Origin of the sequence: Adhaeribacter swui (assembly GCF_014217805.1) — a bacterium.
Classification (GTDB): domain Bacteria; phylum Bacteroidota; class Bacteroidia; order Cytophagales; family Hymenobacteraceae; genus Adhaeribacter; species Adhaeribacter swui.
In genome coordinates this window covers 5,478,784-5,594,126 of the sequence record NZ_CP055156.1, presented here as the reverse complement: position 1 = coordinate 5,594,126, position 115,343 = coordinate 5,478,784, and the positions used below count along the sequence as shown (strand labels likewise).

Genomic DNA, 115,343 nt, shown 5'->3' with positions numbered 1-115,343 from the left:
TAAATGTTCCAGGGCAAAGTAATGGGTAAAAGCATCTAAACGCACATTTAGCCACGGACTGGGAACCCTGGCTTGTAATTTATTTAAAAATTTTTCGCGGTTAGTCAGATGGGGCGTGCTGGCGGTATCAAAACCTGCATTAATAAGTAAACCAGAGCGATTTTTATTTAAAATGTACGGGAATAAATCCCAGGAACCAAAAGCGGCTACTTTCTTCCGGAATCCCTTCTGCTCATTTATAAATTCCAATACCGTTTTATTGGGGTTATCTTTTTTGTCGTTACTGTCTACACGGCGGTCGTCGGTAAAACCGGTTAAAATTTCGTGGTAGCCCGGGTAGGAGAACCGGTGTTTATTGTGCAGATTAACTTTGTTATTGTGGTTCCTGTTTCCATAAATTTGTCCATTTTGAGCTAAGGTGGTCCATACAAACGGGAGTAATTTTTGGCGGCGTATTAGCGGATCATCGTGCCAGAACTTTTCTTTTAAAGCATCTTTATCTTTTACAAAATCTTTTTCCGAAATAAAGTCTTCATCGGCACCCGTAAACAGTTCCCGCCACCGAAAACCATCCAGGGTTATTAAAATTACGTTTTCTGTTTTTAGCCGGTGCTGGGCTTTTAAGGGGTTGTTATGTAAGTGCAGTAAAATAATAAAAACAATTAAAATCTTATAGCGCATAATCAGTTGGTTGAGGTCTGCTCAGAGCCCAGAGCTTGGTTTCTATAGCGTTCTAAAGTATTTAATAATAAAAATTTAAAATTTACGAACGTTAAAATCTGCAATTCCTTTATCAAACCAGCTAAAATTAAGTTCGATGTATAAGCTTCCTACTTTATAAAAGGCAAGCTACAGGATAATACTTAAAAATGAGGATTGTGGTTAAAGCCGAAGTGTTTTAAGCCGCGATTTTTAAATTTTATAAATATAGCTTCCGCAAGTTTGTTGATAATAAATTAAAACTATCGGAAGAGTTAAATATTAATTCCGTTGATTGCAAAGAAACCGTGGATATACTCGCACAAAAAAGGTAGCTATTTTTTAGCTACCTTAAATTTTTAATTTTTTAAAATTTTGTAAATACAAAACTAATAGCCGGTCTAAAGTACAGTGGTTTTTATGATGGTTATATATTATTTTTAAAATTTTAGATAAAGACAACGCTTACCACATCCAGATCGGGCAAATTACTTTACCTCGGTTTTGTAATTTAAAACCCACTACAATTTCGTGGCTGCCGGCATTGCTGGCGCTTAAGCCCGAAGTAGTTACATCGTAAGAATAACCTAAATCCATGACGGAGCTAATGTTTACCCCGGCTAAACCCGCAATAGCATCGCCGCGCCGGTACGAGCTACCTACCCAAAACCGGTCGCTGTATATGGCTTTTAAGTTAAAGTCGTAAGAAGGCGGGCTCGGTAAGGCTACATTTACCTGCACCGATGGTACCAGGCTTATTTCCGGAGTAACATCTAACCGTACGCCACCAGTGATGATGTAATGTTTTTGCAATAAGCCGGGTCCATTGTAATTAGCGTTGCTGTTAAAATCCTGATTATTGCGGAGTAACTGATTACCCGCTATACCTACGTAAAATTGCTGGGAGTATAGCCATAGGCCTACGCTTAAATTAAATTTAAGCCGGCTGATATCATTATCATACAAAGTAGGATCGTTTTGATTGGCTAGAAAAACCTCGTTGGCATTCAAACGATACTTCAGCATACCTCCCGCAATGCCCGTCGACAGTTTAATTTTATTGCTAAACGGGATATGATATGCATAGCTGGCATTAAAAGAAGTGCTTTTTAAAGGGCCGGTTTTATCTACCTGGGCTATAAAACCAACGCCATGGTGCGGGCGCGCCTTTTGGTGTAAACCAATCCGTTTAATCCGGCGATCTTTGTTGCGCAGCGCCGATACAGTTATATCGGTTTTGTTCAGGGGCGTATGGGCGCTGGTATAATAAGTGAGCGGCGCTCCTTCCAAACCCATCCATTGCCGCCGAAAACCAAGTTTCACATCCGTATAATCCTCGATGCCGGAAATCGCCGGATTTAAAATATAGTTATTGATCATGTATTGGCTGAAATGGGGCCGCTGTTGGGCCTGCAAATTTCCCGCTAATAATAGAAGCAACCAGAAAGTATAAAAATTTTTCATAAGTGCTTTATTTGATAATAGTGACGCTGCCGGATAAAGGCTTGGCGCCTGGTTTTAAAATAATGGTATAATAGTAAGTAGCTACCGGTAAAGCTTGCTGATTGTAAGTGCCATCCCAGGGTTGCTTATAACCGGATGAAGTATAAAGCAAAGTACCCCAACGGTTAAAAATTTTAACTTCACAATTCGGATATTGCTCAATGTTGGCCAATTCCCATACATCATTCCGGCCGTCGCCGTTCGGGGTAAATCCGTTGGGCACCGATACACCCGGCATTAATGCTACTACTACTTCGTCGGTAGCAGTGCAGCCTTGCGCATTGGTAATGGTAAGCGTGTACCGGGTGGTTTCTTTGGGGCTGGCAATCGGGTTGGCAATGTTAGGATCACTCAAACCTTCGGCCGGCGACCATTGGTAGCTTACGCCACCGCTGCCTTGTAACTCCGTTGATTTACCGGCTTCAATGGTTACATCTGTTCCGGCATTGGCCACGGGAGCTTCCAGTAACACTTTAATGGCTATGCGTTCCCCGGCACATCCTTGGTTTACAGGTTGAGCATAATAAGTGCGTTCTCTGTTCAGGGCCGGTGTAGCAAAACTGCGGCCCACGTGCAGCGGCGTTGTACTGGTAGCGGTTTCATACCATTCTATCTGGTAATTATTGGCATCTACAGTTAAAGTAGCGCTGTTACCCGGGCAAACAGTAACTGGGCTAACTGGCGCTAAAACCGGTAGCGGAACAACTGTAACCTGTACTAAATTACTGGCCAGGTTGGTGCAACCGCCACTGCTTACATTCCGGCGGTACCAGGTGGTACGGGTAAGAGCGCCCGGCGAGTAAGATGCCTGATTACTGATACCCGGCGCCGTTATAAAGTTTATGCCATCGGTGCTGCTTTCCCATAAGTAATCGGGTTGGTTAGCCCCGCCCGTTACCGGGGCACCAGTTAAAACAGTGGGCGTATCATTATAACAGATAGTCTGGCTACCGGTAATGGAGTTTTCTGAAATTTGGGCGGCTACCGTAATCTTAATGGTATTGGACAAATGGGTATTGCCCGCCGAACTAACTTTTCGCCGGAACCAGGTAGTTTCTTTTAACCGGCCCGGTTGGTAATTTTGGTCGAAAGAAGGATTGGGAGCGGTTACAAAATCAGACGCTAAACCGGTTGTGCTGTATTCCCAGATGTAAGTAAAAGTACCATCGCCCCCCGTAGGAGTGGAGCCTTCTAATAAGTTAGGTTCTGACCCGTAACATACAGTTTGGTTCGCCGCGATAATGTTATTGGCGATAGCCTGGGCTACGGTAATTTCAATTTCGTTACTGATTGATTCGCACCCACCCGAAAGAGCGATGCGCCGGAACCAGGTGGTTTTACTTAATACAGGAGGAGCGTAATTCAAAGAATTAGTATTACCCGCAATTGGTTGAAAATATCCTGTTTCTTCTGTTTTAATTTCCCAACGGTACGTAATGGTGCTTCCACCGCCTTTTGGTCTGGAGCCGGTTAAAGGCGCTGGTTTATCGCCCACCCGGATGGTTTGGTTAGCCGTAATAAAATGACCCGATAGGGGATCGTTCACGGTAATTTTAACAACCTGGCTCACGACTTCCTGGCACGGCCCGGAAGAAACCCACCGGCGGAAATACCAAACTCCTTTGGCTAAGGTGCCCGGCGCATAGTTTTTAGCCGTCGGGTCGCTGCTGCCCGAAGTAGTGGCTACCATAAAGGCCTGGTTGTCGCGCCGGCTTTCCCAACGATAAGTATACTGTCCATTTCCTTTTTCCGGGGTAGAGCCTTCTAAAACCGGAGCTTCGCTGCCCAGGCATATTTCCTGATCGCGGGTAAGAATAATGTTATTGGTAACAGGTTGGTAAACTTCTACTTTAATTACATTGCTGGTGTCGGGTAAACAGGAAGCGGCATCTACAATCCGGCGGTACCAGGTAGTTTGGGTTAGGGTGCCGGGCGTAAAATCTTTTAAATTATTAACCTGCGGAGCATTTGTAAATTGCTGGCCATCCAGGCTTACCTGCCAGGTATACGTCGGGGTTCCGTTGCCCCCGGTGGGTAAAGAACCTTGAATAGCATCGGGTTTGCTATTCACGCAAATAGCAAGGTTTCCGTTAAGCCGAATGGTATTGTTGGCCAGGGCAGTGTTTACTTTAATTAATACGGGCGCGCTATAAGAAACACAAGGACCCGAAATTACTTTGCGCCGGAACCACCAATTGCCCGGAGTAAGTAAAGCAGGCTGAAAGTTGGCCTGGGAATTAGATTCACCTGTCGCGGTAGTAGCTGCGGTGTAGAGTACATTATCAGAGCTGGTTTCCCATACATACTGGTAATTAGCACCATCTCCGCCGGAGGCAGCTTGCCCCAGGATTGTAGACGGCCGTACATTCTGGCAGATTTCCTGATTAGTGCCAGTTAATTTATTTACCAGTAATTCGTTTACCTTAACTTCAATCACATTGCTGTACTCCGAACAAGGACCAGAAGTAATTTTTCGCCGGAAAAAGGTAGTTTTGGTTAACGGACCAGGTTTGAAAGTAGAAGCATTGCCAGCAGTATTTATAACTTTAAAATCGGCTTCATCAATAGCTTTACTTTCCCAAACATACGTGTAGGTATTATTACCCCCTACCGGATTAGCGGCACTGCCTATTTCGGTGGGGCTTTCGCCTTTGCATATAGGTTCGGGTTGGGTTATATTGTAATTAGCTAAGGCTGGTAATACTTGTACCGTTACCAAGGTTTGCGCGCTGGCACAGTTGGTAACATTGGTGGCCTTTACAAAAAAAGTGTACGCTCCCGGTTCAATCAATGCAGGGGTGGTGAAACGATTAGCAGCAGAGGTGTTATTGGGAATCAAATTTCCTTTTTCATCGGTAACCGAAAAAGTAGTACCGGTTACGGGATTCACAACTAAGGTAGCGGAACTACCTACGCAAATGGCTGCTAAAGGCGCAACTACGGGAGTTGCCGGTAGGGCATTAATGGTAATTTTTACCACATTGCTGGTATTTGCCAGACAAGGGCCAGAAGTAATTACCCGTCGGAACCAGGTGGTTTGTGTTAAATTTTGTGGGGAGTACTCAGCGTATGAATTACCCGTTCCCTGCGCTACAATTACGTAGTTAGAACGGAACTCATCGGTGCTGCTTTCCCAAACGTAGGTGTATTGGCCGGTACCTCCGCTTATAGTTCCTAAACCGGTAATGGTAGTTGTATTTTCGCCGGCGCAAAATTCAGAACCACCATTTACGCCAATGGTATTGCCCGTGATAAGGGCCAGAACGTCTACTTTAACTTCCGCCGAAACATCTTCGCAGGTTCCTGATTTTACAATCCGGCGGTACCAGGTAGTTTGGTTTAAAATGCCAGGTGCGTAATCTTTCTTGGTATTAGAAAAAGTAGCATCGCCATTTACCGGGCTAAAGGCGGTAAACTCAGTACGGCTTTCCCAGCGGTAAGTATAGGTGCCGGCACCGGCGCCACCCAGCGGGTCGGAACCAATTAAGGTATTGGGTTTACCGTCGGCGCAAGCTGCCGCTACCGGAGCTATGGTGTTATTCGAAATTACGGGGTTTACCTGTACTACCACCGGTGTTCGGGGACTTACGCAGGTAGTAGTGCGATTATGTACGTAAAAAGTGGTAGTGGCCGTTAAAACCGGCGTGGTAAATACCGGACCGGTAAACACGCTGTTGGTTGCTGTTGGGGAGGTAAACCATTCGTAAATGCCGCCGGTGGAAGTAACTCGCAATTGCGTAGATTCGCCGGAACAAATTGGTGCCACCGTGGCTACTTCGGGCGCCAGCGAAGACGGAATTACTTCAATAACAATCTCATTACTGAAACTGGGCGTTGCGCAGGAACCGGAAGAAATTACCCGCCGGAAGGTAGTGGTGCGGGTGATGGCCGTAGGCTGGTAATTCTCACTAGTATTCGCATAGTTCGGATCGGGGCCACTAGCCGCCGTTTTCCATTCGGTGTCGCGGTCGGTTTTGCTTTGCCATAAATAAGTAAAGTTGCCGTAACCATTCCCGCCACTTGGTTGTAAAGCACTCCGGATTAAACCAGGGATTTCTCCGGCGCATATAGCCGGTTGTTCGCTTACAATACGGTTATTGGTAATGGCCGGAAGTACCTGCACGGTAACCGCCGTTTTCGCACTAACGCAATTAGCGGTGCTTTTACTCGAAACGTAATAAGTATAAGTGCCTTCGCGGGTTAAAGCAGGGGTAGTAAACTGGTTGCTGTTAGCGGCACTATTAGGCAGTACTGCATTATTTTCATCGTACCAGGTATAGGATACTCCGGTAACCGCATTGGCCGTAAAAGTAACAGTGTTACCCACGCAAACCGGATTTACTGCCGGTACAATGGGCATAGGTGGTATTGGATTTACCGTAATGGCTATAACATTACTTGTAGCGGTAGCACAAGGCGATGAAATAGCTTTGCGTCGGAAATAAGTAGTGCGGGATAAAACGCCCGGTTGAAAGTTTATCTGGTTATTGGGGCTGTTGTTTAAGCCGGTTGCAGCAACAAAATCGGTAGCAGTCGCGCTGGTGGTACTGCTTTCCCACAAATAGCTGATGGCACTACCTCCGCCGGTAGCGGCGGGTCCGGTTAATAAACCGGGGCTGCTATTAGCGCAAATGGCCGCTGCTCCCGTAATTACCTTGGGGTCTATGGCCGGATTAACTGTAACTGTAACGGGTTGACGCGGACTTACACAATTATTTACGGTAGTTTGAACATAATACGTGTAAGTGCCGGCCGCATTTAACACCGGCGTAGTAAATGACTTACTGGGTAAAGTATTTAACCGGGAACCGCCGGTAGCAGTAGAAAACCACTCGATTGTTCCGGCGGTATTAGTAGTTAAGGTAGCGGTTGAATTAATGCATATAGCAACATTTTCAGCTTCGGGAGCAGTTGGTATGGCATTTATGGTGATAGTTTGGTTGGCCTGGGTGGAAGTACCGCATTCACTCGTAACTTTAACCGAAACCGTATACACGCCAGGCTGATTAAACTGAATACTGGGGTTAGCCACAGTACGGCCATCGCTGGTAGTAAAATTAGCTCCCCCGGCTGGTCCGTTACTTACCGTCCATTCATACGAAATTTGGGTGGTATTATTAAAATTATAGGTGGGTTTATGCGCCGCATTTGCCGCATTAAAACTAATTGTTTGCGGGCCACAATAAGCTGCCGCTGCCGGCAAAGTAACCGTAGGTATATTTTTTATAGATTCAGTTTTAGGTGGCGCATTAGAAGTGCCGCAACTGTTAGTTACCTTTAAATTAAATGTATAATTACCAGAATTCGCAAATCGAAAAACGGGATCCTTGGAAGTAAAGGAACCACTAACAGCCGTTACTCCCGCAGACGGGGTTACCGTCCACAGGTAAGAAACTGCTTCGCCTACCGAAGTATTGCTCATGCTTACCGTTGAAGCACATCCGGATAATGGATTTAAAGTAGTGTTAAAACTAGCTGTTGGCGCCGAGATAACTTTTAAACTTTTAGTAACGGTGCCTCCTTTACATTTAGGGTCGGTACCTTCCAGAGGAGCCAGGTTAATGGAAATAGCGTAATTTCCTTCTTTACTAAATTGTATTATAGGTTTTTCTGACTTTTCATTGTAGCCGGAGGCATAAGACCAACCCTCCGCCGGTTCAATAGTCCATTGGCGCTCAAATTGGCGGGAGTTCGGGTCGGTAGCGTTGTAGCCATAATCCGAAATATCGGTTAGCGTAACCGGCGAATTCACACAACTTACCGGGCCGGGTTCTAGTCTAAAATCCGGGGTTGGTCCGTTAGAAACGTAAATGCCGCTACCCGTGCGTTCGGACGTTTTACAAGCATTGGACGCAGTTACTTTAATGGTATAGCCCAGCGATTTTCCTTTAGAGGGATTGTTATAAGTATGTTGAAATACTTTGGGATCATCCTGGTCGAAGGTAATAATAGTACCATCGCCAAAATCCAGGGTGTACTTGGTGGATGGTTCATTCAATTCGGTTTGGGTTACTTCAAACGTAAAACTAGCTGGGGAGCATTCATCTGTATCGCGGTAACTTAATCCTACATTGGGTACACTGCCATGAAATACCCTATAGGTTTTTTCTTCTATGCAACCGTTAATCCCTACTCTAAACTTTAAGTTGTATGTGCCCCGTTGCACATAGGTGTGGGCTTTTCGGGCAGTAAATTCGCTAAAGTTTTCTACCGGCGAGCCATCGCCCCAGTCAATGGAATAGGAGGTATTTGCTACTTTTGTTTGAGAGATATTCTCTACCTGTAAGGTATAGCCGGCTGTAGAAGAATTGGTACAGTTTACAAAAGGCTGACCAGTGGTTTTTACATCCCGTAGAGTAGCATCTGGTTTAACGGGACAATCCTGGGCCGCTAAACGGTTAATGAGTAAAAAATAAAGTAAAGTAATATGTAGGCTATAACTTAGTCGTTTTTTCCAACTACACATAAAATCCTGGAAATTATAAAATTTATATATAGCTTAGTTTAAACAAATTGCTACTTTATATAAAGTTTTACTTTTGGTAGAAGTAACCGATTTAGAGAAAGATAAAGATATTATGCAAAAATAAGGAGTAAGGCTTTTTCTCATAGTTGTAAAAATTTATATAAAATGGCTTGTTTAAAAGCTGCACTTTATGTTTTTATTGTTTTTGAAAAACCAGGTGCATCAAGTACTCCGGTGTACAAATATGATACACATTTTATCTTCTAACTAAGTTTTTTTAAGCTAAGTTTAATTTGAAAAATCACACAACAATGTAATTATTTTGATATTAATCCATTTACAGCCTGATTTTTCGGGGTGAGGTAGCTGTAATTATAATATTCCTGTTGTTTTTTAGGATTAAAATAGTAATATTAAGTGGGTTTCTGCTTGGGAGAGGTTAATCTTGGATTTTAGTTAAGTTGTAAATTTGCTTTTTTGCATTTATAGTGCAAGGCAAATGTAGAAAAAGTTATAAAAATAGATTAACTAAACGCTGCAGAGATAAAATTTTAAAAATTCAATAAAACAGGTAAGCTATTATATTTTGCGCTTGAGGGTAATTACGGTATAAATGCGTTGATCTCCCCGTTTTAAACCTAATAAAATATTATAACCAGGTTTTAAATGAAAAAGACGGTCTAGCTTCGTGATGGACATGGCGGAAGCTTCCGTCATGTTTACACTTACTAACTCGTCGCCAGCCATAATACCGGCTTCTTCCGCAGGTGAATCGGGCTCTACAAAGTTTACAATATAGCGTTGGTAATCTTTGCCGCTGGCGATAACATCAAGCCCGCACATATCATGTTCAAAAGGATCGCGAAAGTTGCGGTTAGGTTTCAGGTACATTACCTGCCGGCGGTAATCAAATACTATATCAAAACGCTTCAGCAGCTCATTTCCTAGATTACCGTTACGCGGCACCAGGTATACTTTGGCCCCTACATCCTGGTAGTTCGGAAAAGAGGTAAGTACATTTTGTAACTGGTAGTGGTTTAAAGAAAAAGATTTAATTCGACCTAGCTGCCCATTGATGGTACCGCTTAAGCCTTTGCCTAACTGCGCCTTTATCGACGGCGAAGGCACTTTAATGGCCACATTTGATTCTTGCTCCAAAGACAACGCATGTCCTGCTCCCGTGTCAATAATTAATTTAACCGGTATTTTTTTATCATCCGCGAATTGTGCGGCTGTAGTCAGGTACGGTTTTTGCCCTTCTATGGTAATGGGCACCGAAGAACCATAACCCCGGCGGTATTTAAAATCGGCGAAGTTTTGCGCCAATACCCGCATTTCCGAGTATTTAATTTGTACTACAAAGCTGCTGAAAAACTGGTAACCCAAAATGCCATAAACCGGCACGCCCACGTAACTCGATAAATTAAAAACATCTTCGGATAAAACGGCCACCTGCAAGTGATTAGCGGTTGTCTGACCCAATTTCATGCTAATGCCGGTGGCAATAAAAGCTTTTAAATCAGCTTCGGAACCCACACCGGCAATGGAAATATTTACGCCGTTTTTTAGCTGCAAACTATCCTTTAAAGTAGGGTCGGTTATAATGGTTACGCCTACCCCCGTATCCAGAATAAAATTAAAGGGCCCTTTTTGGTTAATGTAAACAGGCACTACAATTAAATTGCGGTGCATTTCAAAGTTTATAACACTCCTTTTATAGGGCGGCTCTAAGGCAAAAGCCCCCTGGGCAAACCCATTTTGCGTTAGGATAAAGTATAAGCCAATAAAAAAAAGAATAGTTAAAAAAGGGCGGCTGAAATTCAGTAGCTTCCAGATTAAACCAGTTGGCGGATAACTTTGCGGCATATGAAACTGGGCTACCTTTACTGCAATAATGCAGTAGATTTTATAGAACTGAATGTAGTAAAATAATCTGATTACTAAAAGTTTACGCGATTTATATGTGCTTTGATTACTTAAAATTTAAAATTTTTAAAAAATTTTAGTTTACCGAATACTTATGGCCAATCTCCATTATAATTCTTGAACTTAGAAAGTAAAAATAGGCCATTCCCAGTACCCATATAGTTGGTACCCAATTGCCATAAATTCTTTTGTTACCGCTTTCGTTAAAATACGTATGCATTACCCAAGTTGCAGTAAGGGGTGTAATCAAGAAAATAGTTATGGAGAATTTAACCATTTTTGGAGAGGAAATTATTGATGAAAATGCTATCCGGCAGATTAAGAACTGCATTTCACCGGAAGATATTGGGGTACTTACCGCCGATGCGCATTACGGTTATGGCCACCCCATCGGCGGAGCCGTGGCTTACAAAGATAAAATTTCGCTCTCCGGCGTAGGTTTTGATATTGCTTGCGGCAACAAAGCCGTACGAACCAATTTGCGCGCCAACCAGGTACCAGTAGCCCGGATTATGGACGAGATTGTGAAAAACATTGGCTTTGGGGTGGGGCGGCCCAATCCAAAACCCATCCAGCACCCGGTTTTCGACAGAATAGCGCATGCCGAATTTACGCCACAACGCAAACTGCGGAAATTAGCCCAGGAACAATTGGGTACCGTAGGTGGCGGAAACCATTACATCGATTTGTTCTCGGATGAAGAAGGCTGGCTTTGGGTTGGGGTTCATTTTGGCTCGCGGGGTTTTGGCCATAAAACAGCAACCGGGTTTATTGCCTTATCACAGGGCTTAACTTTTGAGGATAAAGCCAAAGAAGGGCCCATGGACGGACCACCCATTTTATTTGATATTAGTTCCGAAATCGGGCAAGACTATATTGCAGCCATGAGCCTGGCCGGAGAATACGCCTATGCCGGCCGCGATACCGTGGTGAACAAAGTTTTAGAAATACTAGGCGCTACCGTAACGTTTGAGGTGCATAACCATCATAATTTTGCCTGGTTCGAAGAACACCAGGGTTCTAAATATTGGGTAGTGCGAAAAGGCTGTACCCCCGCTTTCCCAGGACAATTAGGATTTATTGGCTCCAACATGAGCGATATATCGGTGATTATTGAAGGCGTGCAAAACGAAAAAGCCCAGCAAGGACTTTACTCTACCGTGCATGGGGCAGGTCGGGTACTTTCGCGGCGGCAGGCGGCGGGCAAACGGCGCTGGGTGAAAGGTAGAGATGGACGACGGTTCCAGGAAAGTGTTTCGCCGGGCTTAGTTGATTTTGAGAAAGTACAAAAAAATTTAAAAAAGCAGGGCGTTGAACTCCGGGGTGGGGCGGCTGACGAAGCGCCGGAAGTGTATAAAAAACTAGAAGAAGTGTTATCCTACCACGAAGGTACTATCCGGATTTTACATCGCCTGAAACCTTTAGGTGTAGCCATGGCTGGCGATTCGGAGTTTGATCCTTATAAAGATTAAAGGTAAAAGCAGGAGAATGGAAAAAGCCTGAGTTACCGGATAAGGGCAAATTTTATCTGGTAACCCAGGCAGGCACATGCTATAATTAATTTTGTTGCTGGCTGGCTTGTAAATAGCCTTCGGTAAATACTTTGTAGCGGTCGAAGATAGAACGAACGGCACTTTTTAAATAAGCTTCATTTTTAACGGTGTTTTCTAATACCCCGGAAGCGTATCCCTGCCAAACCGCCCGGTTCTTCTTTTTATCAATTAATACAATGAACAAAGTGCCTTTTTTTAGATTATACTTTACTGGGTCGTACTCCCGCTTTTCAATATTAGGGTCGTATTCTTCATCTTCGTCGAAAATACGGCCGGTCTCAATAAATTCGGTGATGTCGGCCTGGTTGTAGCCTTTTAGGAGCAGGTCTTCGTAAAATAACTTGTACGAAACCAGTAAATCGGGCCGGTTTTGATTAAACCGGTAACCTTGCACCTCCATGCGGGATTTAATGGCATTTTCAACAAAAGGATTAAACTTGCTGGAGTCACCCTCCGTATTTTTTACGCCAATAAAGTTAAAAGTCCGGTACTTTTTAAAATTTCCGGAATAACTATAATCCGATTCTACTTTATGATCATAGTAATTCATGCAGGCGGATAATTGGAGCAAAAGCAACCCTAAAATGATCCCGTAAAGCTTTCTGTTCATACATTTAAATATTATATAACTTCTTAAATAATTTTTATAGGTAATATACGAAAAGAATCTAAAATTGTATTTCTAAGAAAGTCATTTTCAGGGTAATAAGCACCAATTATTTTGTTATAAGTATTTAAGCGTTAAACAATTCGTAGTTATTGGGCTTTGGGTGCGTATTTTACAGGTTATTTTTAAAAATAATTATTCTGACCGGTTGTTTTTTCTTGAAAAATTTAAAAAATCATTTTTTAAAATCAACCAAAAAGAGGAGTGAAAAGAAAGCGTTTATTCATTTTCGGATGAAATTAAATAGAGGGATGCGCGCCTGGGTTTCAACTTGAAATGCTGCCATGGTTTTGATAATCCGGGAGCCGAATCAGGGCAGGTCTTCGAAAGAAATGTCGAGCAAATCAAATTTTTTAAAATTTCGGTAATCAAAGTGCCACCATTCTTCCGAGTACACCTGAAAACCTTGTTTGGTCATAACTCGCTTGAGCAATTCGCGGTTTTTAATCGCCTCGGGTGGTAAGTCTTGGTAATTTACGTGCGCTTTCTTGGTAAAATCGTCGAAAGAAGTGGGCATTTGCAGTTCCTGGCCGGTTTTTAAATCAATTAGGGTTAAATCTACGGTGCAGCCGCGGTTGTGCCGGGAGCCTTGCCAGGGAACCGCCAGGTATACGGTATCGCGCAATTTCTCGAAAAAATAAACAGTAGCGCGGTAAGGGCGGTAGGCATCAAAAATTTTTAAACCCAAGCCTTGTTGGTTTAACTCAGTTTGCACCTTTTTTAAAGCCTTGGCCACCGGCAGCCTTAAATACGCTTTAGCCGAAGGATAAACCGGCTCACCTAAAAAGTTATTAGCGGTGGCGTACCTTATATCTAATTTAACTCCCGGAATAAAGGTTGCCAGGTCTACTAAATTCAGGCTTTTATCCCGGGTAACTTGCTTTTGGTATACCGCCGGATCATTTATTACTTTTAATCCGTGCTTGTTGGGCGCTGCTTGCTGCGCTATTACAGGCCAGGTGGCCAGCAACAGGCAAAAAGAAAGACAGAGCCGTAAAGCCCCTAAGCGGGTAGGGTAAGCCAGACCAGGCATTATTTATTAGCGTAATATTTTTGAAAAAAAATAAGCAAACCCAGTAAAGTTGTAAAGCTTACCAAGGTGGCCGTAGTAACGTAACCCATGCTACTAAACTGATTAATACCTAAACCCAGGTAAATTGCCAACACCACCAGCGCGAACAAAAAAATTAATTGATGAATTTTCATGTAATTACATTTAATCAATCAGGTAATAAAAACTAAAACGCGATAAAGCAACAGATGTTTTTTGATGGCCCTGGTTTGTGGCTTTTTAAGTAGTTTGGTTAAATAGTTTTAATGGTAAAATCTAGTTATTGGTAGCCGAGGGAAAAGCTGATTTTTTTAAAAATTTTGTTTTTGGCTGGTATGCTGTATTAAAAAATTTATCCCCTAATGGATTTTGCGGCTATTTTCCGGTTACTTATTTTACAGCGAAATAATTTAAGGCGCCGGTAATTGTACTATATTACCGGTAAAAGTAAGCTGGTACAATAAAGCTCCTGATGGAAAAAAACAACCCCACCATAACCCGTGCCTGGTGCATTTACGACTGGGCCAATTCCGTATATTCTTTAGTTATTATTTCTACTATTTTCCCGATTTATTACGGTGCTGTAGCGAAAAACCCTGATGGTAGCAGCATGGTTAACTTTTTAGGCTGGCATCTGGATTCGTCAGTACTTTTTTCTTATTGCATTTCTTTTTCTTATTTACTGGTGGCGTGTACCAGTCCGCTTTTAACGGCCATAGCCGATTACAGCGGTCATAAGAAATTGTTTATGCGCTTATTCTGCTACCTGGGTTCCATCTCCTGTGTTTTGCTTTTCTTCTTTACAAAAGAAACTTTCACCATCTCGGTTATTTTGTTTGTTTTGGCCGCTATGGGTTACAACGGCAGCATTGTATTTTATAACTCCTACCTCCCTGATATTGCCACCGAAGACCAGTATGATAAACTAAGTGCCCGCGGGTTTTCGCTGGGCTACATTGGTAGCGTGCTTTTGTTAATTTTTAATTTAGCCTTGGTGCTAAAACCTACTTTTTTCGGCATCGATCCGCAGAATACCAGCTTGCCACCTCGTATTTCATTTCTGCTGACCGGTTTCTGGTGGTTTGGCTTTGCGCAATATACTTTCTGGAAATTGCCTAAGCGCCAAACTCCCGGCAATCGCCAAGGTTCGTGGTTGTTGAATGGTTTTCGGGAGTTAAAAAAAGTATGGCAGCAGGTAAAGAAGCTGTACTTGTTAAAACGCTTTTTGCTGGCTTTCTTTTTTTACAACATGGGCGTGCAAACCGTAATGTATGTGGCCACCGTTTTCGGCGATAAAGAATTAAAATTAGAATCAGATGCCTTAATTGTTACTATTTTGGTTTTACAATTAATTGCCATACCGGGAGCCTACGGCTTTGCCCAACTCTCCAAAGCCTACGGCAATTTTAGTGCTTTAGCGGTAGCCGTACTTATTTGGGTGGGCGTTTGTGTGGGCGCTTATTTTACTTACACCGAAAATCAGTTTTACTTGTTGGCAGCCTTTGTAGGCGTGGTTATGGGCGGCATTCAATCGCTTTCCCGATCAACGTACAGCAAGTTAATACCGAGCAATACCCGCGACACTACATCTTTTTTTAGTTTTTATGATGTTACTGATAAAATGGCCATTGTACTAGGTACTTTAGCCTACGGCGGCATTGCGCAGGTAACTGGCTCTATGCGCAATAGTGTTTTGGCCTTGATGATTTTCTTTTTTATTGGTTTAGTATTCTTATTAACCATTAAAGGCAAACGCACTCAAGTAAACCAGGTAGCTGCCTGATTTTTTAAATTTTTAAATTTTAGCTAACTCTAAGAAGTAGTATCCGATTCCGGCGAGGTTAAATTATTACCACAGTTACTGCAGAAGTTGGCGTCTTTGGCGTGGCCTTCTTTGTGGCAATGCGGGCAAATACGGGTATTAAAAGTTTGCTTTTCGGAGTTTGCTAACTCCACCGATACAATGCCGGTTGGTACGGCAATTATGCCATAACCCATTATCATTAAAAAGCTGGCCAGTATCTGACCAAAAGTGGTTGCCGGGGCAATATCGCCGTAGCCCACGGTGGTTAAAGTTACAATGGCCCAATAAATACTTTTGGGAATGCTGGTAAATCCGTTTTTTGATCCCTCTACGATATACATAATAGAACCCACAATTACCACTACCATTAAAACTACCCCTAAAAACACCGAAATTTTAGGTAAGCTGGCCCGTAAAGCCCGTGTTAAAACCTGACCTTCGTTAATAAACCGGGTAAGTTTAAAAATACGGGCAGCCCGAAGTAAACGTAAAATCCGGATAACTAATAAATACTGGTAACCACCCAAAATAAGACTCAGGTAGGTGGGCAAAATTGCCAAAAAATCTACAATCCCGAAAAAAGAAAACAGGTACCGAAATGGTCTAGGCGAGGAGTAAATTCGAAGCAGGTATTCTAAACTAAACAGAATAGTGAAAACCCATTCCAAAATTTTAAAATAACTACGAAAATGATGATTGATACTGGGTACTGTTTCCAGGCAAATAATAAATACACTGAACAGGATTAAAAATAAAAGTATAATATCAAAGGTTCTTCCGGCTTTGGTTTCGGCCTCAAATACAATCGTGTAAAGTTTTTGCCTTAAAGAAATACGCTTTGCCTTATTCATCCGGTAGTTTTTTGTACGCTAATTTGCCTCGGGGTGCAAGTTTAAGTTACGGTAAGTTTAAAGATTAAAAGATAGAGCTAGGCTTATGCAAAATTTGAAATTTTTAAAAATAAAATTCTAAATAACTCACCAGTGTTGGTAAAGTCTTAGTGCAGGTGAGTTTCCAATTTATTGCCGCCGGTTTACTTTCTCCGGAAAACTTCCTCGCCGTTTACAAAGGTATTTGTTACCTGGGTATTTCGGATTTCGGAGGCGGGTACGGTCATGATATCCTGGTTCAGAATCACAAAATCCGCCAGTTTACCGGGCTCCAGGCTACCCCGGTTTTTTTCTTCGAAGTTGGCGTAAGCGGCCCAGATGGTAGTACCCCGCAAAGCTTGTTCGCGGCCTAAAGCATTATTCATCTGAAAACCTCCGGCGGGATAATTTTTGGCATCTTGCCGCGCCACTGCCGCATGAAAACCAAACAAAGGATTGATGTGCTCCACCGGAAAGTCGCTGCCTAGGGCAATAAAACCATTCTGATTAAGTAAATCTTTATAAGCATAAGCATGAGCCAAGCGTTCTGTGCCGAGCCGGTCGCCGGCCCAGTACATATCCGAAGTGGCGTGTGTGGGTTGTACCGACGGTATAATGCTGTATTTCCCGAATTTGGATACATCCGTTGGATTTACTACCTGGGCGTGCTCGATGCGCCAGCGGCGGTTGTTTTTACTTTTTAACACTTCACCGTAAATATCGGCCAGTAAGCGGTTCGCCGAGTCGCCAATGGCGTGGGTGTTCATCTGAAAACCGTGTTGGAATAAATCAGCGGCGAGTTTCCGGTAATCGGTGGATTGGCGCAGTAAAAACCCGGTTTCTCGTGGGCGGTCGTGGTAGGGGTGTAGCAAGCACGCTCCGCGCGAGCCTAAAGCCCCATCGGCGTATACTTTAAAACTGCTTACATCCAACCGATCAGTATGGTACGGTCCATTTTCAAAATAATAATGCTGGTTAGCCGCCGACGGGCTGAGCATGGCATATAACCGAATTTTTAAATTTTTTGCTTTTTGCAAGGAGTCGTACAAATCAATAACGGGTTTTTCTAAACCGGCATCTACCACGGTTGTCAGGCCCACGGCAAAGCAGTTTTGTTGTGCCTGTAGCAAAGCTGCTACTTTTTCTTTACCGGAAGGTTCCGGAATTTTTGCGGCCACCAACTCTACGGCATTATCTACTAAAATGCCGGTTAGTTTATCTTTATTTTGTTCGATTACCCCGCCGGTAATTTTAGTTTGGGTGGAGATGCCGGCTAAATCCAGCGCTTTTTTATTCACCAGGGCTGCGTGGCCATCGATGCGTTCTATAAAAACCGGAACATCCGGGAATAAGAGGTTTAAAGTATCTTGGGTAGGAAAACTTTTATTCTGCCAGTCGTTTTGGTCCCAGCCTCGACCTAGCAACCACGCAGCCTTGGGGTATTTCTGGCGATGTTGTTCCAGCTTTTGTACTACCTCCGCAAACGACCTAGTACCCACCAAGTCGGCTTGTTGTAAGTTTAAGGCGTAACCGTAAAAGTGGGCATGCGCATCAATAAAGCCGGGGTATACGGGTTTGCCCTGTGCATCCATTTCCTGTTGGGCCGCATACTTACCACGAATTTCTTCGGTTAAACCTATGGCTACAAACTTACCATCCTGCACCGCAAATGCCTGAGCTTCATCAAAATTTGGATTAACGGTATAAACCCGGGCATTGTAAACAATCAGGTCAACTTTAGTTTTAGACTGGCAGAAAGTTAGTAAAACTGAGAAAGCAACCAGGAATAAACCCCCGAAGCTCCACATCAATTGTTTATTCATAGCGTAAGTGTTTCACCGATTCGCCGGAGTCGCGGAGTTCAATCATGGCGTCGATGCCAATGCTTAAATGTTTTTCAACAAAGTTGGTGGTAACTTTTAAATCGCTTTCGGCAGTTTTAACCCCTTCCGGGGTCATTGGGTTATCCGATACCAGCAAGAGGGCCCCATGTGGAATATGGTTCATAAAACCTACTACAAAAATAGTAGCGGTTTCCATATCAATGCCCATTACCCGCACCGAACGCAGATAAGCTTTAAATTCTTCGTCGTGTTCCCACACTCGGCGGTTGGTGGTATAAACGGTGCCGGTCCAGTAATCCATTTCGTGTTTCTTAATCATCGACGAAACCGAACGTTGTAACCGGAAAGAAGGTAGGGCCGGAATTTCGGGCGGTAAATAATCATCGGAAGTACCTTCGCCGCGAATGGCCGCAATCGGCAATATTAAATCGCCGAGTTTTACTTTTTCTTTAATACCGCCGCATTTGCCTAAAAACAAAGCCGCTTTGGGTTGCACCGCCGACAGCAAATCCATTACCGTGGCGGCCATGGGGCTGCCCATGCCAAAATTAATGATGGTGATGTTATTGGCCGTGGCCGATTGCATGGGTTTGTTCATGCCCCGGATTTCGCAGTTAAAACGTTCCGAGAACATTGCCACGTAGTTAATAAAATTGGTAAGCAAAATATATTCGCCGAACTCATCGAGAGCCATACCCGTGTAGCGGGGAAGCCAATTCCGGACAATTTCTTCTTTTGATTTCATAGTGAATGGTTACAAGTTGCAAGTTACAGGTTATTCTGGTTGCAAAGTTAAAAGGTTGTTTGTTACACGGTAGTAAGGCGATAAAGTTGGCTAGTTAAAAAGTAGAAAGGTTTTATCTTTGGCCGAAAGTTAGTTTAAGTACATTTTTAAAAATCTGGGTTTGTAATTAGAGATGGAGGAATTAAACTTGCCGGCATACGCGGTTCAGGTAAAACAGGCGGATGATAATTTTTATATTTTTGATTTTATCCGCAGAAAGTACCTGGTTTTAACGCCGGAAGAGTGGGTCCGGCAGCATTTTATTCATTACTTGGTGCAGCATTTACAATACCCCAAAGGTTTAATTTCGCCGGAACGGGGCTTAAAGTATAACACCCTGAACAAGCGCACCGATATCTGCGTGTTTGATACAGCCGGGCAGGTAAGCATGTTAGTGGAATGTAAAGCAACTTCGATTAAAATTACCGAAACTACCATCCGGCAAGCAACCACCTATAATCAGAATATCCGGGCTAAATACGTGGTGCTCACCAACGGTCTGGAGCATTATTGCTGGCAAGTAGATTTTAAAAATAATACCGTTTTTCCCTTGGCGAGTATTCCGGTTTACCAGCAAGTATAATTAATAAATAGCTTGCCGTTAACGAGAAAACCGCAGGGCATTAAACCGGCAAATTTTTAAAATTTTAAATTCCAGCTTTTCGTTTTACCACTAAGGAGCAATGGCGGGTTTGCCGGGATATAGCCAAAAGTATAAATTATTATCCAGTAAGGCATTCCGGAAGTATTGCACGTAAGCTTCCAGTTCGCGGGAGTAAGTTTTTTTAATCTGTTCAGGTTGATTCTTTAAATGAACAAGCCCGTGCGATTTGTATTTGTAAAGCTTGGTTTCGCCATCGGGGGGCAACTCGGTAATAAAATCCGGACGAACCAGGGTGTAAATACCATCGCTGTAGATAAGAGCCTGGCCTTTATTACTATCTTTCAGTACCGATTTCCCAAAGGGTAATAGCTTATTCGTCGGAACATTTAAATAATCTACCAGGGTGGGCATTATGTCGGCATGCTGGGTTACTTTTCGAGTATTAACGTGCGCAAATTTTTTACCCGGATGAAAGAACAGCAAAGGCACTTTGTGATAACCCAAGCGGTTTTTATAATCTTTTCGATACACTTGCTGGGTGTGGTCGGCGGTTAAAACAAATAAAGTATTGGGGTACCAGGGCTCTTTGGCAGCCGCTTTAAAAAATTGCTTCAGCGCAAAATCGGTGTAGCCAATGGTTCGGTGAATTTTTAAATTTCCTTTCGGGAAAGCATCCTGGTATTTAGCCGGTAAGGTATATGGGTGATGAGCGCTGAGTGTAAAAACCCCAGTGATAAAAGGCTGCGGCTGCTGCGTAAGTTGTTTGGACACGTACTGCAAATAAGGCTCATCAAAAATGCCCCAGTTGCCATCAAAATCGGCTTCGCGCCGCGCGGCTGGGTATTCATCTAAACCGTAATAACGGGCAAAGCCCGCCAACTTGGCAAAAGCGTTAAAACTCATGGTGCCATTGGCCCCGCCGTGGTAAAAAGAAGTATAATAACCCAGCGGTTGTAAAACACTGCCAATGCCGTAAATTTCGTTGCCTTGGTAGGCCGATGCCATAAACGGATTATCCATTAAAGAAGGTAGGCCCGACAAAATAGACGGTAGTGCTTCGATGGAGCGACGGCCGTTGGCGTAATTCTCCCGGAAAAACAAGCCTTGCGTCGCTAAAGAATCAAAGAAAGGCGTGTACCCTTTTCCGCCATTCTCAATGCCGGTATACTCCGAACCAAAACTTTCCAGAATCAAGATTACCACGTTATCCCGCACAGGTTCGCCAGTTGTTATGGATGCTTTTTGCGGGTCAAAGTCAATGGTTTGCAGCAGTTCTTGCCGGTTGGTAAAGTAGCGTGCCCGGTCGATGGTTCGTTTGTTCAGGCTGCGCATAAAAGTAAAGGTGCTATTCAGCACCAGGTTGCCTAATACCGGTGGTTCGTAATTAAAAGCGCTGCTCACCCGGATAGGTTTATACTGGATACCGCCCCGGATTAAAATAATGGTGGCTAAAGTTAATACCACTACTTGCCAGATTTTACGCCGGGGTTTTTGGTGGTGGTACGCGAATTTATCGGGATATAAGAAATAAAGGCCAGTTAATAGAATAATAAATAGAAGTAAGATATACCAGTAATGCTGCGTTAACTGAATAGCTTGCGCCAAAATATCCTGGGTAATGGTTGCAACTTCGTTGGTAGAGCGCCGGCCGATAAATTTAAAATACTCGGTATCAACTAAGTTTAGTAGAATAAAAGGCGCATTTACAACGAAATAAAGAATTTTTAAAAATTTCTGATAACCTACCCGATACAATATTTGCGTGGGTGCCAGCGAGAAAAAAAGAAAAGGGATATTAATCAGTAAAATGGCGGAAAAATCAAAACGCAAACTATAAACAAAAGCCCAAAAAAGATTTTCGGCTGGTATTTGGTTAAAAGTAGGCAAATTAGCCAGAAAAAATGCCACCCGCAACAACTGGTACGTGAGCAGCAGCAAACCAAGCCGTTTAAATATAATTTTTAAAAAAGGATCGAACATTTAATTGAAACTAGCCTGCAAAATAAAGCCTTTCCAACGTAGCTGGAAAGGCTTTACCAATAAATTAAAAAATTTAAAAAATTAATGAACCGGTTCCAGTAGTTCGGTAGTGTTGCTTAATTTTAAATTCCAGGCATCGGCTACGCCTTTGTATACAACCTCGCCGTTTACCACGTTCAACCCCGAGCGTAACTCCGGATTATCTAAACACGCTTTTTGCCAGCCTTTATTGGCCAGTTGCACGGCGTAAGGCAAAGTGGCATTGGTTAAAGCTAAAGTAGAGGTATAAGGTACAGCCCCCGGCATATTGGCCACGCAGTAATGCACTACATCATCAATAATATAAGTCGGGTTTTCGTGGGTGGTAGGTTGGCAGGTTTCAATGCAACCGCCCTGGTCTACGGCTACGTCTACCAATACGGTACCAGGTTTCATTTCTTTTAACATGTCGCGGGTAATCAGGTGCGGTGCTTTGGCACCGGGTATTAATACCGCACCAATAATTAAATCAGCGGTTTTAATGGCTTCCCGGATGTTATACTCGTTTGAGTACTGCGTAATAACGTTAGCGGGCATAAAATCAGCTAGTTCCCGTAAGCGGTTCAGGTTTATATCCATAATAGTTACCTGGGCACCCAAACCAGCCGCAATTTTAGCAGCCTGGGTACCAACTACCCCGCCACCCAAAATTAACACATGCGCTGGCTTTACTCCGGGTACGCCTCCCAGTAAAATACCGCGACCTTTTAAAGGTTTTTCTAAATATTTGGCTCCTTCCTGGGGAGCCATCCGGCCGGCTACTTCGCTCATGGGCACTAATAACGGCAGCGATCCGTCTTTACGCTCCACAGTTTCGTAAGCCAGACAAATAGCTTTGCGGGCAATCATGGCCTGGGTTAATTCTTCGGAAGAAGCAAAATGGAAATAAGTGAAAAGTAGCTGGCCTTCCTTAATAAAATTATATTCTGGGGCGATTGGCTCTTTTACCTTAATAATCATATCGGCAGTACCGTAAACTTCTTCGATAGTAGCTAGTATTTGCGCGCCTGCCTGCTCGTATTCGGCATCCGTAAAGCCACTGCCGCTACCGGCGGTGCTTTGCACGTAAATGGTGTGGTGGTGTTTTTTTAATTCTGCAACCCCGGCTGGCGTCAGGGCCACCCGGTTTTCGTTATTTTTAATTTCTTTCGGAACGCCTATGATCATTGGTTTTAAGGGTAAATTATTAGGTGGTATCAGGTGCTCAAATACAGTTCCAAAGTTAGTGAAACTTACTGGGTAAGCGTATAATTAAGCTGTAGATTAACTATTAGGTTTAAAAATTATTTTTAAAATAAAGGAAACACGGGGAGCTGACTTAAATAAAAAAAGGCAGTGATAAAATCACTGCCATTAGTCAAAATAAAACTATGAAAAAACTATTTAAACGGAACAGCAGCGCTGCTCTCCTTTATAATGCTGGTAGTATTTAAACTCTTCACTACTTTAGCTTTTAATTCCAAGATAGTTTCGGAGGATACAATATCGTTAGAAATGAACTTTACTTGTTCTATTTGTTCTCCTAACACCCGCTGGGTATAAGTTAGTTCCAAAATTTCTTCATTTCCGGGAGCAATTTCTTCAGACGCAATTCTATAATTAATACAGTTACAAGGCGATTTTAACCCTTGTATTCTAAGCGGCTGTTTTCCAGTATTTTTCACAATAATTTGGGCAGGTGCTTTTTGCCCGAGCTCCAGTTTGCCAAAATCATGCAGCTTTTTATTTACAGTAAGCCGCGGGGAATTAGCTAATTGAGCCGGTGTAGAACTTACTTTTACCGCAGATTTATCTATTACTGTACCTTTTATAAACAAGGCCTGGGTAGGAGTACCTGCGTTGCTGGTAACGGTAATGCTTTTGTGAAAGGCGCCCGGCCGGCCGGTGCTGTTATAAACTGCTTTTACCATGCCCGTTTTACCCGGTAACACGGGCTCTTTGGTCCAGTCGGGGGTAGTGCAGCCGCAGGAAGGCTGCACTTGGGAAATAACGATGGGCTGATCGCCGGTATTTTTAAATTTAAACGCGTAAGTAGCCTGCATGCCTTCGGCAATATTGCCAAATTCGTGGGTTTCTTTTTCAAACTTTAATACACCTTGAGCCTGGGTAAAGGGTGATATCAATATAAGGCAAATTGCCGAAATAAGTAATGGTATCAATTTCATGTATATAGCCTTTAAAATTATATTTGCAACCGTAGAATTGTTACAAATATAGCATTAATCCCGCAAAAACATAAATACGGAATTTAGCGTTAAACTTAAACCAAAAGGGAGGCGCTTGGGTTTACGGGTTTGATTTACGGGTAAAATTTCCGTATTTTGAACCATTAACTTAATTTGCCTCTAAACTTTGACTATGATGCAAACTGCTGCACTCGTACAAAAACAGGCTCTCAGCAGAGAGGAAATACTACGAGACTACCGATTAGCTTACGAAAGCCGGCAAGCAAGTCTTACTGGCCGCAAGGAAGTTTTTATGGGTAAAGCTAAGTTCGGGATTTTTGGGGATGGGAAAGAAGTAGCACAGTTGGCGATGGCGAAGTATTTCCGGAACGGCGATTTTCGTTCGGGTTATTACCGCGATCAAACGTTTATGTTTGCTACCGGGGAGTTAACGCTTCAGCAGTATTTTGCGCAACTGTATGCCCACGCCGATGTGGAAGCCGAGCCCGCTACCGCCGGCCGCTGCATGAATGGGCACTTTAGTACCCGCTCTCTGGATGAAGACGGCAAGTGGAAAAATTTGATGGAAATTAAAAATTCCAGCGCTGATATTTCGCCCACCGCCGCGCAGATGCCCCGCTTATTGGGTTTAGCTTACGCTTCTAAACTATACCGGCTTAACCCGGACTTACAGGAATTTACTAATTTTTCGATAAATGGTAACGAAGTAGCCTTTGGTACCATTGGTAATGCCTCTACCGCCGAGGGGATGTTTTTTGAAGCATTTAATGCGGCTGGAGTTTTGCAAGTGCCTATGCTTCTTTCGGTTTGGGACGACGATTACGGTATTTCGGTACCGAATGAATACCAAATGACCAAAGGCAATATTTCTAAAATTCTTTCGGGTTTTCAGCGCGACAGTCCGGAAGAGCCCGGCTACGAAATATTTACGGTAAAAGGCTGGGATTACGAAGCATTATGCAATTTATACGCTTACGCCGTGGACCTGTGCCGCGAACAACACGTGCCCGTATTAATACATGTGCAGGAAATGACCCAACCTCAAGGGCATTCCACCTCCGGCTCGCACGAGCGTTATAAATCAAAAGAGCGTTTGGCCTGGGAAGAAGAACACGATTGCTTAAAGTGCATGCGCGAGTGGATTCTGGCGAACGAATACGCGACCACCGAAATGCTGGACCACCTGGAAGCTGAAGGCCGCGAAGCGGTACGGCAAGCCCGTTTAGCCGCCTGGAACGATTACATTGGGGGTGTAAAAGCCGACCATAACGAAGCACTGGCGCTCCTGGATAAACTGGCCACCGAAACGGCTAATAGTCACGCTACTCAGATAGCCGGTATTGCCGAAGAACTACGCAAAAATACCATTCCCAATCGATACGACGCGGTAAAAGCCGTTAAAAAAGCGCTACGTTACGTACGTCAGGAAAGATTGAAAAGCCGGCGTAATTTGTTAAGTTGGTTGGAGCAAGTAATCGGGGAGAATGCTGACCGGTACAATTCTTATTTAATCAGCCAATCCGAAGAATCCCCTTTATTAGTGGGCGAAGTAAAACCGGAATACGACGAGAACAGCCCGCTGGTAGATGCCCGCGAAGTATTAAGAGCTTGTTTTGCTGCTGCCTTAACCCGCGAACCACGTTTGTTTGCTATCGGCGAAGATGTAGGTAAAATTGGGGATGTAAACCAAGCTTTTGCCGGCCTGCAAGATAAATTCGGGGAACTACGCGTTACCGATACCGGTATCCGGGAATGCACCATTGTGGGGCAGGGGATTGGCGCTGCGTTGCGGGGTTTGCGCCCCATCGCCGAGATTCAATACCTGGATTATCTGATTTACGCCATTCAAACTTTATCCGACGATTTAGCTTGTTTGCATTACCGTACCAAAGGCGGCCAGAAAGCCCCGGTAATTATCCGGACCCGCGGGCACCGGCTCGAAGGAGTGTGGCATTCGGGCTCTCCCATGGGCATGGTTTTAAATACGTTGCGCGGTATGCACGTTTTGGTACCCCGTAACATGACCCAAGCTGCAGGTTTTTACAATACGCTGTTAAAATCCGACGATCCGGCATTAATTATAGAGTGCTTAAATGGTTACCGTTTAAAAGAGCGCATGCCAACCAATATTGGCGAAATTACGGTACCCCTTGGAGTTCCGGAAATTTTGCGTTCCGGAGAGCACGTAACGGTAGTTACCTATGGTTCGATGTGCCGGGTGGTAATGGAAGCGGCGCAGCAATTAGCCGAATTTAAGATTTCAGTGGAAGTCATTGATGTGCAAACCTTGCTGCCATTCGATATTCCGAATATGATTCTGGAATCTGTAAAGAAAACCAACAAAATAATATTTGCCGACGAAGATGTTCCGGGTGGTGGAAGCGCCTTTATGATGCAGAAAGTATTGGACGAACAAGGCGCTTATAAATGGCTGGATGCCCAACCGCGGGCCATTTCAGCGCAGGAACACCGGCCTTCTTATTCTTCCGATGGCGATTATTTCTCTAAACCGAATGTAGAAGATATTTTTGACGCGGCTTATGAGTTAATGCAAGAAGCAGATCCGGAAAACTATCCGCCGATATACTAAAGAATGTTTTGAATTTGCCAGAATCTAAAATTTTTAAAAATTTTAAATTCTGGTGTTATCCCGTAGTCATTAAGTAGCCAATTCTTAAATCTGCTTAATGGCTACGGCGATATCCGTAACAATAGGCGGAATTTCCAATGTAAGTTCTTGGCTTTGTTTTACTTCTACTACTTGCTGCGATAGTAAAAAACCTTCTTGCGTTTTCCAGAAAAATACTTGGTAAGAACCAGGTTGTAAGTCCGGCACCGAAACAGTAACCGGAATAGCGGGGGCAGTTCTATCTACCATCTTCTTTTTATCGCGTTTATCCTGGCGCAATAAATACACAATTGCTTGCTTGTCGTCGGCACAGCCAAATTTGGCAAAGGCCGGAGAAGATATTTTTATTTCCTGATTCAGGTTTTGGCGTTTAAAGGTAGACCAGTTAATAAGTTGCGCAAACTTAGCTAAGCTGGATTGAGCTACGCGCATGCCCGGCGTAAGTACGTGCGGGTGGCGGTTGGGCCAGCGCATACCACCGCCAGCTGCCCCCGATGCCAGGTGTGACCATTGAATGTGCCGGAAGTACTCATCGTCAAAATCATCGGGCAAGGTTTTTCGCAAATCTTTAAAATTGTGAATCGGTCCGTGTTCACTATCAAAAAAAGGTTTGGGCTGATGTAAATGTTCTAGGGCTTCCCGCACCAAAGCTCCCGTGCAAATGGCCGAGTTTACGGTATCTTTCGGGTGATTAATGGTTTTGGCATCGTAAAAATGGGTAGTAGCAAAATCGAGTTGCGGGTGCCGGAAAATAACATCGGCTACGGCCGGATGCTCGTACAAAACCGGCCCGAATAGGGAAACGGTTTGCAAGTGCGTGCGGCCGTACAAACCCATTTCCACTTCGCGCAAATGGGTGCTTATTTCCTGAATAAACTGGTAAAAAACTTCCGTGTTATTTTCGGCGTGTGCCGGGTGAATTTCGTTCCACAAATCCCAGGCAAACAAAGCGCCACTGCGGCCCCAACGCTCTGCGGCAAATGTTAATCGGTTTTTAATGGCATGCAGCGTATCCGGGCACAACAACCACCGCGACCGTTTGGCGCAGGGTCCACCGTTTGCTTTATTATAAGGATGATGTTTCCAGCGGATCCACATCCAAAAAGTATCGTAAGGCGTGAGCAGAATGCGTAAGCTGTATTTTTCGCAAAGTGCAAATAAATCGTCCCACAACTTGAGCATGTTCGGCTGAAACTTGCCTACCGGTTTTTCGAGGTAGCGGTTCTCGGTTTGGGCGTATTCCAGCATAAACCGTAAGCAGTTTACGCCATGGTCTACTAAATAAGCCAAATGGTTTTCTACGGCGCCATAATCTTTCCGGCGGAATAAACCGGCAAAATCCGGCCAGGTAATCGCATCGTTCTGACCAATGGGCGTCCAGTTTTCGCCGGTTTCGGTAATAAAATACGGGGCATTCGGTGCTACCTGAATCCAGGGCAGGCTTACCTGTTTTTCCCCGGGCTTCACTTTTACTTCGTAATCTAACATTTTGAAAATTATTACCTATCGGCTACGCTGCTACTCCAGAATTACGTACTACTCAGAAATGTAAATTTTTAAAAAATTAGCCTTATCTCGGTTTAAGCCTAAGGCGGGGTTAACCGTTTTAATTTAATTACGAAGTTAATGTCCGGTTTTTGTGGGTAACTTTTTCTTTTACGGCTTCGGACCAGTTTTGCCCGGTTGCCGATAAATACTCGGAGCTGTTCCAGGAATGGACACTTTTGTTGTTATCGGGATCGGGTTCGCAGAGGTAAATTTCGTGGGCGGGGCGTTGGGTAACTTTTAAACCGCAGGAGCGCAGCATGGCCTCAATGCCCGCGTGGTTGGGCGCCCACCAGTTGGTGACATCGCCGGCGAGCCGGTTTTCGATAAACGCCATTTTGGGCCAGCCATCTTGCTGCATTTTTTCGCGGGCATTAAAATCTAAATCGTAAGGTATCTCGGCCACTTCTTCGCCCGGCATGGTTAAGGTTTGAAAAACCATGAGCCGCTTTAATTTTTGGGAAAGGATGTCCAAAGAAAGCAAAGGATACCGCAAATGATACAGCACGCCCATGTACCAGATTAAATCAAAGCTTTGTTCCAGCTTTACCACATCGTACACCTGCATTTGCCGGAACTCAATTTGATGACTTAGGTTGAACTGTTTGGCCACCCAGGTACCTTGTTTTAAGTAATGTGGGTCTATATCAATGGCCAGAACCTGCGCCCCTCTTTGGGCTAATTGCAAGGTGTAATAACCCGCATTACAGCCCACATCCAGCACGTTCCAGCCGCTTAAATCTTCGGGAATGGAGGGCGCAATGTCTTTCCATTTAAAAGCCGGAAAGTCACCCAGCGTGTGGTGGGGCGCGGTTTGAGTACCATCGGGTAAGTGAATATTATGAAACCACGGACCTAGTTGTTCAATTTCCTGCTGCAACGTACTCATGAATATTTAAGCTAAATTTTGTTGTGTGGGTATACTCTTTGGTAAGAGGTTATGTTATGTAATTTTCTTTTTAATTATTAAAAAAAAGCATTTTGAGGAAAGCTTAGCCATTAGCCAAAAGCTTCTGTTTTATAGCACCGGTAGCAATAAGACGTTTTCCGGAAAAATAAAGTAAAAGGCAGTTAATGGTAAATGTAAGCAGCTCCGAAAAACGAAATTTTTAAAAATTTGCTTTTCGGAGCTACTTACATTGGTTTGCTTAAGCTAAAATCTTGTATTCCCGGATGTATTGTTCTACTTCTAAAGCCCGGTGCGCCGCGGTATGCTGCACTAAAACTTTTTGCCGGGCTTTTTCGCCAATGGCTTTTCTTTCCGGTTCTGAAATTTCCTTTAAAAACCGCAAAGTATCGGCGGCGGAGTAAGAAACCAGGATTTCGGATTCAAATTTAAAAATTGAGTCCAGGCCATTCCAATAATCGCTGATAATGGGCGTACCGCAAGCGGCCGCTTCAAACAAACGAACGCTAGGGGAATAACCCGCTTTAATCATATCTACCCGCGTAATATTTTGGGTAAAGCGTTGGCTGTTGTAAAACTTCCGGTGCTCCGCGGGCGGCAAATGATGGATGTATTGCGTGTTGGCGGGCCACTGAATGGTTTCGGGGTACTGCGGGCCGGCCACTACAAACTTGCCTTCCGGCCAGGCGCGGGCGGCATCCAGCATTAATTTTTCTAAAGGCGGTTGCCGGTCGTCGCTGTAAGTTCCTAAATAACCCAGGTCCCATTTTAACTCCTGCAATTCCGGGAAATACAAATCCGGATCGAAAGAACAGTACAATGGCCGGGCTTTGGGCGAACCATATTTTTGTTCGAGTAAATCTAACGTTGGTCCGCCTGTAAAGGATAAATATAAATCGTACTGCGGAATGAGCCGCGGATGCAAATACTCGTAATCCTGGCGTTCCAGTTTAGCTAAAGTAACCGGCGTGTCGATATCGTAAAAAGCTTTAATGCCTTGCGCGGTATTAATGACCCATTGCCCGACCGCTACGCCTTCCGGAACGTAAGAACCTACCATTACAAAATCGGCTTCGCGTACTTGTTCGGTAAACCGGGTTTGCAGATCATCCAGGGAGGTATACAATTGCGTGTCGCAATAACCCGGGTTAGGTAAATCGCGGCTGGAAGCGTACCACGGCACATCTCTTTCCAGAAACAAAACCCGATGCCCGCGGTTAGCCAGTTCGCGCACCAAACCCCGGAACGTAGTAGCGTGACCATTTCCCCAGGACGAAGTAATGGATAAACCCAGAATAACAATGTTTAAGGATTCCTGCTTCATACTAACTCCCCGGCTTTTTTACTTATTTTGCTGAAAAGCAGTTGGTCTAACTGGTCGGCACGATGGTCGTAGGTATGGGCAGCTAAAACTTTTTTATAAGCGGCTTCACCAATGGATTTTGCTTTTTCTTCTGTTAAACCGGCCATAATCTGGGCTACTTCGTCGCCATCTCGGGCTACTAGGATTTCGGTGCCGGGTTCAAAAAAGAAATCAATACCTTCCCAATAATCGGTAATAATGCAAGCGGCGGCGCCGGCTGCTTCAAATACCCGGGTTGCCGGCGAGAAGCCATAACGGGCCATGCTTTCGCGGCTGATATTTAAAACCGCTTTGGGCGTGCAGTTAAAGGCATTATGATCCTGAGTAAACACGTGGCCAATGTATTTTACGTTAGGGCTCATCGGCTTATCGCCCCAGCCACTACCGCCAATCATAAAGGTTTGCTCCGGACATTTGGCGGCCACATCTAAAAAGAATTGTTCTACCCGGGCTTCGCGGTCGGGCAAGCGGTTACCCAGAAAAGCTAAGTCGCAGGCAAATTTTGGATTAGGTTCTACCGGAAAATGGGTAGCGGTATCTAAAGCATTATAAATAGGTACGCATTGTTTGGCGCCTAAAGCTTCGTAGGCTTGGATTACCGGTTCGCCGCCGCCATACGTTAAAATTAAATCGTACTGCGGAATATGGTTCCGGAAAGAGTCTTGCGGGTTGTGCTGCACGCGGTCCAGGGTGGCCGGCGCATCTACGTCCCAGAAAATAACAGTCCGGTCGGGCGTTTGTAATTTTAAAACTTCAGCTTCCAGCAACTCGTCAAAAACACCAACTCCGCTGGCTTTTACTACAATATCCGCGTGAGTGGCATCTTCCAGGGCTTGTAACACGGCTTCTTCGGTAGCGGGATAAACCACCACTTTGGCCCAATCCGGGTCGGGCATATCGCGGTTTTCCTGACGCTGGTAGGCATCTGGTTCGTAAAAAGTAACCTCATGGCCACGTTGGTGTAAAGCCCGCACAATGCCCCGGTAATACGTGGCCGCTCCGTTCCAATAAGCCGACACCAGGCTGGAACCAAAAAAAGCAATTTTTAAATTTTTCTTATTTTGCATGTAAGTTTTGTTCTTTTTTGTTGCCCAATATTTTAGCAGAATCAATGCCCAGCTCTCCGCAGATAATTTCTAATTCATTTACCCGGTGCGCGCAGGTATGCCGCTGGTTAATGGTTTTTAAGCCTTGTGCCACTAACGCGCCGGCTTTGTTTTCGTCGGAAAGTACGGTTCTTAAATGCTGTTTCATTTCTTCGCCGTTTTGCGCTACCAGAAAATCCTGACCGGGCGTGAATAAGTTTTCGGCATCTTCCCAGGGCGCTGTTATTAAAGGAATACCGCAACTTAAAGCTTCAAAGGGCCGGATGGTAGGAATGCCGGGTAAAGCCTCCACGTAAGGTCGACGTGGCACGTGTACGGTTACTTTGTATTTGGCAAACTCTTCGGGCGCTTTGTAGTTGGGTAACCAGCCGCCGTATTCAATACCCGCATCGGCTAAAGATTTTAAGGCGTGCTCCGGGTAACGGACCCCGTAAATTTTCGCTTTTAAACCTAGTTCTTTCACTGGATTTATTAAAAATTCGTGCAGCTCGGCGGTACGTTCTTCATCGCCCCAGTTCCCGATCCAAACCAAATCGCCTTGTAGTTCAGTTTTCGTACGCGGGTAAAACACCGAATCATCGGCGGCTTCGTGCCAGGTCCAGGCTTTTTGCGTCCATTGTTCCTGCAGGTAAATATTCTTGATCACTTCACCAAAAGCCAATACGCCATCGTAGTGCGATAAATCGTAGGCGGCCATGCTGCTTTTTTCGGTTACAGCGCGGTGGTGGGTATCGTGGAAAAGCAATTTGTAATTTTTACCTATCCGGTGTTCGCCAATGCGTTTTACCAGCTCATGATCGTTCCACTCGTGCACCAGCACCAAATCCGCGTTTAATAAAACCGAATCCAGTTTAAGCGTATCCAGATTATAGAAGTTGGTGGCCAAGCCTGGATAATAGCTGTGCAGTTCGTTTAATTTTTCGGGTCCGTATTCATTCACTAAATTCTGCAGACTCCAGCCATTTTCGGGCTCGTAAACTTGCACTTCGTGGCCTCTCACTTTTAACTCCTGCACGATGCCTCTTAAAAAATGCGCATTCCCGTGGTTCCAGTCAGAAAGCAGGGAATGGTAGAAGAGAACTATTTTCATTATTATGTTAAATTAAAGCTGAATTTTTAAAAATTTACCTCTCTTACAAGAGTTGCTGGTATAAATCCAGGTACTCCGATGCCATTTGTTCGGCACTGTACTGCTGGGCCACGTTTAATGCCCGATAGCTAAAAATATTCCGGATAAACTCATCCTCGATTAGTTTCGATAAAGTGGTTTTGAGTTGTTCCGCATTATTCGGATCAACGTAAGTAGCGGTATGCTGCCAGATTTCTTTTTGGCTCGGAATGTTGCCCAGCACCAAGGCGCAGCCTGATAAGCCGGCTTCTAAGGCCGATAAGCCGAATGGTTCATACTTGGCCGGCAAAGCAAAAATGGAAGCCCTACTTAAATAATCTGCAATAGCGGCGTACCCTAAATGGCCCAGGAACTGCACATTCGGAAATTTTAAAATTTTGCCGGTTACGGGATGTTGGGCGTTCCCGGCAATCAGTACGGGCCAGCTTAATTCGGCGGCTACCTGGGTTAGAAGCGTTATGTTTTTGGCTTCGTCCCACAACCGCCCCATGCTAAAAATAAAAGGCTCTTTCGAAGCATACCGGAATAAACCTAAATCGCGGCCATTATGAATTACCAAATGGTTATGAAAAGGGCCATACAAAGTTTCGGCTTCTTCCAGCATGGTCAGGGTGGGAGCCACCACCACTTGCGCGGCACGTAAACTTTGTGTAACCTGGTGGCGGTAAGTGAGCCAGCTTTCGGGGGCCGCTTCTTTTTTAACGCCTTGCCACCACGACTGCACGCAGGAATGAACCACCTGTATTACCGGTTTTCCCCAGTTTAAATTACCGTGTACCAAATTGTTTAAGTGAATCAGGTCGGGCTTAAATTCCTGGTTGATTTTCAGGAGCCATTCGCCGGCCGCAGTTACTTCTTCCCAGGGGTTCTCCATCCACTCCAGCTTGTAATTGCTTTCGTAGAGAACTACGTTGGATAAAGATTTGATTTGTTCGTATTGCAACGGCGACAGGAAAGCGCCCATAGTAGCCAGCGCGATTTGGGTGCCGTACGGAGCCAGAGCTTTTATTAAATCGAGGGCATAGGTCCACACGCCGCCGACGGTATCGGCGGTTAATAAAAGTTTTAATGGCTTGCCGGCTTGGTTCATCTACTATCTTCCATAAATTTTATCCAATACTTCCGCTACTTTTACAAATTCTTCAGCTTCGGAATTAAATTGTTCGCCGGCGGCTACCCGGTTGGCCCATACAACTCCCGCGCGGCCCGACCAATCATCCGGTGGGAAACACAAGGTTTCGGTGCGGGTACCGTAGTAACGCTCTGCGGTAAAATCGTAGAACGAGCCATTGGTGTTTTTAAAAGCTACCCCGCCTTGCGTGCCATAAAATACCGCGCTAATAATTGCTTCCTGACCGGCGGGTAAGTTCCAGGAGCAGGTAAGCTGCACGTTTGCTCCGCTTTGTAATTGAATGCTAGCCGTTGCGTAATCTTCTACCTGGTCTTCTGGCGAGGTTAAGGGTTGTCCTTTACTGTACAAACTACTGGTAACGGTTTTTACCTCCGGGAAATTCAAACACCACAGCGCCAAATCCACCAGGTGCACACCCAGGTCGATTACGCAACCACCACCGGATAATTTTGGGTCGTAAAACCAGGGTTTATCCGGGCCATAGGCATTATGAAAAGTTAACTCCACGCCGTAAATAGTCCCTAATTCACCGGATTGAATTACCCGGTAAACTTCCTGCATGGCTTGAGTAAACCGGTACGATAAATCCACGCCCAACAGTTTATTAGCCGCACGCGCTGCTTCTACCACGTTTTGTGTTTCTGTTTGATTGCGGCCCAAAGGCTTTTGGCAGAAAACGGCTTTACCAGCGTTTAAAGCCGCTATGGCTTGTTCGGCGTGTAATGCGCTGGGGGTGGCAATAACTACGGCATACAAGTCGCTGGTAAGCATCTCGTCCAAGGAAGCAGTAGTTTGAGCGGCTGGTGCCGATTTTAAGGCTTCTTCTACATTGCTGGCAACCGGGTCCGAAATTAAAGTAACTTCTCCAGCTTGGTGCCGGGCAATTACTTCCATGCGGTTCCGTCCAATCCAGCCTACCCCCAGAAAACCTAGTTTTGGCGGGTTGACATTCGGGGTTAGATCTGTTTGGGAATGTTTATCTATAAGAGAATCTTGTTGCATGTTTCTTGTTATTTCTTTCTAAAGCATTTGCCTAAATAAAAAGGTTATCAGGCATTGCATGAAGAAAGAGTTGGTAGTAAATAATCAATGAACCAGATATACTTACCGGATAATTTTAGAATTTCCGGCTTAAACGGAATCGATAAACGCAAAATTTTAAAAACTTAGCGTTTATCGCAGCACCGCTAGTCTCTAGAACTGGATAAGCGCTTTCATGAATCCGTCCGGGCGATTTTCTAAAACCTGGAAAGCCTGGTCGATTTCTTCGAAAGGATAGGTATGCGTGTATAAAGGTTGCGGGTTCATGCGTCCACTGAGTACCGCTTCTACGGCTTCGCGCATGCCCTGCAGGTAAATCTGCGGATCGCGTTCGTGGGCGTTAATTACATCTAATCCCCGCCAGTTCCACAACTGCACATTCACGGAGCGCATACCATCCTGGTGAAAACCCGCAATTATGAGTTTCCCGCGTTCGGCGGTAAGTTCGCCGGCCAGGTTTAAAGGCCATTCTTTACCGGTGCATTCAATTACCCGGGGGCAAAAAGTACCGTTGGTTAAATTTTTAACTTTTTCGATTATTTGCCAGTGATCATCCAGTTTTATGATTTCATCGGCACCGCATTCTTGGGCGATTTTTAATGAAAAATCGCGTTGCGAAAGCGCAATTACTCTGGCTCCCGCATGCTTTGCCAATTGAATTAACAGAGCGCCTAAAAAACCAATGCCAATAATAGCTACCGTTTGCCCCGCCTGAATATCCGACCGCTTAAAAATATTAATAGCGCAACCCAAAGGCTCACCCGGAAACGGAATGCTATTAAAAGCTTCGGGTAGTTTTACCAGTGAATCTGCTTCGGCTAAATCGTATTCGGCGTAGGCATTATAAGTAATGGCGGCAACCCGGTCACCTACTTTTACCTGCGTAACTTCTGCGCCAACGGCATCCACAAAGCCCCAGCCTTCGTGACCGGGGTTTCCGGCCGCTACCGGGTACGTAAACCACTCGCGCCCTTGCCAAACCGGTATGTTGGAGGCACACAGGCCGCAACCTTCCATTTTAATCCGCACTTGCGTAGGGCCGGGTTCGGGTAAAGTAACGTTCGTTATTTTTATGTTTTGCGGTGCCTCTATAATAGCAGCCCGCATGGTAGTTGTTTTTTCTGTGGGTAAATCGGTTATGGCAATTAATTCTGAATTCATTAAGCAATCGCAACTTTTGAAACTTTATTTTTTTCCGGCAGCGCAAAATCGGCGGGTAACTCAATGCCCCGGGTTTCGCATAACCACCGGTATAATTTAGCAACACCTTCCTGCACGGAGTTTTTCGGGTACCAGCCGGTAGCTTTTTTAAATTTCCGGATATCCGACACGTAATAATGCTGATCGCCAGGCCGCCAGTCGCCGAATTGTAAGGGAATTTTAGAACCCTGAAACTCCCCGATTAACTCTAGTAATTCTAACAAGCTGGTGGTATTTTCGGGACCTCCGCCAATATTAAAAGCCTGACCTGAGATTTGCGGCATGTGTTCTTGGGCTAACAAAAAGGCATCTACTAAATCTTCTACAAACAGCACGTCGCGTACTTGTTTGCCATCACCGTAAATGCTGATAGCTTTGTTTTCGATGGCCCGGATGGCAAAATGCGCTACCCAACCCTGGTCCTCGTTGCCGTACTGGTGCGGACCGTAAATGCAGCTCATCCGGAAAACTACGGCTGGCAGGTTATACGTGCGGGCATAATCCACCACGTACTGGTCGGCGGCGCCTTTGGAGCAACCGTAAGGGCTATGGAAATCCAAAGACCGGCTTTCGCCGATACCGTGTTTTAAGATCGTTTTATCCGAAGGGTTATACCGCGAACCATCTGCAATAAACAATAAATCTTCTAAGCCGCCATATACTTTGTTGGTAGAAGTAAACACCAAAGGCGGCGGATTATCCTGCGCCCTAATGGCTTCTAAAACGTTAATGATGCCACGGGCATTAATTTCAAAATCGTTGATTGGGTAATCCAAAGAAGTAGTAACGGCTACCTGGGCGGCAAAATGAAATACCTGATCGGCGTTTTTCATTACCTTTTTAACGGTAGCTAAATCCCTGATATCACCCACGAAAATTTCTAAACGTTCGTTGTAGTTATCGTGTAACCATTGCAGGTTACGCTCTACGCCCGGCCGCGAAAGATTATCCAGCACCATTACCCGCTTGCCTTCCTGCAGTAAACGTTTGGCCAGGTTAGTGCCCACAAAACCCACCCCCCGGTAATTAAAGCGTATTTTTCGGTGGGGTTAAAGTTCGATTGGCGGGTAATGCAGGTAAGTTTATTTAAACCGTTTAAGCCATTTTGGGCAAGCAAGCGGTACAATAACTTAGGGCTGTTGTCTTGGCGTTGTAAACCAAAAAAGCAGGCGCGCTCATTTGGGTAATAGTTGTTGGTAGCCGTTAATTCCGGATCCTGGTCTAGTAAGCTGCTCCAGTAAACTTTTGGAACTTGGGTCTGCAAGACATTGCGGAATTCCTGTAGTTGCTGATACTCGTCGTGCTGCCAGGTAGAAAAACCGGCTTCGGTAATCCAGATTTGGGCGTTGGATTTATTATTTTTTAAAATTAAGCGGACTTTGTTCAGGTTTTCTTCCCAGCTTTCCCCATTTTGATCATTCCCTTCCGGAAAACCATGGATACCTACGGCCTGGATGTTTTCCATCACACCCCGGTCGAATAAAAGTTGTAACCAATTAGGGTCTACGGGGTACATGCCTCCCAAAATAACCTTTTTGCCGTGGTGCTGGGCGCGGGCAGCCGCTTTGCCAATCATTTCGGTAAAACGGTGCCAGTTATCATCTAACGTATAATCGTATTCTGCTTTGTTATTGGGCTCATCCCACAGTTCTACCCACTCGAAAGAAGCACCCAGTTGAGTAATTACCTCGTCTAAAAAATTGGCAAAATCTTCGGGGCGGGTTAAAGGGGAAGTCCGTCGGGGGACAATTCCTAAAGAAGGCGGTGTGTGCTGGAAACACGGCAACACGTTTACTTCTTTAGCCAGCATAGGAATAAGCCAATTGTACCATTCTTTGCCTTCCGGAGTAAGGTAATCGGTCCAGGAAATGCCGGTGCGCAATTCAGTAATTCCTAATTCTTTTAAAATAGCAATTGCTTTTTCTACCCGTTTGTGCTCCCCTGGTCGAAACCATTCTACCATCCCAACCACCGGCCAGTTCATATTTTTAAGATTATTATTAGAATGTATATCCATTAACATTTAATTGTTCAGATTTTTAAAAAACAGATGATAGAAACAGCCGGCATTAAACGGTTAAACCACGGGCTGCTAATTCAGCGCTGGCTTCATTTACCCGGTCGTGGGCAATTTGCCCTTCGAGCCACTCCGCTAATTCTAATAAACCACTGTTAAAATCTACCTGCGGATAAAAACCTAAAACTTCCTGAGCTAACGAAATATCGGAATAACAATGGCGGATATCGCCTACCCGGTATTTGCCGGTAATCTGGGCTTTTAAATCTTCTTTACCTAATACTTGCGCCAAACGATCAGCAATTTCGGAAATGGTGTAATTATTACCACTGCCCACGTTGAATACCTGCCCATTTGCTTCTGGCGTTTCTAAGGCTAAGCGGCAAGCTAATGCCACATCGCGCACGTGCACAAAATCGCGTTGCTGCTGGCCGTCTTCAAAAATCATGGGCGGGTTATCGTTCAGGAATCGGGAAGCGAATATAGCTAATACACCGGTATATGGGTTAGATAAAGCTTGCCGCGTGCCGTACACGTTAAAAAAGCGCATAGCAACGGTAGGGATGTTATAAGCCCGGCCCACGAGTAAACTCATGCGTTCCTGGTCGTATTTAGATAAGGCATAAACCGAGGATAAACAAGGTGTTTTAGACTCGGCCGTAGGAATAGGAGAGAGTTCCTGGCCATTTTCGTCCAATACTTCCCATTTGCCGGCTTTTAATTGTTCTAAAGGCCGTTCGGTGCCAACTACTATTTCGCCTTGCGCATTTTTATACAAACCTTCGCCGTAAATACTCATGCTGGAAGCCACAACCAGTTTGTCTACCGGTTTTTGCGACAAGCATTCCAACAACACGGCCGTGCCGGTATTATTTACATCGGTATATTCCCGGATTTCGTACATGCTTTGCCCAACGCCTACCATGGCGGCAAAGTGGAATACGGCGCTAACTCCTTCTAAAGCTTCCAATACTACTTTTTTATCGCGTACATCGCCCACAATCAGTTCTACGTGCGGGTTTAAATAATCCGGACGCTGGCAGTCTTTCCCGTGAACCTGTTCGGAGAGGTTATCCAGGGCTCTAACTTCGTATCCGTAATTAAGTAATTCATCGGCCAGGTGCGAACCGATAAAACCAGCACCGCCCGTAATTAAAACTTTTTTCTTCATAGTTTTCTGATAGGTAATAGTATAGCTTCGTTACAAAAGAGTTTAAGTGTATTTCGAATTTTTCTGTTCTGCATTCGTCTAGGCTAGTTTCGTAATTAATTTCTGCGCTACCAGGCATCAGCACGCTGGTTTAAGCTAAAAATTTAAAAACCGGTTTATACCACGACTACTAAATAGAACAGCAAACCTGCCTTTTTACTTTTTTTACAATAAAAAACCTTGAAATAAAGGCGAGCAATATAAAATTGTAATGAATTGAATTTGAGAAACTAAAAAAAACAATAAAGTTCGGGTATAGTGCTATTGACTAAACCCGGATTAATGTCCTAAAACGTATAAAAAAATGAAAGGTTTGTAGAAGATGATGCTGCGAATGCGGTTTATTATTTATGTGCAATTAAACAAAAATAAGAAATAGTTTAACTGTACCCGCCATAATTTTTTAAAGCAATATTTAAAAACTTTATTATCAGATTATAGAGGTTAATGAATAGTTTAGTATTTGGATAGAGGGTTGGTCTGAAAAGCTGATAGATGGGTATTATTTAGCTTTTGCTAAAAAGAAAAAATTTAAAAATTTATAAAAGATTTTGTGAAAATATACATCAACAAAAAAGCCGCCCGGCAAAGGGAGCGGCTTAATTAATAACAGACATGGGTTTTTACTACTGAAAGAGCGTGGTTTCTTCCGTTGTTATTTTATTACTTAGGTGTAATTTTTTATCTACAATATACACTTCAAACTTAACCACATCGCCGGGAGCAAAAAACCTACTAGGCCGTACCAAAAATCCGTAGTTCAAATCACCCTCTAAAGGACCGGTTCGGCCATCAGGCGCTAACGGGAAAAATCGGCCGTTTAAGCCGCCCGCATTCGGGAATTGGAATTCCTCAAACTGCCCATTGCGTTTCACGAACATTTTGATAAAATAATTGTAAAAGTATTCGCCCTGCGGTACACTGGGTCCGCCGGGAACTAAAGGCCCGGTCGGATTAAACGGCGGATCTTTATCGGCATCGGTTAAACCTAAATCGCCGTCGCCATCTTCAAACCGGATAATGACCACAATAGAGTCCCGTACATCCGTAGTGCCGTTTGCACCAATGGTTTTATGATAATTTACAATGTTTTTGTAACTGATGTTGGGTTCAATGGGAAACTTTGGCGGATTATGGCAGGCTCCCAACAAACCGGTAATTAAAAGCAAAAAAGAAAATATAATAAAATTGTTTTTCATTCTATTGTAGTCGTACGTTATACATGCAGGCTTAAAATTTTTAAAAATTTTGCTTTTACGGGAACAAGCAGCCACAGGTATTTTACCGGTAACTGAATTATTGCTTAAAGTAATTTAAATTTACTAAATTTTTAACGAACCGTTGGGGTATTTGTTTTATCCGCTACCTAATGAATTTTAAACAAGATTTTAAACAAAAGCTTCATACTCAGGCGCCCACCAAGGGAGTTGATTTTGAGCAAAGAGCTTTAGATTTGTTTCATTACCAAGCTATCCATAATCCGGTTTACCGGATTTATCTTCAACAATTGGGTGTAAACCCGCCAACAATTCAAAATTTTAAAAAAATTCCATTTTTACCCATCGAGTTTTTTAAGACCCAAGCGGTAAAAACCGGCGATTTTATACCCGAAACCACTTTCTTGAGTAGCGGCACTACCCAGAACGAACGGAGCCAACATTTTTTAGCCGATCTGCCGTTTTACCTGCAAAATACGCAGCTCCTGTTCGAAAACCAATACGGGCCTTTAACCGACTACCTCTTTCTGGCTTTGCTTCCCTCTTATATAGAGCAAGGAAATTCGTCTTTGGTTGCAATGGTAAATTTTTTTATGCAAAAATCCGGGCAGCCGAAGCCGGGCTTTTTTTTGTATAACCTCGAAGATTTGATTGCTGCTTTAGATCCGGTTCAGGTAAACGGTAAAAAAGTGGTGTTGTTTGGGGTAACCTACGCGTTGCTGGACCTGGCTGACCTTGTGCAGGCTCTTAATTATACGGATTTATTTAAAAACGTAATTATCATGGAAACCGGGGGCATGAAAGGCCGGCGCCGGGAGATGATCCGGGCCGAACTGCACGCGCAACTGCAAACAGCCTTCGAGGTAAATGCCATACATTCGGAATACGGCATGACGGAGTTATTGTCGCAGGCTTATTCTACCGAGAGAGGTTTGTTTACCTGCCCCAGTACCATGCAAATTTTACTACGCGATATGAACGATCCCTTTGATGTAAATCCGGAGTTAAAAACTGGCGGTATCAATATCATCGACCTAGCCAATGTAGATTCCTGCGCCTTTATTGAAACCAAAGACATTGGTAAACTTTACCCGGATAATTCTTTTGAAGTGCTCGGCCGGTTCGATAATTCCGATATCCGGGGTTGTAATTTGCTGGTTAGCTAAAAGCCGTAAAGTTGTTGCTCGATGTTTGTTATTCGTTTTTTCGACTTTAATCTATTATTGCGTTTTTAATATCGGGATGGTGAGGATAGATTTTTAGCTGATCCTGAAAAACAAGATTTGTAAATTTTAAATTTTTAAAATTTTAACGGCGCAAAAACAAAAAGGAGAAATCAAACCGATTTTACCCGATTGATTTCTCCTTAAATTTTAAAATAAGCGGATTTGCCCGTTGCTCGTTACATAGAACAAACAATAAAATTACGCTACTGCCGGGCGGGCAAACGAACGGGCATCTTCTTCCGAGATTTCGTCGTCGCTCATAATTACCAAACGTTCTACCACGTTGCGCAATTCCCGGATATTACCCCGCCAATCTAGTTGCTGCAAAAAGGTTAAAGCGGCCGGCGTAATGCGTTTGGGCTTGCTGCCGTAGTCGCGGGCAATATCGGCTAAAAACTTTTGCACCAGTTCGGGTATATCTTCGCGGCGTTCGTTTAACGGTGGCACGTGAATTAAAATCACACCCAATCGGTGATACAAATCCTCGCGGAAATTACGATCTTCTATTTCTTTGAGTAAATCTTTGTTGGTAGCCGCTACTACCCGTACATCCACCGAAATTTCTTTTTCGCCGCCTACCCGGGTAATTTTATTTTCCTGCAAGGCCCGCAATACTTTGGCCTGCGCCGATAAGCTCATGTCGCCAATTTCGTCCAGAAACAAGGTGCCGCCGTTGGCTTGCTCAAATTTACCTATGCGCTGCTTCACCGCCGAGGTAAACGAGCCTTTTTCGTGGCCAAACAATTCGCTTTCGATCAGTTCGCTGGGAATGGCGGCGCAGTTTACCTCTACCATGGGGCCATCGGAGCGATTACTTTTCTCGTGCAGTTGCCGGGCTACCATTTCCTTACCGGCCCCATTCGGTCCGGTAATTAAAACGCGGGCATCGGTTTGAGCTACTTTGTCGATGGCCCGACGAACTTTTTCCAGCGCCGGCGAACTACCCACCATCTCGTAATTTTTAGAAATTTTTTTCTTCAGCTTCTTGGTTTCGGTTACCAGATTGGCTTTATCCAGGGCATTGCGCACGGTAACCAGCAAACGATTTAAATCCGGTGGTTTTTGCAGGAAGTCGTAGGCGCCTTTTTTTGTGGCATCTACTGCGGTATCAATGGTGCCATGGGCCGAGATCATGATAAATGGTACGTCCGGGGCAATTTCCTGGGCACGCTGCAGTACTTCTAAGCCATCCATTTTGGGCATTTTAATGTCGCAGAGTACCACGTCGTACTTGTTCTTGCGCAATTGGTCCAGGCCAACTTCCCCGTCGGCGGCTTCATCTACAGAATAGCTTTCGTATTCCAGAATTTCCTTCAGGGTATGACGAATACTGCGTTCGTCGTCTATAATCAGAATTTTGGGCATGCTTCGTAAAGTCTTTGAATTTTGTTGGTACTACTACGTATCAGAAGCCGAAAGCTGTTATACGGAATAATTTTTAAAATTATTAATATTTAAGAATGTTCAAGCTATAAAGTAAGTTAGTAATCATTTTTATATTCGGGGCGCGGCTTAATAAACCAGTATACCAACATTTTTTAAATTTTAAAAATCAGAAATAGCAACGACGCTCCGTGTACAGCAAATAAGTCCATCGGCAGCTATCCTAAACCAGCTTGGGACGTAGTTATGATATTGAAGTAAAAGATTAAATATGATTTTGTTTTATTGGTGATAATAAATAGATTAAATAAAATAACTTAGAGGGAAAACAACTCCAACTTTTATCAGCAAACTTGATTTTTAGTTAGCTTGGTTAACTTTCCTGGATGGCTATTTTGAAAACTATTTTTCTCAGTTTATCGGCAGTAGCTAAGGGCGCGTGCGTGTCTTCCGGGTAAAAAATTACAAAATGATCGGCCGGAACTTCAAACCATACCAAGGGCTGGTCGCTGTAAAATATCAGGTCACGCTCGGGCGTGTAGGGTTCGGTTATATTCTGGCAAGCCGCTAAGCGTTGCCAACCCATCACGTCAGTACCTGCCAGTACCACCTGAATATCGATGTAATGGCGGTGCGATTCTAATCGGGCTTGTTCCTTGCCACCAAAACCAAAATCATCCGAAATAATGGCAAAAACTTCTTCCCCGCGAATGGTATGTTTCCCCGTGGGTAAATCGGCTACTTTGTTATTTTTTAAAAAATTAAAAGCTACTTCAAAATCAGGATGTAAAACGGTGTAACGGGCCGCATTTTGTAGGTGGTCGAAAATCATAAAACTTTAAAAAATAAGTACGGTCTAAAATATTTTATCAGAACCAGGATTGTTTCGGCATATTTGCAGGAATTTACCAGAAATGCAAACAGATTCCGGAACATAATACCCGGAAGGTAACGTTATATTGGGTTACTAAACAAATTTAAACAAGCTTTGATTTATCCTCAGAATTTTGAGCAAAAAATAGGGTTTAACCAAATCCGGGAAATACTTGCCGATGCTTGCCTCAGCCCCTTGGGCCGGCAGTTCGTAACCCGGATGCAGTTTTTAACCAGGCACGACCTGATTCACAAACTACTGGAGCAAACCCACGAATTTAAAAGTTTACTTGCCGCCGGCGCTGAGTTTCCGACGCAGTATTACTTTGATGTAACGGAAGCCTTAAACCGAGCCGCTATTGAGGGCAGTTTTCTGGACGTTACTTCCTTTTTTCAAATTAAAATGTCACTCCGGACTATCCGGCAAGCTTTGGGCTTCTTCTATGAATCAGAGGAAGGCTTGTATCCTTACCTGAAAAGTTTGGGCGCCAACATTGAAATTGATAAGAAACTAACCATTAGCCTGGATAAGGTAGTGGACGATAACGGCGCTGTTAAAGATTCGGCTTCGCCCGCATTGGGTCGGATTAAAGGCGAGTTAATTGCCCAGCAAGGTATCCTGCGGAAGCAAATCCAAAGCATCTTGCGCCACGCCAAAAACGAAGGCTGGACTCCCGGGGATGCCGAACCAACTATCCGGAGCGGGCGCATTGTAATACCCGTAATTGCCGAATACAAACGTAAGGTAAAAGGCTTGATTCATGATGAGTCAACTACCGGACAAACCGTTTATATTGAGCCAGATGTGGTGTTTGGTTTAAACAATGACATTAAAGAACTGGAGAACGCCTATAACCGCGAATTAATCCGGATTTTAACTGAATTAACCACTTTGTTGCGCGGTTTTATTCCGGATTTACGTAAAGCCTACCAGTACTTAGGATTGCTCGATTTTATCCGGGCCAAAGCTATTTTTGCCAACCGCACGGAGTCTACGTTGCCCACCTTGCACAAGCAACCCCGGGTAAATTTTAAAGATGCCCGTCACCCGCTGTTGTTTTTATCCTTATCAGCTCAGCAACGGCAAGTGGTGCCTCTTACCATCCGGTTAAACCCTGATCAACGCATTTTGGTCATCTCTGGACCGAACGCGGGGGGTAAATCGGTAGCTTTAAAAACGGTGGGGACTTTGCAGTACATGGTGCAGTGTGGTTTGCTGATTCCGGCCAACGAAGGTTCGGAAGCGGGTATTTTTGAAAATTTATTCATCGATATCGGCGACGAGCAATCCATTGAAAACGATTTAAGTACCTACAGTTCGCATTTGCAGAACATGAAGCAATTTGTGCTTTTTGCGGACAAGAAAAGTTTGGTCTTGATTGATGAATTTGGAACCGGTACCGAACCGCAGCTTGGCGGCGCCATTGCCGAAGCTGTATTGGAGAAACTAAATCAAAACCAGGCCTACGGGGTTATTACTACGCACTACACCAATCTTAAAAATTACGCGGAACATACGCCAGGTATTGTTAACGGAGCCATGCGCTACGACCCTAAAGAGCTGCAGCCGCTGTACCAGTTAGATATTGGCAAGCCAGGTTCGTCGTTTGCTATTGAAATTGCCCGTAAAATTGGCTTACCGAAAGAAATTGTGCAGAAAGCGAGTAAACTGGTGGGTAAAGATAAAATTCGCTACGATCGGTTATTAGAAGAATTAGAAGTAGAGAAAAATACCTTTGAAAAGCGCAACGCCGAACTGGAGACCCAGGAACGCAAACTACGCGCCGCCGCCAAGGAATACACCGAGCTGAAAAAGCACATTGAAGAAAATAAAGACGATATTCTGCGGGAGGCTAAACTTAAAGCCAAAGGTTTACTGAAGGATACCAATAAGCAAATTGAATCCACGATTAAGCAAATCCGGGATGCCAATGCCGAGAAGGAAACGACTAAACAGGCGCGGCAAGAACTGGAAGTATTCGTGGAAAAAGAGCTGAAAATGGAGCCCCGCACCATACTACGTACCGCCGTTGGTAGCAAAGCGTTAAAGCCCGGCGATAAAGTAGCTTTAATAGGTCAGGAGTCGGTGGGTGAAATTGTTGCGGTAAAAGGCAGCACCGCCGAAGTAATGTTCGGCGATTTAAAATCTATTGTGAAGATTGCCAATCTGGAAAGGGTGGAAGGACCCGTGAAAAAAGCCAAGAAAGAAAAAGAAGTAGCGGCGCCTGGTTTTGCCCGCGGCCTTGATCTTACCCAGCGCATGTCGGATTTTAGCACTACTTTGGATGTACGCGGCGAGCGGGCCGAAGATGCTTTAACCCGCGTAATGAACTTTCTGGATGATGCCGTGATGTTGGGGATTCCCGAAATTAAAATTATTCATGGCCGGGGCAACGGCATTTTAAAACAAATTATCCGGGATTATTTGCGCTCACAACGCGAGGTAGCCAGTATCAGCGACGAGCATATTGAGCGGGGCGGTGATGGAGTAAGCCTGGTTGTATTAAAGTAAAAAACCTGATTTTTTAAGATTATAAAAGCTTCTTCTGATACTCGGAAGAAGCTTTTTTTATAAGGATGATTGCGGAATATTATAATTTTATAAAATTTTAAAATTTCTGTAAATCAGCTATTTGATTTAAATGATATTAACTTCTGGTTGAAGTGTAATGTTGAATTTTTCTTGAACAGATTTGATAATCTGGTGAGCTAAATCTTGCACCTGATTGCCCCGTGCTCCGCCGTAATTTACCAGTACCAGGGCTTGGTCTTTGTGGACGCCGTAGGATTCGAAGCGGCGGCCTTTCCAGCCAGCTTGTTCAATTAACCAACCTGCCGGCACCTTTACTTTGCCGGGAGTAGTGGGATAACTCGGGATGGTGGGATATTGTTCTTGTAAACTGGTAAATTGCTCCACCGGAATTTCTGGATTTTTAAAAAAACTACCGGCATTGCCAATCTGGGCCGGATCGGGGAGTTTGCTTTTGCGTATTTGGCAAACGGCTTCGCTGATAGCGCGGGCATTTAGCTCTTGTACCTGCATTGCTGCCAAGGTTTGGGCAATAGCGCCATACGACGTGTTAAAAAACGGCTTTTTCCGCAAACGTAACGTAACAGACACTACGATATACTGGCCTTTCAGCTCGTTTTTAAAAATACTTTCGCGGTAGCCAAATTTGCATTGCTCTGCATTAAACGTCTGCAATTCTCCGGAGCTTAGATTAACAGCTTCCAGGCTTTCAAATACATCCTTTAGTTCTACCCCGTAAGCGCCGATGTTTTGCAGCGGAGCGGCCCCCACGGTACCCGGTATTAAAGATAAATTTTCTAATCCGCCAAGCCCTTGTTCCAGAGTATGTAAAACCAAGTCGTGCCAGATTACCCCGCTTCCAGATTTTACCAAACTATAATCCGCATCCAGGTCATTTATCTCAATTCCCAGGATGTTGTTTTTTAAAACCACTCCATCAAAATCCTGGGTAAATAAAATATTGCTGCCGCCGCCTAAAATTAATTTGGGCAGGTTCTGTATTTCTGGTAATCGAAGCAGTTGCTGCAGCTCGGCTACAGTATTAAAAACAGCAAACAACCGGGCTTTTACTTCCATTCCAAAAGTATTGTAAGGCCGCAGAGAAACGTTGCGTTGTAATTCCATTTTTTAAAATTTAAAGCAAAAGTACGTATTCGCAGCGGAAGCGTATTACTCTAATTAACGATAAAAATTTACTAAATCTCTGGTTTAAGATTGATGCTAAAATAAATAGCATCCACTAAAAGTTTAATGTAAAATATTTATCTTGTTTATAAAAATTATTGAATTTCAGTAAATTAAATAATAGTATTTAAAGTTATAGTGTAATATAAATTTTTTAAAATTTGTTCGTTGGAGTATACTGTTATGCCGTCGTAAGGCTTTTATAATTTAAAAAGATTATTAAAAATCAGGTCTTATTGTTTCGGTAAAACACAGTAAAACGGAACCTCTTTTTAGTTTTCCGGATAAACCAACCAAGAAAGAGTTAAATTCGCGACTTTATACGCTACATCCGTTTCTTTATGGCTTACAATAATTCTGCTCAACCCGAATCATCTAAATACATTGCAACTACTTTGTTTGGTTTAGAGGAAATCCTGGCCCAGGAGTTGTTCGATTTAGGGGCAGAAAATATTTACCTGGGCAACCGGGCTGTGGAGTTTACCGGCGATAAAAGTTTGCTGTACCGGGCTAATATCTGGTGCCGTACGGCTATCCGGATTTTGAAACCCTTTCGTACGTTTACCGCCCGCGATGAGCGCGATTTATACCGCCAGGTAAGTAAAATTCATTGGTCGGATTACCTGCAGCCTAATCAAACATTTGCTATCCAGAGTGTGGTTAATCAATCTTCGTTCGAGCACTCGTTGTTTGTATCGCAGTTAACCAAAGACGCCATTGTGGACCAATTCCGGCAACGTACCGGAGAGCGGCCATCCGTAGATGTGGAGCGGCCCGATATTCGCCTGAACCTGCACATGCACGAAAATTTTGTGACGCTGGCTTTAGACGCCTCTGGTACTTCTTTGCACCGGCGGGGCTATCGGCAACAAACCAACGTAGCACCTTTAAGCGAAGTGCTGGCCGCGGGCATAATATTATTAACCAATTGGGATACGCAATCGCCATTAATTGACCCGATGTGCGGCTCCGGTACTTTTTTAACCGAAGCGGCTTTGTTGGCGCACAACATGGCCCCCGGTCTTTATCGCCGCGATAACTTTGGTTTTATGCAATGGCCCGACTACGACGAAGATTTATTACAACAAATAATAGCCGAAGCTGAAGCTGCCCAATTACCCGATAAGGAAGTTACTATTATTGGGTCGGATATTGATAAAGATTACATCGAGGCTGCCCGCAATAATATTACGCAAGCCGGTTTAGAAGATTTCATCCGGCTACGGGTACGTGATCTTAAAGAAGCCCAAGGAGTTGGTGACAAAGGAATTATAATTGTTAATCCGCCTTATGGTGAGCGTATTAGGCCGGATGATCTAAATCAATTGTATAAGTTAATAGGTGATACTTTTAAAACCAATTTTTCGGGTTACGATGCGTTTGTATTTACCGGCAACCTGGATGCCGCCAAACACATAGGCCTAAAAACTTCGCGACGTATTCCGTTGTACAATGGCCCCATTGAGTGTAGGTTGCTGAAATACGAACTATACCGGGGTACCCGTAAAGTGAAAGAAGAGTAAAATTTAAAAAATTAAACGTAGCTACTTTTCCAGTTTAATCTATAATCGGCTAAAGCTAAATTTAATCCTGCTTGCTGGAAGAGAAATATAAAAACTGTTTATTCTGATGTTACCGAATAAATAAAATGGGCTTATATTTATCTCGGACTCACGTTAAAGAAAAAAGGTGAAAATTACATTTCACCTTTTAGCAAAAGCATAAGTTATTAGCCACGGCTATTCCGCTACGGCAATGCCATTTTTGTAGGTGGTATGTTTAACTATTTTGCCTTCTTCATCAAAGTGTTTCCAGGTGCCAATCTGCCGGTTGTACCGGTAATTGCCCGTTAGTTCGGGTTCGCCGGAGCTGTAAAATTGTTTAAAAGGACCGTTTTTCAAACCATTTTTGTATTCGGTTTCGGACTGTACTTTGCCGTTGTCGTGGTAAGTAAAAGCTTTTCCCACTATTTTTCCGTTTTCGTAAGTGGCTTTTTCTTTTAGCTGCCCGTTTGGGTAATAGGCTAGCCGCTCCTTGGTTAACTTCCCATTTTCGTAAGTTTCCTGCAGGCTTAGCTGTTTGCCATCGTAAAAGGTTTTCCAGGTGCCGGTTTTGGCGTTATTTTTAAAAAATTGCTCTTCGCGTACGTTGCCGGATTCGTAATACGTGGTAATCCTGCGGTCTTTCTCTTCGTTGGCGTAGCGGATTTCTTGTTTAAGCTTGCCGCTAGGGTAAAAGTACTGCGCGGTGCCCGCCATTTTACCATTCACATAATTTATCTCACTCATTTTTTGCCCACTCTCGTAATAGGTGCGGGCCAGGCCATCGGGTTGGCTGGTGGTATTTTTAAATTTGGTAAGTACCCGTTCTTTGTTTATCTGGCCATCCGGGGTAACGACTTTAGGCTTTACCAGAATAACAGTTTTAAAATTAGTTTCGGATTTTAACTTGCCCGACCGGTAATAAGTACGCGTAACGCCGGTGCGTTTACCGCCCTCGTTGGTAGCCTCCGACTCGGGCTGGCCATTATCATAATAGGTTTTATAATACCCATCCAATACACCATTTTTATAGTTTGCTTCTGTTTTTAATTTACCATTCGGGTAATAAGTTTTGGCGGGGCCGCTTTGCTGGCTTTTTACGTAGGTAATGCTGGATTGTAAACCACCCTCCGGAAAATACTCCTTTACTTCACCTTCCGGATAACCATTGACGAAGGTGGCTTCCATTTTAGGATTACCATTTTCAAAAAACGTTTTTATGGGTCCGGTTTGCTTATCGTCGGTATAATTGGCTTGTTGTAGCGGCTTACCGTTCGGGTAAAAAGATTCAAAAAGACCTTGCCGTAAGCCATCTTTATAGTTTACCGTAACCCGCTTCGCACCATTTTCATAAAATTCGAGGTAGGCGCTGTCTTGCTTGCCGTTTACAAAGCTGGTAATGGCTTCGAGTTTTCCGCTCCGGTAAAAACGTTTGTAGGTGCCTTCGGGTACCGTATCCGGCGGTACTACATAGTAAATTTGCTTAATGGCTGTGCGTACAGAGTCGTGGTAACTCACTACTTTTTGCCGCCGGTTCTGGCCAGCAGCAGTAAAAACAACCAGAGAAATAAAGCCAATAAGTAAAATATTACGCCAAAAATAATTCATAAGTGCGCCTCCGGATATTTACGTCTGATAAATAAACGTAAGTCCTTAATTAAAAATATACTTTAGATTTTAATAGTATAACGGGTACCAGGTAAAAGCTGGCGATTAGCCGATAAGGAATGATGGTTTACCCATGCATTAAGGTTCTTTTAACAAAACAATTGCTTAAAAAGCAGCGTTCGCTTTTTCCGGTAAAAGCTTTGTTAATAGCAAGTTTACAGGTTTGCTTTGAAGTTTGTTTAACGGAAAAATTCCCCAGCCTGAATTAAAGCTTGCCTAACCTAAAATGTAAATTTTGAAAAAAATTTGTTTCTGGGCGATATTTTTAACCCCGGCTACTGATTAAAGGTATAGTTTCTCCAGAACAATAGCCGACGCGCCGCCACCGCCATTGCAAATACCGGTTACGCCTATCTTCCCGTTTTTCTTGTCTAGTACATTCAATAAAGTAGTTACAATCCGGGCGCCGGAAGCTCCCAAAGGGTGACCCAGCGAAACCGCTCCCCCAAAAACATTTACGTTGCTGTTTTTTAAATTTAACTTTTGGTTATTTGCAATTGAAACTACGGCAAAAGCTTCGTTGATCTCGTAAAAGTCAACTTTTTCCGGAGTAATGCCAGCTACCTTTAAAGCTTTCGGTATGGCCAGGGCCGGCGAAGTAGTAAACCATTTGGGTTCTTGTTCGGCATCGGCAAAGCCCAAAATCCGGGCAATGGGTTTTACGCCTAATTCTTCAGCTTTTTCTTTGCTCATTAGCACCACTGCCGCGGCGCCGTCGTTTAATGTAGAGGCATTAGCCGCCGTAATAGTGCCTTCTTTGTCGAACACCGGTTTTAAGCTGGCAATTTTATCGAAGTTTACTTTGGTATATTCCTCATCTGTGTTTACCACCAAAGGATCTTTGCCCTGTTGCGGAATTTCTACAGGTATTATCTCGTCCTGTAACTGTCCGGCTTCGGCGGCAGCGGCCGACCGGCGATACGATTCTATCGCAAATTCGTCTTGCATCTGGCGGGTTATGCCCATTTCGCGAGCGGTGTGCTCAGCGGCGTTGCCCATATGAAAATCGTTGTACACATCCCAGAGCCCGTCCTTTAGCAAACCATCGGTCATTTGGCCGTGGCCCAGTTTGGTGCCAAAACGTACTTTATCCAGGTAATAAGGTACGTTGCTCATGCTTTCCATGCCACCGGCCACTATTACCTCTTTATGCCCCAGCATAATCGCCTGAGCCGCAAACATAATGGCTTTAGAACCCGAGGCGCATACTTTGTTTACGGTGGTGCATTCAACTTCGTAACCTAAACCTGCGTACAACGCAGCCTGCCGGGCTGGCGCCTGACCCAAATTGGCCGATAGCACGTTACCCATAATTACTTCCTGCACCGCTTGCGGATTGACTCCGGCTTTGGCCAAAGCACCTTTAATGGCAGCGGCACCTAACTGGGTAGCCGATAAAGCGGCTAAACTGCCACCAAAAGAACCAATCGGTGTCCGGACGGCGGCTACTACGTATACTTCTTTTAAGGTCATAAACCTGCGTTTTAATAATAAACGATGTAATCTAATGCAGCAAGTACGAGTTATGCAAAAGTTTTTTACCAATCAGGGTTCCCGGAATCTTTCTTGGGGGTGTGTTTTCTGGGAATCTGTTGCAAATATTGTACTTCGGCTTCGCGCATGGCTTCCAGAAGCATCCGGGCTTTCTCGGGTGTAATGCCAACTTCTTTTAAATGATCAAAGGTAGTTTGGCCGGCATTGTTTTCCTGGTTTTCTGCATTTTGCCCGCTGTTTATCTGGTTTCGATTATTATCCGGGTTATTTCCTCCGGAAACCCCGCGCTGATTCCCTGGTAGATTACCGCTACTATCTTTTTTTTGCTGGTTTGCCGATGCTTTGTTTGATAAGTCGCTTCTGCTACCATTAGCAGCATCCGTTTCCGGGTTTTTACCGGAACCAGGTTGAGGCGAATTTTCCGGATCAGAGTTATTAAAATCCGGTACTTCTGCCTGCGTTTTTCCCTGGGCATCTTCTTTTTGGCCAGTTTGCTTGGCTTGCTCCGGTTTTATATCCTGGGGCTTTTGTTTTTCTGGGGCAGGTGGGGGTAAGGCAGGCTCATCTGCTTCGGGGTGCTGTTTCAGATATTTTTTTAAAAATTCGTAATTGTAGCGGGCTTCTTCGTTCTGCGGATTTAAAATCAATGCTTTTTTAAAATAATCCAGCGCCTGGGTTTTATTTTTAGAAGCTGTTATTACGCCTAACTGCAAATGGAGCAGCGAGGCAACCCTTGGCGTAGATTTAGCGAGCAAAGGCTGGTAAAACCTGGAAGCCTGCTCCTGATTATTCCGTTGAAAATAAGCATGTCCCAGATTAATTTTAACTTCCCGTTCGCGCACCTGCAAAGAGTCACTCAGGTATTTAAAAAGATAAATAGCGGTGGTGTAGTCTTTTTGTTTGTAGGCTGCCTGGGCTTCTTTTAAAAATTGGTTAACCCGGGTAACTTTGGTAAGCGTTTGGCTTAAAAAAGCTATAATAATGGCAAATGCAACTACTATCTTCATATCCGGATAACGTTGAATGTAACGATAATATCGAGTAAAATAAAGATAAAGGCCAGAAATAAGGGATAATAGTATTTATTGGCCTGCACATCTACAATCCGGGTTTCTTGCCTTTCGCCCTCAATGGCGTTAATAGCACTAATAAGACGGGGAATTTCAGATGTACGGGCCCCAATTTCGAAATACTGTCCATTGGTATTACCGGCTATTTCGGCTAAACGTTCGGGATTTAATTTACTGATTACCCGTTTGCCTTTTGCATCTGTAACAAACCCTTTATTCAGGGGAATGGGGCCGCCGTTTTCTGAACCTACGCCCAAACTTATCACCCGGATATTTTCCTGATTTAACTGCCGGTAAACCGCGATTAAATTTGTACTAAAATCTTCGCCGTCGCTGATAAGTAAAATGAGTTCGGCCCGTTTTTCTGGTAATTGGGAGTCTTTATTATTTTTAAATTTTTCGAGGGCCAGTTGCAAGGCCGGCGCATAATTAGCGCCGGCCCGCGGCAAAATATCTGTTTTTAAAGTTTGAATAAATAAAAGCAAAGCGCTCTGGTCGTACGTTAACGGACATTGCACAAATGCTTCGTCGGAGAAAATAATCAAGCCAATCCGGTCGGAGTTAAACTTTTGAATTAATTGCCGGAGTTCAAACTTTACTTTTTCTAACCGCGATGGGGGCACATCGCGGGCGTTCATAGAGGCGGTTACATCAACCAGAATAAAGATATCTTTCCCAATCGTTTTAATCTCTTTTTTCATGGCGCCAAACGAAGGGCCCAGAATGGCAATAATAATCAATAAAAAATAGACCGCCCGAAAGCCAAATTTTACCCACGCCAGATCGGCCTTTTGCTTAAAGTGAGCGGCTAAACGATGAATTTTAAAAATATAACCCAGGTATAAAATTAAAAACAGTAAGCCCGTTATAATTTCCAGAGTGGTTAACGATTGATACCAATTCATGCCGGGTTCATCAGAAACTGCTTAACGTATATGGTTAATTAAAAAATAACCGGTTCTAGGGTTACTTACAAAAGCCTAATAACGGATAAAAAACAGGCAAATTGTTGCCAAAGGTACACATTGCTTTGAAAAATGTAGAAATTAGTCATTAAAGTTACCGGCTTTTTAAACTTGAATTTTTTGTAAATCATTCAGCCTGATTTATTTAAAAACGGGTGTATGAAAGACCGGATTTTTGTTGAAAATTTTTTTAGTAGTTTTTAGATGAGTTTTGTTTTTGTCAGAATTATTCTGGTATATTTGCATTCTCTTAAACGAAGAGCCGGAGTGATGGGTGAGTGGCTGAAACCAGCAGTTTGCTAAACTGCCGTACCTCTAAAGGGTACCGGGGGTTCGAATCCCCCTTACTCCGCAAATTTTTTTTGAAATAATGCTTTTAATTTCAAAAAAAGCTTTAAGTTTGCACCGCGATTGAGAGAAACACTACCTGCTAGTATTTCTAACAAAAGCAAAGTTTAGTTCGGGGTGTAGCGTAGCCCGGTATCGCGCCACATTTGGGATGTGGAGGTCGTAGGTTCGAATCCTGCCACCCCGACTTTAAATTTTACGAATTATGGATTATGAATTATAAAGCTTCATCATTGGGAGATTGTTAATTCTAATTTGTAATTCGTAATTTTTTTATACCGGTCTCGTAGCTCAGCTGGATAGAGCAACTGCCTTCTAAGCAGTAGGTCTTTGGTTCGAATCCAAACGGGATCACTTGTTAATTAGCCATTTACAAGGTAAAAATTGTAAGTGGCTTTTTTGTGTGCATACAAATACAATCTTTCTTCATTTTAGAAACGACGCTTGCCTGAATCCTTAATTGAGGATGGTAGACCTATCTGACCTAGTTGTTTAACCTTTGGAATAATGGTAGAAGTGGCACTATAATACTATAAATACCAATAAAAAAGCCGATAGAAAGTTGTTGTTCCACCGGCTTTAGCAACTGTAAATTGTTTTTTATTTTAATATTATTAATTTCTGTGAGTGTCGTTGGGTAGGTGTTTGCAATTGTAGAATATACAAGCCTTCTGCATTGCTGCCTGCTTGCCATTCTACTTTACTCTCCTGGTTGGCTTGAACTTCCCCTTGAAATAAATTAGCTACTTTTCTGCCTTGACTATCGTACATTGTTATGGTTGCCGGTTGTGCTTGTGGTAACGTGAGTGTTATAGTAACTTTATCTGAGAATGGATTGGGGTAGGCAATTAAATTTACTTGGCTGGTTCTTATAGCTGGCTCTTCTACTTCTACTGCTTCCCTGGCAGCAACAATCGATTTAATTTCCGGAGCTACTTTCACCAGCCAAAAATCTGTGCCGCCTTGGCTGGGCTGCGTACGATCACCACTCACACCCGAATCCGATTTTCCGGCCAAGAGTAAGCCCCCGTCTGCGGTTTGTGTTACCGCCCGCAGATCCTCGGTTCCACTTCCTCCAAAACGTTTATCCCACTGGTACATGCCATCTTTATCGGCCTTCACAATCCAGTAATCGCTACTTCCCTGGCTGTTCTGGCTTTTATTTCCACTTTTATCGGAGAATGATTTACCGGCCAAAATATAGCTGCCATCTTTGGTTAGAATACTGGCTTTTAACTCGTCATCTTTACTGCCCCCAAAACGCTTGTCCCACACCTTGGCTCCGGTACTGGTAAGTTTAAGCAACCAAAAGTCTTTCCCTCCTTGACTGCCCCTGGTTTTGTCCGCGCCAGCCGGAGAATCACTTTGGCCTGCAATAAAAAAATCATTGCCATTCCTGCCCGAAGAAAAAGCTTCATCCTGGCCACTGCCTCCGTAAGTCTTATCCCAAAGCTTCTTACCGTTCTTATCTACCCGGACGATCCAGAAATCACTCCCGCCCCGACTTCCTTGACTCTTGTCGCCACTTTTACCTGATAAAGAGGTGCCACTGAGTAAATAACCACCATCTGCGGTTTCTACAATGCCGCTTAATAAATCATTTAAACTCCCGCCGTAACGTTTATCCCAGATTTTAGTACCCGTCTTACTTATTTTTACTAACCAGAAGTCAGCGCCTCCTTGACTGCTTTGGCTTTTATCACCTCCAGCAGGAGAAAGACTGTACCCGGCCAAAATGTATTCACCGGTGGAAAGCTGAATTACTTTCTTGAGTTCGTCATACCCTTTGCCGCCAAAACGCTTATCCCATTCTATATTTCCTTTGCTATCTATTTTTACAATCCAGTAATCTCGGTCACCTCGGCTACCTTGTCTTTTATCTCCTCCCAATCCTGATAAGGAAGATCCCGCAAGTAAGTACCCACCATCAAGCGTTTGAATGACTCGATTTAAGTAATCGTCGTTAGAACCGCCATATGTCTGTTCCCACTGTAGCTTACCATCTTTATCACTCTTTACAATCCAATAATCATTTTTACCTTGACTACCACTCCATTTATCTCCTGTATAACTAGAATTGGAATATCCTCCAGATAAGTAACCCCCATCAGTGGTTTTGAGAATGGTAGTAAAGTTTTCGTCGTTCCAACCACCATAACGTAAGTTCCAGTTAGCGGCGAACGGATTGTCTTCTTTTAATTTTACAAGCCAAAAATCCTCAGTTCCTTCAAAGTCTATGGTCTTATCGCCGCTTATACCTGAATTGGAAAAACCTGCCAATAAGTAGTTGCCATCATAAGTCGGGAATATATTAGTTAAATATTCTTGATCATTACCACCAATTATTTTCTTCCAAACCTCGAATCCATTTGCATCAAGTTTTAGTATCCAGAAATCATTTTCACTTACATCTTGGTAGCATTCATCATAGTAATTATAATCGTCAGCAGGTGCTTTGCCGTTAAAATAAGGTGAATAGCCCACTAAGTATCCTCCGTCTTTAGTTGGAAATATGGAAGTATACTCATTAAAATTACTTTCCCATAAGTTTATTCCTAAACCATTAACTTTACTTATTGTATTATAACGCTGGTAACCACCACAGCCATCATAAAGATCATAATTCGTTCTTGTTATTAGAAAACACCCATCTAAGGTCGATATTATTGACTTAAATGGAGGTATATAACTATTGGTGTGTTCTGTTTTATCCCAAATCTGCTTCCCGTCATTATCAATCTTAATGATCCATTGATCCCATGCATCCCATTGTGGAAAATCTTGATTCACACTATCGCCAGATGTATTATCTCCTCCTGCAAAGGAGTTTGTACTACCTCCCAAAATATAGCCGCCTTCTGGAGTAGAGGCTATACCCCCTAAATAGGAATTTCCTGTAAGAATGGTATCTGCGGACCAATCACCATCATATTCACCTCCTACATAATCGATTGCCCAGGTTTTTACACCTCCAAAAGATTTATCCCAGATCTTTGCCCCACTTCCATCTATTTTAACCAACCAAAAATCAGATAAGCCTTTTAAATCTTGAGTTTTAGATTTACCCTTATTTGAATAAGAAGTACCTCCTAACAAAAAGCTCCCATCTTGATTTCCTATTAAAGATACAAGATTTTCCGTGCTATTCCCTCCATAACTTTTTTCCCATACTTTGCTCCAATTTTTATCTATTTTCATTACCCAGTAATCACTTTTTAAATTTCCTCCAACTAGATAGCCGCCATCTTGCGTGGCTACTATTGCTTCCAAAGAACCACTACTTACTATAGATCTTTTTAGTGTTACTTTGCCCTCTTTATCAAGTTTAATAAATTGAATTATTGAATTATTTAGACTTGCAATGAGATAACCGCCATCTTGCGTTCCTATCATTGTATTTGGCCGCTCACTGTTACCTGAAATACCTGTTTGCCACTGAATAGTTTGCCCAAACATTATAGTTGATGAGCCTATATTTACAATCATCAAAAAGCAAAGAATGATCAACCAATGCTTTTTAGTCTTAATCAGAGGCTCCGTAATTTTCGCAGATAAAGGTATTGTCATAAATTGGTGAGGAAGTTGGAAGGTTATATAAGAATAATTTAAAAATTTACTGCAGTAATTACATATTTTAAATTAGTAGATACTTTAAAATTAATTTTGTTACCTCTCATCAAGATGTTATTAGCCTATTGAGTTCTGCCTTTTTTAATAAATATACCTAGATTTAGGTATTGTGGACAATGCTTTAAGCTGCTACATTGAGCTGTTTTATACAACTTATTTATAGGTTTGTAGTTCTTACTTACTAGCTTATAAACCATACTTTATGCAACAAATTTTATCACTTTTCTGGCGAGGAATAAAGGAAAAATACAGCTTGTCCTTAATTCTAGTTAGCATTCTAAACTCAATCCGGTAACGGCTCAAACAAAGATCTGGGAAAAAACTTACGGGAACCCTCTTCATCAGGTAAATGAAACGAAAACAATTAAAACTGTTGATGGTGGTTTTTTACTAAGTGGTTATACGGAGGCAGGCAAAGGCGGTGATAAAACCGAAGCATCCCAAGGTAGTTACGACATCTGGATTATGAAGCTCGATGGGCAGGGGAATAAACAATGGGATAAATCTTATGGGGGCAATAGTTCTGATGGCGTGGCAGACATTGTAGCTACACCGGATGGCGGATACTTACTGGGTGGTTATTCCAGTTCGGATAAGAGCGGTGATAAAAGTGAAGCTAGCAAAGGTTCCTGTGATTTCTGGATTATTAAAATAGATGCTCAAGGAAATAAGCTGTGGGATAAAATCTACGGTGGCAGTAAATACGATATTTTAACGGCAATAGCCGTTGCGCCGGATGGAGGCTATATATTAGGTGGTGATTCTAATTCAAATAAAAGCGGCGATAAAAGCGAAGACTTGCACGAAACAATAGAAGATGAATTTGGCCCCATGGATTTTTGGGTAGTTAAGATAGATGAACAGGGCACTAAACTCTGGGACAAGGCTTATGGAGGCGACTCACGAGATAATTTAAGGGAAATGCTAGTAACGCCGGATGGCGGGTATTTATTGGGTGGCTACGGTGGTAGAAACTATTCCGATGAGGTGAATGGTACTTGTGATAACCCCAACTGCTCCGGCTTTTGGGTTGTAAAAATAACAGCTACCGGTCAACGGCAATGGGATAAACTGGTAGGGCCTGTATTTCAAAACAATTTAGGAGCCTTACTTAATACTCCAGATGGCGGGTATTTGGTAGCTGGTCATTATGATCAAGGCATTGTGGTTACGAAAGTAAATACCTCGGGTAAAGAAATTTGGACAACCAAGTATAACGACCAAGGGGAAGTTACTGGCTTATTTGACATGGTTACGGGGATTAATGGCGGTTATTTCCTGATTGGTTGGGGTTCTCGGAGAAATAGCGCCTGGGTGGCCGAAATAGATGAGGCCGGCAAGAAAATGTGGGATAGCCCGATTGAAGGAGATTATAATGCGGCCAATTTAATTGCCTTACCCAATAATAATCTAATCATAGCTGGCAGTTTTTTAAATTTTAAGATTACAAAAATAAAATGGGAACGGCAGCCTCATGCTTTAGATTGGGATATATCCTACGTAGGGGAAAAGCAAGATAACCTAACTACCGCCATTAAAACAGCCGATTGTGGTTATCTGATTGGTGGGTACACTAATTCATTATTTGGCAATGATAACCAACTAAGCCGGGGTAAAAACGACTACTGGATTATAAAGATTGATAAAGATGGCCAGAGGCAATGGTACCAACGTTTCGGCGGAACGGGTGATGATTACCTCAACCGCGTGTTGCAAACGAAGGATGGCGGCTACCTATTAGCTGGTTCTTCTCTTTCGGATAAAGGTAAGGATAAGTCGCAAGGCAGTAAAGGAAACCGCGATTATTGAATTATAAAAACCAATAAAGATGGTAACCTGCTTTGGGATAAAGTATATGGCGGCATTGGCTACGATGAACTTAATAAAGTAGTACAATTATCTACTGGTGAGTACGTGCTGGCTGGTTCCAGTAACTCCCCGGCTGGTGATGACAAATCGCAGAACAACCGGGGAGGAACCGATTATTGGTTAGTAAAAATTTCAAAAAATGGTACAAAACTCTGGGATAAACGCTATAGGGGTAACCAAGACGAAGTATTAGGCAGCTTTACAGAAACTAAAGATCACGGTTTTTTACTAGCCGGAACTACCTTATCAGGTAATACAGGGGATAAAAGCCAGGCCAGTAAGGGCGGTAAAGATTATTGGATAGAAAAACCGATAAAGAGGGTAACCTTCTTTGGGAGAAAACCTTGGGCGGCAGCGGTGAAGATGAAGCCTATTCAGTGGGACTTAGCCAGGGCGAAAATGTATTTATAGCGGGCACCAGCAGTTCAGGTAAAAGCTCTGATAAAAGCAAGGCCAGCAAAGGCGGCAAAGATTACTGGTTAGTAACGCTGGATCAGAATGGCACAAAGCTGTGGGATAAAACCTTTGGCGGCAGCCAGGACGATATACTTCGTGCCAGCACTTACACCATGGAAGGACATTACGTACTAGCGGGTAGTTCTTACTCGGGTGCAAGTGAGGATAAAACCCAGCACAGCCAAGGCAGCAGTGATTACTGGATCGTGGAGGTAGATGAGCAAGGTCGCAAAGTGTACGATAAACGGTTTGGCGGCAGCCGCACGGAAGATCTGCGTACCGTTACCCAAACCCGGGATGGTGGTTTGCTTTTAGGTGGCAAGTCAGATTCACCGGCAAGCGGCGACGTATCCCAATCTACTTGGGGGAGTTCCGACTATTGGCTGGTAAAAACTTATGCTTCGCTCAATTCGTTAATAGCTCCCAGAACAGCTACAGCGGCAGAAACTTCCATTGTGGTGAGCCAGACATTCCTAGCTTACCCAAACCCGTTCCAAGAGAAACTAACCATTACCTTTTCCTTACCAGACATGCAAAAGGTTGTTATCAGAATACTCGATGGACTAGGCAAACCAGTAACCACGCTGTTCCAAGCAGAAGCTCAAGCTAAGCAAACTTATCAGGTAGAATGGCACACTAGAGAGCAAGAAGCGGGCATGTACTTGTTGCAACTGCAAACCCCTACGGGGCAAAACACGCAGAAAGTGATGCTGCGAAAGTAAACTTAGATTTCGTTTGCTGAGAAAGAAAAGCTTAATACTAATAAAGATGGTATTTGGCTTCTTAGTTTTAGTTTGTCTAGTCCAAAAAGGTGTTGATTAGCCATCTTATGAAAAGATGGAATAGATAATACCCATTCTGAAAAAGTTCTGGTAGTAGGTCTTTTTTCAGAATGGGTATTTAAAATAAGCTTCTTTCCAATTAAAGCTTAATCTTCATTCCTGAGACGAGTTATAAGAAAAATAACTTCTTCGAAGAGTTTTATGTGTTTAACATATATTTCTTTATCTGGAAGTTGTTTATTACTCTTTGAGCGCATGAGCAACGCCGGCGTATGTCTGGCTAATGATTTTTCCGTTTTGGATAATGAAGGTATCGGAGGCGTAAGTCAGGTCAAGGGTGGGTGTTTTTGCTTGCCAAAGAATATAGCCAATATCTCTAACTATAACAGACTTGTTTAATTTAAAGGTAGTACGTTCCTGGGCAAATGTTTGGTAGGCATTTTTAAAATTTTCCCGAATTTCCTCTAATTCTTTATAAGTTCTATCGGGCGTAATCAAAACAGATTCTTCGGTATAATCTGCCATCACTTCCTCCATATTGTTCTGGATAAAAGCTTGCCAATGGTGATCCAACACCTGCTTAGTTTTGGCTTCATCTATCTCGCTGGCCTTAACTGGCTGCTGGCTTTCAGAAATAGCCTTTTCTTGGGAAGCGGAATTGTCAGAACAACCCCATACCAACAAAAGAAGCACTACTGCAGAATAGAATTTATTTTTCATTAATCAAGGTTTGGGTGAGAATAGGGAAACAATGTATTAAATTTGTCGCATGCAGCCAAGCCATGGTAACAAGTTCAGGATTGATAATTTAACGTATAACTACGATAATATTCAGGAGTAAGAACAGCAACAGCCGAGGTATTTATTCGAAATTGGTACAAATTCAAGCTTTGGCGCTACAATAGTGGTAGCGCCATTATTTGCTTCCTGGTAAAACTATATAATTACTTGCTGCACGTTTTATTCGACAATATTTTTTAAAAAATAGCTTTATAAGGTTGCATAACAATACTGCAGTTTGATCCTAATTGTTATTTCCCAATCTCTCGGTTCAACTAAATTTAATTTGCCATTTTAATCAGCTAAATTCAACCAGAAACTTTTTGCTGTTAAATCAGTCACTACTGTAGTTGTATTATCTGCGTTAAAACCAGATACTAAACCAGCTATTTCTTGCCTAACCGCAATAATACAATTAGCGATCAAATCTTTTTGGAACCCCTTTTCCTCTAACTGCAATACGTAGCCCAGGGCAACAACCCGACCCAGAATTTTACCTAGATCTACCATTTTGCGTTGCGGCAAAGATTCGGGAAGAGAAAAACTAAGTTCTTGTTTAACCGGCAGGCAAGCTGCCGCGGTAAGCTCAAAATCTTTCAGAAAAGCAAATACTTGCCTTTGCTTCTGCTTTTTCATTAAGCGGGTAATTATCTCGGCTATCTGACTGTAAAGCATTTCGTTGGAGCCTTCAAAAATCTGGAATGGCCGGCTGTCTATAATTCCCCGTCCGCCAATATGCCGGATGCGGTAACCATTCGCTCCAGATAATTGAACTAAGATTTGAGATGACTCCTGCATTAAATCGGTTACTACCGCCTTCATACTGTTTGCTTCCAGACCTTCGGTTGCTAAGTCGTGATTCACCCCGCTGATTTCACTGCTGCGGGCGCACATGGCCGAACAGATAGTAAAAGCAGCTTGGATACGGGTTAATTGAAACTGCACCTGATCCAGAGCTAATAGATTAGCCGTTCCTACAATTCGGGTTTGGCAATGTGCTATAGCTTCTTCCATCATGCGTTGGATAAAGCCCATGCCCATGCCGGGGAATTGCATGCGGCTGCGATGTAAGATATCCAACATCATTTTGATGCCGGTAGTTTTAGGCTGTAACTTAAAGTAGGCCGGAACCTCTACATCTAATTGGTTTAAACCATAAGGGATCATGTAAAGCCCTAAGTTATCATAGTACTCCTCTACGATGATTCGTTGTTTCTCCTGCGACGCATCACAAATAAAAAAATCAATGTCCCGGCTGAGTTCTCCCGGGCTGCTTTCTTTCCGACAGGCAATTAACCAGTAATCGGCCATACCTGTAAGGCCCTGCCAATGCTTTTGGCCTTTTATTTTATAACCTGCTTCACTGGGTCTATTCACCGTTTTCATGTTCAATGCATCACTGCCGTAATTAGGTTCGGTGATCATAAGCCCGCCCATATTCTGTGCGTGAAGAAACCGGTCAAAGATTTCTTTTTTCACCGTTTCCTCTGCGTACTTCGAAACTGGCTCCAGAAAAAGCGCGATGTTAATGCCGAATATAAGTGAAAGTGGCAGGGACTCGTAAGAGGCGGCAGCTAAAATTCCTAAACATTCTTTTACGATACTGCCCCGGCCACCATACGATTGGGGAATGGCTACAGATAAAGGTAGCTGAGCCATAATCTCGCTCATAATAGCAGGGGGCAAACCCCTATTAAGGCTGAGCTGGTTGATATCTTCTTTCGTATGAAATAGGTGTTTTAGCGTTTGCTCAAAGTTCTTTATAAAGTCGGGAAACGGGGCGTTTATCAATTGCATGTTATGTAATTCTAGTATAATACAGGAGTAAAGCTCGGCTCTAGCTCAATACTCTTGTTACATCTGCCATTAGCCTGTTGCTAGGTAGAAGTCTGAGAGTAAAAAGTATTGATGTTAGTAGCCTGAAAAGCCAAAATACCAGCTATTTCGCTAGAAATAAAAGAAAAAAGGTTAAGATTAATTTTCTCTTTATAACCTTGGCATATTTAATAAGATTGGTGACTGTTTATAGCTTTTATTAATAAGATATTGATCTTAAGTTTCTGAGAGCATAGTATGTGTTACTAAACTGCTTTTTACAATACCTACAGCTTTGCAATGGAATGGATGCAACCGCATTTAAACAGTTTAAATATTTAGAAAGGAATTGATGGCTGAAAGCAATGTACGCGGAACAGGAATTAGTTATACAACTGGCCAGGGCGCTTTTACCTCTGATATAGCCTAATTAACGCTAGTATATCTGGTTGTTTTAAAATTTAAACCTTTAGACGAGTTTAATAGCAAGACTAGATTGCTTACGCTTTTTTTTTGGCCGGTATTTATCTTTCGGGTTGGTCAGGAATATTTTTAATGAAAGGTAAACAGAGCTATATCCCTAATTTACCTTTCTGTACTATCTTTAATCTTAAAACGTAGCTTGATCTAAATAGGCATTTACTTCATTGAAAGCTTCATGGTAGGTAGGGCACTCTCCTTTATTGATGGAGCCCAGCTTACCGTTAGGGATATGTACATGCCAATGCCAATTTTCAGTATTATTGGTTAAAGTGGCAATCAGCTCATCTGATTTATACAATTGCCCCGCATCATCATAAACGTTGCCTCTTAATTCTATTTTATCACTTAAAAAAGAAGGTGGTTCAGGGATATTATGGATAAAAGCTTTCATAAAATTTACTATCTGATATTTGTTTTTAAAGTAAGTAAAGTACAATCTATAAATAATTGATAAATCTTATGAAATTTTTCTGGTTAATCTTGTGCTCTGCTGTATTTCTGGTTTAGGGGAGCACTATGTAGCGCTTCTGGCTCATATTTATAAGCTGCAGCAGTAATAGTGTGTTCCAGTTTAGCATCTTCATCCAAATACCTTTTAAATAATCTGTTAAAAATGTTTTTTACTTGAAAGCCTGGTAAAGCTTTTACGTGTAATTAAAATTTTTTAAAAATTTATTATCCTGCGCTGTAAATAAAGCATGAAAAAATTCAGGTTATTTTTTGTACGCAACCAGAATCAAACAATCCTTATTTTATTAGTGAAACAAATATTTTTATAGATTTACGGTTTAGCTTTGCCCAAAGGTGCGGCAATGCATTTTTTTATATTTTGCGTTAGTTTTAATTTATAGTTTGAATATTCTGTTTTTTAATGAGCAATATAAAGCTGACTACTAAGCCGCATTATCCCATTCTGGATGGCTTATGTGGGGTTGCAGCCATTATCGTTGTCACATTCCAGTTTGGCTGAACCGCTAGCTACCAGCTATTTAGATAATCTTGTTAATCATGGGTACCTGCCCGTCGACTTTTTCTTTTTTTTATCCGGCTTTGTGATCGGCTATGCCTACGACGATTGCTGGCCCAAAATGACCGTAAGCAGTTTTCTTAAACACCGCATCGAACCACTGCAACCCATGGTGGTTTTGGGAAGACCCTCGGTGCAATCGGGTTTAATTTTACAGATTCTGCCATCTGGCCGCTTATTCATACCATTCCGGAAGATGCTGCTGGTATTGCTAATTGGCTATACGATCTTGCCTGTGCCATCATCACTGGATATACGTGGCTAGGAAGAGATGCACCCTTTGAATAGCGTGGAATGGTCCTTGTTTTTGGAATACATCGCCAACATTCTTTATGCCATCGGGATCAGAAAATTGTCTAATACAGCATTAAGTATCTTAGTAAGCATTGCGACTATTGGCCTGGCTCACCTGGCTATTACCAATGGCAACGTAAGTGGTGGCTGGACCCTGAATCTGGAACAGGTGCGCATCGGGTTAACTCGTACCATGTATCCTTTCTTTGCCGGTTTGTTACTTTCGCGGGTAGCGAAGCCTGTCCGAATTAAAAATGCTTTCTTATGGTGTAGCCTTTTAATAGCTATCGTTCTATATCAGTATTTTATTCTGAACCGGTGGAATATGTGCCGGTTTTTAGCCGGATGTAGCATTAAGTTTCTAGTCGAGAAGATAACTTAATTTAAATTTAATTCGGGCATACTTCTCCATTGTAAAGCGGCTAAGTTGGATTTAGGCAGAAATACCCGGAAAGTACTTCCGGCCCCAATCTGGCTTTCGACCGTAATGCTTGCGTTAATACTTTCGAGTAATTCTTTGCAAAGCATCAAACCTAAGCCCGTGCCTTTTTCGTTGCGGGTACCCACGGTGGTAAAACGGTCTTCTTTAAATAAGCGGTTTAAATTTTCGGGTTTTATTCCCTTGCCCGTGTCACTCACCAAAATGCACATCCGGTCTTCCTGTTCTTCGGTGCGGATAGAAATCTGGCCTCCTGCCGAAGTAAACTTGATAGCATTTTGAACCAGGTTCCGGATGGTGAAATTCAAACGTTCCTGATCGGTTAAAATTTCGGTACTTTCAGAAATCTCATTCCGTAAGGTTATGCCTTTTTCTTCTGCCCGCGATTCTACCAGTTGCAAGTTTTCTGTCGCCAACTGTTGAATGTTAACGGGTTTTAACACAATATGAGAACCAGCTAATTGCGCCTTAGACCATACCAATAAACTTTGCAGCATTTCCAAGGATTGCTCCATTTCTTTGCCCAGTAAATTAAACAACATTTCCAGGTCGTTGCGCGACATTTCTTTGGTTTTTAAAAGAGCCAGTACTCCTTTTAAGGAGTTAAAAGGCGTTTTTAAATCGTGCGAAATAATCGTGAAAATGCGGTTTTTAAAGCCGTTGTGATTTTCTAATAAGTGGTTTTGCTTTTGTAAAGTTTGCGACTGGGAGTACAACTCGGTGCGTTGTTTTTCTATTTCTTTGTTTTGCACTTGCATGCGGTTATTGGCCGCGGTTAGTTGCAGGGAGGTAAGCTTAAAACCTTGGCGGCTACGGTAAACAACCAATAAAAGTACCGTTAACAAACAAACCACCACCGCACTTAAAACCAGCGATTCATTTTGCTTCCGAATTTTTAAGGCTTGATTTTCCTGCTCGGCAGCAAATCTTTTTTGCTGAAGTTCGTGCAAGGCTCTTTCGTGTTCGGCTGTTATTTCGGCGGCTTTTAATTTTTGGTGCTCCAGGTCGAGCTTATTTTCTTGTTGATTTACTATTTCGAGGTAATGGTAAGCTTTGGCATAATCTTTTTGCCCGGCGTATAATTTTTGCAGGAGTTTAGCTGCTTCGTTTATTTTTTTGCTCGACTCAGTTTTTACTGCCCATTCGTAGCTCTGATGCGCAAATTGCATGGCTTTCTTTTGATCGCCCAGTAACGCGTATACTTGAGAAATACTGCCCAAAGTGCCCGACCGCAGCATATTGTTCTGGATAGTTTGATTTATTTCCAGCGACTCAAACAAATAGGGGAGGCCTTTTTCGGGGTGCGGGAGATAAATGTGCACGTGGCCCATGTTGTGCAAACTTATGGCTAAGTTGCGGTTGCGACCGAGTAGCCGTTGCATACTAGCTGCTTTTGCGAAGTAAGAAAAAGCCTGATTGTACTTTTTTTCTTCTTCGTAAAGGTTGCCCAGATTATTGTAAACCTTGCTCAAGCCCAAAGTATCGTTTACCCGCCGGGCCAGATTTCCGGCTTTCCGGATATACAAAAAAGCACTTTTAGAATCTTTAACTTTGTGGTACATGCCCCCTAAAGCATTATAAGATGCCACAATAACGGTGGTATCGTGAGCTTGTTCAGCTAGTTTCAAAGATTTAAAATGGCAGGCTAACGCCTGATCAAACTCGCCTAACACCAAATGCGCGTGCCCCAGGAGCGTTAAAGCTTCGGCCTCTTTGTTGGTTAAACGAAACTTAGACGCCAAGTCTACGGCAGCTTGCGCGTAATTTTTAGCTTTTTTAATATCAGAAAATTGGTACTGCCGGCTAAGTTGGCAATTTAAACTTACTAAATCTGCTTTACCAAGATTTGAATTTAATAAAGTTAATAGGCTATCTACGGTTCTGTTTTGGGCGTGCAGGAAGGTAGGCAGTAATAAAATAGCAAGTATTAATTTCTTCATATAAAAAGCTAGATGCTGCAACTAAGCCAAGTGATGCAATATAATTTTTTGTTAGACAGTTTAAAGCTCAGGAACATTCCCCAGATAGCGATAATTCTTTTTTTTTTTTAATTGTTCAATACTTTTAGGAATATTATTATATTTTATAACATTACTCAAGCAGCAGTTTGTGTGAATTTTAGTTATGTAAATTTTTGATTAACATGGTTTCATAAGTTAAAAGGGAGGATATGAGCTTTGTAGCTCTAAGTTGGGGCGATTGTATTGGGAGCAAACCGAAAACACAACAATTCCTGAAAAACTAGTTCTTTTCGGTACTTCTGGCTTTTACAGCCAAAGCCGATAATAAAAAAACTAACAAGCAAACCTTACGCCGAAATATCTAAATTATTAAATATTTCGTAAGTACTTTTGTAGCGTTTTAATAAATATTTTTACAATAGTTTATTTTAAATTTACAACAACAAAATAAAAGTAATTAATAGGCTGCTGTAATTTATAAATAGAATTATTGATATATATCGGAGTCGAACGGATTTTTAAAAATTTTATGGTGGAACTTACCATTATTGGCACGGCTGATACTGGACTTCTTTTTTTTAGATGATGTTAGATTTACTCAATATAGTTTTATGAATTTTTAAATCAACGGATAACAATTTTATTGAAAGGGGGTTGCATTGTACACTAAAATTTAATCGATCACAGGTTAAGGTTTTGTAAAGTTTTATTTCCTACTTAGTGTTTTGTTGTACAATTTTCGCGCTCCTTCCTTAGTTGATCCAGTTGATATATTTATGGTTAATAGTTGTATTTTTTTAATAGCATGTCCACTTTCCCAAATTCTGATAAAGATTCCTTTCTTGAAACGCCTTACGTAACTATGTTTGTCCGGGAAGGAATTTATCAGGCTACTTTTAAACCACTAGAGACGTTAGACTTGGACATTGCGGTTGCTACGGTACAGGATCGGTTAAATTTTTTTAAAAATATAGCGTATCCTTGTTTATTCGACATAACCCAAGTAAAACATACTACCAAAGAAGCCCGCGACTACATGGCCAACGAAGGAAACCAATTGGTTTTGGCCAGCGCCATGATTGTGTCGTCGCCGATGCTGAAAATGATGGCCAACTTTTACATTATGGTGAACAAGCCTAAAAATCCCACGCGGCTTTTTACGGATAGGGAGAGTGGTTTAGACTGGCTCCGTAGTTTTAGGAAAACGATTTAACTTGATTTAACATTTAGTGGTATGGGATTTTACGCGCAGGTAATTACACCCCGGGTAATGAACTTTTTTATGTCGGCTAAAGAATTTCCGGCTTACCGGGCCGAGCTCCTGAAGCACGCGCAGGGTAAAGTACTGGAAATAGGCTTTGGTTCGGGGCTTAATTTGCCTTTTTATCCCGAGCACATAAAACAGATTGACACAGTAGATAGTAACGCTGGCATGCAGCCTTTAGCGCAGAAAAATATTGCCCAATCTGCTATCCAGGTAAAGCAACATACCCTCAGCGCCGAACAATTGCCTTTTGCCGATAACACTTTTGATACCGTTGTGAGTACCTGGACCTTGTGCAGCATTCCGGACGTAGCCCAAGCATTAAGCGAAATTAAACGTATACTGAAGCCCGAAGGACGTTTTTTGTTTGTAGAGCACGGTTTAAGTCCGGAAGTAAAAGTGCAGAAATGGCAACATCGGTTAAATCCGGTTCAGAAAACCCTTTTTGATGGCTGCCACCTGGACCGGAACATCGAAAAGATTGTAGCGGGCGCTGGGTTTAAATTTGAGAAATTACGCAAAGAATACGCCGGATCGCCGAAGCTGTTTAGTTACTTTTACTTTGGAATCGCCCACAAATAACCTGCATTTTAGAATGCTGCACAGTTAGTGCTTAGTCTAATACCGCTTTACAAAGTAAAAAAATAGCAGCAATCTTTACGAAAAAATATAAATAGAACGCGTACTATTTGCCGGCAAATTATTCAGGAAATTAACAGCCTTAAAATTAAAAATTTTAAAAAATTGCTTAATACCAGGAGCGGGCAACCATAGCCCAGCCTACATTATAAAACAGCACACCGCTTAACTTTAAGCTGAAATAAAGGTAATGGTACTGCGTAGAAATTTTAATTATCGCTGGGCCAATGTTGAAACAGAATTTCTTTGGTTAAAGCTTCTTTTTTCAGCAACTGCAGCTTTTGTTTTGGGGCGGTATCTGGTTTTTTTAATGAATCGGATGGCAATTCCAGGGTAGCTAGTTTTTTAAGGTTCAAGGCTAACCGGTCTTTTTCCTTCTTCATATTTTTATACTGCTTTCGGTTAGCTAAAAAGTAACGCAAATTAACGCACGTCAGAAATATTATTAACCCCAGGCTAATAATAGGAATTAAAATATGGGAGTGAAAATCGTGCATTTTAAATAGTACAGCTACTTTAACAATTCTAATATAAAAAATTTAATTAATCCGGGTACAGTACAAGGCAAGAAAATTAACTACCGACTAATTTAGTTATTTCTTTAACTAGTTGTGCCACATCATTAAAATTTACATTCCTGCTTTTTAAAGATGCTTAAAATCTTAAAATTCCACAGCGTGCAGCCGGTATTTTCTTAAGCGAATACAATGCAAAAATATAAATTGTTCTTTTTAGATGCTGTTATTTTAAAAATTTTGTTTAACCAAAGTTTCAGGCTTAATATAAATTTTAAATATTTGATAATTAATTGATTATATTACGGGCATACCTCTATTATACTGGCAGATTAAAGTTGTTCTTTGCTTTAAGTTGGCAGCAGGTCGATAGCTTCCAGTATGGATTTTTATTTGTATTTGGCATATTGGCGAAGTATTGGAGTTTATTGATGTAAACGCGGCTGGTTAGTAATTGATAAAGGGGGATGCGAAAAGGGCGTATGCGATACGCCCGTACTAGGTTGGGGCGTATCGCATACGCCCTTTGGTGGCACGCGCAGAAAGTTAAATTTTAAAAAATTTTGACTTTTGGAGTTGCTTAAATATTGGTTTATCTAATTCTCTGGAATGGGTTTACTCTAAAATAAAAAAGGCCGGATGTTCTCCGGCCTTTTTGCATGCATATATAAGATTAGCTACACGTTAGTATCCACTAAGTTCTGCGCTTTAATCCATTTGTATAAATCTTCTACATCGTCGCGGCGGCAAAGTTCGGAGCCCGGCGACATAACGGCAGCGGCACCCGCGGCAACTCCGTACTTCACCGAATCGCTTAAAGACCAACCCAACGATAATTTGTAAACCAAACCGGCTACCATGCTGTCGCCGGCGCCTACGGTGCTGCGGGCTTTAACCTTGGGGGCCGGAACATGTTCTACCTGGTCGCGGGTTATCAGCATGGCGCCTTGGCCACCCATCGAAACTACCAACACTTCGCACATACCGTTAGCCAGCAGTTGTTTGCCGAACTGTTCAATTTCACTATCCTGAATCTCTTCTTTCCCGGCCAACATAGCCAGCTCGTTCAGGTTTGGTTTTAATAAATACACGCCAATACCAGCTGCTTGCTTTAAAGCGTCGCCGGAAGTGTCCAGGATTAACTTAGCGCCAATTTTCTTTGCAATAGTAGCTACCCGGGCGTAAAAATCGTTAGGTACGCCGCGCGGCAAAGAACCGCTGGCTACAATGTACTCGGGTTTCGGAACGGTTTTTTCTAGTTTAATCAAGCTGTATTGCCATTCGTATTCCGGAATAATAGAACCTGGCATACCAAAACGGTATTGTTTATCGGTGCTAGTTTCGGTAACCGAAAAATTTTCGCGTGTCCATTTTACCGACGGAATAGGCATGTGGGTAATGCCTTCGTCGTCCAAGAGTTGTTGCAGCACCTGACCGGTAGCTCCCCCTGATAAATAATAGGCCAGAGAATCGCCGCCTAAGTTGCGGATGGCGCGGGTTACGTTTATGCCGCCCCCGCCCGGTTCAAACACGGGCGCAGCGCAGCGTAATTTATGCTCCGGCTCAAACTTTTCAACGTTGGTGCTTTTATCTAAAGCCGGATTTATAGTTAAGGTAACAATTTTCATATATTTAAAACGGCTGCTAAATGCCACCGCCCGTTAAAATTACTATTTTACATTGTATTTATAAAACGGCAACGTTACCACCGTGTTATATATGGAAACTCAATTTTAGGTAAAAAAATAATTATTTTGCTACTTGCCCGAAAAAAATTTAGTTAAATCTAAAAAAATTTAAAATTTAATAATTCTAGGCCGTTTTTCGATGGAAATATTATTAAATTAATAACTATCCTTTTCAGTGTTCGGAGCAAGCTTCATAAAATTAAAACAAACAGAAGTTGGAGCTTATAAAATAATTAATTTCAATAATGGTAATACAGGTTTGCTCCGGTCTGTTTTGTAATCTGATGCGGTTATTACCGATCCATCCGTACAATACGAGGCGTGAAGGTTCCCAGAATTTCTACTTGCTGTAATTGGCTATCCATTACGTAGTGCATGTTTTTATAAGCCAACGGCGACTCTTGCAAGCTGCTTCCAATTAATTCTACCCCGAATGCTTTCACCAGGCCATTCATCTCGGTTTGGTAAAGCACCTGCGCCGCTTTTTTTGCCGATAAAGCCCGGCCAGCCCCGTGCGAAGAAGAATCCAGGGCAGCCGTATTGCCTAAGCCGCGTACCAGGTAGCCGGGTTGGGTCATCGATCCTGGGATAACGTTGTAGGTGCCAGCCGTAGCTTGAGCAGCTCCTTTGCGATGCACAATAACTTCCTGGCCCTGATATTGTTCCCGCCAGGCAAAATTATGCGGACTATCTACGCAGGCTACCGGTTTTTCGCCGAACCAGGCGCTCAGTCGCTCATGAATTTGCTCGTGGCAAGCCCGGGCGTAATCGTTGGCAATTTGCATAGCTTGCCAATACTCCTGGCCTGCTTGCGATTTCAAATCTAACCAAGCTAAATACTTAGCTTCAACGGGTAAGCGGCAGGTATCCATGGCAATTTGGGTATAATGAGCTGCAATGTTTTTACCTAAGCTACGGGCCCCCGAATGCGATAAAATACCCACGTACTCGCCGGCTGGTAAGTTAAAAGCATTCGCTTCGGAGGTGAGGGTTACTTTGCCGTATTCCACAAAATGGTTGCCCGTGCCGGAGCTACCCAATTGATAGGCAGCCCGCATTTGTAACTGCTGCAAAATTTTAATTTGATTAAACTCTGGTCGGTCAAAAACGGCGTGATCCTGCGGTTTCTCAAATCCGGTATTTACACCAAAGCGTGTTTGATCGAGTAATACTTGTTTGAGTTGCGGTTTTTTTTGTTCCAGTACACTGGCGGGTACCTCGTATAAGGTGAAGTGCATGCGGCAGGCAATGTCCATGCCAACGGCGTACGGAATTACCACGCCGCTGGTAGCCAGTACCCCGCCAATAGGTAAACCGTGGCCTTTATGGGTATCGGGCATCAGGGCGCCACTAACGGTTACGGGCAAGCGCATGGCCAAATCCATTTGTTCTTTGGCATCTGCTTCAATTAAATTCTCGCCGAATACAGCGTAGGGTTTGGGTTGTTCGTGCAGGTTTACCTCGCCAGTAGGCGCATGCGGTTTCGCTAAGGCCGCAATTAATTCGCCCATTACGGTGTCTTTCACAAATGTGTCCGGAGCAGCCAGGGCTTGTTTCAATACGTCCAGCTGGGCCGTGGGAGTGAGGTGGCCGTAATGTTTCTGCATCAGGCTAATAGCCAGACTAATGGTTCTGCCGGCGGGAAAACCTAATTTCAGCAGGTCGTGTCCCGATAATTTTTTGTTAGCCATAACTGGAGCACTACTGGGGGCATACACTTGCGAACTCATTTTTTTATTGGTATACGGTTATAAAACAAAAAACCCGAACATTATCTGTTCGGGTTTTTTGTTTTGCTAAGAAAAAAATATCAACAAACGCCCCGAACCTGTTGGCACAGCTTCCAGTTTTGGTTAATCATGTTCAGAACCGCGGCGTAAAACATTGTTTCTTGTTTAAATCGTTTGCAACAAATATAAAGTAATTTTTCTATAAGCAAAATAAATTAAAAAATTCTTTAGATATTTTCAAAGCACGCTTTTAGATCCATCTATATTTTTGAATAAAAAAGCTATTTTACTTGCAATTCTATATATCTATTTAAATCAGCAAAAACCATTATGCCACATGAGTACTCTTTTGAAGATTTATTTCATGCCTTACTATAGTTATATACAATTCTCCCATTTAAGACTTTGAATTGTATTAAGTTTTTTAGATATCTTATCTATTAACTCTAAATCGCTGGTTCTATAAAATTCAAAAGCTTTTACACCTTTATAGAGAACATCAATGGCGTAAACATCTTTAACTGCAGCTTCTCCATCAAAGGAATATTTAGAACTAATTACAAATGAAGTTTCGTCAAAAGGTATGATTAGTTGTTTACGGGGCTTACCCAGAAGAAGGCTTGAACTTTTACTCAATTGATTTTTTACCCCATCAAGTTCAATTTTTTCATAGGAATAATAATCAACAAAAGATAAAAGTATAGTTATAATAAGTAACCAATATAATTTCACGTATAACATGAAACAAGCTAAAACTATATATATAACTATTGAAAAAGGGGAAGATTTGATTTTAAAGAGCAAAAAGTGATCTTTTCTTTCGCAAAATATTCTTTCACCTAAGTTTTCCATCTAAAAGTTGTTTGTTCGTAGTTGTCTCTTGTGGGTAAGATTAGGCATAAAATATACCAGACTTTTAATTTTTAACCGACAGTAATCCTAGTACATCAATTTAGCCAGCTATCTAAAAACTACGTACACTGGAATTGTTGTTTTAAAACAGAATATTTTAAAAAATGGAAGACGCTACTGGGATCAACAATAGCTACACGCGGCGGGAAGCCACTAAACTTATTGCAGCAGCCGGGGCATCGGCTTTTTTGCCCGGCGCCCTGGAGAGTACAGCCGCGCCTACCACCATGCTCCTGCGCAAAATACCAGCCTCCGGCGAAGAATTGCCTGTTGTGGGTTTGGGTACTTGGCAAACCTTTGATGTAAGTCCGTCGGCTACGGTACGGGCACCTTTAAAAGAAGTGCTGCAGCAGTTTGTGCAAATGGGCGGCAAGTTAATTGATTCGTCGCCGATGTACGGGGAGTCAGAAGTAGTGGTGGGCGACTTGGCCGCGGAATTAAAAGTAGCTTCTAAGCTGTTTATGGCCACCAAAGTATGGATTCAGGGCCGGGAAGCAGGCATTACGCAAATGGAAACTTCGATGCAGGAAATGCGCAGCAACCCCATGGATTTAATGCAAATTCATAACCTGGTAGATTGGCAAACGCATTTAAAAACCCTGCGTGCCTGGAAAGAGGCCAAACGTATCCGTTATATTGGCATAACGCACTATACGGTTAGCGCCTTTGATAAGCTAGAGAAAATAATGCAATCGGAGCCCATCGACTTTGTGCAATTAAACTACAACATAGCTACCCGCCAGGCTGCCAACCGGTTGTTACCTTTAGCCCAGGATAAAAACATTGCCGTAATTGTAAACCGGCCTTTTGAAAGCGGCAGTTTGTTTAGTGCTGTAAAAAATAAACCGTTGCCCGATTGGGCTCGGGAATTTGATTGCGCGAGTTGGGGACAGTTTTTCTTGAAATATATTTTGGGCCATCCGGCCATTACCTGCGTTATTCCGGCTACTTCTAAAGTTAAACACTTAACCGACAACATGCAAGCCGGCTACGGACGTTTACCTAATGCAGCTCAGCGCAGCCAAATGGAGCAATTTATTCAAAACCTGATTTAAAAGGTTAAGCTATATTATCTTTGGACTGAAACATTTACTTAAAAAGAAAATTTTTAAAATTTTGAGTCGATTTGCTATTTCTGATATTCATGGGTGTGCTAAAACTTTCCGGTACCTGGTAGAAGAACGGTTGCAAATAAAACCCACGGATCAGCTTTTTCTTCTGGGGGATTATATTGATCGGGGACCAGATTCGAAAGGCGTGATTGATTTTATCTTGGAGTTGCGTTCTAAAGGCTTTCGGGTAACTACCTTAATGGGCAACCACGAAGCCATGCTGTTGCAGGCTCCCGAAAATGCGCAGTACTTATCTGCCTGGCTGCGTAATGGCGGACAGGCTGCTTTGCAAAGCTTTAATGCGAAACAAGTATCCGACATCCCGAGCGTATATTGGAATTTTTTAAAAAATTTAGAATACTACAAAGAGTTACCGGATTATTTGCTGGTGCACGCGGGCTTTAATTTTAAGGTAGCTAATCCGTTTGCCGATTTCGAGTCCATGATCTGGATCCGGAATTTTATAGTGAAAGAAAAGTTTACTCAAGGCCGCCGGATCGTGCACGGACATACCCCTACCATGGATTTTGAAATTAAAGCGCGCGTCGGCCCACCCGCGCATTCCGTTATAAACATTGATGGGGGCTGCGTGTATACCTGGCCCCCAGGGTTAGGTAAACTCGTAGCCTTAAATCTGGATACTTTGGAACTTAATATAGAAGAGAACCGGGATGATGTATAATTTCAGTTATATTATTTCGATAACTTATAATAGAGTAAGAAATTATTATAAGCAATGCATTTCAGCCTCATCTTCAAATCAAAAGAAAGTTTCTTAAAGCTAAGAGCAGTTTTATATATTTAAAAATTTTAAATTTTTCATTCCCAAAAGCTTTCTGGTTGCTGGTAACCGCTTTCGTTTAGGTTCTTTCGAAATATTTTAAAAAAATTAGAATTCCGGCAGAACTGCTGTAAATTTCGGTCTCCATACGGTTATTTACATGCGTAAAATTATTTTTACTCTTCTTTTTGCCGCCGGCACTTCTTTCTCAAGCCACGCGCAGCAAACTTTCCCACGTAATGGCGTGTACGACGATCGCCCCGGCTTAGTCGCTTTTACCAACGCAACCATTTTCGTCGATTATCAAACCAAACTCGACAAAGCCACTTTAGTAATCCGAAACGGGAAAGTAGAAGCCGCGGGCGCTAACATTAAAATTCCGGCTGGTGCGGTAGTGGTGGATGCACAGGGTAAGTTTATTTACCCCAGTTTTATTGATTTGTTTTCGGCTTATGGTTTGCCGCCCATAGCACCTGCGTCGGTGGGTTTTACTTCTCCACCGCAACCCGAAAGTACCCGGAAAGGCGCTTTTAACTGGAACCAGGCCATTCGGGCCGATGCCAACGCCGTAGAATTATTTAAAGTGGATAATAAAAGCGCCGAAGATTACCGGCAGCAAGGTTTTGGTACCGTATTGACCCAGCACCCAGACGGCATTGCCCGGGGAACGGCCGCTTTGGTAACCCTGGCGCAAAAACGGGAAAATGAAGTTGTATTAAAAGAAAAAGTCGCTGTTGGTATGTCTTTTAACCGGGGTTCTTCTTCGCAAGATTATCCGGGCTCCTTGATGGGAGCTATCGCTTTGGTGCGCCAAACTTATCTGGATGCCGACTGGCTGCATCACCACCCCCAAGAAGAACAAAACTTATCGTTACAAGCTTTTTATGCCAATCGCACCCTGCCTCACATTTTTGAAGTATTGGATAAACTAAATGTGTTACGCGCTGATAAAATTGGAGATGAGTTTGGGAAGCAATACATTATTAAAGGCCGCGGTGACGAATACCAAATGTTACGCGAGGTAAAAGCAACGAACGCACCTTTAATTCTGCCGGTTAATTTTCCGGATGCTTATAACGTAGAAGACCCACTTGATGCGGATTTGATTGCCCTGGAAGATTTAAAGCATTGGGAAATGGCTCCGGCTAACGCCGCCTTATTAACTAAAAACAACGTAGTCTTTGCTTTTACCGCCGCTGATTTAAAAGATAAGAAAAAATTTCTGACTAATATTCGCAAAGCCATAACCTACGGCCTCTCGGAGCAGGAAGCCTTAAAAGCTCTGACTCAAACCCCAGCCCGCTTACTGCAAGCCGAAAACCAGGTAGGTGCGTTGCGGAAAGGCATGATGGCTAACTTTATCATTACCTCGCAACCTGTTTTTCAGGGCGAAAATGTAATACTAGAAAATTGGGTTCAGGGCGAACGTTATGCCGTACGGCAGTTGCCCATTGATGTGCGGGGCACTTATTCCCTGAAGGTGGGCGACCAAGCCCCCATCCGTTTGGAAATTACCGGAATGGGTGACAAACCCGATGGTCGCCTCATTTTTAAAAATCCGGCCGAAAAAGATACTACCAAGATCAAAGCAGGTTTAAATTTAACCAACGACCTGATTACACTCACTTATAACGCTGATCCTAAAAAACCGGAGAGCCTGGTACGTTTAAGTGGTTGGTACACCACCGGCAAACCTGGGTTTGAAGGTTCCGGACAAGTACCTATTGGTACGCCGGTAAAATGGGTGGCAACTTTAGAAAAAGCTTACCCGGTACCACCTCCTCCGGTAGTTGCTCCCAAACTTCCCGAAGTAGGCCCGCTGGGCGCTAATTTGTTCCCCTTTACCGCTTTTGGCCGCACCGCTTTACCTAAATCGGAAACCATCCTGATTAAAAATGCTACCGTCTGGACGAATGAAAAAGAAGGCCGCCTGGAAAATGCGGATGTTTTAATGCGCAACGGTAAAATTGAAAAAGTAGGCAAAAATCTCTCAAGTAACGGCGCTAAAACCATTGATGGTACCGGCAAACACGTTACGCCCGGTATTATCGACGAGCACTCGCACATTGCTATCAGCCACTCCGTAAACGAAGGAACGCAATCGGTTACCTCCGAAGTACGCATCGGCGATGTAGTAGATCCGGAAGATATTAATATTTACCGGCAGTTAGCGGGTGGTGTCGTAGCCTCCCAACTACTGCACGGCTCGGCCAATCCCATTGGCGGACAATCAGCTTTAATTAAATTGCGCTGGGGCTTGGGACCCGAAGAACTAAAAATTAAAGGCGCGGATAACTACATTAAATTTGCTCTCGGCGAAAACGTAAAACAATCGAACTGGAGTTCGCAGCATACCATCCGGTTCCCGCAAACCCGCATGGGTGTGGAACAGGTTTACATCGATGCTTTTCAGCGAGCCAAAGAATACGACCAAGCCTGGAAAAACTACCGCAAACTTTCCAAATCAGCGCAGGCCAAAACCGGAGCACCCCGCCGCGACCTGGAACTGGAAGCGCTTGCCGAAATTTTAAATAAACAGCGTTTTATCACCTGCCATTCGTACGTGCAGTCGGAGATTAACATGCTTTTAAAAGTGGCCGACCAAATGGGCTTTCAGGTAAATACGTTTACGCACATTCTGGAAGGATACAAAGTGGCCGATAAAATGAAAAACCACGGCTCGGGCGCTTCTACGTTTTCGGACTGGTGGGCTTATAAAATGGAAGTGAAAGATGCCATTCCGTACAACGCCGCCCTCATGACTAATGTGGGTTTAGTAACCGCCATTAACTCCGACGACGCCGAAATGGCTCGCCGTTTAAATCAGGAAGCAGCTAAAACCGTAAAGTACGGTGGTTTATCCGAAGAAGAAGCCCTGAAATTAGTTACGCTCAATCCGGCTAAATTACTGCACTTGGATAACCGCATGGGCAGCTTAAAACCCGGCAAAGATGCCGATGTAGTACTCTGGACCGACCACCCGCTTTCTATTTATGCCAAAGCCGAAAAAACCTTTGTGGATGGTACGCTTTATTACGACCTGGATAATGATAAACAACTCCGCCAGGAACGGGATCAGGAACGCCAACGACTGATTCAAAAAATGCTTTCGGCCAAACAATCCGGCGAACCCACCCAACCGGCTCCGGTAACCCGTAAAGGCGAGGTAAAACACTGCGAAGACATAGTGGTGGAAGAATAAAAAAGATTCGGGGTAACAAATTTACTATTGCCCAAACATTTAAATTTTAAAAATCCATGGACTATTGACCATGGACTATCGACTAAACAAATGAAATATACCATATTAACGGCGACGCTTTTTCTTAGTCTTACTACCTGGGCGCAAGTACCGGCACCCGCTCCGAAGCAAACCAAACCCGTGTTACTTACCGGCGCTACGCTGCACGTGGGCAATGGCCCGGTAATCGAGAAAGCTGCCGTAGCTTTTGATAAAGGTAAAATTACCTACGCTGGCCCGGCCAGTAGTGCCCCGGCTGCTACCGGCTACGAAGTAGTAGAAGTTACCGGCCAGCATATTTATCCGGGCCTCATTCAACCCAATACGCAGTTAGGTTTAACCGATATTTCGTCGGTGCGGTCTACCCGCGACGAACAGGAAGTAGGTGTTTTTAACCCGAATGTACGGTCTTTGATTGCCTATAACACCGATTCGGATATTTTACCCACAATCCGGGGCAACGGGGTTTTATTGGTACAAGCCACGCCGGTGGGTGGTACTATTTCCGGCTCTTCGTCAGTAATGCAGTTAGATGCCTGGAACTGGGAAGATGCTGTTATTAAAGCCGATGATGGTTTACACCTGAACTGGCCCACCATCCCCCGGGCACTCCAACCAGAATCGCGGCCAGACCTCAGCGAAACCATTAACAACCGGGAAAAAGCTTTGCAGGAGTTACAGCAACTATTTACGGAAGCCGTTGCTTTTAGTAAGGAAGCTGCCGGTAAAGAAAATTTAAAATTATCAGCTCTTAAAGGTTTGTTCGATGGCAGCAAAAAATTATATATCCATGCCGATGGAGCCAAAGAAATTATCGAAGGCATCCGTTTCGCGAAAAAGAACAACGTGAAGAATATTGTGCTGGTTGGCGGCTACGATAGCTGGAAAATTACGGATTTTTTAAAAGAACAGAACGTTCCGGTCATTATCTCGGGCATTCACGCGTTACCCACCCGCACCGTAGACGATGTAGATTTGCCTTATAAACTGCCGTATTTGCTGCAACAAGCCGGTATATTGTATTGCCTGCAATACGATGGAGCGCTGCACGGGCACCGTAATTTGCCATTTATTGCCGGTACAGCCGTTGCATACGGACTAACCCAAGAACAAGCTTTAGCGGCAGTGTCGGCAAATACGGCTAAAATTTTAGGAGTAGACCAGCAAACTGGCACCGTGGAGCCAGGTAAAGATGCGAACCTGATTATTTCGGCCGGCGATTTATTGGATATGCGCACCAACAACATTACCTCAGCCTATATCCAGGGCCGTAAAATCAACCTTACCGATAAGCAAAAAGCTTTATACCAGAAATTTAAAGAAAAGTACGAGGCGCAAAAGTAACACCTCTACGCTAAGAGGCTTTTCCTTAATAATTGGGAGGAGAGTCGGTTATTGGCTGACAATGACAGTATGGCGCGGAAGTTACTTCCGTGCCTTTAGGTTTTATAAAAAGAGAGCCGTCGATTTTCTTGGGAAACTTGATTAAGGCACGGAAGTAACTTCCGCGCCATAGTTAAGAAGTAACCCTGCCATAGTTAGGGAAATGTGAGGAGAATAAAATCCGCGAAATCCAATAATCCGTGGTAATCCGCAATTAGCTGCGCTCCAGAACTTTCTCGTTGGGTAAATTCATTAAATACTTGCCGTAACCGCTTTTTACCAGAGGGGCGGCAATTTTCTGAAGTTGTTCGGCATTAATAAAGCCCATGCGGTAGGCAATTTCTTCGATGCAGCCAATTTTTAAGCCTTGGCGTTCTTCTATTACTTGTACAAACGTAGCAGCCTGCATTAAGGAGTCGAAAGTACCCGTGTCGAGCCAGGCCGTTCCGCGACCCAAAATACCGACCTTTAACTTACCGCGCCGTAAATATTCCTGGTTTACATCGGTAATTTCGTATTCGCCCCGGGGGCTCGGTTTTAAATCGCGGGCAATTTGAATAACGTCGTTGTCGTAGAAATACAAGCCAGGAACCGCGTAGTTCGACTTAGGCTGTTTTGGTTTTTCCTCAATGGAAATTACCTTATTATTATCGTCGAATTCAACCACTCCGTATCGCTCCGGGTCAACAACGTGATAGGCATATACCACGCCTCCATCCGGGTCATTGTTGCTTTGTAGTAGTTCGCTGAGGCCGGCGCCGTAGAAAATGTTATCTCCCAGCACTAAAGCTACTTTATCATTACCAATAAAATCGGCTCCAATTACAAAGGCTTGGGCTAATCCGTTTGGTTCAGCCTGAATCGCATATTCAAAGTTGCAACCTAAGTCGCTGCCATCGCCCAGCAATTTTTTAAATAAAGGATTATCGTGCGGGGTAGTAATCAGTAAAATATCCCGGATTCCCGCCATCATTAAAATAGAAAGCGGATAATAAATCATCGGTTTGTCGTAAACCGGCATTAATTGCTTGCTTACCGCCAAAGTCAGCGGATGGAGTCGGGTACCGGAACCACCGGCCAGGATAATACCTTTCATATCATTAGTCGACGGTCCATAGTCGATAGACCTTTGTTTTAATTGTTAAATATTAAACGTACTAAATCAAAATCCTAGAGCTTTCCCCCTTAGCTTAGGAGGGCAGGGGTGGTTGGTTTCATGATTATTACTCAGCAGCAATCCTTCAACCATCCGGCAATTCAATTAGCTTAAAATTTAATTATTATAGATAAACTCCTGGTTATTACGGAACCAATCCAGGGTAATTTGCAAGCCTTCTTTAATTTTAATTTGGGGGGCGTAACCCAATAAGGTGCGGGCTTTTGTGATATCGGCTAAACTATCCCGGATATCGCCGGCCCGTTCTGGTCCGTAAGTTGGATTTATTTCGGATTGAGCTTCTTCTTTCAGGATGTTAAATAAATCGTTCAGCGAAGTACGGTCACCAACGGCAATGTTATACACCTGATTAATTGCTTCCGGATTTTGTACCAAAGCGGCCCGGATATTGGCTTCCACGCAATTCTCTACAAAGGTAAAGTCGCGGGTTTGGTTGCCATCGCCGTTCATCCGGGGTGACTTACCTTTTAATACCGCATCGATAAATAAAGGAATAACGGCCGCATAAGCTCCGTTTGGATCCTGGCGCGGCCCGAAAATATTAAAATACCGCAGCCCGATAATTTCCATGCCGTAGGTTTTGCCAAAAACATCGGCGTATAACTCATTAGCGTATTTGGTTACTGCGTACGGCGATAAAGGCCGCCCAATTATATCTTCTACCTTCGGTAAGGTTTTGCTATCGCCGTAAGTAGAGGACGAAGCCGCATACACAAAGCGTTTTACCTGTTGGTCTTTAGCAGCGGTAAGCATATTTACAAAACCGCCAATATTAACGTCGTTAGTAGTAATGGGGTCTTTAATGCTACGCGGCACCGATCCTAAAGCAGCTTGGTGCAGCACAATATCCATTCCGGCGCAAGCCTGCTGACAAACTTCCGGGTTGCGGATATCGCCTTCTATCAGCTCAAAACGGGTATAATCCTGAAACGCTTTTATATTTTTTAGAAAACCGTTCGAAAAGTTATCGAGCACCCGAACTTTGCCCGCATTATATTTTAATAAATATTCAACCAGATTAGAACCAATAAAGCCTCCGCCTCCGGTTACTAAAAAAGATAAATTTTCGAGGGGATGGCTGTGAAAAGGATTTTCGTACACGTTCTTTTTTTAAATTAGAAATCAAAAATTAGGAATTAGAAATTGTTTTTAGAGCAGGTTACTTCAAGTAATCATTTCTAATTTTTAATTTCTAATTCCTAATTTGTTTATCGGGTGTATTGCTTATCGTAGTAATCCTGGTAAGTGCCGGAAGTAACGTGTTCCAGCCATTCGGTGTTTTGGAGGTACCAGTCTACGGTTTGCGCCAGGCCTTGCTCAAACGTAACCGAAGGTTTCCAACCTAGCTCGCGTATAATCTTCGACGAATCAATGGCGTAACGCAGATCGTGTCCGGCCCGGTCAGTTACAAACGTGATTAACTTTTGGGAGGTGCCTTGGAGTTTACCGGTTTTCTCGTCCATGACATCGCAGAGTAGCCGGATTAAATCAATGTTTTTCCACTCGTTCACTCCGCCAATATTATAGGTATCGCCCACTTTTCCTTTATGAAAAACGGCATCAATAGCCGTTGCATGGTCTTTTACAAAAAGCCAGTCGCGCACGTTTTCGCCTTTGCCATAAACGGGCACTGGTTTGCTGTTGCGGATATTATTAATGGACAGCGGAATTAATTTTTCCGGAAAATGATTGGGGCCGTAATTATTAGAACAGTTAGATATTTTTACCGGTAGCCCATAGGTATCGTGGTAAGCGCGGACGAAATGGTCGGAGCTGGCTTTAGAAGCCGAGTACGGCGAATGCGGATCGTACTTGGTTTCTTCGGTGAACATGCCGGTTTCGCCCAAAGAGCCGTATACTTCGTCGGTAGAAACGTGGTAAAACACATGGCCTTCGTAGTTATTATGCCAATGGTGGCGGGCGGCATTTAGTAAATTTACGGTGCCTATAACGTTGGTGTACACAAAAGCCAAAGGGTCGGTAATAGACCGGTCCACGTGCGACTCGGCCGCCAGGTGAATGACCGCATCAAATTGCTGCTCCGCGAACAACTGTTGAATAAAATCCGCATCCACAATATCACCCTTTACAAAAGTGTAGTTCAGCTGATTTTCAATGTCGCGCAGGTTCTCCAGATTGCCGGCGTACGTGAGCTTATCGAGGTTTACAATTTGGTAATTCGGGTATTTCGTAACAAACAACCGCACTACGTGCGAACCAATAAAGCCGGCTCCCCCGGTAATTAATATTTTCATGTGGTTTAATTAAGTACTACAACCAATAACTAATAAGACACAGGTATCAGGATATTAGATGTTAGACTTTTGTGTCATGTAATTTTTAAAATAAAGGCTGATTACAGCAATCTAGTGCTTGATCAAATTAGTTTTTAGAGTAAATTTTATTCTAGAACTAAGTGGAAGAAGAATTTAGCCCTCATTTCTAATTCATAATTTCTAATTTTTAATTGGGCAAAGCACAGGTTTAGCTGGCCGCTTGTTGCTTATTCTTTAAATTTACTTCCCAGTCCCAGGCGCTTTTTAAAGATTCTTCTAAGCCTAGTTCGGTTTTAAAGCCCAGCTCCTGCGTAGATTTGGTTACATCGGCATAAATTTTAGGCACATCGCCGGCCCGCCGCGGCCCAATCACGTAGTTGAGTTTTTGTCCGGTAACTTTCTCGAAAGTATGAATTACTTCTAATACCGAATTGCCTTGACCAGTGCCAATATTAAAAAACTCGATCTGCTCGCCTTTATTTTGAACCAGGCGGTCGATGGCTACTACGTGCGCTTTAGCTAAATCTACTACGTGAATGTAATCGCGAATATTGCTGCCATCCGGCGTATCGTAATCGTTACCGAATACAGTTAATTTCTCGCGGATACCCATGGCAGTTTGCGTAATAAACGGCACCAGATTATTGGGTACACCTAACGGTAATTCCCCGATTTTGGCGGATGGATGGGCGCCAACCGGGTTAAAATATCGTAACGCTATGGAGTAAATAGGGCTGCTACCGCTATGGGCTAAATCCGATAAAATATCTTCGCAGATTTGCTTGGTGTTGCCATATGGCGAGTTGGCTTTTTTAACCGGAGTAGCCTCGGTAACCGGTAACTGATCGGGAATGCCATACACGGTACACGACGACGAGAAAACCAGTTTATTTACGTTAAATTCAGTCATTACCTCCAACAGAGCCACCAAGGAGCCTACGTTGTTGTGGTAATATTTTAAAGGTTCTTTTACCGATTCGCCCACGGCTTTGTAAGCGGCAAAATGAATAACCCCCAGAATAGTACCTTCTTCCTGAAATACCTGACGCAAGGCTTCTTTATCGGTACAATCAATTTTATGGCATTTAACCGGTGAGTTAATAATTTCCTGAATACCCGCTAAAGCCGATTCCTGAGAGTTAACAAAATTATCGATAATAATTGGCTCGTAACCCGCTGCAAATAATTCGACTACGGCGTGCGAACCAATGTAGCCGGCACCTCCCGTTACTACTATTTTCCCTTTTGTTTCCAAAGTTTATATTTTGTTTAAGTAGATAGACAAAGTAATTAGTACGTTCTTTCAGCAAGCTTTCGGATTAAACTGCCGGAAGGTTGCCATTTTACTTTGAAAAATAATTATGCTACTAAAATCCTATGCCCCATTATACTTGTTTAGCAGCAGATTACAACTTTTTATATTGGTAACAATTCACATTTCAGTCTGTTATAAAATAAACTAATCACCCCTTCAAAGATAAAAGCAAAACCAAGCGAACGAAATTATAACTTGTTAAATTTCTGCTATCTGTTATGAATTCAAAATATTTAAGATAGCCGAACTTGCAGCCTGCAACTTGTAACCTGCAACTTAAAGACTCCAATACTCCAGTGAGTTTATTTTATTCCGGTACAAGCCTTTAATATCTACCAGTACGGCGCTTTCGTTGGTAATATTTTTGAAATACGCATCATCCAGGTTTAGGTAATCGCGGTGACCAACGGCTACTATTATGGCATCGTAATTGTTGGCTGGCTTTTCTACCAATCCGTAACCATATTCATGCTGAAGCTCCTGCGAGTCGGCGTAAGGGTCTACCACTTCTACCTGCACGCTAAAACTTTTAAGTTCGTTGATAATATCGGCTACTTTCGAGTTCCGGATATCTTCTACATTTTCTTTAAAAGTGGCGCCCATTACCAGCACTTTGGCTTTAGAAATAGATTTGCCTTGCTTAATCATGAGCTTCACCAACTTATTAGCAATGTAAGCTCCCATGCCGTCATTAATGGTACGGCCACTCAAAATAACTTTCGCATCGTATCCTAAGGCTTTAGCTTTATACGTTAAGTAATACGGATCTACGCCAATGCAGTGGCCACCTACCAAACCCGGAAAAAATTTTAAAAAATTCCATTTGGTACCAGCCGCTTCGAGTACTTCAAACGTGTTAATACCTACCCGGTCGAAAATTAAAGAAAGTTCGTTCATGAGCGCAATGTTTACGTCGCGCTGCGTATTTTCGATAATTTTGGCAGCCTCGGCTACTTTAATGGAAGACGCCCGGTGTACGCCCGCTTTTACTACCAATTCGTAAGTTTTCGCAATATTTTCCAGCGATTCTTTGTCGCAGCCCGAAACTACTTTCACAATAGTGGCCAGGGTATGTTCTTTATCGCCGGGGTTAATCCGTTCCGGCGAATAGCCTACTTTAAAATCCTGCTTAAACTTTAAACCTGATTCGCGCTCTAAAATAGGAATACAATCTTCTTCGGTACAACCTGGATACACCGTAGATTCAAATACCACGTAATCGCCGGGCTTTAATACTTTACCCACCGTGGTTGAAGCACCAACCAATGGTTTTAAATCCGGTAAGGCATGGTCATCAATGGGAGTGGGCACCGCCACAATAAAAAAAGTAGCTTCGCGCAATACATCCAGCTCGTGGGTAAAAGTAATATCGCAACCGGCAAAATCCTCTGCTTCGAGTTCGCCGCTAGGGTCCACATGGTTTCGCATCATTTCTATACGCCCCGCATGAATATCAAATCCAATAACTTTTACTTTTCGGGCAAACTCCAGGGCGATGGGTAAACCCACGTAACCTAAACCAATTACCGCCAAAGTGGCTTCTTTCTTCACTAATTTATCGTACATGCTTTATTTTTAGCTGCTTTTAATTACGCTGTTTTGTATTAAATGGTAAGTTTCTTTACTCTCCGGGCAAGTTGCCGTCCCCTGGTCATTAAAATGTAATTGGTGGCCGTATTCACTCATCCAACCGTGCTGCCGGGCCGGATTGCCATATACCAGCGCATAAGGCAATACCGATTTGGTTACTACGGCTCCAGCGCCAATAAAGGCATATTCCCCGATGGTAATACCACACAATATGGTACTATTGGCCCCCAAAGTAGCTCCTTTTTTCACCAGGGTTTTTAAAAACTGATCCCGGCGATTAATGGCGCTACGCGGATTTTTAATATTAGTAAAAACCACCGACGGCCCTAAAAAAACATCATCTTCGCAAATAACCCCGGTATATACCGAAACATTGTTTTGCACCTTAACGCGGTTACCCAAAATTACTTCTGGCGCGATAACTACATTTTGCCCGATGTTGCAGTGCTCCCCAATGCGGCAACCCGACATAATATGAGAAAAATGCCAAATTTTAGTGCCCGGCCCAATGTAACAATCATCCGCGATAATGGCAGTAGAGTGGGCCTGGTACGAATCCGCTACGTTCATGCAAAGCTATTAAGCAAATCAGATGTTCCGGTCAAAGCTAAGCAATAGATTTTTAAAAAAAATTGTTCAGGAAAGTAATTTTATAAGATAAGTACTACTTTGGGATGCTATTTAGATAATATTGATTTATTTCTTGTTGCTATATTTTAATACCCACGGTAAACCGATCTTTCCCAAACAAGTCCGGATGCGTGTGCACCTGGGTAAATTTTAATTCTTGTAAAAGCTTTTCTGTACCTGCCGCAAGTTGTTCGTTAATTTCAAAATAAAGCTTACCACCCGGTTTTAGTAATTGTTCGGCTACTTTGGTTATTTGCCGGTAATACTTCAGGGCGTCTTCGTCGGGTACAAACAAGGCCAGGTGCGGTTCAAAATCAAGCACATTCTTACGCATTAGGTTTTTCTCACTTTCTTGTACGTAGGGCGGGTTGCTTACAATCACATCTAAACTACCGGGGGCGAAGGGCAAAGGTAATTTAAAAATATCGTGCTGCACCCACCGGACGGGCTGCTGCAGGCGCTCGGCATTGCGGCGGGCAATACCTAAAGCGGACTCCGATACATCTAGTCCGGAAACGGTGGCTTGGGGTAAATTTTTATTTAACGCAATAGCAATGCAACCACTGCCGGTACCTATATCCAGGATTTGCAAGGCAGGTAAAGCTTTATTTTCCTGAATGATAAGTTGCACCAGTTCTTCGGTTTCGGGGCGGGGAATTAATACCTCCGGGCTTACTTCTAATTTTAAATCGTAGAAATAAGTGTACCCGGTAATATATTGCCAGGGCTCGTGGTTTAGCAAACGCTGCAAATACGGCGTAAATTTCTGCCAGACATCCGGCCGGATAAGTTCTTGTTTGCGTAAACTTATTTGCGTGCGGGTATAGCCTAACTCGTGCTCTACCATTAACCAGGCCAAGCTGTTGGCTTCGGTGAGGTCGTACACCGGGCTAAGTTCCTGGGCTAAATAGTGCAGTAGATCCTGAAGATTTTTCAAAAAAAGTAATTTTTAAGGTGTATGTTCGAGCCGTTGCAGGAACAGATTGTATTGGCCAGTAGTTTTAATTCTGCCGATTAATTAATAAAAGTAAATGCAAGTGTTTCCTTACTTTCGGGCCTGATAACTAATTTACAAAAATAGAAATTTCTGAAATGAGATTGGCAGATGAATTATACATGCGGCGAGCGCTGGAACTGGCGGCTTTGGGTGCTAACACTACCCGGCCTAATCCCATGGTAGGTTGCGTGGTAACGCATAAAGGTAAAATTATCGGGGAGGGTTGGCACCAACAGTACGGCGGGCCGCACGCCGAAGTAAATGCCATTAACAGCGTAGCCGATAAAAGTTTGCTGCCCCAATGTAAGGTATACGTTACCCTGGAGCCTTGTTCGCATTACGGGAAAACGCCACCTTGCGCCGATTTTTTAATTGCACATGGCGTCCGGAGTTTGTTTATCTGCAACACCGACCCTAACCCGTTGGTGGCCGGCCGGGGTATCCGCAAGTTATTAGATGCTGGTTGCGAAGTACACGTGGGTTTATTAGAGGAAGAAGGGCTGGAGTTAAACAAACGGTTTTTTACTTTTCACCGGCACAAAAGGCCATATATTGTTTTAAAGTGGGCTGAAACCCACGATGGCTATATTGCCCGGGCTAACGGAGAGCCAACTGCCATTAGTGGTTTGCTGGCCAAAAAATTAGTGCATAAATGGCGCACCCAGGAACAAGCCATTATGGTGGGTACCCGCACCGCTTTAGCCGATAATCCGCAATTAAATGTTAGGGAATGGTCGGGCAATGCGCCCATCCGGATTGTGATGGATAAAGATTTGCGTTTGCCCCCCACCTTACACGTATTCGATAAAACGCAACCGACGCTTATTTATAACTACGAACGACAGGAGTCTAATTTGAATTTGGAGTATGTAAAAATAACGCCGGCTGCTAATTTATTGGAGCAAATTCTTTCGGATTTAACCAGGAGAAACGTACAATCGGTGCTGGTAGAAGGTGGTACTATTTTACTCAAATATTTTCTGGAAGCAGAAATTTATGACGAAATTCGCATTTTGCGGAGCCCACAACAACTGCAAGCCGGAGTAAAAGCGCCCTCCTTGCCTTTAAACGGATTATTTCAAACCGCAACAATCGGTGCCGATGAACTGTTTATTTACCGAAAGTTCCAGTAGCGTTCCGAGTAGGACGCAAAACGAATAACTTATAACGTATTACTTAATAATTTAAAATGGCTGAAAGTGTAGTTGTTGATCAGAACTTAACAAAAGCAGAAAAGTACGAAACCTTATTACCTCAAATAGAAGCTTTAGTAACCGGCGAAACCGATTTAATTGCCAATCTTGCTAATGTAATGGCTGCCTTAAAATATGGCTTAAATCATTTCTGGGTGGGCACTTACCTGGTGAAAGATGGTGAATTAGTACTGGGACCGTTCCAAGGGCCAGTGGCTTGTACGCGTATAGCGTTTAACAAAGGCGTTTGCGGTGCCTGCTACTCCCGCCGCGAAATCATTGTGGTACCCGATGTAGAGGCTTTCCCGGGCCATATTGCCTGCAGTTCCGATTCCAAATCCGAAATTGTGGTACCCGTATTTAAAAACAACGAAGTAGTTATGGTACTCGACGTAGACAGCGATCAGTTGAATGATTTTGACGAAACAGACCAAGTTTACTTAGAGCGATTGGCGGTTTTGATGAGTACCTGGTTTTAAATTTGCCCGGTTTTTTTAAGAAATCTAATTTGTAGATACCTGTTGTAAACGCCTGAATAAAAATTATAAGAGAAGCTTTTTCCTGGATTGGTGCTTGTTACTGCGGAAACCACCCAGGGCGAAGTAATAGCATTAGCAAAAAATAACCCTGGTAAATTTTTAAAATTTATCAGGGTTATTTCGTTAAAGAAACTACTTAAAACATTGTTACCCAAAAAACGAACCTTCGGTTTTTAATTGGGCGATTACCGTTTGGCCGCCTTTGGTTTTTTCACCGATGCTTACTTTAACATCGGCATTGGTGGGTACAAAAATATCTACGCGGGAGCCAAATTTAATAAACCCAAACTCTTCACCTTGGTTTACTTCGTCGCCTTCGGTTACGTACCACACAATGCGGCGGGCCATGGCGCCGGCAATTTGCCGGAATAAAATATCGGGGCCAGCATCGGCGGTTACTACTACCGTAGTGCGCTCGTTTTTGGTACTCGATTTAGGGTGCCAGGCCACCAGGTAATTGCCCGGATGGTATTTAAAATATTTTACAACCCCCGACACCGGATTACGAGTGATGTGCACGTTAATCGGTGACATAAAAATAGAAATCTGCTTACGGGTATCTTTAAAAAATTCGGGTTCGTGCACGTCTTCAATCACCACTACCTTGCCATCGGCGGGCGCAATAATTAAATCTTCGTGGGTAATTAAATTACGAAAAGGGCTCCGAAAAAACTGCAGCAAAAGCAAAAATGCAATAACCGAGATTACCAGGAAAATTTTATTGAAAGTTTCGTAAGGGGCATTAAACCGGAATAAAAGCAGGTTCACTATAAGTAATCCGAGAAAGGTAAAAAGTAAAATTTTACGTCCTTCTTTGTGAATCTTCATGTAAAAATAGTTTAAGCTGCAATAATAGTAAATAATTGCTGATCCGTTTACCTGTTAGGGCATAAAAGAGCCGGAGCCAAAACCAGCAATTGCGTAACGGTAAATGTAATTTTGTTAGGTTTGCTACCCTACTGCTTTACCGTTGAGGTGATTATACGCAGCAAAACGCCGCGTAGCCTTACGATTTTATAAATTTATAGTAAAGTTAAAATTGTAAAATTTAAAAAAGCTTTAAAAAAGCCACAATAAACGGTACTACCAGCAACAAACTATCAAAACGGTCCAGAATGCCCCCGTGCCCTGGAATAATGGTGCCGGAGTCTTTTACCTGTAAACTGCGCTTTAACAGCGACTCAATTAAATCGCCCAAAACGCCAAAAATCGATACGATTAAAGCAATACCCAACCAGTAAGGTAAAGCTAAATCTAGCAGGTACATAGATAAAACGTAACCCACTGCCAGCGAAAATACGGCGCCACCTATCCAGCCTTCCCAGGTTTTGCCCGGCGAAATACGCGGAAAAAGTTTGTGCCGGCCAAAAGTTTTACCGGCAAAATAAGCCCCGGAATCGGAAGTCCAGATAAGGAGCAGGGTGCCCATAATTACCTGCCAACTATACTGGCCATTTAAAAAACCCAGGATCGGCAGCATACTAAACGAACCGCCCACGTAGAGCATACCCAGCAACGTAAGCGCAATGTTTACGAAAGGCTGTTCTTTTTTACGGAACAGTTCCGAGATAAAAACAAAAAACAAGATGGGCGGCAAGGCATACAAAGCGCTTAGCGAAACCAGGTTTAATTGTAATAGAAACACCAAAATAAACAAGGCGCAGCCCAGCACAATGCCGGCATTGTAATTCGGCGAAAACCCGCGTAAACTTAAAAGTTGGTAAAATTCCCGGATGCCCAATAAGGTTAAAGCCAAAAACAAGACGGCAAAAGTCCATTGGCTCCAGTAAATGCCACCAATAAACAGGGCGCCACCGGCAATACCCACCAATACGCGTTGCTGAAAATTATTTAACTGCTTTTTACCAGAGGTTTCTTCGGGCATGTTCAAGATCCAAGTGGTACCCGCATTATACAGCCAGGTACCCATTTTAAGTTGCAGGTGGCAAGATAAAAAGAAGTTAACGACAATAAAGTAGCCGAACGGTTAAATTATTGTAGAAAATTGTTGCTGCAGGTTTTTACTTTAGCCAAAAGAAGAAGGAGTAATAAATTTTTTAAAAATTTAATTTCTGAGGAAAGTCAACAAAAAAAGATAGAACCTTAGCCCTCAAAAAATTAAACAGAAGTGATCTTGGAAGCAGCAGGAGCACTGTTTTTAAAACCACGTTGCAAATAAAGCAAAGTTAAAACACTGATAACTACCGAAAATAAGATACTGGTCCAGGGCATCACGGCCGTAGAGTCTACCTCGTAGTTAATCATTTTTTGTTGTTGCAGGTACAAGGTTAATACAATAAACCCGTTGTTCATGAAATGCCCCGCTATTGGTACCCAAATATTGCCCGACCAGAAATACAAGTACCCCAGAATAACGCCCAGCAACATACGCGGTACAAAGCCATAAAATTGCATGTGAATGGCCCCAAAAATAAATGCCGCCAACCAAATGGCCACGTGCGCATTCCGTAAGCTTATTACTAAGTTGCGCTGCAGAATACCCCGAAAAACAATTTCTTCGCCGATGGCCGGTATTAAACCAAACACAAACATGCCCAACCAAAACTGACCCATATTATCGAAAACGGTTAATTCCTGCGTTAATACTTTTAAAGTATCTTCTTTGGTCTTGGCCCAGGTTTCAAAAGCTTTTAAGGCTTCCGGAAATTGCAGGTTGGCGTTCCAGTTAATAATCCAGGAGTTAGCGGGCATGATAAACAAAATCAGCAAGGCGCTTAAAATGCCTAAGCCCAGGGGTACGTACTTCTGCGGCGACAAATAAGTGCCGGCAGATTGGCCGCTGCTGAGTAAAAAATATAATGGACCCAACGTAAAGGCGCATAAATGGGTAATGCCCTGAAACAAATTAATGGCAATTTTACCGTTGGGTTCTAATCCGGGGTTCTGCATTAAGCGCAAAACCTCCGTCACGCCAAAATTTAAAAAAAGGTTGATCACCACAAAGGCTACAAACATGCCGACGAAAAAACCTCCGACCATAAAGAATAAGGAAAGGAGAATAGCGGTAATTGGGTGGAGGTCTTTCGAAATGAAACCTTTCATAGCGGAAATTAGGTTTAGAAATGGTAAATTTACGCGAAATTTTAAATAATCTGATTCTTTGGTAAAGATAGGAAACATTACGCTCCCGGATTTTCCCTTATTACTCGCGCCTATGGAGGATGTGAGTGACCCACCGTTCCGGGCAGTTTGCAAAGCCAACGGTGCCGACCTGATGTACACGGAATTTATCTCGTCGGAAGGCTTGATTCGGGCGGCTGCCAAGAGCCGGCAAAAACTGGATGTGTTTGATTACGAACGCCCCATCGGCATTCAAATTTTTGGCAGCGACATTGAGTCCATGCGCGAATCGGCGGTAATTTCGGCGGCAGCGGGTCCGGATTTAATTGATATTAATTACGGTTGTCCGGTTAAAAACGTAGCTTGCCGGGGTGCCGGAGCCGCCTTACTGCGCGATGTTCCCAAAATGGTGCAAATGACCGAAGCTATCGTAAAAGCCACCACTTTGCCCGTAACCGTTAAAACCCGTTTGGGCTGGGACGAATCCACGAAAAACGTTACCGAAGTGGCTGAGCGGTTACAAGATATTGGCATTCAGGCTTTGTCCATCCATGGCCGCACCCGCGTGCAGATGTACAAAGGCGAAGCTGATTGGCGCTTAATTGCCGAAGTGAAAAATAATCCCCGCATTACAATTCCGATTTTTGGCAACGGCGACATTGATACGCCGCAAAAAGCTTTAGAGTATAAAAACCGCTTTGGCGTAGATGGTGTGATGATTGGCCGAGCTGCCATTGGTTACCCTTGGATTTTTAGGGAAATTAAACATTACCTGAAAACCGGCGAAATGCTGGCCCCGCCCATTTTAGAAGAACGAATAGAGAACTGCAAGCTGCACTTTACCCGCTCTTTAGAATGGAAAGGCGACCGGCAAGGTATTTTTGAAATGCGCCGTCACTACGCTAACTATTTTAAAGGCTTACCTAACTTTAAACCGTTCCGGATGCGGCTGGTGCAAACTGAGTCGCCGGAAGAAGTTTACCAGATTCTGGAGGAAGTAGCCCAATCCGAAGCACTAATGCTGGCCGAATAATTTACCGTAAGTAATTTTTTAAATTTCGGCGTATTTGAAGTAGGGCCAGCTAAGGAATTCCAGCTTTGGCGGTTTGATAACTTGTATTACGCTGAGATTTAAAAAATACTTGATAGAAGCTGGCGAATGCAACCTGAAATTTAATTTTTTAAAATTTTACTGCGCGAATAAACACGCATTTTTTTAATTTATCATAATTCCAACCGGTTAGAAGCCAAACAATAAGTAACACGAATGTATTCTTCCTAGATTTGCCGTTGAAGGTCCCAACCTGCTTTTGCCAGAGCCGGAGTAATGAATTTGGTGCAGATATCCCTTTCCGAAAGAGACTTTTGTTTAGCATTTAGAAAAGTAAAAAGGCTGGAGTGTAAAGATAGTTTTAGTTTGGTGCCTTGCAAATGGAAGACCAACAATGTAAGAAATTTTAAAAATTACTTAAAAGCCGTTGCTTTTTGTTCCATTGCAAGCAAAAGAGAGAACTTGGGTAAACCTTAAAATAGGATTATAAATCCGGGTACCTATTTAAGTCTTTCATGATGAGCCGTATTGGTACTAGTTTCTTACTGTATTTAGCAGCATTTGCAGAACAACCTTGTAGTGGATTAATCTAGCCTGTTACGTTATTCTACCATAGCTTCCTTGATTTTTACACTGCCTTTTGTTTATTCTTTGTCTATATTTAGCACTGCTTTCTTTTAAACCTAAAACAGACACTATGAATTCTCGTCGTGATTTCTTGCAAAAACTAACGCTATCAGCTTTTACCTTACCTTTAATACCTGGCAATCTGCAGCCCATTAACTTATCCGAAGCAGATCCGGAGCCTTACCAGGGCAAAGTGTTGCGGGTAGCTATTTGTGGTTTGGGCAGTTATGGTACCCGGGTAGCCGATGCCATGCAATCCTGCAAAAGAGCTAAATTGGTGGGTGCCATTAGCGGTACGCCGTCGAAATTGAAAGAATGGCAAACCAAATACAACATTCCGGCGAAAAACTGCTACAGCTACGCCGATTTAGACAAAATTAAGAACAACAAAGACATTGATGCGGTGTACGTGATTACCCCGAACTCCTTGCACCGCGAACAGGTAATCCGGGTAGCTAAAGCCGGCAAACACGCCATCTGCGAGAAGCCCATGGCCCTAAACGCCCAGGAAGGCCAACAAATGATTGATGCCTGCAAAGCCGCGAACGTAAAATTACTGGTGGGGTACCGCATGCACTTCGAACCGAAAACGTTAGAGGTTGTCCGGATGCGCAAAGCCGGCGAATTTGGAAAAATTAAGTTTTTCCAGGGGTTATCGGGCTTTACTATTGGCGACCCGACCCAGTGGCGCTTAAACAAAGAATTGGCCGGCGGCGGTTCTATGATGGATATTGGCATTTACTCGATAAACGGAGCCCGCTACATGGTAGGTGAGGAGCCGGTGTGGGTAACGGCCCAGGAAACCAAAACCGACCCGGTTAAATTTAAAGAAGGCGTCGACGAAACCATTCAGTTTCAGATGGGCTTCCCGAGCGGGGCGGTGGCTTCTTGCTTATCCACGTACAGCATGAACAACCTGGATAAATTCTTCCTGAACGGCGAAAAAGGTTTTGCCGAAATGCAGCCTTCTACGGGTTACGGTCCTATTAAAGGGCGCACGCACAAAGGCGAACTGGAACAACCGCACAATACCCACCAAACCGTTCAAATGGACGAAATGGCCGCTATTATTTTTGATAACAAACAACCCGAGGTGCCCGTGGATGGGGAAGAAGGTTTGCGCGACTTAAAAATCATCGACGCTATTTTCCTGGCCGCTAAAACCGGTAAGAAGGTGGAGTTAAAAGCGTAAATTTTTAAAAATTTAACTTTCTACGCGGCTGATAAAAGCTTATTTGATGTAAACTGAAAGATCATCCAACGCCGTTTGTGAAGACACAAACGGCGGCTGGGGGCTTATTTTGTCATAGATTTTTGCTTCATAACAAATTGATTTTTAAGTAGGAATAGAATGTCTCTCATCCGGTTCTTCCGGCGGAAACTATTTGCCTACGGAGCAGAATAGTTTCTTCCGGAAGAACTTAAATAAATAGTAAAAATCGTCGCATAATTATTTTAATGTTGCTACTTGTGCCACTACTGGCTATTTGTATAAAAAAGTGCTTCTATTAAATGCATCTTCATACAAGAGTATCAATACTTTGTTAAGTCATAGCCAGATTAGGGGTTGTATAGAGTCAAACATCTAAAATCAAGTACCTAATAGGCACTTCGAAAATCCGCGGACATATTCGTCGTACCTGCTTAGGTAATTAAGCTGCATTTTTTAAAAAATCGGTTATTCCCAAATCTTTCCGGAAATTACGCCGTACTTGGGCCGAAATACATTACCATGAAAATACTGGTTATTGAAGATGAGCCGGACTTGCTGGATACGATTCAAAAGTCGTTGGAAAAAGAAAAATACCTGGTAGAAACCGCTGCTACGTACTTTTCGGCTCTGGAGAAAGTGGGCGTATACGACTACGATTGCATTTTGCTGGATATTACTTTACCCGACGGCAACGGCTTAGCCATTCTGGAAGAACTCAAAAAACAGCAAAAAGCCGAAGGAGTGATTATAATTTCAGCTAAAAACTCTTTAGATGATAAAGTGGCGGGTCTGGAATTAGGCGCTGATGATTATTTAGCCAAGCCTTTTCATCTGGCTGAGTTGCATGCGCGGGTAAAATCGGTGTTGCGACGCCGGAAATTTGCCGGCAGTAATTTAGTTGTACTGGATAACGTGCAGATTGACCCGGATAAACACCAGGTTTGGGTAAGCGGGGTAGAGCTGGTCTTAAATCGCAAAGAATTTGATATTTTATTGTACCTGGTAACCAACAAACAACGGCTGGTAACCAAAACCGCTTTGGCCGAACACGTGTGGGGCGACCACATCGACGAGGCTGATAGCTTTGAATTTATTTATTCGCAAATCAAAAACTTACGCAAAAAACTCCGCGATTACCAGGCCGAAATTGAAATTCAAGCCATTTACGGCATTGGGTACAAATTGGTAAGCGCATGAAATTACTCAATTACACCACTTCTTACTTTGCAGCTATATTGCTGGCCGTGATTACGGTTTGGGCAGGTTTGTTTTACTGGAACATGCTCGACGAAATACAAGATAGTCTGGACGATGGTCTGGAAAATCAAAAACTGCTGGTCATTCGCAAGGCCGAGCAGGACAGCACCGTTTTGCAGCAAAAAGATTTTGAAGCCGGTTATTATCGCCTCAAAGAAGTTCCTTTGCAACAGGCTATAAACCAAAAAGACGTGTACCAGGATACGCTCATGTACATGCTCAACGAAGAAGATTATGAGCCGGTGCGCATGCTAAAAACGTATTTCCGGCACCACGATAAGTTCTACGAAATGCGGGTAATCACCTCTATGGTGGAAGAAGATGATTTAATTGAGGATTTGTTTTTTGCCTTACTGTGGTTGTATGTGGGTTTAATCAGCAGTATTTTGCTGTTGAACAATGTGTTGCTGAAAAAAACGTGGCAGCCTTTTTACTTTTTGCTCCAGCACTTACAACAGTTTCGGCTCGAAAATTTAAAATTAATTAATCCGGTTCCCACCAGAATCGAGGAGTTCCAGCAGCTAAATATTACCGTCGAGCGGTTATTGCAAAGCAACGTAAACAGCTATTTAAGCCAGAAAAATTTAATTGAGAATGCCGCCCATGAGCTGCAAACGCCTTTGGCGATTAGTTTAAACAAACTAGAATTATTAGTAGAAGGTAACCAACTTACCCCGGAACAATTAGAGCAAGTGGCCGGCGTTATGGATCACTTGGAGCGACTTACCCGCCTGAATAAATCACTTTTGCTGTTGTCTAAAATAGAAAATAATCAATTTCCGGAGGTGCAGCAAGTAGAATTAAACGCTACTATTAAGCAGATAATCGCGGATTTTGCCGACCAGGCCGAATACCGGGAAATTACCATTACTTTGCTGGAAGAAGAAACCTGCGAGCAAAACCTGAACGCCGACTTAGCCCACATTCTTTTTTTAAATTTAATGAAGAATGCCATTGTACATAATCACCGCGGTGGCATCGTGCGGATTACGGTAAAAAGCAATTCTATTCAGATTCAAAATTCCGGTAAAGCAGTGGCGCTAAACCCCGACAAAGTGTTTGCCCGTTTCCAAAAAGATTCCGATTCGCCCAATTCCACGGGTTTAGGTTTAGCCATTGTTAAAGCCATCTCGGACCTGTACCGGTTTAAAATAAATTATAGCTACGAGCAATTCCACACCTGGACCATTCTATTTTAGCCACCTGCTTTTACAGCGTAGTTTCTGGCGAGTCATTTATCCGATTTGGTTTCATCGCATCGGGCATTGGTAAAAATAAAAATTTTTAAAAAATTTTATTTCGGGCTGATTGTTCCCAATTCTTTCCGGTTTTGCCCCGGAACTTTGACTTAAAATTAAGTAAAACCTTAAATATTAAGTCATGAAAGTATTCTTGTTCGCCGTACTATTTATGAGCAGCGGATTGTTCGCCTGCAGCAAAGACCTCAATAAGGAATTAGAGGCCGGCCAAGTGCCCGCCATTGTAAACAATACCTTAATGGCCAGATTTCCCGATGCCATTGATTTGCACTGGGTAAAAAAACAAAACGCCTATGAAGCTGATTTCCGCTTAGCCTTTACCGATTACGCTGCCTTAATCGATGGTACAGGTAAGTTGGTAATGTACAAAAAATTTGTAAACGGCACCGATTTACCCAAGAGTATTGCCGAAGTGCTACAAAGCGATTTCGCTACTTACCGCATCGAAGATCTGGAAAAAGTAAACAAAGCCGGTCAGGTATTTTACCAGGTGCAACTGGAAAAAGAGAGTCAGGAAGTAAAACAGGTTTTCTCTGCCGAAGGCCAGCCCAATAATAAAGTCACTTATTGGGATTAAGCATTTAATTCAAACAAAAGGTAAAAACCAAGATAAACACCAAAACTATGAAAATCGCCAATTATTATAAGCAGCTAAAAACCTGGGGTTGGAGTATGCTGATAGCCTTATCGGTGCTGGCTTGCGATGCCACCCAAGCCGAAAGCCAGCAGAAAAATAATACCCAAACCGATAAACCAAAGAAAGAAAAGAAAAAGAAAGCTTCGGAAAAGGAAGCGGCATCGGCAGAAGTAAAAATTTTAAAAAAATACGAATTGCCGGCCATTTTACGCGAAGTATCGGGCATAGCTTACCTGGGTAATAATCAGTTTGCCTGCGTGCAGGACGAATCTGGAATTATTTTCGTGTATAATACCCAAACCAACCGCATCGATAAACAAATTACTTTTGGGGCGGCCGGCGACTACGAAGGTATTGCGGTAGTGGGTAACACGGCTTACGTGGGGCGCAGCGATGGTAAAATTTACGAGGTGGCTATTACGGGCAATCAACCCGCTAAAGTGCAACAGTACGTTACATCGTTAACCGCCGAAAATAACGTAGAAGGCCTTACCTACGATGCCCGGGGCAATCGCTTGTTATTAATTATTAAGGGCGAAGAAGCCGGCGAAAAAGACTACAAAGGCATTTACGCTTTTGATTTAAAAGCCAAAAAGTTTAACCCGGAACCCATTGCCAAAATCAGCCTTACCGATCCCCAACTAGCTGCTTACGAAGGCAAAAAGTTAAACAAGGCCATTCAGCCCTCCGAGATTGCAGTGCACCCGGTAACCGGCGCCATTTACGTGACCGAAGCCAGCAACCCGCAGCTCTTTATTTTAAAACCCGATGGCGCCATCCAAACGCGCTACAAACTAAGTAAACAAGATTTTAATCAGCCCGAAGGCATAACATTTAGCCCCACCGGCGAATTATATATATCTAACGAAGGTAAAAAAGCCAGCGGAAATATTCTGCAGGTGAAAATTCAGTAAAGTTTTTATTTGTTAATTTTTTAAATTTTAAATTTTTTTAAAACTATGCAAGCTAATTCATTTTTATTCAGCACCGTAATTGCCTCTTTCTTGTTCTTTAGTTGCGATAAAGAAGAAGCCGTAAAAGAAACCGCATTACCCGCTGCCGCCAAAACCTATATCACTACCCACTTTCCTAATACTGGTATTACGTCGGTAATAAAAGATAAAGAAATTAACAAAACCACCTACGATGTAGTTTTGCAAGACGGTACCAGTTTAGATTTTACCAAAGACGGTGATTGCACCGAAGTAGATGGCCACAACAAAAAAATCCCGGACACAGTGGTTCCAGCTAAAATTTTACAATACGTGCAAACTACTTATCCTACGGATTATATTGTGAGCTGGGAAAAAGACGGAGCCGAGCAGGACGTAGACCTGGGCAGTAATGTAGAATTGAAGTTTGACAAGGATAGTAATTTTTTGCGGGTGGATGACTAAAGATTGATTATTTGGGAAACAAAAAAGGTGCTCCGCGGGGCACCTTTTTTTGTTTACTGCAACTGGCTTTTTAAACTTATAAGTAACTTCCAGCAATTAATTCATCTATAAGATTTAAGTTTTTGAACCGGATCATAAAGAAAAAATATAAAATGGTGATATCCTTGTCTGTGTTCATCCTGCATCAGAATAAAAAAATTATGTTGAAGTATCTTTCCGTTCTAGTATTCAGTTGTATTTTGCTTAGTTGCCAATCCGCTAAAAACCACGAGAGCGACAAAAGCTTTACTTCCGAAAATTTAAAAATTTTAAAAATTGGGGACCAAGTTTACCAACACACCTCGTACCTGAATACCGAGAGTTTCGGTAAAGTAGATTGCAACGGTATGATAGTTTTTTCGGGGAAAGAAGCCGTAATTTTCAACACAACCACCAGCGATGCTACTTCGGCGGAGCTTATAAATTGGGTAAAAAATACATTAGGCTGCCAGATTAAAGCAGTCATTCCCACGCACTTTCACGCAGATTGTCTTGGTGGTTTAGCAGAGTTTCATCGGCAAAGCATACCTTCTTACGCCAATAACACCACTATTCAGTTAGCAGAAGCAAAAAATATAACTGTGCCGAAAAACGGCTTTACCGGTTTACTACATTTGCAAGTAGGCCATAAAAAAGTACTCACGGAGTTTATCGGTGAAGGCCACACCCCGGATAATGTGATTGGTTATTTTCCGGAAGAAAAAATCATGTTTGGGGGCTGCTTAATTAAAGAAGTAGGAGCCGGCAAAGGCAACCTGGAAGACGCCAATGTAACCGCTTGGCCCACTACGGTCAACCAACTCAAAACTAAATATCCCGATGTAAAACTAATCGTGCCCGGCCACGGCAAAAACGGTGGTCCGGAATTGCTGGATTATACCGTTAAACTTTTCTCGGCGCAGTAAATTTTTAAAAATTTTGCTGACTTATCTGCTCTACTACCAAGATTATAAGATTGCCTATTTAAAGACCGGAATAAGTTAATTACTTTAAGCTAGGTTATATTTTTAAAATTCCGGACAAAGCACCCAGCAGCTTATCTAAAAATTAAGTACAAAAAAATGCCAAATAGATTTTAACCATAGCCCCGCTATCGGTGAGCGAAATTGCCTACCAACTAGGCTTCGAGTACCCGCCGTTAGTTAATAAGCTGTTAAAACCAAAATACACGTTTCGCTATTAGGTCTTCCGAAATTCTTTAAACCAATAAATAATTTTACTTAACCAGAATTTTACCGGATTAAAAAGCTAAGTACCTAATCTAATATTTAAAAAATTTTATGAAGCGGCATTATTTGGCTAAATTATTTGCACGCAAAACTGTAAAATTTTAAAAAATTTCTCATTTCACTCTAGAAAAATCAGCTGAAACAGTTTGAAATAAGCTGCCTCTAGTTTTAAAATTTGTTAATAAATAACAAGCCCAAATAGGGATTGCCGGATAAAATTTCTAAATTACCCTAGTAAGAGCCCTTTTTAATTGTAAATTTTAAAATTATAGCGTCTTTATGGAATTACTGGATCGCATTGTAGAACACTCTACCGTTCCGAAATACATTCAGGTGGTAAATGCAGTAATTGCGGATATTGAATCCGGTATTTTAAAGCATGGCCAGCGCATTCCCTCCATTAACGAAACCAGCGAAATGTATTACCTTTCGCGCGATACCGTAGAAAAAGCCTACAAAGAATTACGCGAAAAAGGCATTATTACCAGCGTGCGGGGTAAAGGCAATTACATTTGCCAGTATTTTTCTACGGATAAAATTAGGGTGCTGCTGCTTTTTAATAAACTCAGCGCTTACAAAAAAACTGTGTATTACTCGCTCTTAAAATCTTTCGGCGAAGATGCCATCGTGGATTTGCACATTCACCACTACAACGGTAAAATCTGCGAAAACCTGATTCTGGAGAACTTGGGCAAATACCATTACTTTGTGGTAATGCCGCACTTTTTCGAGCACACCGACACCATTATGCAAACCCTGCATAAAATTCCGCCGCATAAATTGGTGTTGTTGGATAAAAATTTAGCCCAATACACCGGCGAGTGCGCCGCCGTTTACCAAGATTTTGAACGCGATATTTACAGCGCCCTGCACTCCGGCATTGATTTATTATATAAGTACCAGCGCTTGGTTTTGGTTTTCCCGAAAGATTTAAACTACCCGCCCGAAATTGTAAAAGGCTTTCAACGTTTTTGTCAGGAAACTTCTTTCGAGTATTCGGTGATTGATGGTATTGACGATGAGTGCGTTACCACCAAAACCGCTTTTATTGTGCTGGAAGAATCGGACCTGGTGGATTTAATTAAACAAAGCCGGATGGAAAATTGGGAATTAGGCAAGGACATTGGCATTATCTCGTACAACGAAACCCCATTGAAAGAAATACTGGCTAACGGCATTACAGTAATCTCTACGGATCACGCCAAAATGGGCGAAACCGCCGCTTACATGATGCTGCACAAACGCAAAGGCAAAGTCATTAATCCGTTTACTTTAATCCGCCGCAATTCTTTGTAGTTGGCTATTAGATGTTAGATATTAGACTTTAACTATAATAAACAACTCTCGCCCTGGTTGGTGTCTGCACCAACCAGTTAGCACGCCGGGAAAAATTCGCTATACGAGCAACATCAATTTTTTTAATTTTTGCGCGGCAGCAGAAAAGTACGAGCGGCGTGCTGTTTTCCCATGCTTGCTGGGTACGGCTATTTGCCTTTGTTCTGGCTAAAAAGATAAATTTTAAAAAATTACGCTAACCAAAATACTTCCCGCAACGGCACTGATACCGGGGAATTATCCGGATTGGTATCCATCAGATCGGCCATGTAGGCCCACCACTTTTGCACCACCGGGTGCGTTCCTAAATCCTGCGACGATTGGCCCGCTTGTTTTTGTACCGCAAACAAGGTGTTGGTTTCTTCATCCAGAAAAATAGAATAATCGCTGATGCCGGCTTCTTTTAAAAGTTGCACTAATTCCGGCCAAATGGCCTGGTGCCGTTTTTGGTATTCGGTAACATAACCGGGCTTTAGCCTCATCTTAAAAGCAAATCGCTGCATAGGCTGGTTTTTCTGGTAAAAGGCAAAACGTAAATCAATAAAACTGAATTTTAATGCTAGCCCATAGCCCGGAAGCAGGCTTTAGGTAAGAGTTAAATTTAATTTTTTTAAAAATCAGGGCTATCCTGCGCTATCCTGTGCGGCCAGAAACCAGAAAATATGCGGCTTAAAATCAAACAGGCAAAGTTTTTCAGAATAAAAACAGAGTTGGTTGTTTATTGAAAATTTTAAGTACTTATCCATTTTTAGCTTTGTAAATTGTAATGAAATACTTAAATGCTTAATTGATTTAAACCTCAAAATGCCGGATTAACAGGATAGGGCAGGATGGCATTTATACCCGGAATTACTTACATTAGATGAATATTAAAAGGTAAGAGGAGGCCCGACGCCAACTACCCAAAAGTAGAAAGCCAACGGATTGGAGCCTAAGCCGGCTGCTCACCAAAACCATTTTGACAGGTAACCTAAATTGAAATTTTTTAAAAAATTAACCACGCAGGTTCCAGAAAATGCCAATACTTACTTTTTAAATTATAACATTGAACAATCACCTAAAACAAACAGATATTGTTATATAAACTAGCCTTATGAATAAAAGTAAATCCGGTTTAAAATTATTACTCACCGTATCGGTTTCGTTATTTATTGGTACTTCGTGCCGGAATGCCAAAGAAGCCGAGACCAAAGCACAGTCAGTTGCAGCGGCAACCGCGGTACCTACTGCCGCCACCGCCGAGGCTGTGGCTAACCCCAAGGTAGATAAATTAAAATTGCCCACCGGCTATAAAGCCGAACACCTGTATAGCCCTTCGGAAAACAAGCAAGGTTCCTGGGTGGCCATGGCTTTCGACGATAAAGGTCGGTTAATCACTTCGGACCAGTACGGGTCTTTGTACCGCATGGAAATTACCCCAATGGGTAAGGCCGGCGGTAAACCCAAGGTAGAGCGGTTAAATGTAGGTATCGACAATTCAGTAAACGCCGATACCACCAAGCCTAAAGTGGGCATGGGTTATGCGCAAGGTTTGTTATATGCCTTTAACAGCCTGTACGTGATGATTAATCACAACAGCAACAAAGAATTTGAAAAAGGCAGTGGTTTGTACCGCCTGCAGGACACCAACAACGACGACCAGTATGATAAAATAACTTTACTCAAAGAACTGAAAGGCGAAGGCGAGCACGGTCCGCATAGTATTAAATTATCCCCGGATGGCAAATCGTTGTACGTGGTAGCCGGTAACTTTACCGATAACCCGGGCATGAATGCCTACCGCATCCCGAAGGTTTGGGGTGAGGACAACTTAATACCTTTAATTCCTGATCCACGCGGTCATGCTACTGACCGGATGGCCCCCGCCGGCTGGATTGCCAAAGTAGACCCAACCGGCCAAAACTGGGAAATGATTGGCGCTGGCTTACGGAACACTTACGACATTGACTTTAACGAAGACGGCGAATTGTTTGCTTACGACTCGGATATGGAGTGGGATTTTGGTATGCCCTGGTACAAACCAACCCGTATTTTGCACGTAACCAGCGGCTCCGAATTTGGCTGGCGCCGGGGTAACGTTTCCTGGTCACCAAGTTTTGCCGATGCTTTACCGGCCGTATTAAACATTGGTCAAGGATCGCCGACTAACTTTATGAGCGGCCGGAACGCGAAATTCCCGGAAAAATACCGCCGGGCCATGTACGCCTTCGACTGGAGCTTCGGGATTATCTACGCCGTGCATTTAGAACCCAAAGGTGCTACATATACTGCCACTGCCGAAGAATTTATTTCGGGTTCGCCGCTGCCTTTAACCGATGGTACCATTGGTCCGGATGGAGCCATGTATTTCTTAACCGGTGGGCGCCGCATTGATTCGGATTTGTACCGTGTTTATTATACTGGCAACGAGCCCACCAACACTACCATTGCAAGCAAATTAACCTCGGAAACCAAACAACTTCAGGAAACCCGCAAAAAGTTGGAAGCCTATCATACGGGTGCCCAAGCCGGAGCCGTAGAATTTGCCTGGCCGTATTTAAAAGACAACGACCGGTTTATCCGTTACGCCGCCCGCGTAGCCGTAGAGCACCAGCCAGTAGCGCAATGGCAGCAAAAAGCCTTGACCGAAAAAGATCCGGTAATTGCTACCCAAGCGGCTTTAGCTTTAGCCCGCAACGGCGAAAAATCGGTGAAAAGCCAGATTTTGGCTAATTTGATGAAAGTAAATTATGGCCAGTTAACGGAGCAGCAGCAATTAGATTTAGTGCGCGCCATCGAAGTAACTTTGGCCCGGATGGGTAAACCCGATGCCGCCCAGGCCGCTAAATTAAATACTTACCTGAGTGCCCATTATCCGGCGCAAAACAGCAACGAGCTGAATCGCCAGTTGTGTAAAGTTTTAGTGTACATTGATTCGCCAACCGTTGTGCCAAAAACTTTAGCCTTGTACGAACAAGCCAAAGACGATAACTCTAGCCAGAAAAACTTTACTGAGTCGTCCGATTTAATTTTACGGAACCCGCAGTATGGTTTAGATATTGCCAACATGCTGGCTAAAATTCCACCGGCTCAGCAAATGTTTTATGCTACCGCCTTAAGCGAAGCTAAAAAAGGCTGGACTCCGGCTTTGCGAGATAAATATTTCTCCTGGTTTGCTTCGGCATTTAAAAATTACGCCGGGGGCCGAAGCTTTGTCGGCTTCCTGGATAGAGCCCGGAAAATTGCTTTGCAAAACGTACCCAAAGATAAAACGGAGTACTATAACCAATTATCCGGTAACGCTTTACTTACCAGCTCCGGTTTAGATATGGCCGTAACGGCGGTACAACCAAAAGGACCTGGTCGTAACTGGAATATGGAAGAAGCCGTGGCGGCCGTACAAGGTAAATTAGAAAACCGCAACTTTGAGCAAGGCAAAGCCATGTTTGCAGCCAGTATGTGCGCTTCGTGCCATAATATGCGCGGCGAAGGTGGTTCGGTAGGTCCGGATTTAACCCAGCTGGGTACCCGTTTCTCCGTAAACGATATGCTGGAATCGATTATTGAACCCAGCAAATACGTATCAGATCAGTACGCTTCTACGGTGTTTTACCTGAAGGATGGTAGCTCGGTATTGGGCCGTTTGGTTAACGAAACCGGCGATAAATACTCGATTTCGCAGAACCCATTTGCCCCGGATATGCTCCGCGACATTCCGAAGAAAGACGTGGTAAACACGAAAATTTCAAATGTATCGATTATGATGCCCGGCATGATTAACCGCTTAAACGAAGAAGAATTAAAAGACTTAATCGCTTATTTAATGGCCGGCGGAAATAAAGAACATACCGTATTCGCTTCTAAGAAATAAGGATAAAAACTAAGAAATTTAAAAATCCGCCCGGAAGAATCAGTTTTAACTGTTTTTCCGGGCAATTTTTTTATCTTATATTTAGATAAAAAAGCAAGTAGCAGATAATCTCGTGATGAATAGTGGTATAACCAGTAACTTTGCCTGTGCAAGTAAACCAGGCATTATGGATTTTACTGATATAACCTATTTACAACACGGTTCGCCGGCACAACAGCAAGCCTACCGCATTTTAACCAATTACCAACTCCTGGATATATTAGCCGGGTTTACGCCCGTTCTGGTAGGTACTTTTCCGTTAGATATTCAAGTGCCTGGCAGCGATCTGGATGTAATTTGTTATTGCCCCAATATCGAGCTATTCAAATCGGTAATCCAGCACAACTTTGCGGAATGCGCTAATTTTACTTTGAGGGAAAAAGATATTAAGGATGAACTTACGGTTATAGCGAATTTTACCATCGAAGATTTGCCGGTCGAAATTTTTGGTCAGAATAAACCCGTGGCGGAGCAATTGGCTTTTCGGCATATGCAGATAGAATATCAGATTCTTCTGGAAAAAGGCAATTCCTTCAAGCAGCATGTGCGTCGATTAAAAGCACAAGGCTTTAAAACGGAACCTGCCTTTTGTCAATTGCTTGACTTACCTGGCGATCCTTACCAAACGCTGCTTAATTTTAAAATATAAACTACATTGCCCGTTACTACCATTACAAAATTTTAAAATTGGCCGAAAAATAATTTGCCCACATCCAAAAGTTTGTTAACCTGCCAGAAGATGCCTGCCCGATAATTGCAGATCATTTTAGTTTACTTGTGATTAAAAAGAAAGAAAATCTTTTGATAAACGGTCAGGTTTGTCGCGCTAATTATTTTGTGGAGCAGGGTTGTTTGCGGCTCTATTTTACGAACGATCAAGGGGTGGAACAAACCACGCAATTTGCCATTGAGAATTGGTGGCTCTCGGATTATTCTTCGTATGCCACACAGCAGCCAAGTACTTTCGGCATCCAGGCGGTTGAAAACTCTCGAATCATGGCGATTAGCTGGCAGGCGCAGGAAACTCTTTTAAAGCAGCTGCCGATCCTGGAGAAATACTTCCGGTTGGTCTATCAAAAAGCTTACGCGGCTTACCAATGGCGCATTAAATACATTTACGATTACTCCAAAGAAGAAATGTACCACCAGTTTTTAAAGAATTACCCGGAGTTTGTGCAACGGGTACCGCAGTATTTACTAGCCTCCTTTTTAGGTTTTACGCCGGAGTACTTAAGCGAAATCCGGAAGAAAAGCATTTCTTAAACCAGTTTAAGTTTTAAGTAACAGGCTCAGCATAGCTTTGCGCTATATTAAAACTTAAAACAATGAACACCAGAGTAAACATTAACGAAGCCGAACCCCAGGCTTTAAAAGCCATGTACGGCTTAGAACATTACGTACGCAGTTCCGGATTATCTAAAACACATCAGGAGCTAATTAAAGTAAGGGCTTCGCAAATAAATGGCTGTGCGTATTGTTTAAATATGCACACCAAAGATGCCCTGAAGCAAGGCGAAACCCCGCAGCGCCTGTTCCTGCTAAATGCCTGGAAAGAAGCCGGTTTATTTACCGAAGAAGAAAAAATTATCTTGGCTTTAACGGAGGAAGTTACCTTGATTTACCAGGGTGGAGTGCAGCCTGCTACCTACCAAAAAGCTGAGCAGCTCCTGGGTAAAAATTATTTAGCGCAAGTAGTAATGGCCATTATAACCATCAACGCCTGGAACCGGATTGCTATTACGTCGGAGTTGCCGCTAGAATAATCCTAAATTAATGCGGTACAGGAAAATAGCTTTTATAAGCAGATTTATTAGAAAGCACGCAAGTATTAAGATTTTTAAAAATATGCTTTCTAATGAATCTGCTAACAAGCTCTTACCAGCATCTTTTTTGATTGGGACAACCAATGATATCAGAAACGAAAATCGGTGGCTATTTGCAATAATTCGTATTTATATTCCAGCGCGTTTGTTCTTTGAGTAATGCCGATGTGGTTAAAACCATGCATAAAGCGGGCGTTTAAACTTAAAAATTTACTTACCCGAAATCCTAACCCGGCGGTAAAGCCAATACTTCGTTCTTCTGTTTCGTGGGTTGTGTTGGTAGTTTGGCCGTTCGCTTTTTCTTGGGCAGCAATCAATAATTCAAACTGCGGTCCCGCCATAATTACTACTTTGGGCAAAAGCCGGTACTTCAGCAACAAGGGCAAAGACAAGTAGCTGTGGCCGTATTGCGTTTGCAAGCCTTGGTGCGTGCCGTTGATTTGCGTATACAAATACTCTTGTTGCAGCGAAAAATTATATGGCAAAGGAACCTCTAAGAAAAAGCCAAGCAGAAAACCCGGTCGCCAAGAAGCCTTAACCGGAGTAGCAGGGGTGGGGTAGCCTTTATTAAAATTCATGTTGGCGTAGTTCAGACCAACTTTAAAGCCATAATGCACCCTCTGCCTAACAGGGTTTACCTCCGCATTCGTTTGAGCTACTCCTGAATGATAAATAATGCAAGAGAATAAAATTAGTAAATGTTTTTTCATGTGCCCGAAAAACTTAAAAATCGATAAAAAGCCAGCCTAGAATAATCATTGTACTTATAAGTAACGGGTGGGTTTATGATAATTAAGTAATATAACAGGGTATATACCTGCTCCCAGTTTAACGCAGTGTAACTGGGAGCGGTCTATAGTGGCCAGTTTTCAACTGGCCGGAAGTTGAAAACTTCCCATTATTATTTCCCACCAGCTACAAGCTGGCGGGAGATCGGATTGCGGGACAGATAAGTAAATCTACGCCATCGTATACAAACTAGCAGGAGTTGCGGTAAAGTTTAAAAACACAAAAATTAAAATTTTAAAATTAATTCTTCCGACAGTTTTCGTATTTTCACCAGCAAGCTTCGCCATAGGCTTTAATGCGTTGGTTTCTAGCAGCCTTATTTGTTTTTAAGATAAATCCGAAACGGTTTTTATTATAAATTAGCTGCATCAAAATTATTTTTTAACTTCTTTCCCGCCGATGTACACCTTATTCAGCTTTTGAGTATTCCGGATATCGGTTAGTGGATTTTCGTCCAGAATTAAAAAATCAGCCCAGTTGCCCTTTGCTAAAGTGCCTACATTTTTTAAGCCCATGTATTGTGCTGCATTTTTAGTAGCGGAGGCAACAATTTGAGCTGGGGATAGTCCGGCTTCGGCCATCATGGCCATTTCCAGGTGTTCAAAGTAGCCCATAAACCGGGCAGGCATACCGCTATCGGTGCCAAATACAATGGGAACTCCCTGATCGCTTAAGGTTTTTAAATTTGCCATAGCTACGGGCAGTTGTTTTTTATACGTTTGGGCGCTTTTGCTTTCGCGCATCTGCTGCTGGCGTGCGGGATCCAGTAAAGGTTGAATAACCGCATTATCGTATTCGCGCTGAAAGAAGGGATCTTTAAAAAAAATTGCGGTATCGCCGTACACAAACGTAGAAAGCTCGCGGGTAAGGGTAGGGCAGTAGGCTACGTTTTTCTTTTTCATAAGCTGAATAAAGGCAGCATCTACGGGCTGGTCGCGTACGCTATGAGCCATTAAATCTGAACCGGCATCCAGCAAACTACGGGCATCCGCCAGGGAATACATGTGGGTCGCAATTTTATAGCCGAGTTGGTGCGACCGGTCGATTACGGCCCGGTAAATTTCTGCGGGCATTCTGGGAGCGGTACCGAGCTGGTCATCTACCCGGATTTTCATGAAATCTACTCCCATTTGGTGATTTTGATTTACTACCGCTACCGCTTCGGCGGGCGATTTTCCGGTAATTACTTCGCCGGCAATATACAGCCGCGCCCGTTGCGTAGAGGTGGTATCGTGCACAGCCCGCAAAGGTTCCGCTTCTTTTTTATCGCCCCCCAGACTTACTACTGTAGTTATGCCATAGCGGGCGTAAATGCCTAAATTATCCAGCAAATTTTGCGTGGAATAATGGCCGGGTTCAATGCCTTTTACATCGCCTACGTGCCCGTGCGCATTAATAATGCCCGGCATAATAAATTTGCCTTTTACATCCTGAACCGCAGCATTTTCCGGAATCTCAATCGCGGCCTGGGTACCAACCGCCAATACCCGCCCATTACGGATAAGTAAAACACCGTTTAAAATAGGTTCTGCCCCGTTGCCATCAATTATAGTTGCGCCGGTAAAGGCTTGGTAAGAGGCCGTATCCGGATTGGGTTTAGAGCAGCCTAAAAGCAAAAACAACGAACATAAGTAAATAGCCAATTTTTTCATAGTAGCAGATTATATGGTTATTACCTGATAAGTACATGTGAAAGTAAAAACCGGAAATTTAAAAAATTAAGCCGAAGTACGTGACCATACTTCGGCTTAAATAGCTAAAAACAAAAATTTTAATCTTTTACTTCATAGAAGTTTGCTGGGCGCTGGTTTTAGAGCCTTTAGGTAAAGTGATTTTCCAGATGTTGGCGTCGGATTGGCCGGCGTATTCCATAATGTACACATCGTTACCCACCAGTACCGCATCCACTGGCGCATTAAAGTTTTCGACCAAACGGTAAGTTTTTACAAAGTAGTTATCGGTGGCGGGGTCGTAAGTTAATTTTAAATGCAATAAATCCCGGCCTTCTTTCCGGAGTAAATTATTGGCTCCGGCTCTCCCTCCGCCGGTGTAGCGCATCACAAAGCCATCGCCTTTAAATTCATCGGCTAATACTTTTTTGGTATCGAAAAATAAGGCTAAAGGCGAGCTGTGGGCATTAAAGGTACTTACGGTTTGGCCGGTTAAATCGCCGTCGGTTACTTTACCGGACGCCACGTCGCGGTATTCGTTAGCGGCAGGGCCCAGGTTTTGTACGCCCGGGGTAAACTTAACCCCAGCCGGTGGTTTCGGGAAAGTAGGATCGTCGTGGAAGTATTTTACAATCCAGGCATGGGCATTTTTGCCGATAAACGGATCGGTTTCGGGACTTGGGTTCCAACCGGGATATTGCTGCGGATTATCGATGCCCCCAAACACCCACGGAAAGCCATAATGATGGCCTTGGCGCAGCCAGAACATATCTTCGGGTGCATCATAATCCGGGGAGTTGGATACGCCAAATAAATTACCATTCGGGTCAAATGCCATATCAAAAGCATTCCGTACGCCTTCGGCAAAAAGATACCCATCGGCTTTTAATTTTTGTACATCGTCGGGTAATAATAAATTTTTTGCATTAATCGGGAAACGGTAAATTTTCGCCGTTAAGGCATTGTCGCGGGCATTCGGGTAGGCGCCGCGGTTATCCTGTACTTCGCCGTGGTCGGTACGGGCGCCGGTGTTTACGTAAATATATTTCCCATCAGGGCTTACTTCCAATGCATTCCAGCCGTGGTCGAAGGTGGTAGCATTGGTGCCGTACTCTACGGTGTTAAACACCTCTGTCATCGTGGATTTGCCATTAGCACCTAAATCGTAGCGAACCATGCGACCGGTAGTGCCTTTGCCATTGTTTACGCTGGTATTTCCGCACAAAAACAAGCTGTTATTATGGAAAGCCGCGCCCTGTAAACGAGTAATGCCATGCTCCGCAGCGGTAAATATTTTCTGTGGTTTAGTTCCTTTCTTTTCCAGGTTTCCAATGTTATATACGTCACCCTCGAAGGTATTGTACCAGAAATCGCCGGTTTTTGGGTGCCGGAACAAACGGATAGCCGATGGGCCAATCTTCATTACATGCGAAACTTTAATGTCGGGCCGGAGCGAAGTCGGGGTTTTAATTTCCGGTCCATCTTTGGTGGCTTCGGCAGCCGGTGTATTTGTTTTCGCAGAAGTCGGTGGAGTAGAAGGAGCTATGTTTTGCTTGGGTTCCGGGGATTTTGTCTGAGCTGTGCTTGTTTTGTTAGCGGTTGCTGGTATTGCGGCTGGGCTAGTAGCTGTTTTAGCGTTTGTAGAATTTGCAGGAGTAGCTGCCGTAGCCGCCGCTGAGTTATCGACAGTTTCACCGAGCTTGCGCAAGTACGCGACCAGTTGCCATCTTTGTTCTTCCGATAAAGATTCTTTAAACGGTGGCATGTTGCCCCGACCCTCCGATAATTTCCAGAACAAAGCGCCGTCCTTTTGTTTTTGTACTACCGGCGAATGAAAGTTAGCCGGCTTAACTCCCATGGCACCTCCGGCGGCACCATCGCCGTAACCATTCTCGCCGTGGCATGGAGCGCAATACATCACAAACAATTCTTCGCCCTGCGTTAAGGTAAGCGGTTCTACGGGATAAGGATTTTTAATTTGATCAGCCGAAGGAGGCGCTACCCATCTGCCCCCATCCTGTAAAAACGAAGCAGTATCCGTAACGGATACGTAAGAAGAAAGCGCGCAGGTGCCTAAACTGGCGGCTAATAAGTACTTAGTTAAAGTTGGCTTAAACATTTAAAATTTTAAAAAATTAAAAAATCAGACCTATTCACAAAATCCACCTCTATAAATATAAGCTTAGAAAAATGCCGGTGAAAGCGATTATTAATGTTATTCAAAAAACACTTTACCAAAATTTGGCAATGATGACACTTTTAATCTGTAGTGCCGTCGTTTGTATCTTCACAAACGACGGCACTGGTTTTTTCCAAAGTCCTATTGTATAAAATTTAGGTTACAACTTAATCAACATCCCACCAAATAGGGGTAGCTGCGCTGTTCTTTCCGTCTAAATAAGCATTAACCGCCTCGGTTACGGCTGCATTGCTGGAGTTGGTAACCGCCGAAGAATACGTCAGGCGTTTAATAAAAGTACCTTGGGGCAAATCCGGATTTTTGCTGACCATGACGGGGTACAATTTCGGGTAACCGGTTCTCCGGAACTCCGACCAGGCTTCGGTACCTTCGGGGTACATAGCAATCCATTTTTGGGTGATAATGCGCTCTAACTTTCTTTCGGGCGTGTCGCCATCTTCCCATTTCACGGTAATGTCGGTTAAAGCGGGGGAGTTATTGGCGGCATTCTTCGGATCGACGTACGCGATTTGGGTGCCGGTGCTTTGTAAATACTCGTCTACGCCGCCGGCGCTATTAGCTTTAAATGAAGCCCG

88 protein-coding genes and 3 tRNA genes (2 of these 91 only partly in view) are annotated in these 115,343 nt (G+C 43.1%); 35 read left to right on the top strand and 56 right to left on the bottom strand.

All coding sequences use genetic code 11. The features are described from left to right. The 4 genes from HUW51_RS23095 to HUW51_RS23080 form a co-directional block, all read right to left on the bottom strand. On the bottom strand, window positions 1-681 hold the 5' portion of the coding sequence (locus HUW51_RS23095) for an alkaline phosphatase family protein (protein ID WP_185271945.1). It extends 444 nt beyond the left edge of the window; 681 of the gene's 1,125 nt are visible here — the first part of the coding sequence; it begins with the start codon at window positions 679-681; its stop codon lies beyond the left edge, outside the window. 483 nt (window positions 682-1,164) lie between these two features. Next, window positions 1,165-2,163, bottom strand: a complete 999-nt coding sequence (locus HUW51_RS23090; RefSeq protein ID WP_185271944.1) for a PorP/SprF family type IX secretion system membrane protein — start codon at window positions 2,161-2,163, stop codon at window positions 1,165-1,167. A 7-nt stretch (window positions 2,164-2,170) separates the two neighbouring features. Continuing rightward, entirely contained in the window at window positions 2,171-8,668 is a 6,498-nt protein-coding gene (locus tag HUW51_RS23085) for a gliding motility-associated C-terminal domain-containing protein (protein ID WP_185271943.1), read from the bottom strand. A 579-nt stretch (window positions 8,669-9,247) separates the two neighbouring features. Next, window positions 9,248-10,534, bottom strand: a complete 1,287-nt coding sequence (locus tag HUW51_RS23080; protein ID WP_185271942.1) for an aspartyl protease family protein — start codon at window positions 10,532-10,534, stop codon at window positions 9,248-9,250. 320 nt (window positions 10,535-10,854) lie between these two features. On the opposite strand from HUW51_RS23080, the gene HUW51_RS23075 reads away from it, so the two are divergent. Further along, entirely contained in the window at window positions 10,855-12,066 is a 1,212-nt protein-coding gene (locus HUW51_RS23075; protein ID WP_185271941.1) for an RtcB family protein, read from the top strand. An 85-nt stretch (window positions 12,067-12,151) separates the two neighbouring features. Here HUW51_RS23075 and HUW51_RS23070 read toward each other — a convergent pair whose 3' ends face one another. The 3 genes from HUW51_RS23070 to HUW51_RS23060 all read right to left on the bottom strand — a co-directional run bounded on the left by HUW51_RS23070 (window position 12,152) and on the right by HUW51_RS23060 (window position 14,020). Continuing rightward, window positions 12,152-12,757, bottom strand: coding sequence for a DUF4136 domain-containing protein (locus HUW51_RS23070; protein WP_185271940.1), 606 nt, complete (start codon window positions 12,755-12,757; stop codon window positions 12,152-12,154). 367 nt (window positions 12,758-13,124) lie between these two features. Continuing rightward, window positions 13,125-13,847 carry a M15 family metallopeptidase gene (locus tag HUW51_RS23065; RefSeq protein ID WP_185271939.1) on the bottom strand — a complete coding sequence of 241 codons (723 nt, stop codon included), beginning with the start codon at window positions 13,845-13,847 and terminating at the stop codon, window positions 13,125-13,127. After that, a complete protein-coding gene (locus HUW51_RS23060; protein ID WP_185271938.1) occupies window positions 13,847-14,020 on the bottom strand; it encodes a hypothetical protein in 174 nt (57 codons plus the stop codon). Before HUW51_RS23060 ends, HUW51_RS23065 begins: the two co-directional genes overlap by 1 nt. 317 nt (window positions 14,021-14,337) lie before the next feature. Here HUW51_RS23060 and HUW51_RS23055 point away from each other — a divergent pair, with 317 nt between their 5' ends. Next, window positions 14,338-15,648 carry an MFS transporter gene (locus tag HUW51_RS23055; RefSeq protein ID WP_185271937.1) on the top strand — a complete coding sequence of 437 codons (1,311 nt, stop codon included), beginning with the start codon at window positions 14,338-14,340 and terminating at the stop codon, window positions 15,646-15,648. 29 nt (window positions 15,649-15,677) lie between these two features. Here HUW51_RS23055 and HUW51_RS23050 read toward each other — a convergent pair whose 3' ends face one another. From HUW51_RS23050 to HUW51_RS23040, 3 genes are all read right to left on the bottom strand, one after another. Continuing rightward, window positions 15,678-16,520, bottom strand: a complete 843-nt coding sequence (locus HUW51_RS23050) for an ion transporter (RefSeq protein ID WP_185271936.1) — start codon at window positions 16,518-16,520, stop codon at window positions 15,678-15,680. Between the two features lie 182 nt (window positions 16,521-16,702). Next, window positions 16,703-18,361, bottom strand: a complete 1,659-nt coding sequence (locus tag HUW51_RS23045; protein WP_185271935.1) for an amidohydrolase — start codon at window positions 18,359-18,361, stop codon at window positions 16,703-16,705. Beyond that, window positions 18,354-19,127 carry an AMP nucleosidase gene (locus HUW51_RS23040; protein WP_185271934.1) on the bottom strand — a complete coding sequence of 258 codons (774 nt, stop codon included), beginning with the start codon at window positions 19,125-19,127 and terminating at the stop codon, window positions 18,354-18,356. The genes HUW51_RS23045 and HUW51_RS23040 overlap by 8 nt, the downstream gene beginning before the upstream one ends. Before the next feature lie 172 nt (window positions 19,128-19,299). Between HUW51_RS23040 and HUW51_RS23035 the strand changes: the two genes are divergently transcribed. Further along, the gene (locus tag HUW51_RS23035) at window positions 19,300-19,749 is read left to right on the top strand and encodes a type I restriction enzyme HsdR N-terminal domain-containing protein (protein WP_185271933.1); all 450 of its coding nucleotides are present in this window, start codon (window positions 19,300-19,302) and stop codon (window positions 19,747-19,749) included. A gap of 90 nt (window positions 19,750-19,839) precedes the next feature. Here HUW51_RS23035 and HUW51_RS23030 read toward each other — a convergent pair whose 3' ends face one another. From HUW51_RS23030 to HUW51_RS23020, 3 genes are all read right to left on the bottom strand, one after another. Then, window positions 19,840-21,750 carry an LTA synthase family protein gene (locus HUW51_RS23030; protein WP_185271932.1) on the bottom strand — a complete coding sequence of 637 codons (1,911 nt, stop codon included), beginning with the start codon at window positions 21,748-21,750 and terminating at the stop codon, window positions 19,840-19,842. A gap of 81 nt (window positions 21,751-21,831) precedes the next feature. After that, the gene (ald, locus tag HUW51_RS23025) at window positions 21,832-22,956 is read right to left on the bottom strand and encodes an alanine dehydrogenase (protein ID WP_185271931.1); all 1,125 of its coding nucleotides are present in this window, start codon (window positions 22,954-22,956) and stop codon (window positions 21,832-21,834) included. 212 nt (window positions 22,957-23,168) lie between these two features. Further along, window positions 23,169-23,954 (bottom strand): DUF1573 domain-containing protein, encoded by a 786-nt coding sequence (locus HUW51_RS23020; RefSeq protein ID WP_185271930.1) that lies wholly within the window; start codon window positions 23,952-23,954, stop codon window positions 23,169-23,171. A gap of 196 nt (window positions 23,955-24,150) precedes the next feature. Here HUW51_RS23020 and HUW51_RS23015 point away from each other — a divergent pair, with 196 nt between their 5' ends. After that, window positions 24,151-26,565 carry an alpha-ketoacid dehydrogenase subunit alpha/beta gene (locus tag HUW51_RS23015; RefSeq protein WP_185274644.1) on the top strand — a complete coding sequence of 805 codons (2,415 nt, stop codon included), beginning with the start codon at window positions 24,151-24,153 and terminating at the stop codon, window positions 26,563-26,565. 84 nt (window positions 26,566-26,649) lie between these two features. On the opposite strand, the gene HUW51_RS23010 is transcribed toward HUW51_RS23015, so the two are convergent. The 12 genes from HUW51_RS23010 to HUW51_RS22960 all read right to left on the bottom strand — a co-directional run bounded on the left by HUW51_RS23010 (window position 26,650) and on the right by HUW51_RS22960 (window position 40,453). After that, window positions 26,650-28,092, bottom strand: coding sequence for a glycoside hydrolase 5 family protein (locus tag HUW51_RS23010; RefSeq protein ID WP_228466859.1), 1,443 nt, complete (start codon window positions 28,090-28,092; stop codon window positions 26,650-26,652). Window positions 28,093-28,219: 127 nt separating this feature from the next. Continuing rightward, on the bottom strand, window positions 28,220-29,038 hold the full coding sequence (locus HUW51_RS23005) for a TIGR04290 family methyltransferase (protein ID WP_185271929.1): 819 nt from the start codon (window positions 29,036-29,038) through the stop codon (window positions 28,220-28,222). Window positions 29,039-29,297: 259 nt separating this feature from the next. After that, window positions 29,298-30,380 carry a CgeB family protein gene (locus tag HUW51_RS23000; RefSeq protein WP_185271928.1) on the bottom strand — a complete coding sequence of 361 codons (1,083 nt, stop codon included), beginning with the start codon at window positions 30,378-30,380 and terminating at the stop codon, window positions 29,298-29,300. Beyond that, window positions 30,377-31,486 (bottom strand): CgeB family protein, encoded by a 1,110-nt coding sequence (locus HUW51_RS22995; RefSeq protein WP_185271927.1) that lies wholly within the window; start codon window positions 31,484-31,486, stop codon window positions 30,377-30,379. The genes HUW51_RS23000 and HUW51_RS22995 overlap by 4 nt, the downstream gene beginning before the upstream one ends. Continuing rightward, entirely contained in the window at window positions 31,476-32,615 is a 1,140-nt protein-coding gene (locus HUW51_RS22990) for a CgeB family protein (protein WP_185271926.1), read from the bottom strand. The genes HUW51_RS22995 and HUW51_RS22990 overlap by 11 nt, the downstream gene beginning before the upstream one ends. A gap of 43 nt (window positions 32,616-32,658) precedes the next feature. Then, a complete protein-coding gene (locus tag HUW51_RS22985) occupies window positions 32,659-33,744 on the bottom strand; it encodes a glycosyltransferase family 4 protein (RefSeq protein WP_185271925.1) in 1,086 nt (361 codons plus the stop codon). Between the two features lie 3 nt (window positions 33,745-33,747). After that, on the bottom strand, window positions 33,748-34,788 hold the full coding sequence (locus HUW51_RS22980; protein WP_185271924.1) for a Gfo/Idh/MocA family protein: 1,041 nt from the start codon (window positions 34,786-34,788) through the stop codon (window positions 33,748-33,750). 192 nt (window positions 34,789-34,980) lie between these two features. After that, window positions 34,981-35,988 carry an MDR/zinc-dependent alcohol dehydrogenase-like family protein gene (locus tag HUW51_RS22975; RefSeq protein ID WP_228466857.1) on the bottom strand — a complete coding sequence of 336 codons (1,008 nt, stop codon included), beginning with the start codon at window positions 35,986-35,988 and terminating at the stop codon, window positions 34,981-34,983. Beyond that, the gene (locus HUW51_RS24685) at window positions 35,988-37,034 is read right to left on the bottom strand and encodes a GDP-mannose 4,6-dehydratase (protein WP_228466855.1); all 1,047 of its coding nucleotides are present in this window, start codon (window positions 37,032-37,034) and stop codon (window positions 35,988-35,990) included. Before HUW51_RS24685 ends, HUW51_RS22975 begins: the two co-directional genes overlap by 1 nt. Then, the gene (locus HUW51_RS24680; RefSeq protein ID WP_228466853.1) at window positions 36,986-38,050 is read right to left on the bottom strand and encodes a hypothetical protein; all 1,065 of its coding nucleotides are present in this window, start codon (window positions 38,048-38,050) and stop codon (window positions 36,986-36,988) included. Before HUW51_RS24680 ends, HUW51_RS24685 begins: the two co-directional genes overlap by 49 nt. Before the next feature lie 46 nt (window positions 38,051-38,096). Further along, a complete protein-coding gene (locus tag HUW51_RS22965) occupies window positions 38,097-39,215 on the bottom strand; it encodes an NAD-dependent epimerase/dehydratase family protein (RefSeq protein ID WP_185271923.1) in 1,119 nt (372 codons plus the stop codon). 665 nt (window positions 39,216-39,880) lie between these two features. Beyond that, a complete protein-coding gene (locus tag HUW51_RS22960) occupies window positions 39,881-40,453 on the bottom strand; it encodes a hypothetical protein (RefSeq protein ID WP_185271922.1) in 573 nt (190 codons plus the stop codon). A 170-nt stretch (window positions 40,454-40,623) separates the two neighbouring features. Here HUW51_RS22960 and HUW51_RS22955 point away from each other — a divergent pair, with 170 nt between their 5' ends. Beyond that, on the top strand, window positions 40,624-41,637 hold the full coding sequence (locus HUW51_RS22955; protein WP_185271921.1) for an acyl transferase: 1,014 nt from the start codon (window positions 40,624-40,626) through the stop codon (window positions 41,635-41,637). Between the two features lie 258 nt (window positions 41,638-41,895). Here HUW51_RS22955 and HUW51_RS22950 read toward each other — a convergent pair whose 3' ends face one another. Next, on the bottom strand, window positions 41,896-43,062 hold the full coding sequence (locus tag HUW51_RS22950) for a sigma-54-dependent transcriptional regulator (protein WP_185271920.1): 1,167 nt from the start codon (window positions 43,060-43,062) through the stop codon (window positions 41,896-41,898). 391 nt (window positions 43,063-43,453) lie between these two features. Continuing rightward, window positions 43,454-43,912 carry a YhcH/YjgK/YiaL family protein gene (locus tag HUW51_RS22945; RefSeq protein WP_185271919.1) on the bottom strand — a complete coding sequence of 153 codons (459 nt, stop codon included), beginning with the start codon at window positions 43,910-43,912 and terminating at the stop codon, window positions 43,454-43,456. A gap of 156 nt (window positions 43,913-44,068) precedes the next feature. Here HUW51_RS22945 and HUW51_RS22940 point away from each other — a divergent pair, with 156 nt between their 5' ends. Next, window positions 44,069-46,465, top strand: coding sequence for an endonuclease MutS2 (locus HUW51_RS22940; protein WP_185271918.1), 2,397 nt, complete (start codon window positions 44,069-44,071; stop codon window positions 46,463-46,465). Window positions 46,466-46,591: 126 nt separating this feature from the next. Here HUW51_RS22940 and murB read toward each other — a convergent pair whose 3' ends face one another. Further along, complete coding sequence (gene murB / locus HUW51_RS22935) at window positions 46,592-47,608, bottom strand: UDP-N-acetylmuramate dehydrogenase (protein WP_185271917.1); 1,017 nt, start codon at window positions 47,606-47,608, stop codon at window positions 46,592-46,594. 401 nt (window positions 47,609-48,009) lie between these two features. On the opposite strand from murB, the gene HUW51_RS22930 reads away from it, so the two are divergent. Then, window positions 48,010-49,191 carry a THUMP domain-containing class I SAM-dependent RNA methyltransferase gene (locus HUW51_RS22930; protein ID WP_185271916.1) on the top strand — a complete coding sequence of 394 codons (1,182 nt, stop codon included), beginning with the start codon at window positions 48,010-48,012 and terminating at the stop codon, window positions 49,189-49,191. Window positions 49,192-49,407: 216 nt separating this feature from the next. Here HUW51_RS22930 and HUW51_RS22925 read toward each other — a convergent pair whose 3' ends face one another. From HUW51_RS22925 to HUW51_RS22910, 4 genes are all read right to left on the bottom strand, one after another. Continuing rightward, complete coding sequence (locus tag HUW51_RS22925; protein ID WP_185271915.1) at window positions 49,408-50,817, bottom strand: toxin-antitoxin system YwqK family antitoxin; 1,410 nt, start codon at window positions 50,815-50,817, stop codon at window positions 49,408-49,410. 342 nt (window positions 50,818-51,159) lie between these two features. Then, window positions 51,160-52,350 carry an acetyl-CoA C-acyltransferase gene (locus tag HUW51_RS22920; RefSeq protein ID WP_185271914.1) on the bottom strand — a complete coding sequence of 397 codons (1,191 nt, stop codon included), beginning with the start codon at window positions 52,348-52,350 and terminating at the stop codon, window positions 51,160-51,162. A 65-nt stretch (window positions 52,351-52,415) separates the two neighbouring features. After that, window positions 52,416-53,378 (bottom strand): tetratricopeptide repeat protein, encoded by a 963-nt coding sequence (locus HUW51_RS22915; protein WP_185271913.1) that lies wholly within the window; start codon window positions 53,376-53,378, stop codon window positions 52,416-52,418. Continuing rightward, the gene (locus HUW51_RS22910) at window positions 53,375-54,346 is read right to left on the bottom strand and encodes a vWA domain-containing protein (protein WP_185271912.1); all 972 of its coding nucleotides are present in this window, start codon (window positions 54,344-54,346) and stop codon (window positions 53,375-53,377) included. The genes HUW51_RS22915 and HUW51_RS22910 overlap by 4 nt, the downstream gene beginning before the upstream one ends. Before the next feature lie 324 nt (window positions 54,347-54,670). On the opposite strand from HUW51_RS22910, the gene HUW51_RS22905 reads away from it, so the two are divergent. The 3 genes from HUW51_RS22905 (at window position 54,671) to HUW51_RS22895 (ending at window position 55,108) form a co-directional block, all read left to right on the top strand. Further along, window positions 54,671-54,758, top strand: a tRNA-Ser gene (locus HUW51_RS22905). Window positions 54,759-54,867: 109 nt separating this feature from the next. Continuing rightward, window positions 54,868-54,941: transfer RNA gene (locus HUW51_RS22900), tRNA-Pro, on the top strand. A 93-nt stretch (window positions 54,942-55,034) separates the two neighbouring features. Beyond that, window positions 55,035-55,108 (top strand) — tRNA-Arg (locus tag HUW51_RS22895). Between the two features lie 246 nt (window positions 55,109-55,354). Here HUW51_RS22895 and HUW51_RS22890 read toward each other — a convergent pair. Then, window positions 55,355-58,321, bottom strand: a complete 2,967-nt coding sequence (locus HUW51_RS22890; RefSeq protein WP_185271911.1) for a T9SS type A sorting domain-containing protein — start codon at window positions 58,319-58,321, stop codon at window positions 55,355-55,357. Between the two features lie 528 nt (window positions 58,322-58,849). Here HUW51_RS22890 and HUW51_RS22885 point away from each other — a divergent pair. Beyond that, the gene (locus tag HUW51_RS22885; protein ID WP_185271910.1) at window positions 58,850-60,193 is read left to right on the top strand and encodes a hypothetical protein; all 1,344 of its coding nucleotides are present in this window, start codon (window positions 58,850-58,852) and stop codon (window positions 60,191-60,193) included. 356 nt (window positions 60,194-60,549) lie between these two features. Further along, window positions 60,550-61,431, top strand: coding sequence for a T9SS type A sorting domain-containing protein (locus tag HUW51_RS22880; protein ID WP_185271909.1), 882 nt, complete (start codon window positions 60,550-60,552; stop codon window positions 61,429-61,431). Between the two features lie 300 nt (window positions 61,432-61,731). Here HUW51_RS22880 and HUW51_RS22875 read toward each other — a convergent pair whose 3' ends face one another. The 3 genes from HUW51_RS22875 to HUW51_RS22865 form a co-directional block, all read right to left on the bottom strand. Then, on the bottom strand, window positions 61,732-62,211 hold the full coding sequence (locus HUW51_RS22875) for a nuclear transport factor 2-like protein (RefSeq protein ID WP_185271908.1): 480 nt from the start codon (window positions 62,209-62,211) through the stop codon (window positions 61,732-61,734). Window positions 62,212-62,565: 354 nt separating this feature from the next. After that, the gene (locus tag HUW51_RS22870) at window positions 62,566-64,068 is read right to left on the bottom strand and encodes an acyl-CoA dehydrogenase family protein (RefSeq protein ID WP_185271907.1); all 1,503 of its coding nucleotides are present in this window, start codon (window positions 64,066-64,068) and stop codon (window positions 62,566-62,568) included. A gap of 628 nt (window positions 64,069-64,696) precedes the next feature. Further along, window positions 64,697-64,960 (bottom strand): hypothetical protein, encoded by a 264-nt coding sequence (locus HUW51_RS22865; RefSeq protein WP_185271906.1) that lies wholly within the window; start codon window positions 64,958-64,960, stop codon window positions 64,697-64,699. 571 nt (window positions 64,961-65,531) lie between these two features. On the opposite strand from HUW51_RS22865, the gene HUW51_RS24675 reads away from it, so the two are divergent. Both HUW51_RS24675 and HUW51_RS24670 read left to right on the top strand, forming a co-directional pair. Further along, on the top strand, window positions 65,532-65,861 hold the full coding sequence (locus tag HUW51_RS24675) for a hypothetical protein (RefSeq protein WP_228466851.1): 330 nt from the start codon (window positions 65,532-65,534) through the stop codon (window positions 65,859-65,861). A gap of 6 nt (window positions 65,862-65,867) precedes the next feature. Beyond that, entirely contained in the window at window positions 65,868-66,272 is a 405-nt protein-coding gene (locus HUW51_RS24670) for a hypothetical protein (RefSeq protein ID WP_228466849.1), read from the top strand. Here the strand turns inward: HUW51_RS24670 and HUW51_RS22855 are convergent. Continuing rightward, on the bottom strand, window positions 66,269-68,269 hold the full coding sequence (locus tag HUW51_RS22855; protein ID WP_185271905.1) for an ATP-binding protein: 2,001 nt from the start codon (window positions 68,267-68,269) through the stop codon (window positions 66,269-66,271). The two genes, HUW51_RS24670 and HUW51_RS22855, sit on opposite strands and share 4 nt — an antisense overlap. 826 nt (window positions 68,270-69,095) lie before the next feature. Here HUW51_RS22855 and HUW51_RS22850 point away from each other — a divergent pair. Then, a complete protein-coding gene (locus HUW51_RS22850; RefSeq protein ID WP_185271904.1) occupies window positions 69,096-69,503 on the top strand; it encodes a DUF7793 family protein in 408 nt (135 codons plus the stop codon). Window positions 69,504-69,524: 21 nt separating this feature from the next. Next, on the top strand, window positions 69,525-70,136 hold the full coding sequence (locus tag HUW51_RS22845) for a class I SAM-dependent methyltransferase (RefSeq protein ID WP_185271903.1): 612 nt from the start codon (window positions 69,525-69,527) through the stop codon (window positions 70,134-70,136). A 266-nt stretch (window positions 70,137-70,402) separates the two neighbouring features. Here HUW51_RS22845 and HUW51_RS22840 read toward each other — a convergent pair whose 3' ends face one another. From HUW51_RS22840 to HUW51_RS22825, 4 genes are all read right to left on the bottom strand, one after another. After that, window positions 70,403-70,576, bottom strand: coding sequence for a hypothetical protein (locus tag HUW51_RS22840; RefSeq protein ID WP_185271902.1), 174 nt, complete (start codon window positions 70,574-70,576; stop codon window positions 70,403-70,405). 809 nt (window positions 70,577-71,385) lie between these two features. Next, window positions 71,386-72,336 (bottom strand): 1-phosphofructokinase family hexose kinase, encoded by a 951-nt coding sequence (locus tag HUW51_RS22835; protein WP_185271901.1) that lies wholly within the window; start codon window positions 72,334-72,336, stop codon window positions 71,386-71,388. Between the two features lie 353 nt (window positions 72,337-72,689). Next, window positions 72,690-74,126, bottom strand: coding sequence for an RtcB family protein (locus HUW51_RS22830; RefSeq protein ID WP_228466847.1), 1,437 nt, complete (start codon window positions 74,124-74,126; stop codon window positions 72,690-72,692). Between the two features lie 378 nt (window positions 74,127-74,504). Beyond that, a complete protein-coding gene (locus HUW51_RS22825; protein WP_185271900.1) occupies window positions 74,505-74,978 on the bottom strand; it encodes a hypothetical protein in 474 nt (157 codons plus the stop codon). Between the two features lie 164 nt (window positions 74,979-75,142). Here HUW51_RS22825 and HUW51_RS22820 point away from each other — a divergent pair, with 164 nt between their 5' ends. The 4 genes from HUW51_RS22820 (at window position 75,143) to HUW51_RS22805 (ending at window position 81,516) form a co-directional block, all read left to right on the top strand. Further along, the gene (locus HUW51_RS22820; RefSeq protein WP_228466845.1) at window positions 75,143-76,093 is read left to right on the top strand and encodes an aldo/keto reductase; all 951 of its coding nucleotides are present in this window, start codon (window positions 75,143-75,145) and stop codon (window positions 76,091-76,093) included. 61 nt (window positions 76,094-76,154) lie between these two features. Further along, window positions 76,155-76,832 (top strand): metallophosphoesterase family protein, encoded by a 678-nt coding sequence (locus tag HUW51_RS22815; RefSeq protein WP_185271899.1) that lies wholly within the window; start codon window positions 76,155-76,157, stop codon window positions 76,830-76,832. A 259-nt stretch (window positions 76,833-77,091) separates the two neighbouring features. Further along, window positions 77,092-80,133 (top strand): amidohydrolase family protein, encoded by a 3,042-nt coding sequence (locus HUW51_RS22810; protein ID WP_185271898.1) that lies wholly within the window; start codon window positions 77,092-77,094, stop codon window positions 80,131-80,133. A 90-nt stretch (window positions 80,134-80,223) separates the two neighbouring features. Further along, window positions 80,224-81,516: an amidohydrolase family protein gene (locus tag HUW51_RS22805; protein ID WP_185271897.1), complete on the top strand. Its 1,293-nt coding sequence runs from the start codon at window positions 80,224-80,226 to the stop codon at window positions 81,514-81,516. A gap of 253 nt (window positions 81,517-81,769) precedes the next feature. On the opposite strand, the gene rfbA is transcribed toward HUW51_RS22805, so the two are convergent. The 7 genes from rfbA to prmC form a co-directional block, all read right to left on the bottom strand. Beyond that, complete coding sequence (gene rfbA, locus HUW51_RS22800; RefSeq protein WP_185271896.1) at window positions 81,770-82,651, bottom strand: glucose-1-phosphate thymidylyltransferase RfbA; 882 nt, start codon at window positions 82,649-82,651, stop codon at window positions 81,770-81,772. A 177-nt stretch (window positions 82,652-82,828) separates the two neighbouring features. Further along, a complete protein-coding gene (locus HUW51_RS22795) occupies window positions 82,829-83,833 on the bottom strand; it encodes an SDR family oxidoreductase (RefSeq protein ID WP_185271895.1) in 1,005 nt (334 codons plus the stop codon). A gap of 107 nt (window positions 83,834-83,940) precedes the next feature. Continuing rightward, the gene (gene rfbB / locus HUW51_RS22790) at window positions 83,941-84,987 is read right to left on the bottom strand and encodes a dTDP-glucose 4,6-dehydratase (RefSeq protein WP_185271894.1); all 1,047 of its coding nucleotides are present in this window, start codon (window positions 84,985-84,987) and stop codon (window positions 83,941-83,943) included. Between the two features lie 229 nt (window positions 84,988-85,216). Next, complete coding sequence (galE, locus tag HUW51_RS22785; RefSeq protein WP_185271893.1) at window positions 85,217-86,263, bottom strand: UDP-glucose 4-epimerase GalE; 1,047 nt, start codon at window positions 86,261-86,263, stop codon at window positions 85,217-85,219. Between the two features lie 336 nt (window positions 86,264-86,599). Continuing rightward, the gene (locus HUW51_RS22780) at window positions 86,600-87,889 is read right to left on the bottom strand and encodes a nucleotide sugar dehydrogenase (RefSeq protein WP_185271892.1); all 1,290 of its coding nucleotides are present in this window, start codon (window positions 87,887-87,889) and stop codon (window positions 86,600-86,602) included. Window positions 87,890-87,898: 9 nt separating this feature from the next. Continuing rightward, the gene (locus HUW51_RS22775) at window positions 87,899-88,483 is read right to left on the bottom strand and encodes an acyltransferase (protein ID WP_185271891.1); all 585 of its coding nucleotides are present in this window, start codon (window positions 88,481-88,483) and stop codon (window positions 87,899-87,901) included. Between the two features lie 139 nt (window positions 88,484-88,622). Then, complete coding sequence (gene prmC / locus HUW51_RS22770) at window positions 88,623-89,480, bottom strand: peptide chain release factor N(5)-glutamine methyltransferase (protein WP_185271890.1); 858 nt, start codon at window positions 89,478-89,480, stop codon at window positions 88,623-88,625. 155 nt (window positions 89,481-89,635) lie between these two features. Between prmC and ribD the strand changes: the two genes are divergently transcribed. Both ribD and HUW51_RS22760 read left to right on the top strand, forming a co-directional pair. Further along, a complete protein-coding gene (gene ribD, locus HUW51_RS22765; RefSeq protein WP_228466843.1) occupies window positions 89,636-90,673 on the top strand; it encodes a bifunctional diaminohydroxyphosphoribosylaminopyrimidine deaminase/5-amino-6-(5-phosphoribosylamino)uracil reductase RibD in 1,038 nt (345 codons plus the stop codon). A gap of 56 nt (window positions 90,674-90,729) precedes the next feature. Next, the gene (locus HUW51_RS22760) at window positions 90,730-91,212 is read left to right on the top strand and encodes a GAF domain-containing protein (protein WP_185271889.1); all 483 of its coding nucleotides are present in this window, start codon (window positions 90,730-90,732) and stop codon (window positions 91,210-91,212) included. 207 nt (window positions 91,213-91,419) lie between these two features. Here HUW51_RS22760 and HUW51_RS22755 read toward each other — a convergent pair whose 3' ends face one another. From HUW51_RS22755 to HUW51_RS22745, 3 genes are all read right to left on the bottom strand, one after another. Further along, complete coding sequence (locus HUW51_RS22755; protein WP_185271888.1) at window positions 91,420-92,100, bottom strand: phosphatidylserine decarboxylase family protein; 681 nt, start codon at window positions 92,098-92,100, stop codon at window positions 91,420-91,422. A 220-nt stretch (window positions 92,101-92,320) separates the two neighbouring features. After that, complete coding sequence (locus HUW51_RS22750) at window positions 92,321-93,202, bottom strand: phosphatidate cytidylyltransferase (protein ID WP_228466841.1); 882 nt, start codon at window positions 93,200-93,202, stop codon at window positions 92,321-92,323. A 188-nt stretch (window positions 93,203-93,390) separates the two neighbouring features. After that, window positions 93,391-94,335: a CPBP family intramembrane glutamic endopeptidase gene (locus tag HUW51_RS22745; RefSeq protein ID WP_185271887.1), complete on the bottom strand. Its 945-nt coding sequence runs from the start codon at window positions 94,333-94,335 to the stop codon at window positions 93,391-93,393. A 58-nt stretch (window positions 94,336-94,393) separates the two neighbouring features. Here HUW51_RS22745 and dusB point away from each other — a divergent pair, with 58 nt between their 5' ends. The 9 genes from dusB (at window position 94,394) to HUW51_RS22700 (ending at window position 104,358) form a co-directional block, all read left to right on the top strand. Further along, the gene (gene dusB / locus HUW51_RS22740) at window positions 94,394-95,386 is read left to right on the top strand and encodes a tRNA dihydrouridine synthase DusB (RefSeq protein ID WP_185271886.1); all 993 of its coding nucleotides are present in this window, start codon (window positions 94,394-94,396) and stop codon (window positions 95,384-95,386) included. A gap of 715 nt (window positions 95,387-96,101) precedes the next feature. Beyond that, the gene (locus HUW51_RS22735) at window positions 96,102-97,223 is read left to right on the top strand and encodes a Gfo/Idh/MocA family protein (protein ID WP_185271885.1); all 1,122 of its coding nucleotides are present in this window, start codon (window positions 96,102-96,104) and stop codon (window positions 97,221-97,223) included. A gap of 540 nt (window positions 97,224-97,763) precedes the next feature. Continuing rightward, window positions 97,764-98,441, top strand: a complete 678-nt coding sequence (locus tag HUW51_RS22730; protein ID WP_185271884.1) for a response regulator transcription factor — start codon at window positions 97,764-97,766, stop codon at window positions 98,439-98,441. Next, window positions 98,438-99,700: a sensor histidine kinase gene (locus tag HUW51_RS22725; protein WP_185271883.1), complete on the top strand. Its 1,263-nt coding sequence runs from the start codon at window positions 98,438-98,440 to the stop codon at window positions 99,698-99,700. Before HUW51_RS22730 ends, HUW51_RS22725 begins: the two co-directional genes overlap by 4 nt. A gap of 181 nt (window positions 99,701-99,881) precedes the next feature. Then, window positions 99,882-100,337: a hypothetical protein gene (locus tag HUW51_RS22720; RefSeq protein WP_185271882.1), complete on the top strand. Its 456-nt coding sequence runs from the start codon at window positions 99,882-99,884 to the stop codon at window positions 100,335-100,337. A gap of 47 nt (window positions 100,338-100,384) precedes the next feature. Continuing rightward, the gene (locus HUW51_RS22715; protein WP_185271881.1) at window positions 100,385-101,311 is read left to right on the top strand and encodes an SdiA-regulated domain-containing protein; all 927 of its coding nucleotides are present in this window, start codon (window positions 100,385-100,387) and stop codon (window positions 101,309-101,311) included. A 45-nt stretch (window positions 101,312-101,356) separates the two neighbouring features. Next, the gene (locus tag HUW51_RS22710; protein ID WP_185271880.1) at window positions 101,357-101,794 is read left to right on the top strand and encodes a PepSY-like domain-containing protein; all 438 of its coding nucleotides are present in this window, start codon (window positions 101,357-101,359) and stop codon (window positions 101,792-101,794) included. A gap of 200 nt (window positions 101,795-101,994) precedes the next feature. Then, window positions 101,995-102,738 carry a subclass B1 metallo-beta-lactamase gene (gene bla / locus HUW51_RS22705; RefSeq protein ID WP_185271879.1) on the top strand — a complete coding sequence of 248 codons (744 nt, stop codon included), beginning with the start codon at window positions 101,995-101,997 and terminating at the stop codon, window positions 102,736-102,738. A gap of 603 nt (window positions 102,739-103,341) precedes the next feature. Further along, window positions 103,342-104,358, top strand: coding sequence for a GntR family transcriptional regulator (locus HUW51_RS22700; RefSeq protein ID WP_185271878.1), 1,017 nt, complete (start codon window positions 103,342-103,344; stop codon window positions 104,356-104,358). A 230-nt stretch (window positions 104,359-104,588) separates the two neighbouring features. On the opposite strand, the gene rhaM is transcribed toward HUW51_RS22700, so the two are convergent. Beyond that, window positions 104,589-104,900 carry an L-rhamnose mutarotase gene (rhaM, locus tag HUW51_RS22695; RefSeq protein ID WP_185271877.1) on the bottom strand — a complete coding sequence of 104 codons (312 nt, stop codon included), beginning with the start codon at window positions 104,898-104,900 and terminating at the stop codon, window positions 104,589-104,591. 590 nt (window positions 104,901-105,490) lie between these two features. On the opposite strand from rhaM, the gene HUW51_RS22690 reads away from it, so the two are divergent. The 4 genes from HUW51_RS22690 to HUW51_RS22675 all read left to right on the top strand — a co-directional run bounded on the left by HUW51_RS22690 (window position 105,491) and on the right by HUW51_RS22675 (window position 110,049). Further along, complete coding sequence (locus tag HUW51_RS22690; protein ID WP_185271876.1) at window positions 105,491-108,247, top strand: c-type cytochrome; 2,757 nt, start codon at window positions 105,491-105,493, stop codon at window positions 108,245-108,247. Between the two features lie 166 nt (window positions 108,248-108,413). Next, a complete protein-coding gene (locus tag HUW51_RS22685) occupies window positions 108,414-108,935 on the top strand; it encodes a DUF4269 domain-containing protein (RefSeq protein WP_185271875.1) in 522 nt (173 codons plus the stop codon). Between the two features lie 128 nt (window positions 108,936-109,063). Next, the gene (locus tag HUW51_RS22680; protein WP_228466839.1) at window positions 109,064-109,549 is read left to right on the top strand and encodes a Crp/Fnr family transcriptional regulator; all 486 of its coding nucleotides are present in this window, start codon (window positions 109,064-109,066) and stop codon (window positions 109,547-109,549) included. Between the two features lie 62 nt (window positions 109,550-109,611). Further along, window positions 109,612-110,049 (top strand): carboxymuconolactone decarboxylase family protein, encoded by a 438-nt coding sequence (locus tag HUW51_RS22675; RefSeq protein ID WP_185271874.1) that lies wholly within the window; start codon window positions 109,612-109,614, stop codon window positions 110,047-110,049. Window positions 110,050-110,198: 149 nt separating this feature from the next. On the opposite strand, the gene HUW51_RS22670 is transcribed toward HUW51_RS22675, so the two are convergent. The 4 genes from HUW51_RS22670 to HUW51_RS22655 form a co-directional block, all read right to left on the bottom strand. Continuing rightward, entirely contained in the window at window positions 110,199-110,819 is a 621-nt protein-coding gene (locus HUW51_RS22670; protein ID WP_185271873.1) for an outer membrane beta-barrel protein, read from the bottom strand. Window positions 110,820-111,272: 453 nt separating this feature from the next. Next, window positions 111,273-112,550 (bottom strand): amidohydrolase family protein, encoded by a 1,278-nt coding sequence (locus HUW51_RS22665; protein WP_185271872.1) that lies wholly within the window; start codon window positions 112,548-112,550, stop codon window positions 111,273-111,275. Window positions 112,551-112,677: 127 nt separating this feature from the next. Next, window positions 112,678-114,687 carry a c-type cytochrome gene (locus tag HUW51_RS24665; protein WP_228466837.1) on the bottom strand — a complete coding sequence of 670 codons (2,010 nt, stop codon included), beginning with the start codon at window positions 114,685-114,687 and terminating at the stop codon, window positions 112,678-112,680. Between the two features lie 227 nt (window positions 114,688-114,914). Next, on the bottom strand, window positions 114,915-115,343 hold the final stretch of the coding sequence (locus tag HUW51_RS22655) for a SusD/RagB family nutrient-binding outer membrane lipoprotein (protein WP_185271871.1). 1,164 nt of this gene lie beyond the right edge of the window; 429 of the gene's 1,593 nt are visible here — the last part of the coding sequence; its start codon lies off the right edge, out of view — the gene reads right to left on this strand; its stop codon occupies window positions 114,915-114,917.

Excerpts from the sequence above, each read along its gene's own strand:
- rfbA (WP_185271896.1), bottom strand. The coding sequence starts at position 82,651 with ATGAAAGGTATTATCCTGGCCGGTGGTTCCGGTACCCGACTCCATCCG.
- HUW51_RS22925 (WP_185271915.1), bottom strand. The coding sequence starts at position 50,817 with ATGAATTATTTTTGGCGTAATATTTTACTTATTGGCTTTATTTCTCTG.
- HUW51_RS22825 (WP_185271900.1), bottom strand. The coding sequence starts at position 74,978 with ATGGAAAACTTAGGTGAAAGAATATTTTGCGAAAGAAAAGATCACTTT.
- HUW51_RS22885 (WP_185271910.1), top strand. The coding sequence starts at position 58,850 with ATGAAGCTCGATGGGCAGGGGAATAAACAATGGGATAAATCTTATGGG.
- HUW51_RS22965 (WP_185271923.1), bottom strand. The coding sequence starts at position 39,215 with ATGAAGAAAAAAGTTTTAATTACGGGCGGTGCTGGTTTTATCGGTTCG.
- HUW51_RS23060 (WP_185271938.1), bottom strand. The coding sequence starts at position 14,020 with ATGAAAATTCATCAATTAATTTTTTTGTTCGCGCTGGTGGTGTTGGCA.
- HUW51_RS23015 (WP_185274644.1), top strand. The coding sequence starts at position 24,151 with ATGCAAACTGCTGCACTCGTACAAAAACAGGCTCTCAGCAGAGAGGAA.
- HUW51_RS23045 (WP_185271935.1), bottom strand. The coding sequence starts at position 18,361 with ATGAATAAACAATTGATGTGGAGCTTCGGGGGTTTATTCCTGGTTGCT.
- HUW51_RS23000 (WP_185271928.1), bottom strand. The coding sequence starts at position 30,380 with ATGAAGCAGGAATCCTTAAACATTGTTATTCTGGGTTTATCCATTACT.
- HUW51_RS22920 (WP_185271914.1), bottom strand. The coding sequence starts at position 52,350 with ATGACCTTAAAAGAAGTATACGTAGTAGCCGCCGTCCGGACACCGATT.
- HUW51_RS22975 (WP_228466857.1), bottom strand. The coding sequence starts at position 35,988 with ATGAATTCAGAATTAATTGCCATAACCGATTTACCCACAGAAAAAACA.
- HUW51_RS22955 (WP_185271921.1), top strand. The coding sequence starts at position 40,624 with ATGAATTTTAAACAAGATTTTAAACAAAAGCTTCATACTCAGGCGCCC.
- HUW51_RS22730 (WP_185271884.1), top strand. The coding sequence starts at position 97,764 with ATGAAAATACTGGTTATTGAAGATGAGCCGGACTTGCTGGATACGATT.
- HUW51_RS22820 (WP_228466845.1), top strand. The coding sequence starts at position 75,143 with ATGGAAGACGCTACTGGGATCAACAATAGCTACACGCGGCGGGAAGCC.
- HUW51_RS22665 (WP_185271872.1), bottom strand. The coding sequence starts at position 112,550 with ATGAAAAAATTGGCTATTTACTTATGTTCGTTGTTTTTGCTTTTAGGC.
- HUW51_RS22990 (WP_185271926.1), bottom strand. The coding sequence starts at position 32,615 with ATGAAAATAGTTCTCTTCTACCATTCCCTGCTTTCTGACTGGAACCAC.
- HUW51_RS22890 (WP_185271911.1), bottom strand. The coding sequence starts at position 58,321 with ATGACAATACCTTTATCTGCGAAAATTACGGAGCCTCTGATTAAGACT.
- murB (WP_185271917.1), bottom strand. The coding sequence starts at position 47,608 with ATGGAATTACAACGCAACGTTTCTCTGCGGCCTTACAATACTTTTGGA.
- HUW51_RS23020 (WP_185271930.1), bottom strand. The coding sequence starts at position 23,954 with ATGAAATTGATACCATTACTTATTTCGGCAATTTGCCTTATATTGATA.
- HUW51_RS22750 (WP_228466841.1), bottom strand. The coding sequence starts at position 93,202 with ATGGGTACCTGGCTGTATAATGCGGGTACCACTTGGATCTTGAACATG.
- HUW51_RS22685 (WP_185271875.1), top strand. The coding sequence starts at position 108,414 with ATGGATTTTACTGATATAACCTATTTACAACACGGTTCGCCGGCACAA.
- HUW51_RS22715 (WP_185271881.1), top strand. The coding sequence starts at position 100,385 with ATGAAAATCGCCAATTATTATAAGCAGCTAAAAACCTGGGGTTGGAGT.
- HUW51_RS22755 (WP_185271888.1), bottom strand. The coding sequence starts at position 92,100 with ATGAAGATTCACAAAGAAGGACGTAAAATTTTACTTTTTACCTTTCTC.
- HUW51_RS22875 (WP_185271908.1), bottom strand. The coding sequence starts at position 62,211 with ATGAAAAATAAATTCTATTCTGCAGTAGTGCTTCTTTTGTTGGTATGG.
- HUW51_RS22980 (WP_185271924.1), bottom strand. The coding sequence starts at position 34,788 with ATGCAACAAGATTCTCTTATAGATAAACATTCCCAAACAGATCTAACC.
- HUW51_RS22805 (WP_185271897.1), top strand. The coding sequence starts at position 80,224 with ATGAAATATACCATATTAACGGCGACGCTTTTTCTTAGTCTTACTACC.
- HUW51_RS22810 (WP_185271898.1), top strand. The coding sequence starts at position 77,092 with ATGCGTAAAATTATTTTTACTCTTCTTTTTGCCGCCGGCACTTCTTTC.
- HUW51_RS22945 (WP_185271919.1), bottom strand. The coding sequence starts at position 43,912 with ATGATTTTCGACCACCTACAAAATGCGGCCCGTTACACCGTTTTACAT.
- HUW51_RS22720 (WP_185271882.1), top strand. The coding sequence starts at position 99,882 with ATGAAAGTATTCTTGTTCGCCGTACTATTTATGAGCAGCGGATTGTTC.
- HUW51_RS22700 (WP_185271878.1), top strand. The coding sequence starts at position 103,342 with ATGGAATTACTGGATCGCATTGTAGAACACTCTACCGTTCCGAAATAC.
- HUW51_RS23005 (WP_185271929.1), bottom strand. The coding sequence starts at position 29,038 with ATGAGTACGTTGCAGCAGGAAATTGAACAACTAGGTCCGTGGTTTCAT.
- ribD (WP_228466843.1), top strand. The coding sequence starts at position 89,636 with ATGAGATTGGCAGATGAATTATACATGCGGCGAGCGCTGGAACTGGCG.
- HUW51_RS22915 (WP_185271913.1), bottom strand. The coding sequence starts at position 53,378 with ATGAAGATAGTAGTTGCATTTGCCATTATTATAGCTTTTTTAAGCCAA.
- HUW51_RS22675 (WP_185271874.1), top strand. The coding sequence starts at position 109,612 with ATGAACACCAGAGTAAACATTAACGAAGCCGAACCCCAGGCTTTAAAA.
- HUW51_RS22745 (WP_185271887.1), bottom strand. The coding sequence starts at position 94,335 with ATGAAAGGTTTCATTTCGAAAGACCTCCACCCAATTACCGCTATTCTC.
- HUW51_RS22830 (WP_228466847.1), bottom strand. The coding sequence starts at position 74,126 with ATGAGTTCGCAAGTGTATGCCCCCAGTAGTGCTCCAGTTATGGCTAAC.
- HUW51_RS24680 (WP_228466853.1), bottom strand. The coding sequence starts at position 38,050 with ATGTTAATGGATATACATTCTAATAATAATCTTAAAAATATGAACTGG.
- HUW51_RS22670 (WP_185271873.1), bottom strand. The coding sequence starts at position 110,819 with ATGAAAAAACATTTACTAATTTTATTCTCTTGCATTATTTATCATTCA.
- HUW51_RS22840 (WP_185271902.1), bottom strand. The coding sequence starts at position 70,576 with ATGAAGAAGGAAAAAGACCGGTTAGCCTTGAACCTTAAAAAACTAGCT.
- HUW51_RS22690 (WP_185271876.1), top strand. The coding sequence starts at position 105,491 with ATGAATAAAAGTAAATCCGGTTTAAAATTATTACTCACCGTATCGGTT.
- HUW51_RS23075 (WP_185271941.1), top strand. The coding sequence starts at position 10,855 with ATGGAGAATTTAACCATTTTTGGAGAGGAAATTATTGATGAAAATGCT.
- HUW51_RS23030 (WP_185271932.1), bottom strand. The coding sequence starts at position 21,750 with ATGTTCGATCCTTTTTTAAAAATTATATTTAAACGGCTTGGTTTGCTG.
- HUW51_RS23050 (WP_185271936.1), bottom strand. The coding sequence starts at position 16,520 with ATGAATAAGGCAAAGCGTATTTCTTTAAGGCAAAAACTTTACACGATT.
- HUW51_RS23085 (WP_185271943.1), bottom strand. The coding sequence starts at position 8,668 with ATGTGTAGTTGGAAAAAACGACTAAGTTATAGCCTACATATTACTTTA.
- HUW51_RS23090 (WP_185271944.1), bottom strand. The coding sequence starts at position 2,163 with ATGAAAAATTTTTATACTTTCTGGTTGCTTCTATTATTAGCGGGAAAT.
- HUW51_RS22985 (WP_185271925.1), bottom strand. The coding sequence starts at position 33,744 with ATGAACCAAGCCGGCAAGCCATTAAAACTTTTATTAACCGCCGATACC.
- HUW51_RS22865 (WP_185271906.1), bottom strand. The coding sequence starts at position 64,960 with ATGAAAGCTTTTATCCATAATATCCCTGAACCACCTTCTTTTTTAAGT.
- rfbB (WP_185271894.1), bottom strand. The coding sequence starts at position 84,987 with ATGAAAATATTAATTACCGGGGGAGCCGGCTTTATTGGTTCGCACGTA.
- HUW51_RS22995 (WP_185271927.1), bottom strand. The coding sequence starts at position 31,486 with ATGCAAAATAAGAAAAATTTAAAAATTGCTTTTTTTGGTTCCAGCCTG.
- ald (WP_185271931.1), bottom strand. The coding sequence starts at position 22,956 with ATGATCATAGGCGTTCCGAAAGAAATTAAAAATAACGAAAACCGGGTG.
- HUW51_RS23035 (WP_185271933.1), top strand. The coding sequence starts at position 19,300 with ATGGAGGAATTAAACTTGCCGGCATACGCGGTTCAGGTAAAACAGGCG.
- HUW51_RS23080 (WP_185271942.1), bottom strand. The coding sequence starts at position 10,534 with ATGCCGCAAAGTTATCCGCCAACTGGTTTAATCTGGAAGCTACTGAAT.
- HUW51_RS22870 (WP_185271907.1), bottom strand. The coding sequence starts at position 64,068 with ATGCAATTGATAAACGCCCCGTTTCCCGACTTTATAAAGAACTTTGAG.
- HUW51_RS23070 (WP_185271940.1), bottom strand. The coding sequence starts at position 12,757 with ATGAACAGAAAGCTTTACGGGATCATTTTAGGGTTGCTTTTGCTCCAA.
- HUW51_RS23010 (WP_228466859.1), bottom strand. The coding sequence starts at position 28,092 with ATGTTAGATTACGAAGTAAAAGTGAAGCCCGGGGAAAAACAGGTAAGC.
- HUW51_RS22780 (WP_185271892.1), bottom strand. The coding sequence starts at position 87,889 with ATGTACGATAAATTAGTGAAGAAAGAAGCCACTTTGGCGGTAATTGGT.
- HUW51_RS23065 (WP_185271939.1), bottom strand. The coding sequence starts at position 13,847 with ATGCCTGGTCTGGCTTACCCTACCCGCTTAGGGGCTTTACGGCTCTGT.
- HUW51_RS22855 (WP_185271905.1), bottom strand. The coding sequence starts at position 68,269 with ATGAAGAAATTAATACTTGCTATTTTATTACTGCCTACCTTCCTGCAC.
- HUW51_RS22930 (WP_185271916.1), top strand. The coding sequence starts at position 48,010 with ATGGCTTACAATAATTCTGCTCAACCCGAATCATCTAAATACATTGCA.
- bla (WP_185271879.1), top strand. The coding sequence starts at position 101,995 with ATGTTGAAGTATCTTTCCGTTCTAGTATTCAGTTGTATTTTGCTTAGT.
- HUW51_RS22760 (WP_185271889.1), top strand. The coding sequence starts at position 90,730 with ATGGCTGAAAGTGTAGTTGTTGATCAGAACTTAACAAAAGCAGAAAAG.
- HUW51_RS22735 (WP_185271885.1), top strand. The coding sequence starts at position 96,102 with ATGAATTCTCGTCGTGATTTCTTGCAAAAACTAACGCTATCAGCTTTT.
- HUW51_RS22835 (WP_185271901.1), bottom strand. The coding sequence starts at position 72,336 with ATGAAAATTGTTACCTTAACTATAAATCCGGCTTTAGATAAAAGCACC.
- HUW51_RS24665 (WP_228466837.1), bottom strand. The coding sequence starts at position 114,687 with ATGTTTAAGCCAACTTTAACTAAGTACTTATTAGCCGCCAGTTTAGGC.
- HUW51_RS23040 (WP_185271934.1), bottom strand. The coding sequence starts at position 19,127 with ATGAAATCAAAAGAAGAAATTGTCCGGAATTGGCTTCCCCGCTACACG.
- HUW51_RS24670 (WP_228466849.1), top strand. The coding sequence starts at position 65,868 with ATGCACCCTTTGAATAGCGTGGAATGGTCCTTGTTTTTGGAATACATC.
- HUW51_RS23055 (WP_185271937.1), top strand. The coding sequence starts at position 14,338 with ATGGAAAAAAACAACCCCACCATAACCCGTGCCTGGTGCATTTACGAC.
- HUW51_RS22775 (WP_185271891.1), bottom strand. The coding sequence starts at position 88,483 with ATGAACGTAGCGGATTCGTACCAGGCCCACTCTACTGCCATTATCGCG.
- HUW51_RS22845 (WP_185271903.1), top strand. The coding sequence starts at position 69,525 with ATGGGATTTTACGCGCAGGTAATTACACCCCGGGTAATGAACTTTTTT.
- HUW51_RS22725 (WP_185271883.1), top strand. The coding sequence starts at position 98,438 with ATGAAATTACTCAATTACACCACTTCTTACTTTGCAGCTATATTGCTG.
- HUW51_RS22950 (WP_185271920.1), bottom strand. The coding sequence starts at position 43,062 with ATGCCCAAAATTCTGATTATAGACGACGAACGCAGTATTCGTCATACC.
- rhaM (WP_185271877.1), bottom strand. The coding sequence starts at position 104,900 with ATGCAGCGATTTGCTTTTAAGATGAGGCTAAAGCCCGGTTATGTTACC.
- HUW51_RS22710 (WP_185271880.1), top strand. The coding sequence starts at position 101,357 with ATGCAAGCTAATTCATTTTTATTCAGCACCGTAATTGCCTCTTTCTTG.
- HUW51_RS22850 (WP_185271904.1), top strand. The coding sequence starts at position 69,096 with ATGTCCACTTTCCCAAATTCTGATAAAGATTCCTTTCTTGAAACGCCT.
- HUW51_RS22910 (WP_185271912.1), bottom strand. The coding sequence starts at position 54,346 with ATGAATTGGTATCAATCGTTAACCACTCTGGAAATTATAACGGGCTTA.
- HUW51_RS22960 (WP_185271922.1), bottom strand. The coding sequence starts at position 40,453 with ATGAAAAACAATTTTATTATATTTTCTTTTTTGCTTTTAATTACCGGT.